Raw genomic sequence first — 115,060 nt, forward strand, 5'->3', positions numbered from 1 at the left:
AGGCCAACCGCGCCCATCTGCGCCGTCGCGGGATCGCGGCCACCATTCCCGTGAAGGCCGATCAGCAGGCCAACCGCAAGGCCAAGGGCTCGACCGGAGGACGCCCACCGGTGTTCGACCCGGACGCTTACCGGCTCCGCCACGCAGTCGAGTGCGGCATCAACCTGCTGAAACAGCACCGGGCGGTGGCGACCCGCTATGACAAGCTCGCCGTCCGATACCAGGCCACCATCGAGGTCGCTGTGATCGACATCTGGCTCCGATCAGTCACCAAGACCACTTCTTAAACACGGCCTAGTCGGCGTCGTGCTGCGAACACTCACCAGCGTGCTCGCCGTCCACGACGTCGCGGTCGAGCACACGCGGATCGACGTCTACCGGCTCGGCCCAGCCTTCACCAGAGCCTTCGAGCGGGAGGGCGTCGCCCCCGAGATCGAGGACGCGCTCCGCCGTGCCGAGGAAGCCGACCTGCTCATAGCGGCCACCCCGGTGTTCCGCGGCTCATATACCGGCCTGTTCAAGATGGCCGTCGAGGACGTGAGCGACATCCTCACGCTCGTGGCGACTCGCGGGAGGCCGGCCGACTGACACCAGCCGCGTCACGGTGACCACAAGCGAAACATCCAAGGAGAAAAGTCATGCCGCACACGCCACTTACCGCCGACAACAGCGCGGTCGTCCTCATCGATCACGAGGTCGGTTTCTCGAACCTCATCGGATCGCACACGATCGAAGAGAACCTCAACGGCACGCTCGCGCTGGCCAAAGCCGCGAAGCTGTTCGACCTGCCGCTGATCGTCACCGCCGGTCCCGAGGACTTTCCCGCAGGTCCTCTCTACCCCGAGCTCGCCCAGGTCCTCGGCGACACTCCCGTCATCCACCGTCCGCCGATCTTCGACGCTTTCGAGAACGACCAGTTCGCTGCGGCCATCGAGGCCGCCGGACGCAAGAAGCTGATAATGGCGGGCATCCAGACCGACGTCTGCCTCGCCCTGACCGGCTTGACCGCTCTCGACCGTGGCTACGAGGTCTACATCGTCGTCGACGCCTCCGCGGCGACCACCAAAGAGACACACGACACGGCGGTCATGCGCCTCGTTCAGGCCGGCGCAATCCCCGTCAACTGGCTTGCCGTCGGCTCGGAGATCCTCCGCGGTTGGGTCGACCAGCCGCTCGCACCTGCGTTCGGGGAGCTAATCGAGCACCTGCCGTCCTGGCGGCACGACCATGTGGCGAGCAACGCCATCGCGAAGTACGCCACCAAGTAGTCCCCGAACCGCACCCGGGCCGGGCGTGCCCCCGCAAAGGCCGCCCGGCCCAGCCGGCTGAGCTTCTCCCATAAGCGCGGACATCCTGACTCCTTACGACCACTCGCCCATCTCGGGCCTCGGGCGGTTCGCTCTCGTCCTGCAGTCGACGTTCGCCGCTGCCGAGACCCTCGGCCTCATGCAGGCCGAGCGGGTGAACATGCCGCCTGCCTGGCCGCACCGATGGCCCCAGCTTGAAGGCGCCGGCCACGCCTACGGCAACACCGAGACGTTCACGATCTCGACGACGTCGCCCGCACCGGCAGCTCGAAGATCAAGACCGACGACCTCCGGAAGTTCGCGGCCGAGCGCCTGCGCGGCACTCCCCCGAGGTCGGCTCCGGCCAGTTCGCCGCAACCGCACGGGAGACCGCGCACCCCCAGGGCATCATGCTGCCCGACAAGGCCGTCAAGGTACCGATCGTCGCCGCCGGAGACCTGGCCGCCGACGCCGGATGCCTGGCCTCGGCAGCGGGTCGGTGCCCCTGCCCTGCGACTCGTGCCTCAAGAAGCACAGCCAGGGGCAGCGGCATGGCACGACCGTCGCCTGGGGGCCGGACTAACCGGAGAGGCCGAACGTCCGGACACTGGAGAAGACGTTGGATCCGTCGCCGAGGAACTCGACCCCGTCGGCCGTTGCCCAGTGGCGCCCGCTGTAGAAGATCGGTGCGAACCATGCGTTCTCGACCGTGAACGCGTTGATCCGCTTGTACAGTTCGGCCGCCTTCGCCGGGTCCTGTGCGGCGTTGGCCTGGTCGACCAACTCCGTGAGCTCGGGGTCCCGCGTGCCGAACACGTTGCGCGGCCCCTCCGGGTCCACGGAGTTCTTCACTTCGACCGGAGTGGCTCCGAGCCCCTCGACGTGGAGGAACATTCCGTACTTTTTCGAGGTGACCGCCGACGCGCTGTTCTGCGGGGGTGTCGGGTCCCATGTCACCTTGATGCCGATCTCCGCGAGCGATTGGCTGATGGTCGGCTCGAACGGCTTGGTGTAGAACAGGCTGGGCATGTGCACCGAGAACCCGTCCGGGTGTCCGGCCTCGGCGAGCAGCTTCTTCGCGGCGGCCGGATCGTAGGTGTAGGTCTTGTCCAGCGCGGGGTCGTGGGCGGTGCCCTTGGGGCTGAACATCTGCTGTGTCGTCTTGCCCGCGCCGCGCAGCAGCTGCTTGAGGATCTTGTCGTGGTCGAAGGCCATGTTGATGGCCCGGCGTACTCGCACGTCCGACATCGGCTTGAGGCCCTCGCCGTCCCGGTCGGCGAGGGCCAGTGCCCCCACCGCGACCGCGTCGATGAACTTCACCTCGAACCCGGCGGACTCGAGCCGGTCGACGTGCTCGGCCTGGACGCTCGCCGCGTTGAGCTCGCCCGACCGCAGGGCGTTGACCGTGGCGGTGCGGTCCTTGATCACCCGGATCTTGAAGGTCTCGAACGGGTACGCGTCCGCGTTCCAGTGGTCGTCGCGCTTCTTCAGCACGTAGGTCGAGTCGTTGACCGTCGACTCGTCCAGGACGTACGGCCCCGAACCGACCGGGTTCAGCGCTGTGCGCTCGGCGTCCAGCGTCTTCGGGTCGCCGATCACGCCCACCGCCATCGCGAGCGAGTGCAGTAGCGCCCCGTCCGGCTCCTTCAGGCCGAGGACGACCGTGCGTTCGTCGGGCGCCTCCACCGACTTGACCGCCGACAGCTTGAACTGGTTCGGGCTCGGCGTCGACATCGTCCGTTCCAGCGTCGCCTTCACCGCCGCAGATGTCACGGAGGCTCCGGTGCTGAACGTCATGCCGTCACGCAGCTTCAGGGTGAGCGTCTTCCGGTCGTCGGAATAGCTCCAGCTCTCCGCCGCGTTCGGCTGCAGCTCGCCCTTGTCGTCGACGACCAGCAGCGTGTCGAAGACCGCGCCCCAGACGTACGCCTGCGTCCCGCTCATGAGCTGCGCGGGGTCGAACGAGTTGGGTGCGCCCTGGATGGCGAGGGTCAGCGTCTTGGTGCCCGTCGACGACTCCCCGCCCGAACCGCCGCAGGACCCCGTCGCCAGCAGCGCTGCCGTGGCCGCGACCGCGGTGAGGGCCCGCGGCCGCAGTCGCCGACCCGAAGAACGAATACGCATCTGAGGGCTCCTTCGTCCTGGGAAAGTACGGTCGGACCACCGCGCCGTTCCGCCATGGTCACGGGCCATCAGACGTTCGGGCCGTGCCGAGCGGCAAGAGGTTGCCATATGTTGTCGCTACGCGAGAAGAGCGTTCTCGCGAGTAAAGGCGAAAGACGATGGCCGGCAGCACACAGCGCTGTGGCAAGTCGCCGACGACTAAGACCTGGCCAGAGCAGCGGGCGCGTGCCTCCGCCGCTCGCCTCCGCGCGTCCCCGAAGACCGGGAGAGGAGGAGCGCTGGCCACAGCAGCCCGACCGGCGCACCCGTCCAGCCAATCTGCACGCTCCAACCGAAGGTCGGGTCGGCACTGCCTCTCTTCAGTGCCGCGGCAACTTGTGGCAAGCACTTGCCGACCGAAAGCCCGGGTCGCTGTGATGTGCCGACGACCTGACATGCCGTCGGCGCGGGGCTCTGCGTTCTGGAGGTAAGACACCACACCAGCGCCCTGTTCGGGGTGTCCGCGTCACGTCATTCGACGGAAGGAACGGCCCGGTGACAGAGGTCGAGGACACAGACCAGATCGAGTTCGACGCTCCGGAGTGGCTGCTCGACCGGGACGCCGTGGCGTGGGCCATCGGCCGTGTCCGCAGTGCGGCCCGCGCGGCCGGTATGTCACGTCAACGGCTCAAGATCGGGCTCTACTCGGCGACGACGCCGGGGCCCGTTCCCGAGGAGTTCCCGGAACCGCCGGACACGCCCGAATCGTACCGGGCACGGACCGTTCGCGACGGTCAGGAGGTCCAGGTTCTCATCAGCGCGTCGGACGAGCGTGCGCTGAGTTACGCACTGAACGAGATCGCCGAGCGGATCACCGCCGGCCACGCCGTCGACGCGGTCGGCGCGGCGGGAGAGGAGACGCACCGGCCCGCCGTTCCGGTGCGGAGTATCCAACGCGCCTTCTCCAGCGCACATGAGGACACTCCGTGGTTCCACGACCGGGAGTTCTGGTGCGAGTACCTCGATTTCGTCGCCACTCAGCGGTTCAACAGATTCCACCTCGCCCTGGGAATGCAGTACAACTACGGGGGAGAGATATCCAGAACCAAAGCGGCGGAAAATTACTTTTGCTTTGCGTACCCATTCCTGCTCGATGTCCCGGGGTTCGGGGTACGCGCTCAAGGAGTCGACCAGCCCGAACGCGACCGCAACCTGGAGTCGCTCGCCCACATCGCACGGGAAACCCGGCGGCGTGGGATGGATTTTCAGCTCGGTCTGTGGAACCACGCGTACGACTACGGCCCCGGCGTGGACCACAGTCACCCCATCCTCGGCATCGCACCGGAAACGCATGCCGACTACTGCGCGGCGGCATTGACGGAGCTGCTGCGGCAGATTCCTGACATCGACGGAATCACCTTCCGCGTGCACTACGAGGGCGGTATACCGGAACAGGGCCGGACGGACTTCTGGGACGGGATGTTCCAAGCGGTGTCCGACGCGGGTCGCCCGATGCGAGTCGACCTCCATGCGAAGGGCCTCGACGCGGCCATGCTGGCCGGGTTGCGCAAGCCCAACATCCGACCGGCGGCGTCGCTGAAGTACTGGGCGGAGCACATGGGCCTGCCCTACCACCAAACGTCGATCCGGCACCGTGAGCGGACCGGCCTGTCTCGCGCGCAACTGGGCGGCAGGCGTGCCGATCTGATGGGTGTCACCGAAATGTCCAGGCGATTCACCCGCTACGGGTACGCGGACTTCCTCGACGAGGATCGCGAACTGGACGTTGTCTTCCGTATGTGGCCTGGCACACAGAAGCTTTTGATCTGGGGGGATCCGGTGCTGGCCGCCGGGTTCGGCCGGTATGCCACTCTCGGCGGCGCACTCGGGCTGGAGTTCTGCGAACCTCTGTTCTTCAAGGGACGGAAGGGGTCCGGCAGGCCGGGGCGACGGGATCCTTATGTCCATCCCGATCTCGCCCTGGGGAGGGCCGACTGGCGGAAGTACCAGTACACCTACCTGCTGTGGGGACGCCTGCTCTACGATCCCGACAGCCCGCCTGAGACGTGGCGGCGGTTCCTCCGCCAGGAGTACGGTGACGCGGCAGTCGAAGTCGAAGCGCTACTCGCTCCGTTGAGCCGGATCCTCCCGCTGGTCACGGTGGCGCACACACCCAGCGCCAGCAACAACGCGTACTGGCCAGAAGTCTACGCCGACCTGCCCATCTCGCCCTGGGTACGGCCACGACATTACGCGTGGGACACGACATCGACGGACTGGACGGGTGTGTCGTCGCTCGATCCGGAACTGTTCTACACGGTCGGCGAGTACACCGACGACGCTCTCACCGGTCGGCTGCGCGGGAAGTACACGCCGCTGGAGGTCGCGTCCTGGATCGAGCGTTTCACGGCCGAGGGCGAATCGGTCCTCGGCCGGATCCGCGAGCAACTGTCCTCCGGCGGCGGCCAATCTCGCCGAACCTTGCTCGACGCCGAGATTCTCGTCCGACTCGGTCGCTTCTTCGCGGGGAAGTTCCGTGCCGCGGTGGCTTACGCCCTGTTCGTGCGTACTGGCGCACGCGAACACATCCTCGATGCGGTCGACCTGTTGACGGCCGCCCACGAGGCTTATGCCGGCATCGGCGAACTGACCGCCGGCGTCTACCGGGACGAACTCACCTTCGGCCACGTCCTGTCCGAACGCACGCACTGGTCCAGGAACCTCGACGCCATGGCCGACGACCTGCACGCACTCCGGCTGGAATGTGTTCGCGCCGACGAGGCCGCGAGCCACGGGGACGACTCCGGCCGACCTGTGGTGCGCGAGACGCGTCCCACTCTCGACGGAGTCCGGCTCGCGGTGCCCGAACGGTTCCGGCGCGGCGCGCCGCTCGATGTCAGGCTCGCCGCCCATCCGGACGTTCTCGTCCGGATCACCGGAGCGACGTTGCGTTTCCGTCACCTGGATCAGTCGAAAGAATGGAGCGAAACCGAGATGCGTCGTGACGGGGACGAGTTCACCGCATCAATTCCCGCGGACGTCACGAGCACCACCTTCCCCGTCATGTGCTTCGCGGAAGTACACCTCACGGACGAAGCTCCGGCCCTGCTCCCCGGATTCGAGCCCGACCTCGCCAACCAGCCCTATCTCGTGATCCACAGCTCGGTATGCCCGAACACCGGCGGCGACGCGGCGGCGCTTCCAGCCGATCGCCGCCGATCTGACCGTTGACCGGACCGTGCCCCAGGACGGAGACGGCATGCCAGATCGCGGCCCATCATCTTCCACGCCCATCGATCTCGGCAGGTGGGCCTGCACCCCACCGACCCAGAATGTCTTCGGACGAGTATGTCCACCGCATCAAGGCCGGAGGGTACAGCGGCCGCTTATCTTGCGCTGGGCGTTCCGGCCCTTGATAGAGGAGTTTTGTTTGGTGCAATACGATCGCAGGAATCGCAGTATCCAGTACGTAATGTCGACGCTCATGTTCGAACCAGACGAGATGGAGCAGTTGCGTCAGGCGTTCGCTCCGGCGGAGTTCGTTCAGGTCTCGCTGTGGGACGACACCGGCATCGCCCGTGCCCTCGAACACGCGGACGTCGCCCTCATCGTGGGCGACCTCGACGAACGGTATCTCGGCGCGCCGCGCCTCGCGTGGGTGCACTGCGACCATTCCGGTCTCACCAGGTCCGCGGTACCCGAGGTGTTCGAACGGGGCCTGATCGTCACCGGATCCGCCGGCCGTTCCGCCCCCGCTCTGGCTCAGCACGGGTTCTACTTCGCGCTAGGGCTCACCTTCGATGCCCGGCGGCTGTTCGAGATGCAGGATGCGCACCTTTGGCGCTTCATCGAGGGCTACGAGAAGAAGCTGGCGCTGTGGGGCGGAACGCTGGGCATCGTCGGATTCGGCCACACGGCGAGGGAGATGGCGCGCCTCGGCAAGGCGTTCGGCATGCGGGTGATCGTGTACCGGCGCAGCCCCGCGGAGCAGGCAGCGGATGTGGACCGCATGCTGTCCTCGGACGATGGCGACACCTTGGGCCCGCTCCTCAACGAGGCCGACGTCGTCATGATCGCGGCACAGCTGACCGACGCCACCCACCACCTCTTCTCGGCCGACGAGTTCGCGCAGATGAAGAGCACCGCGTTCATCATCAACATGGCACGCGGCGAGATCATAGATCAGAACGCCCTCGTCAAGGCCCTGCATGCGGGAGAGATCGCGGGCGCGGGACTCGACGTGGCCACTCCCGAGCCGCTTCCCGCGGACTCCCCTCTCTGGGACTTCCCCAACGTCATGATCACTCCCCACGTGACCCCGGCCCTCCCCGATCGCACCCAGCGCTCAATCGACATCATCGTCGAGAACATCCGGCGTTACCGCGGCGGGCGGCCTCTCCTCAACGCGCTGACCGAACGCGACGTCTACACGCAGAAGCAGCGCACCTGAACCACCGCACCCCACCTCGAACCGTCACGAAACGATCCCCCTGGACGGCCTGCGCCGACGGTCGAATCCATCGCTTTCACCACGGAGGTGTCGTGAGCCAGACGACGACCGATTCGCACTCGGTGCGCCGGGCACCCGCGGCGGAAGCAGCCGCGAGGCCGTCGACGGTCACCGCATGCGGCAGCCCCAACTCCGCCTCGGAGAGCCCGCCCGAGATCACGAACATGGCGTCCCAGGCGATGCGGCCGACGATCAACGGTCTGGACACCGGGTACCCGGACACTGGCGCGAACCCGTCCTCAATGGTCGAGATGCCCAATGTCGGCAAGTGACGCGCCGCAGACCGGCCATGACGCCGCAGCGCCCGGCATCGTGGTCGACCGTACGGTCGGCCCGCACGGTGCCGCCGACACGATCGTCCTGCTGAACTCGCTGGGCACCACCACCGCCCTGTGGGACGACGTCGTGCCGCTCTTGACGGATTCATTCGACGTGGCGCGCTTCGACCAACGCGGTCACGGTGCCGCCACAGAGTGCGAAGCACCCCGGGGGATCGACGGGCTCGTCGACGACGTGCTACGAGTCATCGACGGTCTCGGTACCGCACGAGTCCACCTCGCGGGCATCTCGATCGGCGGCATGATCGCGATCCGCGCCGCGAGTCTTGCACCGGACCGCGTTTCGTCCCTCACCGTCATGTGCTGTGCGGCGGTGCTCGATCGGAAGAGCTGGCTCGAGCGGGCGAGGATCGTCCGGCAGCAGGGCGTGGAGGCGATCGTTCCCTCCGTGCTGGGGCGCTGGTTCACGCCGGGGTTCCGGCGCGAACGGCCGGACGTCGTGCGGGCCTACGCCGACATGCTGGGCTCGACGCCCCCGGAGGGGTACGCGATGGGCTGCGATGTGCTCGCCGACGCGGACGTCCGCGGGGACCTGGGCAGAGTCGGCGCCCGCACGCTGGTCCTGGGCGGCGCGGAGGACCCTGCCACTCCCCCGCACGAGCAGCGCGCCATCGCGCGCGCGATACGGCGGGCTCGGCTGGAGATCCTTCCGGGGGTCGCCCATCTCGCGCCGGCGGCGGCACCGGAGGCGGTCGCAGATGTCCTGAATGCACACGCCTTGGGGCGCCCACGCGGCAAGTCCTAGACAAGATCATCGAGCAACTGTGGAGGCGGGAATGGACATAGGGTTCATCGGTTTGGGCGTGATGGGGCGGCCGATGGCCGCCAACCTCATCGCGGCCGGTCACCGGCTGACCGTCTATCGCGACAGTGCGGCGGCCCGGGAGGTACTCGGGAACGAAGCGCGATTCGGCCGCTCCGTGGCGGAGGCGGTTCGGGACAGCGAAGTCGTCGTTCTCATGCTCCCCGACACACCTGACGTGGAGGCCGTCATGCGCGGAGAGGACGGCGTGCTCTCCGCACTGCGGCCGGGCACTCTCGTTATCGACATGAGTTCGATCTCACCGGCCGCCGAGAGGGAACTCGCCGACGAGGTCGCCAAGGCCGGCGGCAGCCACCTCGACGCCCCGGTGTCCGGCGGGGAGGTCGGAGCACGCGAAGGGACGCTGTCGATCATGGTCGGCGGCGCCCCGGAGGCCGTCGAGAGGGCGACGCCGGTTCTCGAGGTCCTCGGGTCCCGGATCTCCCACATCGGCGCGGCCGGGGCCGGGCAAGTGGCGAAGGTCGCCAACCAGATCGTGGTCGGCGTGACGATCGAGGCGGTCGCCGAGGCGTTGCGCTTGGCCGAGGCAGCCGGCGTGGCCCCCGACGCCGTCCGCGAAGCCCTGTTGGGCGGATTCGCGGCATCGCGCGTGCTCGATGTGCACGGGGCACGGATGATCAAGGGCGAGTTCGAGCCGGGCTTCCGCATGAAGCTTCACCGCAAGGACCTCGGACTCGCCGTGGAGGCGTCGGCTCGGCTCGACGTGCCGTTGCCTGCCTCGGCTCTGGTGCACCAGCTCATGAACGCCGCGGTCGCCACGGGCCTGGGCGACCACGACCACTCCGCCCTCAGGTTGCTTGCGGACGGGCGGACGGGCGGACTGTCCACCGCGCTGGAGTGACCGCAACGGATTCACTTACCCGCGACATGGTCCAGGGCGCCCGTACATGGTGATCACACCCTGCGTCGGCTGGGAGCAGGCGTGGCACTCACCGTCCGACCAGGCTTCCCGCGTCCCTTCGACAGAAAGAGGACATCCCGCATGCCGAGCAGATGGCAGGAGCCGTTCACCGTCTTCCAGACGAACCTCCAGGAAATCGATGCCGCGATGGACGTCGAGGCCGCGCTCGACGTCATCAAGAGTCACGGCGCGGACACGTGGCTGGTCAACGCCGGCGGAATCGTCGCGTTCTACCCGACGGATCTGCCGTACCAAGTACGGAACCCGTTCCTCGCCGACCGTCCTGGCGGGGACCTGCTGGGCGACGCCGTGACCGCGGCCAAACGGCAGGGAGTCCGGGTGATCGCGCGGCTGGACCTCTCCAAGGTCGCCGCCAGCGTCGCCGCCGAGCACCCCGAGTGGCTGTTCACCTCCGCCACAGGCGAGCCACAGATCTACAACGCGCTCTACAGCACCTGCCCCTCTGGGGAGTATTACCAAGAGCGCGCGCTGGAGATCGTCGACGAGATCCTCGACCGGTACGCCGTGGACGGCTTCTTCGTCAACTGGTTCAACTTCAACCTGCGCGACTACAGCGAAGTGATCCACGGCATCTGCCATTGCGCCTCGTGCTCCGAGCGGTTCGCCGAGTTCAGTGGCGGTCGGGAACTCCCCGAAAGCCACGAGACCGCCGGCTTCCCCCTCTGGCAGCGTTACACCGACGCCACGCTGGGGAAGCTCGGGCGGAAGTACAGCGATCACTTGGCGTCGCGTGACCGCGACCTCGCGTTCATCCTGTCCAAGGGCGCTCCCGTGCTCTACTGCGAGGGCAACAACGCCTTCCGGCACATGCCCGGCAAGGAGCTGTGGCCCCATGCGACCGCCGAGGCGGTGAGCGCCCACACCTCGGCCCGGCCGGACGCACCGCTCGTCCTGAACGCGCCCGCTCACGTCGATTCGACGTACCGCATGGGTGCAGAGCAGCCCGAGCATGTCGCCCAGCACCTGATCCAGGCGATCGCGCGCGGTGGGAACCCCTCGACCTACATCCTCGGCGCACCGGGACGGTTGCCGATGGCGAGCGTCTCGCTTGCCCGGCACGTGACCCGGTTCCACCGCGAACATCACGATCTCTACGCGGCGTTGGGGACGGCCGCGACGATCGGCCTGGTTCGGCCCGGGATCGGGCGCGGCGGGTATGCGGCCTACTTCGACACCCTCGAGGAATTCCGCGGGACGTACCAGGCGCTGCAGCAGAAACACCTGCCTTTCGACGTGCTCGGGCTTCGCGATCTGACGACGATGGCCGCCGACGGCATGCTGGACCGTTACCGGCTCATCGTGCTGCCCGACGTCGGGGCCCTCGGAGCCGAAGCAGCCGGCGTACTGGACGCGTTCGTCGAACGTGGCGGGAACCTGCTCACCACCGGCAGCAGTGGGACCACGCCGGAGGGCCGTGTGGAACTCGCGGCGAGTCCGGCGGCGCGCCGCATCGGCGCCCAGCTCTCGGGCCAGGAGGTGTGGTCGACCTACGCCACCCTGGACGAGCAGCCGTACGCCGACGAGAACCGGTTCGTGGGCTCGGTCGTCCCGGTGTACGGAACCAACGCCCGCTATGTCTGGAAGCCGGGCACCGGCAAGGCGGGGTCCATGCTCGCCCAAGCCCCGTGGGGCCCACCGGAGCTGTCCTACGGCCACACCGCCAGCGGCGACCCGGCGGTCGCCTCGATCCGGTACGGATCCGGCGTTTCGTCCATGATCACGTGGACCGTCGGCCGCACGTACCGGGAGTTCGCGAAGACCGAGATCCGCGAACACTTGCTGAGCGTGGCGGAGCCGCTGGCGGAGGTCCGGGTGAGCGCGGCACTGCCCGAGCAGGTCGAGCTGGTCCTCGGCCGAGACGACGAGGGCTACGTGGTGCACCTGCTCAACCAGACGGGAGCACGACGACGCTCATTCGGTCCGCACGTGCCCGTCGGCGACGGCCACCTGGTGCTCCACCGTGCGACCGGGAACGAGTCGGCCACCGCGCTGGTGGCCGGTCAGAAACTCGCCACACGACTGGATGAGCACGGGCTCGACATCGCCCTCCCGGCCATCGACCTGTTCGAGGTGATCCGCATCCGTTCGGCCACGGACGGGAAGAACCGACGTGAATCGTGAGGCTCTGTCATTCTTCCAGGGGTTTCGCGCGACGACCGCTGGACCGTCCGGCACGAGGCCTCATCACGTGGCCCTATAGACAGTGGCCCCATAGATGGCGGTGGCTGCGCAAGCTTGCTGCCGAGCGCCTGAACGGATGCCCGCCGGACCGCAACGTCATCCCCGCAACGCTCCAGGGGTGCGCGAGTTGGCGCGGCGCCGGGTCGTGGATGCTCGCACCACCAGCCGGACGGGCAGCTTCATCGGGCCGCCGGCACGGGCGGCGGGGGTGCCCCGGTGAGAGAGGACGGCGTCGACCGCCGTCCGGCCCTGGACGCGCAGTGGTGCGGCCACGGTGGTCAGGCCGGGGGTGACGATCCGGGCGGGGAAGATGTCGTCGAACCCGATGACACTCGTCTCCTCCGGGATCCGGACGCCGCCCGCCTGGAGGCCGAGGATGAGCCCGATGGCGAGCTGGTCGTTGTAGGTGACGATGGCCGTGGGCAGGTCGTCGCGGAGCCGGGCGGCGGCATGGCCGCCCCCCGCGACCGTCGGGGCGAACGGGCCGATGCGCTGGACGCGCCGGCCGAGCACGGCGGCGGCCTCGCGGAGGCTCCGCCAGCGCATCCCGTCCGCCCAGGACGCCTCCGGCCCGGCGACATAGACCAGCGCGTGGTGCCCGAGGCCGGCCAGATGCTCGGCGGCCAGCCGCATCCCGCACGGATCGTCCAGCACGATGCTGGGGACATCGGCGACCTCCCGGCTGAGGACGACCGTCGGCCGCTGCTTGGCCGTCATGCGGATGGCCGAGTCCGGCAGCCGGGTGCCGGCGAGCACAACGCCCTCGACACCCGGCAGTGCCCGCTCCAGGCTGCCGCGCTCGAGCCGCTCGGACTCCTGGGTGTCGATGAGCAGCAGCACGTAGCCGGCCTCGGCTGCGGCCGACTCGGCGCCCCGGATGATCTCGGCGAAGAAGGGGTTGGTGACGTCCGAGACGATGAGGGCGAGCATCGAGGTGCGGCCGTCGGGGGCCGCCGCGGCGGGCGGGGTGGCGCGGTAGCCGAGCTCGGCCGCCACCCGCCGGATGCGCTCGGCGGTCGCCGCGCTGACCCGCCCGGGACGGGCGAAGGCCCGCGACACGGTCGAGGTGGCCACTCCCGCGGCCTTCGCCACGTCGTAGATCGTCGGTGGCCTGCCGGAGTCTTCCGCGTCGACGGTCATCCGCACTCACCTCCACATCGCGAGAACGACGTTCTCCGCTAGTGACAACATATGGCAACCTCTTGCCGCTCCGCACGAGCCGACGTCTGATGGGCGCGTAACCGACCGTTCTCCAGGACGAAGGAACCCCCAGATGCGTATTCGTTCATCGGGTCGGCGACTGCGACCCCGGGCCCTCACCGCGGTCGCGGCCACGGCAGCGCTGCTGGCGACGGCGTCCTGCGGCGGTTCGGGCGGGGACTCGTCGACGGGCACCAAGACGCTGACCCTCGCCATCCAGGGCGCACCCAACTCGTTCGACCCCGCGCAACTCGTGGAGGGAACGCAGGCCTACGCCTGGAGCGCGGTCTTCGACACACTGCTGGTCGTCGACGACAAGGGCGAGCTGCAGCCGAACGCGGCCGAGAGCTGGAGCTACTCCGACGACCGGAAGACGCTCACCCTGAAACTGCGTGACGGCATGACGTTCAGCACCGGCGACCCGGTGACCTCCGCCGCCGTGAAGGCGACGCTGGAACGGACGATGTCGACGCCGAGCCCGAACCAGTTCAAGCTGTCGGCGGTCAAGTCGGTGGAGGCGCCCGACGAACGCACGGTCGTCCTCGGCCTGAAGGAGCCGGACGGGGCGCTGCTGCACTCGCTGGCGATGGCGGTGGGCGTGATCGGCGACCCGAAGACGCTGGACGCCGAGCGCACAGCGCTGAACCCGGTCGGTTCGGGGCCGTACGTCCTGGACGAGTCGACGGTCAACGACTCGACCTACGTGCTGAAGAAGCGCGACGACCACTGGAACGCGGACGCGTACCCGTTCGAGACCTTCAAGATCCGGGTGATCAAGGACCGCACCGCGACGGTCAACGCCCTGCGGTCGGGTGAGCTCAACGCGGCGAGCGTCCAGGTCGACCACGTCGACCGGCTCGAGTCCGCCGGGTTCGAGGTGGAGTTCATCGACGCGGTCGCGGTGGGGGCACTGGCCCTCGTCGACCGGGACGGCGAAGTGGTCGAGCCGATGTCGGACGTGCGGGTGCGCCGTGCCATCAGCATGGCCTTCGACCGCGACAAGATCCTCAAGCAGCTGCTGCGCGGCGCGGGCAGGACGACACAGCAGATGTTCAGCCCCAAGGGCACCGCCCACGACCCCGCGCTGGACAAGACCTACACCTACGATCCGGCCGCCGCGAAGAAGCTGCTCGCCGAGGCCGGGCACCCGGACGGGTTCGCGGTGCACATGCCCAGCCTGTTCCTCACCAAGCCGTTCGAGCCGACCATCAGCCAGTCGCTCGCGGAGATCGGCATCAAGGTGACCTGGGACCCGACACCGCCGCAGAACAGCGTGTCGGCGGTCACCTCGAAAAAGTACGGGATGTTCGTCCTCGTCGACGGGCTGAACGCGGCGCCGATCGAGGCGAAGACCTTCATCAACCCGGACGGCACCAGGAACGTGTTCGGCAGCACCGACCCCGAGCTGACGAAACTGCTGAATCAGGCGAACGCCGCACAGGACCCGGCGAAGGCGGCCGAACTGTACAAGCGGATCAACGCGTTCACGGTCGAGAACGCATGGTTCGCACCGATCTTCTACAGCGGGCGCCACTGGGCAACGGCCGACGGGGTCGAGTTCCTCGGCGACGGATCCAACGTCTTCTCCAGTGTCCGGACGTTCGGCGCCTCCGGCTAGTCCGCGTCCCCGGACGGCGGCCGTGCCGCCGTCCGGGGACGTGCCGCCCACCCCGAAAGAGTCCCCATGTTCCTCTACGTGCTGCGTCGCCTTTCCACGGGCCTGGTCCTCGCGGTACTGGTGACGGCGATCACGTTCCTGCTGCTCAGCACCTCCTTCAACAACATCGTCCGCGGCAGGCTGGGGCCGTCCGCGACACCGGAGACGGTCCGGGCCATGAAGGCCGACCTCGGGCTGGACCGGCCCGTGGCGGTGCAGTACGTCGACTGGCTGTGGCACGCGGTACGCGGCGACTTCGGCGTCTCCTACTTCACCAGCGAGCCGGTCGGCCCGGCCATCGCGGCGCGGCTCGGCGTGACGATGTCGATGCTGCTCGTCGCGCTGCTCGCGACCATCGCGGTGAGCATCACACTCGGGGTTCTCGCGGCGTCCCGCGGCGGCGTCCCGGACCGCATCGCGCAGGGCGCCTCGCTCTTCGGCTACCTCGTGCCGAACCTGCTGATCTCGATCGTCCTCGTCGTCGTGCTGGCGATCAACCTGGAACTGCTGCCGGCCACCGGGTACACCCCGCTCTCCGAGAACCCGGGCGCATGGGCGGCGTCGATCGCCATCCCGGTGTTCGCGTTGATGGTGAGCAGCGTCGCGGCGCTGACCGCGCAGATCCGCGGAACGATGATCGACGAACTGCGCAAGGACTACGTCCGGACGCTGCGCACGCGCGGCGTCCCGTCCCGGTCGATCGTCCTGCGGCACGCGCTGCGCAACGCCGCCGGGCCCGCGCTGACCGTGCTGTCGTTCGAGTTCATCACGATGCTCGGCAGCGCCCTCATCATCGAGAAGGTGTTCGCGCTGCCCGGATTCGGGAGCTACGCCTTCGAGGCGTCCTTGCAGGGCGACGTCCCGATCATCATGGGCATCAGCGTGTTCGGTGTCCTGCTCGTCGTCGGCATGAACCTCGCCGTCGACCTCGTGAACGGCTGGCTCACCCCGAAAGCGAGGATCTTTTGAGCACCGGCACGCCCCGGACCGTCCCGCGCCGCAGATCGACGGCGCGCAAGCTACTCCGGGACCCGCAGGCCGTCAGCACGGCCGCACTGCTGCTGATCATCGTGCTGCTCGGCCTGCTCACCCCGGTCCTCACAGAGCGCGGGCCGAACGAGGCGTCCCTGGACGTGATCAACGCCGGCGTCGGGACGCCCGGGTATCCGCTCGGCGGCGATCAGAGCGGCCGCGACATCTGGGCGCGGCTGCTCCCCTCGATCAACACCAGCGTGGTGTCGGCGCTGATCGCGACGAGCATCGCGCTCGCCATCGGCGTGGCGTTCGGGCTGATCGGCGGCTACTTCGAGCGGCGGGTGCGAGGCGTCACCGAGTGGGTGTTCAGCCTCGTCATGGCCTTCCCCGGCCTGCTGCTGCTCATCGTGCTGATGCCGGTGACGGGCGGCGACTACCGCGTCACCATGGCGATCTTCGGGGTGCTGCTGTCGCCGGGCATCTACCGGATCGTCCGCAACCTGGTCGTCGGGGTCAAGAACGAGCTGTTCGTGGACGCCGCGCGCGTCTCGGGCCTGCCGGAGCACCGCATCCTCGGACGGCATGTGCTGTCCGCCGTCCGCGGCCCGGTGATCATCGCGGCGGCGTTCCTCGCCGGGTCGGCGATCACGCTGCAGTCGGGCCTGGCGTTCCTCGGCGTCGGCTCGAGCACCGTCCCGAGTTTCGGGGCAATGATCGCCGACGGCTTCCTCAACCTGTACGACGAGCCGCTGCACTTCGTCTGGCCGAGCGTCACGCTCGGGGTCATCACCGCCTCCCTGGTCCTCTTCGGCAACGCGCTGCGCGACACGCTCGAGGGCGCACAGCCCAAGGCGTCCAAGATCGTCCCGACCGTGCGCCAGGAGAAGGAGCAGGCCGCCGACGGCAACGGGCCGTCCGCCGGGCTGCTGACGGTGGACGACCTCGCCATCGCCTACCCGACCCCGTCCGGCGAGCTGGAGACGGTCGTCGACGGCGTCACGCTGAGCCTCTCCTCCGGGGAGACGCTCGGCCTCGTCGGCGAGTCGGGGTCCGGTAAGACGCAGACCGCGTTCGCCGCGCTCGGCGTGCTGCCGGCGGAGGCGGTCGTCACGCGCGGCTCGATCAAGCTGGACGGGCGGGAGCTGCTCGGGCTGGACGAGCGCGAGCTGCGCAAGATCCGTGGGCGGTCCATCGCGTACGTCCCGCAGGAGCCGATGTCGAACCTGGACCCCTCGTTCACGGTGGGAGCGCAACTCGTCGAGGGCGTCCGGGCCTGCGCCGACAAGATGTCGCGGCGGGAGGCGCGCGCGCGGGTGCTCGCCCTCCTGAAGCGGGTCGACATCCCCGACCCGGAGCGGACGTTCCACTCCTACCCGCACCAGATCTCCGGCGGCATGGCGCAGCGGGTGCTGATCGCGGGCGCGGTCGCGAGCCGTCCGATCCTGCTCATCGCGGACGAACCGACCACGGCACTCGACGTGACGGTGCAGGCGGAGATCCTCGACCTGCTGCGCGACCTGGAGAAGGAGCTGAACATGGCCGTGCTGCTGGTCACCCACAACTTCGGGGTGGTCGCCGACATCTGCGACAGGGTCGCGGTGATGCGGCGGGGCGAGATCGTCGAAACCGGCACCACGGCCGGCATCTTCCGCGACCCGCGGCATCCGTACACGCGGATGCTGCTCGATTCGAGCCTGGACGACACCACCGGACGGTGCGATCCGCCACCGTCCGGCGCGCATCCGTCCGGCGAGCGTCCGTCCGGCGAGCCCGTCGAGAAGGAGGCGCGATGACGGCGCCGCTGCTCGACATCGACGGCCTGCGGGTCGCCTACCCCGGCCGGGGCTTCCGGGCACGCCCCCTCGAAGTGCTGCACGGCGTGTCGCTGACGGTCGCCGAGGGCGAGACGCTCGGCGTCGTCGGCGAGTCCGGATCCGGGAAGACGACGATCGGACGGGCCGTCCTCGGCCTCGTGAAAACGAGCGGCGGCCGAGTCCGGATCCGGGGGCGGGACGTGACCCACGCGTCGGCGAAGGAGCGCCGGGCGCTCGCCCGCGACGTCCAGGTGGTGTTCCAGGACCCCTACACCTCGCTGAACCCGTCGCTGACGATCGGCGACATCCTGAGCGAGCCCCTCGTCGTGCAGGGCGCCTCCACCAAGGACGCGCGCGAGCGGGTGCGCTCGCTCCTGGATCAGGTGGGGCTGCCGGAGGACGCCCCGGAGCGGCTCCCCCGCGAGTTCAGCGGCGGGCAGCGGCAGCGCGTCGCGATCGCGCGCGCCCTCGCCCCGGAGCCGCGGCTGATCGTCTGCGACGAGCCGGTCTCCGCGCTCGACCTGTCGACACAGGCGCGCGTGCTCGACCTGTTCATCGACATCCAGCGGCGCACCGGTGTCGCCTACTTGTTCATCTCGCACGACCTCGCGGTCGTCCGGCACGTCAGCCACCGGGTGTGCGTGGTGTACCGGGGCGACATCGTCGAGACGGGCCCGGCCACCGCCGTCACCTCCGAGCCCGACCACCCCTATACCCGCCGGCTGCTGCTCGCCGCCCCGGTCGCGGACCCGGACGAGCAGGAACGGCGGCGCGCGGAGCGGCGTCGGCTGCAGGACACCGAACTCGGACAAGGAGCCCACCGATGACCCGTCCCGTTCCCGGTTTCCTCTGGGGCGCGGCGACCGCGCCGCACCAGGTGGAGGGCAACAACCTCAACAGCGACTGGTGGGTACGCGAGGAACGGGTCCCCGGAATGGAGCGTAGCGGCGACGCCTGCGACAGCTACCACCGGTACGCCGAGGACATGCGGCTGCTCGCCGACGCGGGCCTGAACAGCTACCGGTTCGGCGTCGAGTGGGCGCGGATCGAGCCGGCCCCCGGCCACTTCTCGAACGCGGAACTGGCCCACTACCGCCGGATGATCGACACCGCACTCGACCTGGGGCTCAAGCCCGTCGTCACTCTGCACCACTTCACGCACCCCCGCTGGTTCGCCGAAGAGGGCGGCTGGATGGGCGACGCGGGGATCGAGCGGTTCGAGACCTATGTCAAGGCGGTCGCGGGCATCCTCGACGGCGTCGAGTGGGTCTGCACGATCAACGAACCCAACATGCTCGCGCTGATGGTCGGGATGAGCCGCGCGGCGCAGGCGGCACAGCCGGGCGAGACGAAGAAGTGGATGAGCCCGACGGTCGAAGGCGCGGCGCGTCCCGTCCTGCCCGACCCGGATCCGGACGTCGGACGGCGGCTGGCCGACGGGCACCACGCCGCCCGCGCCGTCCTGCGCAAGGACACGGACGCGAAGGTGGGCTGGACGGTCGCCAACCAGGCGCTCACCCCCACCCCGGGGAACGAGGACCGGCTGCGGGAGATCCGGTACGACCGCGAGGACCTGTACCTGGAGGCGTCGCGCGACGACGACTTCATCGGCGTGCAGTCGTACTCCAGCCAGGCCGTGGACGAGAACGGCATCGTCCCCCACCCGCGGGGCCCGGACACCACGCTGACGGGCAACGCGTATCGGCCGGACGCGATCGGGATCGCCGTCCGGCACGCATGGGAGGTGACTGGCGGTGTCCCGATCGTGGTCACCGAGAACGGGATCGCGACCGCCGATGACGATCGCCGCGTCTCCTACACCTCCGAGGCGCTCCGGCACCTCTTCGACGCGGCCGACGACGGCGTGGACGTCCGGGGCTACCTCCACTGGAGTGCCCTCGACAACTTCGAGTGGGGGCACTGGAAGCCGACGTTCGGGCTCATCGCCGTCGACAGGGAGACGTTCGAGCGCAGCCCCAAGCCGAGCCTCGCGTGGCTCGGGGAGGTCGCGCGGCGCGGACGCCCGTGAAGCCGGACCTCGCGTCGTCCGGGACGTCCCGTCCCGAATCGGACGACGACGGCGCCGCGGTGGGCCGCGGGTTCATCGCCCTGCTGATCGCGGCGAACTTCGGCCTGGCGATGGCGCTCATCGTGCCGATGGCCTTCTCCCTCGCGCTGCGGGTCGACCGGCTCGCGCCCGGCCGGGAGGAGGTACTCGGCTACATCCTCGGCGCCGGTTCGGCGGTCGCGCTGGTCGCCGGCCCGCTGGTGGGGACGCTCAGCGACCGCACCCGGTCGCGGCTCGGCCGCCGGAGGCCCTACCTGATCGGGGGCGCCGCGGTGGGAGCGGCGGGCACCGTGACGATGGCGTACGCGCCGAGCGTCGCCGTCCTGGGCCTCGGCTGGGCGGTGACGAGTCTCGGGTGGGGGACGGCGCTCGCCGCACTGGGCAACGTCCAGGCCGACCGGCTACCCCGGCGCCAGCGCGGGCGGGTCGCCGGGCTCGCCGGCTTCACCACACAGGTCGCGCCGGTGGCGGGCGTGCTGCTGGCCGGGTCCGTGAGCGGGAACCGGCTCCTCGTCTTTCTCCTGCCCGCGGCTGTGGGGACGGTGCTCCTGCTGCCGTTCCTGCTGCTCTCCGGGGAACCCGGTACGCGCACGCTCCCGGTTCGGGAGCGGCTGACGGCCGCCCAACTGCTCGGGACGTACGCGTTCGACCCGCGCGCCCACCCCGATTTCGCGTGGAACTGGCTGGGGCGCTTCGCGTTCTTCTTCGGCCAGACGATGAACACGACGTTCCTGACATTCCTCTACGCCCAGCGGCTCGGCGTCCCGCTCACCGACGTCGCCGGGATCGTCGCGGTCAGCGGTGGGATCAGCGTCGTCACGTCGATGGTGGGCGCGGTCGGCGGCGGGTTCCTGTCGGACCGGCTGGGACGCCGCCGCCCGTTCGTCTTCGCCGCCGCCGCGATCTTCGCCGCCGGCAGCGCCGTCCTGGCCTTCGCGGACGTCCTCCCGGTGCTGCTGGCCGGGGCCGCGCTGACGACCCTCGGCATCGCGCTGTTCGCGGCCGTCAACCAGGCCACCGTCCTCGACGTGCTCCCCGACCGCGATACCGCGGCGGGCCGCTACATGGCGCTGACGGGCTTCTCCCAGAAGATCCCCGGCGCGCTCGCCCCGCTCGTGGCCCCGCTGCTGATCGCGATCGGCGGCACCGAGGAGGCGAACTACACGCCGCTGTACGCGGCGTCCGCGCTGCTCGCCCTGCTGGGCGGGTCGATCATTCTGGTCCGCGTCAAAGGAGTGCGCTGAGACAACATCTGGCAACCCGTTGTCGCGGCTTCACACCCCCGCTGATCATTCCCTTCATCGAGCCGTCAGGAGGAACCGCCCGTGTCGCACCCCGAACTGGACGGTCTGCCGCTGGAGCGGAAGGCCGCCCTGCTCTCCGGCCGGAGCTACACCCACACCAAGGCGGTCGACGAGGCCGGTGTGCCCGGGATCACGCTGTTCGACGGCCCGAACGGCGTCCGCCGTCCCGGCGACTCCACGGTGCACATCGATCCGCTTCACACCCTGCCCGCGACCTGCTTCCCCCCTGCCGTCGCCGTCGGGTCGAGCTGGAATCCGGACGTCGCGGCGTGCGTCGGCGCGGCGATGGGACGGGAGGCGCGCGCGTTCGGCGTCACCGTGTCGCTCGGGCCGGGCGTCAACATCAAACGGTCCCCGCTGTGCGGCCGGAACTTCGAGTACTACTCCGAGGACCCGCTGCTGACGGGCGTCCTCGCCGCCGCACACGTCCGGGCGCTGCAGGAGCAGGGGCCGGGCGCGTCGGTGAAGCACTTCGCCGCCAACAACCAGGAGACCGACCGCAAGAGGATCAGCGCGGACGTGGACGAGCGCACCCTGCGGGAGATCTACCTGGCCGCGTTCGAACGCGTGGTGCGGGAGGCCCGCCCGGCGACCGTCATGTCCTCCTACAACCGGGTCAACGGCGTGCACGCCTGCGAGAACCACTGGCTGCTCACCGAGGTGCTGCGGGACGATTGGGGGTTCACGGGCGCGGTGATCTCCGACTGGGGCTCGGTCGGCGACCGCGCGGCCTCGCTCGCCGCCGGGCTCGACCTGTCCATGCCCGGCCCGGACGACGCCGGCGACGCGGAGATCGTCGCCGCCGTCCGGGCGGGCGACCTGGAACCGGAGGCCGTCGACCGGGCCGCCGCACGGGTCGCGGCGCTCGTCCGGCGGGCGGCGCCCGCGACGGGCGACGTCGATCTGGACGCGCACCACGAACTGGCCGTCGAACTCGCCGCCGAGTCGGCCGTGCTCCTGCGCAACGAACGGGACGTTCTGCCGCTCGCAGCGGTCTCGTCCATCGCGGTGATCGGCGAGTTCGCGGCCAGGGCGCGCTTCCAAGGCGGTGGCAGCGGGAACGTCAAGGCCACCCGCGTCGACGAGGCGCTCGACGCGATGGCGGCACGTGCCGCCGAACGGGACGCGACCGTGCGGTACTCCCCCGGCTTCTCCCCGGACGGCGACGGCGATCCGGTCGCGTTGCGCGAGGACGCGGTCCGGGCCGCGCGGGCGGCCGAGGTCGCCGTCGTCTTCGCCGGGCTGCCCGAGAAGGAGGAGTGGGAGGGCACCGACCGCACCTCGCTCGACCTCCCCGCCGAGCAGGTCGACCTGATCCGCGCCGTCGCGGCGGCGGCCCGCCGCACCGTCGTCGTCCTGTCGAACGGCGCGGTCGTCTCCCTCGAGGGCTGGCACGACGAGGTGGACGCGATCGTCGAGGGGTGGCTGCTCGGCCAGGGCGGCGGGCGCGCGATCGCCGACATCCTGTTCGGCGTCGTCAGCCCGTCCGGGCATCTCGCGGAGAGCATTCCGCTGCGGCTGCAGGACCATCCGAGCTTCATGAACTTCCCGGGCGAGCAAGGGCACGTCAGGTACGGGGAGGGCGTCCTCGTGGGCTACCGGTACTTCGAGACGGCCGAGGTCCCGGTCAGGTACCCGTTCGGGCACGGGCTCTCCTACACCTCGTTCGAGACGCGCGACCTGCGCGTCAGCGCGACCGGCACCGACACCGCGGACGCCTCGGTCACCGTGACCAACACCGGTGCCCGCGCGGGCAGGCACGTCGTGCAGCTCTACGTGGCCACCGGCGCCGGTCCCGTCCGCCGGCCCGCGCGCGAGCTGCGGGCGTTCTCGAAGGTCGCGCTCCAGCCCGGGGAGTCGACGACCGTGGAGTTCTCCCTGGACCGCCGCGCGTTCGCGTACTACGACGTCGTCCTCGGCGGATGGGCCGTCGCGCCGGGCGATCACACCGTCCAGATCGGGGAGAACGCGTCCACCGTCGTCGCGGAGGCGACGGTGACGCTCACCGGTGACCAGGTCGTCCTCCCCCTGACGCTCGACTCGTCGCTCGACGCCTGGCTCACCCACCCCGGTGTGGGCCCGGACATGATCCGGGAGCTGGCGGCCGGCCGGGGCGAGGAGGCGGTACGGCAGGGCATGCGGAGCCCCGAGTTCAGGGTGATGTCCTCGATGCCGATCCGGCAGTTCGTCAAGTACCACGCCCGTGACCTGACCACCGAGGTACTGGAGCGGCTCCTGGAACGCCACGGGCTCCTCGGGAGCGACCATGGGCCGAAGGCGTAGTGATTCAAGCAGGCCGCCAGAAGAATCCGGGACGAGTCGATGCGGGCCGTCCTGGACCGACCCCGACGCGGCCGGCGAGGCGAAGGCCGACCTCGCCGCCGCGCTCGGCACCCCGAGGAGGCAGATCAGATGTTGAAACCCCGGTCCACGGCCACGCGCGAACAGGTGAACCTGGACGGGATCTGGCGGTTCGCCATCGACGGCGCCGCCGGTCCCGAGCCGTGGAACGGTCCGCTCGACACGCGGCTGGAGGCCGCGGTCCCGGCCAGCTACAACGATCTGTTCACCGACCCCGCGATCCGCGACCACGTGGGGTGGGTGTGGTACCAGCGGACGGTACGCGTGCCGCGCGGCTGGACGGACGAGCGCGTCATGGTCCGGGTCGACGCGGCCACGCACGAGGGGAAGGTCTACGCCGACGGCGTCCTCGCCGCCGAGCACATCGGCGGCTACACACCGTTCGAGGCCGACATCACCGACCTGGTGAGCGCCGGAGACGAGTTCCGGCTCACGATCGGGGTCAACAACGAGCTGACGAACGTCACGATCCCGCCCGGCACCGTCACCATTTCGCGGAGCGGTCGCCGCGAGCAGCAGTACAAGCACGACTTCTTCAACTACGCGGGGCTGGCCCGCTCGGTGTGGCTCCACAGCGTCCCGCCGGTGCACGTCACGGACGTCACGATCGCGACCGGAGTCGAGGGGACCGCCGGAACGGTCGCCTACACGGTGGAGACGAGCGCGTCCGCACCGGTCCAGGTCAAGGTGCTCGGAGCCGACGGCACCGAGGTCGCGGCCGCCCAGGGCGGGAACGGCACCGTGCGGATCGAGGACGTCCGGCTATGGAGGCCGGGTGGGGCCTACCTGTACGACCTGGTCGTAGAGGTGCTCCATGACGGAGAGGTAGTCGACTCCTACACCGAGCCGTTCGGCGTCCGGACGGTCGAGGTGCGGGGCACCCAGTTCCTGATCAACGGCGAGCCGTTCTACTTCACCGGTTTCGGCAAGCACGAGGACACGCCCGTGCGCGGCAAGGGCCACGACGACGCCTACCTTGTGCACGACACCCAGCTCATGGAGTGGATCGGTGCGAACTCGTTCCGCACCTCGCACTACCCGTACGCGGAAGAGGTGCTGGAGTTCGCCGACCGGCACGGCATCGTCGTCATCGACGAGACCGCGGCCGTCGGGCTCAATCTGGCCGTCCAGGGCGGGCTCACCGGACGTCCCCACGACCCCACATGGTCGCCGGAGACGTTCGGCGAGGCCACACAGGCAGCCCACGCCCGGCACCTGCAGGAACTGATCGCCCGCGACAAGAACCATCCCAGCGTCGTGATGTGGTGCCTGGCCAACGAGTCCTCATCCGCCGAGGAGGGTGCGCGCGAGTACTTCGAGCCTCTGGTGAAGCTGGCCCGCGAGCTCGACCCGACCCGCCCGATCACCCACACCGCCTGGCTGGGCGCGACCGGCGACAACGACCTCATCGCCGACCTCTTCGACGTCGTGACCGTCAACCGCTACTACGGCTGGTACATCGCCAACGGCGATCTCGAGACGGCAGAGCAGTACCTGGAGAACGATCTGCGCGGCTGGATCGAGAAGTTCGGCAAGCCCGTCATGATGGGCGAGTACGGGGCCGACACCATGCCGGGCCTGCACTCGGTGTGGGACGTCCCCTGGACGGAGGAGTACCAGCGGGCCCATCTCGAGATGCACCATCGCGTGTTCGACCGCTTCGAGGCGTTCGTGGGCGAGCACGTGTGGAACTTCGCCGACTTCGCCACGTCCAACGGGATCCACCGGGTGGACGGCAACAAGAAGGGCGTGTTCACGCGCGACAGGCGGCCCAAGGGCGCCGCGCACATGCTCCGGGCGCGCTGGAGGGAACTGAACGGCCGGAAACCGCCGGCGAGGTGATCACGATGGTTCCGGCGCCCACCGGGGCGAACGCGCCCGGCGGCATGTCCCCGGCGGCGCCGGCGGGCGCGTCGATCCAGGCGATCGTCAGTCGCGCAGCCGGTACAGCACCTCGCCCGCCTGCGGCACGACGAGCGTGTCCGGGTCGGCGGCGTACCGCTCGATGTCGACGTCGGCGGGGTCGAGGTGCCCGAGGTTCACGCGGCCCACGACGTCCTCGGGGATGCCCGTGGCGAGGGTGACGGCGACCCGGCACCGTTCGCCGTGCTCCTCGTCGTACGTGCCCGCGCCCCGCAAATGGGTGGAGTGCGCGAGGACGCCCCAGTGGAGGTGCTCGAACCGGTCCCACTGCTTCGTGAAGTAGTCCCGGCAGTGGTAGCCGATCTCCTCGATCTCGGGATGCATCGCGGAGACCGTCCGGACGTGCGGCGCGTACAGGACGACCTCGCCGCCGTCCGCGACGATCGGCTCGACCTTGTAGAACCCCTTCGCGGCCGTCCACATGTCGTCGTACTTTTCCGGCATCACCGACAGGACCCGCCGGACCGGCGCGTCCAGATAGCGGACATGGACCTCGGCCGACACCTCGGCCGCCGCCGCCCACGCGTCCTCGGGGGCTCCGAACGACAGCGCGTGCAGATCGCCGGCCCCGGATCCGACCACCGCGCACAGCGCCAGCCGGCGCGCCGGGATCATCGCGGCGGCCTCGTCGATCAGGGCGCGGACGGGGGTGACGCCGCGCGTGCCGATGATGTCCGCGCTGGAGATGAGGGCGCCCAGCCAGTGCGACAGGCCGATGATCTCGGTGCCCGCGACACCGGGGAAGAAGTACTTGTTGCCGCCGGAGAACCCGACGACCTCGTGCGGGAACACCGGCCCGACCACCAGCGCGACGTCGTGCTCGGCGACGGCCCGGTTGAGCCGCACGTCGACGGCCCGGTGCAGCAGCCCGCCGGACAGCTCGCCGACCCGGCCGGCGCCGATCGTCCCGAGGGACGCGAACGTCGACGGCTCCCACCAGGCGTGGTTGCGGACGGTCATGCCGGGGAGCGCGGGGAGGTGCGCGGCGAGCGCGGCGTCGCTCATCGGGGCGTGCGTGCCCAGCGCGACGAGGACGGTCAGCCGGGACGCGCGCCCGTACAGCGCGGCGTGCACGGCCGACAGGAGCATGGGCAGCGGGCAGCTGCGGGTGCCGTCGGGCACGACCAGGCACACGCTGCGGCCGTCGAGGTCCTCCCCCGCCAGCGCCTCCGCCACGAAGTCCCGCACGCGCTCCCCGGTGAGGGTGGCGCCCGGCCCGCCGATCCGGCTCGTCATGACGTCAGGCGACCACGGCCGCCGCCGGCGCGGCAAGCCGCTACGGCAACACATGGCAACCCGTTGCCCCGGTATCGGCACTGCGGCGAGCATGCGGCACATGCCGACCCATCTGCATCCCGACCGGCTCCTGCCCGCCGACCCCGGCGTGCGGGCCCTGGCGCGGAGGCTCTACGAGACCGTCCGGGACCTGCCGATCCTGTCGCCGCACGGCCACGTCGACGCGCGGCTGCTGGTCGAGGACGAGCCGTTCGGCGACCCGGCGGGCCTGCTGATCTCGCCGGACCACTACGTCACCCGGTTGCTGCACGCCGCCGGCGTCCCGAGACGGCGTCGCGGCTGGCGTGGCGGCGGCTGTGCGAGCACTGGACGGTGTTCCGGGGGACGCCGGTCCGCCACTGGCTGGACGCGGAGCTGGGCGAGATCTTCGGCGTCGCGGAGCGTCCCGGGCCCGGCACCGCCGACCTGATCTACGACCAGGTCGCCGAGCGGCTCGCGGATCCGGCGTTCCGGCCGCGGGCGCTGTTCCGGCGCTTCGGCATCGACGTGCTGGCCACCACCGACGATCCCTGCGACGATCTGGCCGCGCACCGGACCCTCGCCGACGATCCGGGCTGGACGGCACGGGTCGTCCCGACGTTCCGTCCCGACCGGTACCTGGAGCCCGGCCAGGACGGCTGGGACAAGGCGGTGGCGCGGCTCGGCGAGGCCGCCGACACCGACACGTCCGGCTACGGCGGGTACGTCCGGGCGCTGGAGGCGCGGCGCCGCCATTTCATCGAGCACGGCGCGACGTCCGCCGACCACAGCCACGCGGACGTGCGGACCGACCCGCTGCCAGAGCCGGAGGCCGCCCGCATCTACCGCGCCGCGCTGGCCGGGACGGCGACGGAGGCGGAGACCGTCGCGTTCCGGCGGCACATGCTGCTGGAGATGGGCCGGATGTCGTCCGAGGACGGCCTGGTGATGACGCTGCACCCGGCGGTGCGCCGCAACCACCACCCGCCCACTCTGCGGCGCCACGGCCCCGACACCGGCCACGACATACCGCTGCGGGCCGAGTTCACCGACGCGCTGCGCCCGCTGCTGGAGCGGTACGGAACGGCCGGCGGGTTCCAGCTCGCGCTGTTCACCATGGACGAGACCGTGTTCTCGCGGGAGATCGCACCGCTCGCCGGTTTCTACCCGTCGGTCTACGCGGGCGCGCCCTGGTGGTTCCTCGACGCGCCCGACGCGATCCGCCGGTTCCGGCGGGCGGTCACCGAGACGGCGGGGTTCTCCCGCACCACCGGCTTCATCGACGACACCCGCGCCTTCTGCTCCATCCCCGCCCGGCACGACATGTCCCGCCGGCTGGACTGCGGCTTCCTCGCCGAGCTGGTGGCCGAGCACCGGATGGCCGAGGACGAGGCGTTCGAGACGGCGGTGGAGCTCGTCACCGTCAACCCGCGAAGGGCGTTCAAGCTGTGACACCATCGCTGAACCGTGCCCGCGAAGGCCGCCCCGCGGCCCCGGTGCGGATGCTCCACCTGGGGCTGGGCGGCTTCTTCCGCGCCCACCAGGCCTGGTACACCGAGCACGCGCCGGACGCCGAACGGTGGGGCATCGCCGCATTCACCGGCCGCAGCACGCGGATCGCGGAGCGGCTGAACGCCCAGGACGGGCTGTACACGCTGGTCGCGCGCGGCCCGGACGGTGACCGCTTCGAGCGGATCGGGTCGCTCTCGGCGGCACACCCCGGCGGCGACCACGGCGCATGGCTGGAGTACTGGCGGGACCCCGGCCTGGCGGTCGTCACGCTGACGGTGACCGAAGCCGGTTACACCCGGGAGCCGGGGGGCGGCCTGGACGTCGCGGCACCCGCCGTCCGGGCCGACATCGCCGCGCTCCGCGCCGGCCCCGAGACCCCGGTCACGACCGCGGCGGCACGGCTGCTGGCCGGGCTCGCGGCGCGGCGGCGGGCCGGGCACGGGCCGGTCGCGATCGTGCCGTGCGACAACGTGCCGGGCAACGGCGCGGCGACCGCGCGCGTCGTCCGGGAGCTCGCCGGGGCCGTCGGCGCGAACTGGGAACGGGCGGCGGCAGGCGCCTCGTACGTCGACACCGTCGCCGACCGCATCACCCCGTGGACGGCCGACGAGACGCCGGCCGCGGTGGCAGCCGCCACGGGGCGGGCCGACGCCGCCCCCGTGGTGGCCGAGCCGTTCGCCGAGTGGGTGCTGTGCGGCGACTTCCCCGCCGGCCGACCACGCTGGGAGGACGCCGGCGCCCGCTTCGTCACCGACATCACCCCCTACGAACGGCGCAAACTGTGGCTGCTCAACGGCGGCCACTCGCTGCTCGCCTACGCCGGCCGGCTGCGCGGGCACATCACCGTCGCCGAGGCCGTGGCCGACCCGCTGTGCCGGGCGTGGCTCACCGAGTGGTGGGACGAGGCCTCGGCCGCTCTGGACTTCCCCCGCCACGACCTGGCCGCCTACCGGGCCGCGCTGCTGGACCGGTTCGCCAACCCGCGGATCGCGCACGCCCTCGCGAAGATCGCCGAGGACGGGTCGAGCAAGGTGCCCGACCGCATCCTTCCCGCGCTCCGCGCCGCGCGGTGGAACGGCGCGCCGCCCCCCGGCGCGGTCCGGGTGATCACGGCCTGGCTGCTCTGCCTGCGCGACACCGATCTCCGCGTGCGGGACGGCGCCGCCCCGTCCGCGGCCGGTTCTCTGCGGGACGGGGCGCGAGGCGTCCTGTCCCGTATCGACCCGGCCCTGGCCGGCGACGCCCGCCTGCTGGACGCGATCGTCGTGCAGGCGGGCGAACTCCGGCGAGCGTGACGGGGGCTGGACACCCGGCGGCGATGCCGAGGCCGCGCTCCTAGCTGGGCATGCCCGCACAGGCGCCGGACGTCGCCGCGGCCGCCGCGCGTCAACAGCGATACGCCCGTCCGGCCCTTCCTCGCGCTAGGCGCGGTCTGCTGTTCAGTGGCCCTCTGCGGAGGACGACGCAGGACGCGGAGCAGACGCTCACGATTAGGCAGCAAGCAATGCGGCAGCACGGTCGACGGCAGATCGCCCTCTGGACCTGGACGATCGTCGGCACCGTCGGGTGCCGGGCACCCGCCGCCCTGCCCGCAGCACATGCCATCACATGGGTTGGCAATCCGGGAGAGCCGCTCGTGGGACGACTCGGCGCCGTATACCTGCTTCGGGTGGTCACCTCTTCCGTTCCGGCGTTTTTTGCCAGCACGATCCGACAATGGTTTTCCGAGCCCGTCATATGAACGAACTCCTCAAGAAATTCGCTCACATAACCACCCAAAGCGATGCGAGCTTCCTCGCAGGCGGATCGAAGGTCCGCAGTCACCTAACACCCGATCCTTTCTCCTGTCTCACGCGAGCCCGTCCTCCCGCCAGGTTCGGCGCCGGTCGCCACCTCACTCCGGAGATCGGTGCGGCCGCCGACCTCATCCGGTCAGGGTGCCTCGCCGGGTGCGATCGGTTGCTAGCTTGGCAACCAAACGCTTGATTGGGGATGTGCGTGCGGCGTGCGGTGATCGATGGCTATCCTCACAGGTCCGGCGGGCATTGCGGCTCCGCATCGCTACGTGACCTCCTGGAATGGGCGGGTCTCGGCTGGGACGGACCGCCCGACGAGGGCCTTGTCTTCGGGCTGGCCGCCGGCCTGGACTTCCAGTATTTCGTCACACCATGGCTTTCGCCGCCGTTCTATCTCCAGGGGCGGCACCTGTCCCTGGAACGGGACCTGTGCGCCCGGCTCGGCATCGGGTTCGACGCCGTCCAGACCGATGATCCCGAAGAGGGCTGGGCGCAACTCGCGGCCCAGCTCGATGCCGGGCGTCCCGTGCTCGCGTGGGCGGACATCAGCGAACTGCCGTACCTGCGGGTCACCATGTCCAACACCTTCCACGACGTCGTGATCACCGGGTATGACCTGGACGCGGGCATCGCGTTCATCGCCGACAACGACCGCGCGGACATCCAGAGCGTGCCGCTCCAGACCCTCGCCAGAGCGCGCGACTCCATGGGCTTCCCCGCACCCAACCGGCACGCGACATTTCCCCTGAACTTCCCCACCGAGTTGCCCGCCCTGCTGCCCGCCGCCAGGGACGCCGCGGGGACCGCCGTGACCGCTCTGCGCACCGGCGACCGTCCCGCCGACCCGATCATTCCCGAGGACGTCGACATCTACTACGGCCTCGACGGCGTTCGGCGCTTCGCCGCCGACGTCACGGCCTGGCCCGACCGGCTCGAACCCGAGGAGTTGTCCACCACCCTGCGCGCCCTGTGGATCTTTATCGAGAAGGCGGGCACCGGCGGCGGCCTCTTCCGCCGCCTGCAGGCCGCCTTCTGCCACCGCGTCGCCGCCCTCTCGGGCGACACTGCCTTCGCCGCCGCCGGCGACGCCTACGACGCCTGCGCCCGAGCCTGGACACGACTTGCCACCGTCTCCGATCCGTCCGACCTCCCCGACGCCGCCGAGCCCCTCCCCTCTTTGGAGGAACTGGCCGCCCAAGCCCTCGCCGAAGCAGCCGTGAAGCTTTGACGGGCCGCAGCGGCGTGGGGCATCCACCCCCGCGCAGCTGGATCTGTCGGCGCCGGCGTGGCCGGTCTCAGCGTCACTCCGGGGAGTCTTCACCGAACTCGGGGCAGTTCACCTCTACTTCCCTGAGCCTCGCCTGGTCACCGATGATGTCGAGCTCGGTGATGTGATCGCCGTCGATGGCGAGTTCGATGACCGCCAGGAGCCGCCCGCGGGGTGCGATGACGACGCCGACACCGCCGTTCACCAAGGCCAGGTGGGCGGACTGCGCGAGGGTGTAGTAGAAGAGCGCGTCTTCGGCGACACGGCCGGCGCCGTTGATGACGGGCTCCGCGCCCGCTCGGAGCACGCTGTGGTCCGCCCGGCGTGTGACGTCGGGGGCCAGCACCGCGAGGAGGGCACGCAGATCACCGGCCCGCGACGCCGCCAGGAAGGCCGCCACGACCTTCCGCTGCCTGGCGAGGTCGGCCGCCGGCACTTTGGCCGTACCGCGTACCCGGTGCCGCGCGCGGCTCGCCAGCTTCATCGCGGCGGTCGGTGACCGCTCGACGATCTCCCCGATCTCGGCGAAAGGGACACCGAACAGGTCGTGCAGGACGAAGGCGACGCGCTCGGCGGGGCCGAGTTCGTCGAGGACCACGATCATGGCGAGCCCGACGGACTCGATCAGCATCGCCTCGTCCTCGGGATTGGCCGCGCCGGCGCGGCGGTCCTCGGGGCCGAGCTCGGCCAGGGTGACGGTGTCGGTGAACTCCTCGCCGCGGCGTCGGCGCGAGCGCAGCATGTCGAGACAGACACGACCGGCGATCGTGGTCAGCCAGCCCGGGACGCTGATGACCTCGCTCGAGTAGGAGCGGCTGGCTCGCAACCAGACCTCCTGCACCGCATCGTCGGCCTCGTGCACCGAGCCGAGCATACGGAAGGCCACCGCGCTCAAATGCTTGCGAGAGCGGTCGAATTGCTGGGCCAGTTCCGCCTGACTGTCCATCAATCACCTTCCATAGTCGAGTCGGTCACCTCGATGGAGGTCAGGCGCGGTTCACCTGTCCCGTACCACGGGTTTAGTGCTGGCAGCGGAAACGGTTGACACGCGACCAACGCTCAGGCGGGTGCGATCAAAAGAGGGACGCCAGATCCACCGGCTTCGGCCACGATTCGTTCACCGGGTGAACCCTCTTCAGCGGGCGTGAGCTTCACGGTCCGCAGTGTAGATGATCTGGTGACGCGCCCGGTAGGCGCTGGAGGGCGGCAGCGGAACTTCCGGCGGACCGGGGTTTGGACTGGGCGTTTCCGAGGGGCGGCGGCATGACCATCTGCGCAGGTTCACATGAAACACACGGCAGGCACCCCGCCGCCCTCACCCACGACCTGCTCAGCGCCGCAGGACGCGGCGTTGCCGACCACCCTTCGGACATGCCGCGACCCCGTCAATCGGTGACTTTCCGAGAACGCTGGTCGCAGGATTCGTCGTGCACCCCCGCTCCACGATGGGGTTACTCGGCTCAGAACCCGATCCACTCCTATTGCTCCACCATATGGTTCGAGCCGAGGAAACGGAGGCCGACAAGAATGTGAATCCGAGGGTGACTGGTTGGGTGACCATCTCTGGTGACCCGGCGGGAGTGGACGGGCCGGTGCGGTACGGCCCGAACGTCGCCGCGATAGTGGTCTATCCCGGGTCAGTTGGTCGGCGTCACTTCTCCGGCTCTGAGGAAAACTCGGCCCGAAGGAACGGCACCGGTGTGGCCCGCCCCATGCCGTCTACCAGCGGCCTGCCCGGCTCGACGTCCCTGACCGGGCGCCCGCCACGCAAGCCGGCCGGGTGTGATGCTCCCGGCCGCTCGGAGGGGTCTCCCGGCCACGCGTCCCGGAACCCGAGTGGCTCACGGTCAGGTTTTGCCGCGACGGTTCGTCTTGGCTATGAGGGGCCGACGCATCCGCCTCTCGAGATCGACTGGAGGTAGGCACCTCATGGCATACGACGAACGCGGTCATCCGGACCCTGCCGGTCAAGGGCCGACAGGGACGGAGAACGGGGAAACGCAGGAGTTGGCCCCGCGGCGATGGCTCGCCCTCGTCATCCTCCTGGGCGCAGGCTTCATGGACATGCTCGACGTGACGATCGTCAATGTCGCGGTCCCGAGCATGCTGCGTGACCTCGAAGCCGAGTACTCCCAGATCGAATGGGTCGTGGCGGGCTATGTGATCGGCTTCGCGGGGCTCCTGGTCACCGGTGGCCGGCTCGGCGACATCTTCGGGCGCAAGAAGATCTTCCTTCTGGGGGTCGTGGGCTTCACCGCCGCGTCCCTGTTCTGCGGCATCGCCGTCAACGCGGAAATGCTCATCGCCGGGCGGATCGCCCAGGGAGCCATGGCCGGGCTGATGGTCCCGCAGGTGCTCGCGATCATCCACGTCACCTTCCCGCCCGGGGAACGCGGCAAGGTACTCGGCATCTGGGGCTCGGTCCTCGGATTCGCGTCCGTCGCCGGCGTGATCGTCGGCGGCCTGCTGGTGGAGTGGGACCTGTTCGGGCTGGGATGGCGCGCCATCTTCCTGATCAACCTGCCGGTCGGGCTCGCGGCGGTGGTCGCCGGATACTTCGTCGTCCAGGAGTCGCGCTCCCTGACGGCTCCCAAACTGGACCTCGTCGGCATGGTGCTCGCCGTGAGCGGCATCGCGCTCATGATCTACCCGCTGATCAAGGGCCGTGACCACGGCTGGCCCGCCTGGACCTTCGCGATGATGGTGGGTTCCTTGCTGGTGCTCGGTCTGTTCACCGCCTACGAACGGCGGCGCACCAGGACGGTCGGGTCGCCGCTCGTGGTGCTGGGCCTGTTCCGTGTCCAGGCGTTCAGCACGGGCATGGTGGCCTACCTGATCTTCTGGATCTCGCTCGGAGGCTTCTTCCTCGTCTGGACCTTCTACATGCAGCTGGGTCTCGGCTGGACGGCCCTGCACGCCGGGATGACCGCCGCGATCTTCGCGGTCGGTGCGGGCGCCGGCTCGGGTCTTTCGGTGGAACTCCTCACCCCCCGGTTCGGCCGCAAGGTACTGATGGCCGGTGCGCTGTTCAACGCCGCCGGATTCGGCTGGTACGCCGTGGCCGCGAACCACCACGGTCCCGAGATCGGTACCTGGGACATGGCGGGTCCGCTCGTCCTCGCGGGCTTCGGTTTCGGCCTGGTGATCGCACCTATCGTCGACGTCATCCTGACGGGTGTGGACCGGCACGACGCGGGATCCGCCTCCGGGCTGCTCAACACGACTCAGCAGGTCGGCTGGGCACTCGGGGTCGCGCTGGTGGGCGTGCTCTTCTTCCACCAGCTGGACCAGGACTCCGCACGGGGCGTGGAGAAGGCCACGCCGGCTCTGACCCAGCAGCTCACCGCGGCAGGGGTTCCGGCGCAGGAGCAGAGTCGGATCCTCGACGGCTTCCGTGCCTGTGTCCGTGAGCGTTCGGCGGCTGGCGATCCGACCCACGTGCCCGAGAGCTGCCAGCCGCAACCGGGTGCGCCCGCCGCGCTACAGGAGGCGATGGCCAGTGCCGGAGAAGAGGCCACCGCGCACAACTTCTCCCGGACCTTCTCCATCACGCTGTGGTACGCGGTCGGCATCCTGGTCCTCGTCTTCATCGGAATGTTCGGGTTGCCGCGCAAGGCCCGCCCCCGGGACTTCGATGCCGAAGTCCGGTCGGAGCGCGAGAGCGCGCAGGTTCCGACGTGATCGGCCGAATCCGATCATGATGTGCCCGATCCGCTCCCTGTGACCAGCAGGCGCTGAACGGGCGTCCATCGCCGCCGCCTTGGAGGAGATCCTCTTCCAGGGCGGCGGCTTGCTTTCGTCGGGATCTTCAACGTCGACGATCCGGGTTAACAAATTTAGCCACTTCTTGATATGGACATTGTCGCAGCTTGGGGGTAGGTTGCGAAATTTCCCGGCCTCCCACTCTGGACTGCACATTTCTCGATTTGCCGTCGAGCCGGTTTGATCACCGGGAGTGCGGCATCACGTATGCCACCCTCCAAGTACTTCGAGGATGAATGGATTCAATGTAATCTCCACCGGGCACCAACCGCCAAAGCCACCGACATGCTTTCCATGGCCTGGTCCACACCACCACTGACCGGGTTGACCTCGGTCTCGGCCGGCCTGCCGGTCGGCAAGTTCCGGCAGGACCTCAATCCTTATGTGGGGCGCGCCAGAGCACCTCCGATTCATGGTTCACGACTTCATCTCCACTACCGCCGGGCGCATCCAATGCTCCGGATCGGCATGCCTGCGACGGCCATCGGCCCACTTCAGGGGCCATCTGGCCGGGTGAGCAAGTACAGCGAAACCCTGGAAATCAATGACCGCTCAACCAGATTACAAGTTTGAAACATATGATCGATCAGCAACTCGAAATCCCCCGCGGCCAAGAATAGACTAACCGAAAGTGACGAGTTGCTACATTCGGTAATACAATTGACTTAAGCCAAACTCCGCCTTATCCTTTCATTGGACCGGGTGGGGGCCTGCGGCTGCGGCGGACAAGGAAGAACGTGGAGCGCCGGGCCGGGCCGGTCCGCCCGATAGCCGTACTCGTTGCCGACTACAGCGAGCACCCTGGTGGGGTCATGAAGTTCAAGTTGCTTGGTCCCTTGGAAGTCACACTAAATGATAGTCCAGTGACCATCGCGGCTTCTCGCCAGCAGATTACGCTGGCGCTTCTACTTCTCGAAGCGGGCCATGTCGTTTCGGTGGAGCGCATAATGGACGCGCTGTGGGACGGCGATCCGCCCCGAACCGCGAAGAGCCAGGTACAGATCACGATCTCAGCGCTGCGCAGGCTTCTCGGCGAGTCGGTCATCGTGACACGGCCTCCCGGCTACCTGATCAAGACCCCCGCGGAGGCGATCGACCTCGTGCGCTTCGAGGAGCTGACGACCAGGGCTTCGAGAGCGGCCGGCGAGCAGCGCTTCGCCGAAGCGGTCGGTGACTTCCGCGAGGCCCTCGCGCTCTGGCGCGGGCCCGCGCTGGAGGGTTTACAGAGAGAGGCCATCCAGAGCGCGGCGACGAGGCTCAACGAGTGGCGGATATCGACCTACCAGGATTGTCTGGAACACGAGCTGCGGCTCGGCCGGCACCACGAGCTCATCGGCGAGCTGACGGAACTCGTCGCGGAGCATCCGCTGAACGAACACCTTCGCGGCCAGCTCATCCTGGCGCTGTACCGAGCGGGCCGGCAGGCGGACGCACTCGAGACCTTCCGCATCGGACGCAGCGTGCTGCGGGACGAGCTGGGCATCGATCCCTGCGCCGAACTGTGCCGCCTCGAACAGGCGATACTCAGCCGCGACGCACAGATCGACCTACCGGCTCCGCAACCCTCCGCCGGCCTGGCCGGCCCCGCGGCCGTCACGCCCGTCCCTCGTCAGCTGCCAAGGACCATCGCCGACTTCGGCGGTCGCGAGGAGGTCCTCGGCGAGGTGCTGGACGCCGTCACCGGCAACTGTGCGAGCGATGACCCACCCGACGTGCCGGTGGTCGTGCTCACCGGTCGTGGCGGGGTGGGGAAGACGGCGCTCGCCGTCCGCGCCGCGCATCTGCTCAGCTCGGACTTTCCCGACGGTCAGCTGTTCTTGCAGCTCCGCCCGAGGGTGCCGGACGGCAGCGCATCGCTCGTCGAACAGCTGTTGCGGTCACTCAGGCTGCATTCGGACACGATACCGCCCGACCTGGAAGGCCGTATCGCGATGTACCGGAGCGTACTCGCCGGCCTCCGCGTGCTCGTGGTCATCGACGGAGCCTTCTACCGCGACGACATCACCCCGTTCCTTCCAGGGACCCACGGCTGTGCCGCGATCGTCACCTGCGGACAGCACATCAGCCACCTGGAAGGCGTCCATCAGATCCAGGTGGGGCCGCTGGACGAGCCGACCGCGAACGACCTGCTGATGACCTTGATCGGCGACCGCCGGATGAACGCCGAACCGGAAGCCGCACGGGAACTGTTCCGGCTCTGCGAGGGGATACCGATGGCCCTGCGCATCGTGTCGGCGAAGCTCCGCGCCCGGCCGCACTGGCCGATCTCCCACATGGTCGGCCAGCTCCGGGACGAGACACGGCGACTGGACGAACTCTCCTTCGAGGGAGCCAGTGTCCGCGCCACCATCGCGATGGCGTACGACCTCCTCGACGAAGCGGCGCAGCGGCTGCTCAGGCGGTTGAGCCTGGTCGGCACGACCGATTTCGCGTTCTGGGTAGGCGTCCCTCTGCTCGACACGGACATCGCCTACGCGGAGTATCTGTTCCAGCAGCTCGTGTCGGTGCATCTGGTGGAGCCCACGGTCACGGGGGACGGCGTCGTCCGGTTCCGGCTCCATGACCTGGTACGGATCTACGCGGCGGAGCGCTGTTCGGCCGACGAATCGACGGCCGACCGGCTCGATGCCATGCGGCGCCTGGTGAGCTGCTGGCTGTTCATCGCGACCACGGCTCGTCGCCGTATCTACGGCAGCGACTTCGCGATACTCCACGGGACCGCCGAGCACTGGCCGCTCCCCGAGCACGGCATGGTCCTGCAAGACCCTGCCGAATGGTTCAGGATGGAGCGAAACTCCCTGGTCACCGCCATACTCCAAGCTGCGCAGATCGGCAACGACGAACTGTGCTGGGATCTCGCGGGCACCGCCGTGACAGCGTTCGAGTTCAGTCTCAGCGGCGACGACTGGCACGACTCGTACTCGTGCGCGCTCAGTGTCGTTCGGCGAACCGGCAACAGGCGCGGCGAGGCCATGCTCCTGTATTCCCTCGGTACGTTGGAAACAGGCGTGCACATTGCCCCCGCGAGCGGTTGCTTCGAGCGATCATTGACGATCTTCACTGAGATAGGCGACCAGCGGGGCCGGTCGCTGGCGCTCCGCGGCCTGGCACTCGTCGATGCTCTCAGCGGCGACTACGACACGGCGTTGGCGCGCTACCGGCAGGCGCTCACCATTTCCCGCGAGATCGAAGACCTGGCCGGCGAGGCGTACACGCTCACCAGCATGGCGCAGATCAGTGCCGACCGACGTGAATTCGTAGCCGCAGGGCGCCTGCTCGACGAAGCGTTCTTGATCGCCAATGAGTTCGGCACTTCCTGGCTTAAGACCCAGGTCGAGTACGCCCTAGCCGAACTTCAGTTGCGCAGGGGGCTCGCGGCATTGGCGGCGGACACACTCTCCTCGGTGCTGCGCTTCAACCGGGAGACCGGCGATGTCATCGGCCAGGTGAACACGTTGACCTCTCTGGGAAACGCAATATGCATGCTCGGAGACTTCGCGTGCGCTGAATCCGCGTTCAGTGGCGCTTACGACTTGGCTGGGCCCACGGGAAACCGGCTGTGCCAGGGCCGCGCACTGCTCGGGTTCGCCGAACTCCACTTCGCGAAAGACGAAGCGCAGCCGGCGCTGGCTCGGGTCGAGGAGGCCATTGCCGTGTTCCGCGAGCACGGCACCAAAGGCGTTTGGTATGCCAGGGCGCTCGAACTGTTCGGCCGCATTCACGACCGGGCCGGCAGGTCCTGCGAAGCGGTGGACGCCTGGGAGGCGGCAGCGGAACTGGCACGCGGCACCGATGCCGTCCTCGCCGGGCAGATCACCAGGTCACTCGCGCAGGCACTGCCGCATTCCCGGAATGGAACGTCCCAAGTCGGCGCGTTGGCTCCGGAGCAGGACCTCGGCCGCCCAGGGCGGTCTCTGCGGGGTTGACCGGCGCCGGGCAGGCCGCGCCCGCCGAAACCGTCCGCTCCGCACTCCTTAAGACGCCTCTTTCCAGCTGAGCAATACCAGTCAATATTTTGACGGAGAATCGCATGATAAGGATGCGATACCGTTATAGAGGCGACAGCGAGGTACGGTGACTCCACACCGTAGGGCCAATGGACGGTGTCCAGGATCGGGCTCGCACATCAGCCGATCCACACCATCCAAATTCCCTTGAGTTTGGAGTCAACTAGCCGTGAATATTACTGTCAGTATCATTGATGCAGTATCCGGCCATCCTGCCGAGGGTGTCGAGGTATCAGTTGTCGGCCAGCCCGCCGGAGAGTTGACCGGCCATCTGAACGGGCTAACCGACCCAGCCGGAAATTTCACGTACTCATCCGGCGCGGCACAGGTCTCCTGGAGCGGACAGTACATTCTGGAACTCAATGTCGACGCCTACTTCGCCAGCCAGGGAATGATGGCCGGCTACAAAAGCGTCACGATCGTGGTGCGAGTCGACAGCACGCGGTCGAACTACCGGATCGGTACGTTCATCACGCCGTTCGCGCACGCCACCTGGAGCGTGCGGTAGACCGGCCGGTAGCCGCCCGGTGACCGAGTGCGTCGATCACGCCTGAGCCGAGTCTCCCGATGACTTGCGCTCCACGGCCCACACAGATCAATCGGACCCCCGGACGCACCGCTGGCCCCGGCCCGAGGGCGCCCCAACCTGCGGCTACCGGTTTCCGCAGGCACTGGAAAGGCCACCGATAGGCGCACGATAGCGCCGCGATTCCTCCCTGTCCGATCGTCGTACGGTCACCACTCCAACGGCTGACCGATGCGAGAAGAAGCGAGACGGGCGGTCTGGCAAATGCAGAAGATCTGTGCTGTGCGAAGTTGCGGCTCGGCACTGGCCAGGGGGACGGTCTCACGGGGGCTACGACTCTGCGTCTCGTGCCAGACCACGCTGACCCGGCATCTGACGAGCCTGCCTCACCTCTATCGGGCCTGCGAAAAGGACCTCGAGGTACCTCGCCAGGATCCGATGAGGATCGGGCGCGGCCGGCGGCCGAGAGGGATCTGCCTGGACGACGCGGCCTCGGCCTCGCGCAGCGAGACGATGCGCGTGCTCTCCGCATGGTGCGAGATGATCATCGCGGAACGCGGCGCGACGCGGCTCAGCGGCCCCGATGTCACGACACTCACCTCGTTCCTCCAGGCCAACCTGGACTGGCTGATCAGCCACGCGGTGGCGGCCGATTTCGCAGCGGACATCGCCGCCCTCGTCGCGAACGCCGGGCGGGCGCTGAATCCGGTGCGGGTGCGGACCATCGACCTCGGTCAGTGCACCATCGCCGGATGCGGCGGAACGGTACGTGCCACCACCAGCATCGATGGCCAGGGTTCGGTACCGCGGATTCGCTGCGACGCCGGACACACCTGGGCACCACGGCAGTGGCTGGATCTCCGGCGGCAGCTGGAGTCGCCGGACAGCGGCCTGATCACCCGAAGGAGCACGCCATGAGACCGGTGCCCAGCGGCCGCACCACGGTGCCGACCGAACTCGCGGCGCTCGCCGCCGGCGTCGGCGTGGCGACCATCAGGAAGTGGGCGAGCCGCGGCAAACTCACGCGCTACGGCAGTTCGAGGCGCGCGGAGTACGACCTTGACGAGCTCTACGAACTGATTGCCCGAACGCCGCTCAGGCGCTGAGTTCGCAGTTTCCGCGATCTGCCGCCCCCCTTGGTTGCACGGGCCCTGCCGCCGCTCTTCGGCGGTATGGACGACCGGATGACCCACTCCCGCCCTCCCCGAGTGACGGGGGCTCTGGCCGTCACCCGCCGTACTGTCGCGGGGCCTCGTGGCCCGGATGGTCATTCGCGCCCCCATATGTCCCGCCGTCGGCACCGATCGAGCGACCCTCGATGGGGTTCGACCGCCGGCCGGCGCAGCTCGCCGGGCAGAATGGTTATGCCGATAAGCCGCTATGAGCTGCGCTGACGCCGGAGACGTCGAACGTAGCCGGCGGCGATTCATCCAAGGCTATTGACCTCGGCCCATCAAAGTGTCACGCTTCGAGGAGCGGCAGAAGTGTGCCTGAAATCGCTCGCAGAGGCCAAGTCGCCAATGAGGGCCCCCCGCGGTATCAGCTCCTCGTGAGCTCAACGCGGTCGATCATGCGAGCGGTCCCTATGTCGGTTGAACGCGTCGCTGGATCTCGGGATCACTGACGCGGCGCATGATCACTGGCTGTGCGCCACGCGGCCGCTGTATTCCAATCTGGCCGGCAAGCCCGTCGGGGACGGGCAAGGCCTCCGCATCTTCAACCGGGTGAAACGGCCCGGCGACGTCGGCACCCGGCCATACCAGGTTTCACCTGCGTAGACGCTCCACATGTGTAGATGCCGCACATGCGTAGACGTCCGGCACGCGCCGCCGTCTCCCGTCCGAACCCGCCGATACAGCCCCCTGCGCGACGACAATGGTCGGAGGAACCATCATGCCCGAAAAGAAGCAATTCCTCGGTGACGGCAAGGAAGCCGACCTTCGGCGGCAGAACCGCGCGACCGTCGAGAAGTACATGAACACGAGGGGCCAGGACCGCCTCCGGCGGCACCTGCTCTTCACCGAGGACGGCGTCGGCGGTCTCTGGACCAACGACACCGGGCGGCCCATCGTCATTTCCGGCCGCGACCGCCTCGCCGAGCACGCGATCTGGTCCCTGAAGTGCTTCCCCGACTGGGCCTGGATCAACATCGAGGTATTCGAGACCCAGGACCCGAACTTCTTCTGGGTCGAGTGCGACGGGGAGGGGGCCATCCGGTTCCCCGGCTACCCCGAAGGTCACTACACCAACCATTTCCTGCACTCATTCCGTTTCGAGGACGGAAAGATCAAGCAGCAGCGGGAGTTCATGAACCCCTTCGAGCAGCTACGGGCCCTGGGAATCGCTGTTCCCCAGGTCAAGCGCGAAGGAATCCCGACCTAGTCGGACAGCACTCCCCGGAGTCCACAGCCCGGGACGGCGTCAGGAAGCCGGCACAAGCGCATCCTCCACGGGTGGAGACCGGATGGACAAGGCCAAGTCCGCACACGAGATTCGCAATCTGCACCTGCAACTACAATCACGGGCCGCCCGGCAGCAGCCCGGCTGGAGCGATCCACCGCAGGTCCGGCGCATGCGTGATCTGCTGGCGTCCCGCCCCATGCTCGTCCGGGCGAGAGATGTGCTGAGGCTGCGTTCGCTCCTCGCGGAGGTCGCGGAGGGAGGTGCCCTGGTCGTCCAGGCCGGGGACTGCGCCGAAGATCCGGACGAGTGCCTGCCGGAGGCCCTCCAGAGGAAGATCGCCGCGCTGCACACGCTGGGCAACGCGCTGACCGTCATCACCGGCAAGCCGGTGCTCCGGGCCGGGCGCATCGGCGGTCAGTTCGCCAAGCCCCGCAGCAGCCCGACCGAGCAGGTCGGTGATCGCACCCTCCCGGCATTCCGGGGGCATCTGGTCAACGACCCGGCTCCGACGCCCGAGTGCCGGGAGCCCGACCCGCTGCGCCTCCTCACCGGGTACATGGCGGCGAGCGAGATCATGGAGTACCTGGGCTGGCGCGGCGAGCGGAGCCTCCCGCAGAGCGACCCGCCCATCTGGACCAGTCACGAGGCGCTGCTCCTCGACTACGAGGTCCCCCTGGTTCGCCAGGACGAGACGGCTGCGCTCATTCTGGGCTCTACGCACTGGCCATGGGTCGGCGAGCGTACCCGGCAGGTGGACGGCGCCCATGTCGCCCTGCTCGGCGAGGTCGCCAATCCAGTGGCGTGCAAAGTGGGTCCGAGGACGACGAAGGACGAGTTGCTCGCCCTGTGCGAACGGCTCGATCCGGACCGCGAGCCGGGCAGGCTGACCCTGATCAGCCGGATGGGCGCCGACTTCACGGCCTACCGGCTGATGCCGCTCGTCGAATCCGTGGCCGCCGCCGGGCATCCGGTCATCTGGCTGTGCGACCCGATGCACGCCAACACGGTCGCCACACCGGAGGGGCAGAAGACACGCCTGGTGAAGACGCTCATGCGGGAGGTCACGGACTTCGTCCCCGCGGTCCAGGTCGCCGGCGGGGTCGCGGGCGGACTCCATCTCGAGACCACCCCCGACGACGTCACCGAGTGCGTCATCGACGAGAGCGGCTTCGCCCAGGTCGGGGCCCGGTACCGGACCTTCTGCGATCCGCGGCTCACCCTCTGGCAAGCGGTCGCGGTCATCTCGGCCTGGGGGAACCGACACTCACCGATCGAACAGGAAGGGGCGCGCGATGCCCGGCATACCCCCTATTGAGACCTACCCGATCCCCGGTGTGGGTGATCTGCCCGACAACATCGCCACGTGGACGCCGAACCCCGAACGTACGGTTCTGCTCATCCACGACATGCAGCGCTTCTTCCTCAGGCCTCTCCCCGCTCCGACGCGGGACGAACTCGTCCGGACCATCTCGCTGCTGCGCGAGCGGGCCACGGCACTCGGCGTCCAGATCGCCTACTCGACCCAGCCCGGCGACATGAGCGAAGAGGAACGAGGCCTGCTCAGGGACTTCTGGGGGCCGGGCATGAGCAGGACCCCCGACGACCGCCTCGTGACCGACGAGCTGTACCCGGAAGTCGGCGACTGGATGTTCTTCAAGCGGCGCTACAGCGCGTTCTTCGGCTGTGACCTGCTGGAGCGCATCCGGTTGAGCGGGCGCGACCAGCTGATCATCTGCGGGGTGTACGCGCACCTCGGGGTGCTGATCACGGCGGTCGAGGCGTACAGCAACGATCTTCAGACGTTCGTGGTGGGCGACGCCGTCGCCGACTTCAGCGCCGATCACCACCACATGGCACTCCGGTACGTCGCCTCGTCCTGCGCGGCGGTGATCAGCGCGAAGGAGGTGTTCTTGTGACCGGTCCGGGCGGTGCGGCACGTTCGGGCGGGGACGACCTACTCGACACGATTCTGGACCTCCGGGCTCCCGCCTTCGCCTTGCTGCACCGCCCCGAGACGACCGGGCCGGGGTCGCTGGACGTGATCGTCGGAGACGTCTCGCACGTGGCGACTCTGGCGGATATCGCGCTCCCCGACCCCGGCCAGGTCCCGCCGGAGCCGGTGGCCCGCGCACCTGAGCCGGCCGCCCGCCCCGACATGCTCGCGCTCGTTCCGTACCGGCAGATCCGTGAACGCGGCTTCGCATGCGCGGACGACGGCTCTCCGCTGATCACGCTCACCGTGACCGGGCATCAGACGGTACCGATCACCGAGGCCCTCGCCCGGATCCCCGACCTGCCCATCGCCGTGCACGACGGGCACTTCGACGTGGTGGACGACGCCTACGCCGAGAACGTCCGCAGGGTGGTCAAGGAGGCGATCGGCGAGGGCGAGGGCGCCAACTTCGTCATCAAACGGTTCTTCGACACCGACATCGACGGTTACACGCCGCACAGCGCGCTGGCGTTCTTCCGGCGGCTGCTCCTGGTCGAGTCGGGGACGTACTGGACCTTCATCGTCCACACCGGCGAACGGACGTTCGTGGGCGCCACGCCAGAGCGGCACGTCACGCTGAACGACGGCGTCGCCACCATGAACCCCATCAGCGGCACCTACCGCTACCCGGCGTCCGGCCCCACGTTGCCCGATGTCATGGACTTCCTCGCCGACCGGAAGGAGTCCGAGGAGCTCCTCATGGTGGTGGACGAGGAGCTCAAGATGATGACGCGGATCTGCGAGCCGGGCGTCAGGGTGGTGGGTCCGCGGCTGAAGGAGATGGCGCGGCTGGCCCACACCGAGTACGTCATCGAGGGCAGAAGCAGGCGCGATGTACGCGACATCCTCCGGCAGACCATGTTCGCGCCGACCGTCACCGGCAGCCCGATCGAGAACGCCTGCCGCGTCATCAGGCGGCACGAGCCGATGGGCCGCGCCTACTACAGCGGGATCGTCGCCTGCATCGGCCGTGACGGTTCCGGTGGCCGGACACTCGACTCCGCCATCCTCATCCGTACCGCCGATATCGACAGCGGCGGCCGGGTGCGCATCGGTGTCGGCAACACGCTCGTCCGCCACTCCGATCCGGCGTCGGAGGTCGCCGAGACCCGCGCCAAAGTGGCCGGGATACTCGCCGCGCTGCGGGGCGCCACCTCGTCCAAGCTGGCGTCGCATCCCCGTGTACGGGACGCGCTGGCGCACCGCAACACGACCATCGCCGGCTTCTGGCTGGGCGATGGCGCCGCGCGAGCGCCGGCCCTACCGGAACTGGCGGGGTGCAGGACGCTGATCGTGGACGCCGAGGACACCTTCACCTCGATGCTGGAGCACCAGCTGCGCAGCCTGGACATGCGGGTGACCGTGCGCCGTCACGACGAGATCCCTCCGTTCGGGGACTACGACTTCGTCGTGCTCGGGCCGGGACCGGGTGATCCCGGCGACCCGCACCTCGACAAGATCGGCCGGCTGTCGTCGGCCGCGGGGGCGCTGCTGGCCGCACGCCGCCCGTTCCTCGCCGTCTGCCTGAGCCATCAGGTCCTCTGCATGAGGCTCGGGTTCGACGTGCGGCGCAGGGAGACGCCGAACCAGGGCCTCCAGTTGGAGATCGACCTGTTCGGGCGCCGGGAGAAGGTGGGTTTCTACAACACGTTCGTGGCCTCGTCGGCGCGGGACGGCGCCGAGATGGACGGGGTGGGCGGGGTGGAGATCTGCCGCGATCCGGAGACGGGCGACGTGCACGCGCTGCGCGGTCCGCGATTCGCCTCCCTCCAGTTCCACGCCGAGTCCGTGCTCACGCAGAACGGCCCGCACATACTCGGTTCGCTGATCAGAACGGCGCTGGTCACATGATGACCGATCACGGAGGGCGCGGCGGGACGCACCCCTACACGGTGATCGACGCTTTCACCGACACGCCGCTTGAGGGCAACCCGGTCGCGGTCTTCTTCGACGCCGAGGACCTCGGCACGGACCGCATGCAGCGCATCGCCAGGGAGATGAACCTCTCGGAGGTCACGTTCGTCCTCCCGCCGGAGCGGGGCGGTGACGCGCGCGTCCGCATCTTCACGCCGGTCAACGAACTGCCGTTCGCGGGGCATCCGCTGCTCGGCACCGCGGTCGCGCTCGGTGAGTCGGTCAAGGGAGACCGGCTCGTGCTGGAGACGGCGATGGGCGCCATCCCGTTCGAGCTCGAACGTGTCGACGGGACGGTCGTCGCCGCCCAGATGGCCCAGCCGGTACCGACCTGGCAGGCGTTCGACCGCGCCGACGAGTTGCTGGCGGCGCTGGGCGTCCCGGTCCCGGAAACGCCGGTGGAGATCTACTCCAACGGTCCCCGGCACGTGTTCGTGGGGCTGGACAGCCTGGCCTCGCTTTCCCGGGTCGATCCCGACCACCGTGCCCTGGCCGCGTTCCCGGATATGGCGACGAACTGTTTCGCCGGCGCCGGCGCGGACTGGCGCATCCGCATGTTCTCACCGGCCTACGGGGTGACCGAGGACGCGGCCACAGGGTCCGCGGCGGGGCCCCTGGCCATCCATCTCGCCCGCCACGGACGCATCGCCTTCGGGCAGTGGATCGGCATCCGGCAGGGAGTCGAGATGGGCCGGCCGTCGCTCATGCGCGGCCGGGCGGACTGCACCGATGGCCGCGTCACGAAGGTACGGGTCGCCGGATCGGGCGTCCCGATCGCCCGTGGACTGATCTACGCCTGAGCACCGACGGAGGCAGGATGAGCCGGACCTACGAAAGCCTGACCGGCGCACTCGACGCGTCCTTCCCGGAGTACGCCGACCCGCCGCCCGAGCCGATGGCACTGGTCCGGAACTGGATCTCGGCGGCGGTCGAGGGGAAGGTGCGCGAGCCGCTGGCTCTCGCGCTCGCCACGGCCGACGACCGCGGCCGCGCCTCCAACCGGACCGTGACGGTCGTCGAGGTCGCCGGTGAGGGCCTGGTCTTCACCAGCCACAGCACCAGCCAGAAGGGCCGGGAGATCGCGCAGACCGGGTGGGCCTCCGGGCTGCTGTACTGGCGCGAGGTCGCTCGCCAGCTGATCGTGTCGGGTCCGGTGACCCTGCTGAGCGCGGCCGAGGCGGACCGGCTCTGGGCCGCCCGGCCGGCGCCGCTGCACGCCATGACGACCGCGTCGTGGCAGAGCGACCCGCTCGACGATGTCTCCGTGCTCCGCGCGGAGGCCGACCGGCTGTCCATGCGCGGCGGCCCGCTCCCCCGGCCGGAGCGGTTCGCCGGCTACCGCCTGGAGCCGGCCGTCGTCGAGTTCTGGTCCGCCGCCTCCGGAAGGCTGCACCGGAGACTGCGCTACGACAGGGCCCAGGCGACTTGGCGGAGCATCAGGTTGCAGCCTTAGCCGAGGCCCGCCCGCCGTTTCACATCCCCAGCAGCACCGCGATCCGCGCGATCGCCGGTTCGGCGCGCCCGGGTCCGTTGCCCGTATCAAGTCCAGCACAGAGAGGAGTTGCCCTATGGCGGACAACCCCCCCGAATTCGACGCCATCGTCATCGGCGCCGGAATGGGCGGCATCTACGCACTCCACAAACTCCGCAACGAACTCGGCCTTCGCGTCCGGGCGTTCGACAGGGCCGGCGGTATCGGCGGCACCTGGTGGTGGAACCGCTACCCGGGCGCCAAGTCCGACAGCGAGGGCCTCGTCTACCGGTTCTCCTTCGACAAGGAGACGCTCGGTGAGCCGATCGGGAACAACCGCTACATCGACCAGGCCGACATGCAGGCCTACCTCGAGTCGGTGGTCGACAAATTCGACCTGCGCAAGGACATCCAACTCGACACGGGCATCGACGGCATGTCATTCGACGAGGCCACGGCGGTGTGGACCGTCAGCACCGCCGAGGGCGAGACGCTCACCGCACGCTACGTCGTCAGCGCCCTGGGGCCCCTGTCGATGGAGTACTACCCCGACATCAAGGGCCGCGACAGCTTCCAGGGACGCATGGTCCACACCGCCACCTGGCCCGCGGACCTCAGGATCGACGGCAAGCGCGTCGGCATCGTCGGCACCGGCTCGACGGGGACCCAGTTCATCTGCGCGGCCTCGAAGACGGCCGGCCATCTGACGGTCTTCCAGCGGACGGCGCAGTACTGCGTGCCGAACGGCAACCGCCCGATCAGCGCGGAGGAGAGGGCGGAGTACCGGGCCAACCACCAGAAGATCTGGGACGGGGTCTGGATCTCCTACGTCGGAGCCGGGTTCCAGGAAAGCCAGGTGCCCGCGATGAGCGTCTCCGCGGAGGAGCGCCGGCGCATCTTCCAGAAGGCCTGGGACAAGGGCAACGCCTTCCGCTTCATGCTCGAGACGTTCTCGGACATCGCCCGTGACCCGGCCGCCAACGAGGCCGCGGCCGAGTTCATCCGGTCGAAGGTCAGGGAGATCGTCAAGGACCCGGAGACCGCGCGGAAGCTGATGCCGACCGGCTACTACGCGAGGCGGCCGATCAGCAACGAGGACTACTACGAGAGCTTCAACCGGGACAACGTCGCCCTGGTCAGCCTCAAGGAGAACCCGATCAGGGAGATCACGCCCAACGGTGTGGTCACTGAGGACGGCGCCGAACACGACCTCGACGTCCTGGTCTTCGCGACCGGGTTCGACGCGTTCGACGGCACCTACAAGAAGATGGAGATCCGCGGCCGCGGCGGCGTCGCCCTGCGGGACCACTGGAAGGACGGCGCCGGCAGCTACCTGGGCATCGCCTGCAACAGGTTCCCGAACATGTTCATGGTCTTCGGGCCGGGGACCGTCTTCAGCAACCTGCCGCCGGGAATCGAAACCCAGGTCGACTGGATCACCAGTTTGATCAAGACGGCGATCGACGGCGACAAGCCGTGCATCGAGGCCACCGAGGACGCCGAGCGGACCTGGACCTCGACCTGCGACGAGATCGCCGAACACAGCCTCTTCTCGAAGGTCGATTCCTTCATCAACGGCGGCAACATCCCCGGGAAGAAGAAGAGGCTCCTGTTCTACGTCGCGGGGCTCGCCGCGTACCGCCAGAAACTCGGGGAGGTCGCCGGCGCCGGTTACGACGGTTTCGTCCTCGGCGCTCCGATGCAGCGGGAAGAGCAGCCGACGGCATGACGAGCAGGACCGTTCCGCAAGCCGAAGAACACCCACCAGCACAGGACAAGGAGATCGGACATGGCTGACTACAGCGATCGGTACTTCCGGCCCGATACCGGGAAGTTCGACTTCGAGCACGGAAACGCGGCGCTCGAAGTGATCTTCCCTGCCCTCCAGGCCGAATCCCGCATGGGAATCTCCGAGTCGGGAAGCGACGCATCACTGGTCGCCGACTTCACCATGGCCCTGGAGGTCACCTGGTTCGATGCGGTCGCGCCGTACTACTACCCGGCGGTGGGCATCTACTCCGACCTCGGCCACCGGCCGAAGATCGAGGCCAACAACCGGAACAAGAACGTCGCCATCCTCTACGCCTCCTACCGCATCCTCAACGACCGCCTTCCCCATGGCAGGGGTGACTGGCGCAAGATGATGGAGTCGGTCGGCCTCAACCCGGACGACGATTCCGAGGACAAGGAGACGGCGACGGGCATCGGCAACCTCGCCGCCAGGGGAATGATCGAGGCCCGCGAGAACGACGGGCTCAACCGGCTGGGAAACGAGGGCGGCCGCAGGTACCACCCGCAGCCGTTCAGGGACTACACCGGTTACAAGCCCGTCAACACGGCGTACGAACTGCACGACCCGTCACGCTGGCAGCCCAACCTCAACCCGTACGGAAACGGCGTCTTCACCGTCCAGTCGGCGGTGACCCCGCAGATGCGCCTCGCCACGCCGTTCACCTTCTCGGATCCGGCCAAGTTCGACCTCGACCCGCCGGTCAACAGCGATGTCCGCAACATCGAGGCGTACCGGCGCCAGGCCGACGAGGTCCTGGAAGCGTCGGCAGGGCTCACCGACCGGCACAAGGTGCTGGCGGAGCTGTTCAACGACAAGTTCTTCACCCTCGGGGTCATCGCGGGAACGACCGCGCTGAGGACCAAGCCGATGGAGGTCGGCGAGTTCGTCCAGTACCTCGCGACCGTCGAAGTCGCCATCTTCGACGCGGCCATCGTGGACTGGCACTACAAGAACCTCTACGACTCGGTACGGCCGTACAGCGCGATCCGCTACCTGTACGGGGACAAGCCCGTGACCGCGTGGGGCGGCCCGGGCCGGGGCACCGTCCACGACATCACCGGCAACGAGTGGCAGAGCTACCTGACCACCCCCGACCACTCGGAATACCCGTCGGTCTCGACCTCGCTCTGCGGCGCCTACACCCAGGCGGCCCGCCTCCTGCTCGGCGGCGACGAGATCAATTCCGAGATCCACGTGAAGGCCGGGTCGTCGGTGGTCGAGCCGGGGCTCACGCCCCATGAGGACATGACCTTCACCTGGAACACGTGGACGGAACTCTCCCAGGACTGCGGCATGAGCAGGCACTGGGGCGGCGTGCACTTCCGCTCCGCGATCAGCAACGTCTCCGATTTCTCCACGCAGATCGGCACACGCGCCTACGAGTTCATGCAGGAACATCTCGAGCCGTAGAAGCGCGCCGGAGCCGCCCCGGAGGCCGCGGCACGGCTGCCTCCAGCCGTGCCGCGGCCTGCGGTTTCACCCGCCGAACTCGCCTCGTCCGCAGGTGACGATCAGGGAGCGCAGCAGCAGTCATGTCCACCTCCGAGAACGCTCACGTCCTGATCGCCGGTGCCGGGATCGGCGGGCTGACCGCGGCGCTCGCGCTGCACGCCCACGGGATCGAGGCGACGGTGCTGGAGAACGCCCGTGAGATCCGCCCGATCGGGGTGGGGATCAACATCCAGCCCGCCGCCATCGCCGAACTGACCTCGCTCGGCCTCGGGGAGGCTCTGGCGGCGATCGGCGTCGCCACCCGGGAGCACCGCTACCTCGACCGCACCGGCACCACGCTGTGGACCGAACCGCGGGGCCTCGCCGCCGGCCATCGGTGCCCGCAGTACTCGCTCCATCGCGGCGAACTGCAGATGATGCTGCTGGCGGCGGTCCGCGACCGGCTCGGTCCGGACGCGGTCCGCGCCGGATCCCGGGTGACCGGCTTCACGCAGACGCCCGGCGGCGTCCAGGTCCAGGTCGAGAACGGCCGGGACGAGAACGGCCGGGACGAACGCGGCGGTCCCTCCATCTCGATCGAGGGCACGGCGCTGATCGGTGCGGACGGAAGGAACTCCGCGGTCCTGAGCCAGCTCCACCCCGACCGCACCGCGGTGTCCTCGGCGCGGATTCACATGTGGCGCGGACTGACCGAACTGGACGGGTTCCTCGACGGTCGCACCATGATCCTGGGCAACGACGAGCACGGGGCCCGGATGATCGCCTACCCGTGCTCGGCACGTCACGCCCGGCAGGGCAGGGCCCTCCTCAACTGGGTGTGCATGGTCCCCGCGGCCGCGACGGGCGCGTCCGCCGATTCCGGCTGGGCCGGCGCCGGCCGCCTCGAGGACGTGCTGCCGCACTTCGCGGCCTGGGACTTCGGCTGGCTGAACGTCCCCGAGGTGCTCGCCCGCAGCAGCCGGATCCTGCGGTACCCCATGGTCGACCGCGATCCGCTGGCCGGCTGGGGGGACGGCCGGGTCACGCTGCTCGGCGACGCCGCCCATCTGATGTACCCGATCGGCGCCAACGGTGCGTCACAGGCCGTCCTCGACGCGGTCGCCCTCGCCGCCGAGCTCGCACGCGGCGACGACGTGGCCGCCGCACTGGACCGCTACGAAGGCGTCCGCCGTCCCGCCACGACCGCGATCACCCAGGCCAACCGGGACATGGACACCGCCGAACGCGCCCTCGCGGCCAGGGCCGGCGCCGACGACGCGACCAAGGCCGCCCATCTGGAATCGGTGACCACGAGCTACCGCGACGTCGTCGACACCGGCACCGGGCACGTCGCCCACCCCATACATCCCGGCGGCGCGAACCCGCGGGGATGACCAGCGCGGTCCGTCAGGATCGCATGCCACGAAACACGAAGGAGGAGGATCGGCATGGTGCGCAAGTCCGTCCAGGTTCTCGTGATCGGCGGCGGGCCCGCGGGCTCAACCGCCGCGACGCTGCTGGCCCGCCAGGGATTCAAGGTGATGCTGCTGGAGCGCGACCACTTCCCGCGCTACCACATCGGCGAGTCCCTGCTGCCCTCGTGCCTGCCGATCCTCGATCTGGTGGGTGCGCGGGAGAAGGTCGAGGCGTTCGGGTTCAAGCGCAAGGGCGGCGCCTACTACGCCTGGGGCGAGGAGAACTGGGAGCTGCGGTTCAGCGAGATCTTCGGCACCGAGTACAGCTGGCAGGTCCGCCGCTCCGACTTCGACCAGCTGCTCCTTGAGCACGCCCGCAGCGAGGGCGTCGAGGCCCACGAGGGCGTGGCCGTCCGTAAGATCGGTTTCCAGGGCGACCGCGCGGTGAACGCGACATGGGAGCGCGCCGGCGCCAAGGGCGAAGAGGCGGCCGAGGGGGTCGTCGACTTCGACTACGTCATCGACGCGTCCGGCCGGGCCGGACTGCTGGCCACCAAGCACCACAACAGCCGCCGCCACCACGACGTGTTCAAGAACGTCGCCGTGTGGGGGTACTGGAAGAACACCAAGCCGTTCGGACGCGGGCCGGAGAACGGCATCGGCGTCTGCTCCATCCCGCACGGCTGGTTGTGGCAGATCCCGCTCCACGACGGGACCGTGAGCGTGGGAACGGTCCTCACCAAGGAGCACCTGCGCAAGCAGCAGGCGGGGCAGGCGGACCTGAAGGAGATCTACCTCGGCCACCTCGCCGAGAACCCGCTGATCTCGAACCTGGTCTCGGGCGCCGAACTGAGCAGCGAGATCAAGGCGGAGACGGACTACTCCTACGTCACCGACCGGTTCGCGGGCCCGGGATACCTGCTGGCCGGCGACGCGGCCTGCTTCCTGGACCCGCTGCTTTCCACCGGCGTCCACCTCGCGATGTACAGCGCGATGCTGTCGGCCGCGACGCTGTCCTCGATAATGCGCGACGGGATCGACGAGCAGGACGCGACGAGCTTCTACGAGCAGGCGTACCGGACGTCGTACGAGCGCCTTCTCGTCCTGGTCTCGGTGTTCTACGAGGCCTACCGCGGCCGCGACGACCACTTCTACAACGCCCAGCGGCTGAGCCGGCGCGAGAAGGGCAACCTCAAGCTGCACGAGGCGTTCCTCCACATCACGGCCGGTGTCGAGGACCTGGCCGACGCCATGGACCAGGAGCGCGCCTACGACGCCGTCGCCAAGGAGCTCGTCGGGCCCGGCGCCGAGGGCGGCAACCCGCTGGCCAACCACAACGTCAACATGCTCCAGCCGCCGGACGCGCCCGGCCGTTCCCTGGCCGGCCTCTACCTGGCGATCGAGCCGAAGCTGACGCTGCTGCGGGCGAGCTGACGAGCCGGAGGCCGTCCGGCCGCCCGCCTGGTCCGGTCCGTCCTGCCCCACCTGACCCGATCCCCGCGATCGGTCCACGACCAGTGTCACCAGCGCCCTGATCTACGAACGCGAGTACCGGCGCGTTCCTGAGCCGCCGCTCAGGGACGCGCCGTTCTCGTCGACCCCTCGCCCACCGACTTCTGAGCGGAGCACCGATGACCGAGACATCAACGGTCCAGATCTTCACCAAACCGGCCTGTGTACTCTGCAAGAACTCCAAGCGCGTTCTCGACACGGCCGGAATCCCCTATGAGGAACTGGACACCTCGAGCGCGCCCCGGCTCGCCGATTCGGCCGTGTACTACTCGGGACGGTCCACCCTGCCGCAGGTCTTCGCCGGCGGGCAGTGGATCGACGGGCCGGACGACCTGAGCGGGCTGGCGAAGGCCGGCAGGCTTCGCGAGGTCGTCGAATCCGCGCACGGTGCGCTGCCGATCGGGTCGGTGTCCGACGAGGAACTCGCCAGGGGCGCCGAAGACCTGCCTCTGGTCGACCATCTGTCCCGTACCGACGGAACCCACGACTCCGATCCGGAGTCCTGGCCGATCCTGCGCTTCTACCACAAGATCTTCGGCTTCTGGCCTAACACGCTGGCCTATCTGTACCGCTGGCCCACTGCCTACAAGCTGTTCGTCTACTGCCAGAACATCGCCTCACTGCAGAAGGCCGCCGGGACCGTCGGCACGCCGGTGGTGTCGATCATCGGCTACGGCTCGTCCGCGGCGCAGGGCTGCACCTACTGCATGACGCACAGCATCACCATGTTCAAAGGCCTCGACGTCGACGTCGACGCGCTGAAAGCCGCCCGCCGAGGCGACACCGGTCCGGACAACCCGTTCGGCCCGTTCGAGGTCGCGGTCGTGGACCTCGCCGCGCAGGCCACCAGAAACGCCGTCACGGACAAGGCCATCGACGCGGTGCGCGATACGGCGGACCGGGGGCGCACGAAAGCGGTGGACCCTGAGGAGGCCCTTGAGGCCGTCATTCAGATCGGCGCGTCAATGGGGTTCTTCAACGTCTTCAACGATCTCGCGGGGGTCGCCATCGAGGGCGACTGGGCCGTGGTGGCGAAGTCGAAGGGCATCGACCCCGGACGGCACGGCATCGAGGACGAGAACCCCGACAACCTCGCGCACGGCGTGCCCGAGGGCGGGCCGCAGGCCGAGGAGATGCTCGGCAGGTTCGCAACGGCCGTCGGCGATGTCACGGCGTACACCACCGAACACCTCGGGCTGATGCCGGCCTGGATGGCGGCCTGGCCGGAGGCGACCAGATCGCTGCACGCCCACATGTACGTCACGCTGATGAGCGGCGGCTGGGACGCGGTGATCAGCGGAGAGCTGAAACACCTGATGGCCAGGGTGGCGGCCGTCTCCCGCGGCCACACCTACCTCGCCGCGATCGAGGGCCTCATCGCCGCTCACCTCGCCGAGGCCCCCGACCGGGCCGCGGCGCGGGTACGGCACGCCTACCGGGCGGCGATCGGCGACCCGGAGTCGATGGAGCCGTTCGACGCGAAGGAGCAGAGCGCGCTGCGCCTGGCGTGGCTGTCGGCGCAGAGCCCGATGGTCACCCCGCGGCGCTTCGTCGAACCGCTCATCGAGCAGTACGACGAGCGGGCCATCACCGAGCTCATCGTCTGCTGCGCCGTCGCGTCCCTCGTCCAGCGCTTCGTCGCCGTGGTGCGGCCGGACATCGAGCCGGAGGTCCGGACGTTCCTCGCCGACCACGGGCTCGATGCCGATCTGCTCGCCGTCCGGTACCCGGCCGCGCGCTGATCCGCGACAACCGGTGACCTCCGCCCCTCGAGAAGGTTCAATGGACAAGAAAAGAACGCTGAGCCTCGGCATGCTCGGGCTCGGCATCGGATATTTCCTGTGGTACACGCCGTACAGTGCCCTGGGCAAATCCATCTCCGGAGCCCTCCTGCCCGGGATCGACGAACCGGTCGGCGGTCTCGTACTGCTTCCGGCGGCCGTTATGGGCCAGGTTCTGGCCATGCCGATCTTCGTGTACTTCGGGGGCTGGCTGCGGTATTCGGGCCGGCGTGAGATCGCGGGCCGTTCGGTGCCCTTCCCGTCCGGCCACACCGCCCAGTCCGCGTTCTGGATGGCCCTGATCGTCGGCACGACGACGCTCAACTTCACGTTCCCGGGCGCGTCGATCGTGTTCATGCTCGTGCTCATGCGCATCACCACCCTGATGACCGCACCGGTCGTGGATCTGATGCGGCGGCGAAAGATCCACTGGTATTCGGCGGCGGCCCTGGCGCTGTGCATGGTGTCGGCGGTCATCGCGCTGGCCGACATCGACAACTACACCCTCACGATCGGCGCACTGCTGAGCCTCGGCTGCTACGCCCTCGCCTACTACCAGCGGTTCCGCATCATGAGCACGTGGGCCAAGACCGGCGATCTGCTGCGCGACCGCCGGTACTTCATCGAAGAGCACATGACCACGCCGCTCGTCCTGCTCCTGATCGTCGCCGTACCGGCGGTCATCGGCCAGGGAACGTGGATGCACGAGCTGCGAACGGGTTTCACGTCGTTCCTCCTCACGCCGGCGGTGTTCCCCGCGCTGCTGATCGGCGTGTGCTACGAAGGCCTGTTCATCATGACCAGCCTCATCTTCATCAACCGGCGGGAGTACACCTTCGGCGTGCCGGTCCATGTCTGCGCCAGCCTGCTGGCCGGAATCACCGCCTCCTTCGTTCTGAACGGCGCCTTCGACGCGCCGCTGCCCAGCGCCGCGCAGTATCTGACCGCGCTCATGGTGGTCGCCGCGGCGTTCGTCCTGAGCTGGGACACCATCAAGGCACGCCTCGCACGGAGGTCCGGAGCGCCGGCGAAGGCGCCGAACCAGATCCTGTTCGTCTGCGGCGGCAACACCAGCCGGTCGCCCATGGCCGCGGCGATCGCCCGCGCGGAGATCGCCGCGAACGGCGGCACACCGCACTGGCGGATCGGCAGCGCGGGGGTTTCGGTGAGTGCGCCCGGGACGCCGATCACCCCGGAGGCCGTGACGGTTCTGGTCGAGATGGGCATAGACGCGCCCCTCGACCACCGGTCCCGGCCTCTGACACCGGAGATGTGCGCCCAGACCAAGAAGATCTACTGCATGACCCGCGCGCAGCGCGACCTGGTGGCCGAACTCGCTCCGGCCGCCGCCGCGCGCACCATGTGCATCTCCCGGGCCGCCGACGTGCCCGACCCGTCCGGACAGCCGCTCCAGGCTTACCGCTCCTGCGCGACCCAAGTCCAGACGCTGATCCGCCGAGATCTGCTGAAGCAGGAGGTCTGACCCGGATGCCGGTCGCGGCCGGGCGGTTCACTACCGAGAGCTTCGCCGGGGTCGAGCCCGCGATCACGCCCTACGTCCTGCTACCGAGCATCTCATTCGCGGAGTCGTCCACCTGACGGCACGCACGCCCCCCGAACTCCCAGCGGAGACACGATGAACCACCCCGCCCTGGCGGCGACCGGAATCGACCCGAATCTGGAACTCACCCTCAAGGTCCTCCCGGCCGTGATCGTCATCCTCATCGTCTCAGCCCTGTGCGGACTCCTCGCGACCCGCCTCTGGCAGCCGCGCGTGCTGGGTGAGATGGTCGCCGGCGTCCTGCTCGGCCCGACCCTGTTCGGCTGGCTCTTCCCCGATGTCCAGGCGAAGGTCTTCCCGCCCGAGGTGACGCCCATCCTGTACGTGCTGAGCACCATCGGGCTCACCTTGTACATGTTCCTGGTCGGCGCCGGCATGGAGCACGGAGGCTCGGGGCCACGGCAGCCCCTCCATCAGCCGGCGATGGTGGCGGTCGCCGGGATCCTGCCGGTCATGGTCCTCGGCATGGGCGCCGGGCTGCTGCTGTGGGGCACGCTGTCCGATCCCGGCATCAGCCGGTGGTTCTTCGCGGCCTTCCTCGGCGGCGCGCTGTCGCTCACCGCCTTCCCGATGCTGGCGCGCATCCTCTACGAGCGCGGGCTGGAGAACTCGCCACTGGGCAAGCTGTCGCTGATGGCCGGGGGCGTCGACGACGCGGTGGCCTGGTGCATTCTGGCGATCCTGACCGCGATCCACATCGACTCCGGCAGCGGCGGCGCCGCCAGGACGATCGGGCTGGCGCTCCTGTTCGCGGTGCTGATGCTGACCGTCGTGTCCCGGCTGCTGCGCACCCTCGGCCGGCACGTGCTGCGGTCCGGGCAGATCAGCAACGGCACCATGTACCTGGTGATCCTGGTCCCGCTCACCGCCGGCTGGCTCACCGACTGGATCGGCATCTACTCGGTCTTCGGCGGGTTCATCGCCGGGCTCGCCATGCCGCGCGACGCCGCCTTCCGGCGGATGCTGCACGGCAGGATGATGGACGTGGTCTCCACGCTACTGCTGCCGATCTTCTTCGCCTTCTCCGGGCTCAACACCCGGCTGGACGGCCTCGGCGGCGGCACGATGTTCCTGGCGTTCCTGGCGATCCTGCTGGTCGGATTCGTCGGCAAGTACTTCGGCTGCTCGCTCGCCATGCGGTCGCTCGGATTCGGATGGCGGGAGTCCTACGCGGTCGGCGCCCTGATGAACGCCCGCGGGCTGATGATCCTGATCTTCATCAACATCGGGCTGGCGCAGGGAATGATCGGCCAGCAGACCTTCTCCATACTGGTGCTGGTGGCCGTGCTCACCACGGCGGCGGCACTGCCCCTCTACAAGCTCGCCCTGCCGGACCGGCTGGAGCGGGCCCAGCGGAACGAGCCCCTCAAGGAACCTCGCGACCACGGCCTGGCGGCGGGTGCCTCCGAGGAAGGCAGCCGAGTCGGCTGAGCGTCGGCGGGACGTCGCGGACCGTCCCACGTGCCGGGAACAGCCGGTCGGCGATCTCGGTCCGCATCATCCGGAGGCACGAGCACCAGCCGGCCGTCAGGCTGCTCGCGGCAGTGCCGGTCGAGGTCTTCGGTGTCCGGTGCCTCGCCCCTACGAGCGGTCCCACTCAGTGGATTGGCCGCTTCCGGCCGAGGTCGCCGGGGGCCGAGTGGCGGCGTCGCCGACCTCTCGGGCATGGCCATGCCCCGGAGCACGGTCGTCTGGTGATCGTTCAGTCGGTCTGGGCGAGGTAGGTCTCGAGCGTCGCGTGGAAGTGGCGGATGCGGCTCTCCTGGTAGCGCGCCAGTGTGCCGCTGGTCCTCACGGAGGCGCGCAGGCCGCGTTGGACCCGTTCGAATCGTGCGCCGTCCTGGTTGAACACCCGGCCGAAAACACCGAGTTCGGGTGCGTCGGTCCAGCTCTCGTCCGGGCCGATGTATCTCGTCTTCGCGGCGGGCGGGCGGGGGCCGGATTCCGGAACCGGCTCCAGCACCATGATGTCGATGACGCACGAGTCGGGATCGTTGCCGTTCGGACGGAAGCGGTAGGCGAACGCGGTCAGGTATCCGCCCCAGGGCATGAAGTTCGGGAAGAGGAAGTACTCGATGCCGTCGAGCGCTTCGGCGTCGGTGATGTGCGAGTAGTCGCGGCCGGTGCGGCGGTGCAGCGAGGCGCGCACCCGGTCCGCCAGCACCTGCCGGGCCGTCGACCCGGGTTCGAGGGTGATGTCCGCTTCGGGCGAGCCGAGCATGGCCTTGACGATCTCGACGTCGTCGAGCTCGCGATCGAGGTGCTCGCTGCTGATGCCGACGGCCGTGATCATGCGGCTGACATGCGCGCCGTAGACGTCGTACTCGGTCAGCGTGTCCGCTGCCGTGCGCAGCAGCTGCGGGTGCACCGTCATCGTGTGGTAGGCCTCGATGAACGCTTCGAGCGCCACCTTCCAGTTGCACGGCATCTCGCGCACGACGTGTCCGGTGAGATACCGGTCCTCCAGGGGCCACTGGGCGAAGTGCGACGGCATGTTCTCGAGGTACTCCTCCAGTGGCCCGGCCTGCGGATCGGTGTTCACGAACACGAACCCGCCCCACGCGCCGACCCGTGCTTCCGGAAGCCGGAACGTCGCCGGGTCGATCTGCGGGAAGTCCCACGCGCAGGGGATCTCGCGGAGACTTCCGTCGAGGTTCCAGGTGAACCCGTGGTAGGGGCAGCGCAGCCGCGTGACGTGACCGGACCGGTTCCGGAGCTGCGTGCCCCGGTGGAGGCACGAGTTGTGGAACGCGCGGATCTCGCCGGGCGCGGTACGCACGACGATCAGCGAGGTGTCGGCGATGTCGTAGACGACGGAGTCGCCGACCTCCGGGATCTGCTCCTCCCGGCACGCCATCTGCCAGACCCGGCTCCACACCCGCTCGACCTCGAGCCGATGGGTCTCGGGATCGAAGTAGCGGGCGGGCGGGATGGCGGCGTCGTGCGGCGGAGCGGCGGACGTCGCGCGCAGGCTCGCCGGTACGGGGCGGGTCTCCTCGTCGAGCAACCCCTGGTAGAAGCGCTCGCCGCGGGGGGCGCCGTCAGCCTCCCCGGAACGTGGTCCCGTGCTGGGGCTGGTCATGGTCGAACCTCCGGTGTGGGATGCGAACGCGCTCGGACATCACTTCGCGGGGAACAGCAGCGGTTTGAAGGCCAGGCCGACGATCTCGACGTAGAGCCCGCTCCTCGTCCGGTGGTACGCGCACAACGGCGGCGCGTCGTCGGTGACGGCGATGCTCGCGATCCTCGGCGAACCGAACCGCTCCATGGCCGCGGAGGCGGATGCCACATCGTCGACCCAGTAGCCGAGATGGTGGGCCCGGCCCGGCGCGGTCGCGGTCCAGAGCGTCCCCTCGATCGCCTGGCACAACTCGACGTGGTGGGGGCCCTCTCGCGAGAGGGCGTAGGCCGTCCGCACGGTCCGTGCGCCGCCATCGGTGATCAGCCGCACGTCGGCGCCGCCGGTGTGCCAGCCGGCGCCGAGGAGGTCTCCGAGGTCCGCCTTGGCGGAGGCGAGGTCGTCGACGACGATGCCGGTGTGGAAGAGGTCGGCGTGCCGCAGCGGCCCCTGTTCGCTCTCGCCCATCAGCCCAGACGCTCCTGTACCAAGTCCAGAAGCGCCTGGTTCTTCACTTTCGTGCCACCGCGGTTCATCGGGAGCTCCCCTTCGGAGAAGAACAGCACTCGCTTCGGCACCTTGTAGCCCGCCAGCCGTTCGCGCAGGAAAGACCTGATGCCGTCCTCGGTCGCCGTGGCACCGTTCTTCAGTTCGACGCACAGCACGACGATCTCCTCGCGGCGGTCGTCCGGGAGGCCGACGGCGCGCGCCAGTCTGACCGGTTCGCAGGCCTGCAGCTGGACCTCGATCTCGGCGGGCGACACGGTGGCGCCGCCGGTCTTGATCATCTCTGTGCGGCGTCCACCGAACCGCACGTACCCGTCCGTGTCGTACGAGCCGAGGTCACCGGTGCGGAAGAAGCCGTCGGGATCGAAGCACTCGGCGCGCGTCCGCTTGACGTAGTGCTCCATCAGGGTCGGTCCGCGCACGGCGAGCTCGCCCTCCTCGCCGGGGCCGAGGACCTGCCCGGTATAGGGGTCGACGACCCGTAGCTCGTTTCCGGGGAGAAGCCGCCCGTAGCTCCGCTTCCTCAGCAGCTCGCGCGGTGTGGTGGACGGATGGCCGGTGAGGAAGGAGCAGGTCTCCGACAAGCCGTAGCCGACCGGCATGTTCCAGCCGGTGTCCCCCGTGACGGCCGGGTGGCGGGCGAACACGGACTTGCCGAACACCTTCGTGCACGACGAGAGGTCGGTCGACGCCCAGTCCGGATGCTCTTCGAGGGCGCCGGCCTGGTGAGGGAGCGTGTGCGGCTCGGTCACCCGCTCCCGCTCCATGAGCCGCAATGCGTGACCGGGCTCGAACATCTCCTGCATCACCCAGGTGCCACCGGCGGCGAGCGTGGCTCCCATCGCCGCGTTCAGGCCCGCGGTCCAGAAGAGCGGGAGCGCGCACCACAGACGGGTCGACTCGTCGCGGCCGAACAACTGGGCCTGCGTCCAGCACTGCAGCGCGACCGCCTGGTGGTTGTGCAGAACTCCCTTCGGCCGGTCGGTCGTTCCCGAGCTGTAGACGACGACCCCGGAGTCGGAGGGGTGCACCTGGGCGGCGACGGCGTCGAGCAGGGTGTCGTCGATCGTGTCGCCGCGCTGCAGGAACCGCTCCCACGGCTCGATCCCGCAGCCGTGCTCGGCCGGGCCGAGGACGGCGACGTGGCGCAGGTACGGGTACGAGGCGTCCCGGACCGCCGCCCCGGGTCTCGTGCCCGCCGGGCACAGCTCGGCGACATCGGCGGCGAACCGGCGGCGTCCCATCGCCGTCTGGAGGAGCAGGACGCTGAGGTCGGCGTGCGCGAGCAGGTAGGACAGCTCGGACTTCGGCGAGAAGGTCGACAGCGGCACCACGACCGCACCGGCGAGCGCACCGCCGAACAGGGACGCCACCGCCTCGGGCCGGTTGCCCATCAGGACCCCGACGCGGGCCCCCTTGCCGATGCCCGCCGCCACGAGCGCCTTCGCGACACGCCGGGCCTGCCGGTACAGCTCGGCGTAGGTCCACCGTACGGTCGCGCCGCAGCGGAACGGGTCGTCGAAGACGAGCGCCTCGTTGCCGGGGACCCGTGCGGACTGCTCGGCCAGGAGGCCGCCGAGGGTGAGGGCGCCGATGCCCGCCGCCTCGTGCGGCGGCGGGCCCACGAGCGTCTGGAACTCCCTCATGGCCCTTGAGGGTACGCCGCGAAGGCACTGAGTGCCATACTCTGAAGGCACCGAGTGCCACACCCTGGCCCGGGGTGCGGGCCGTCGCGGCACCGACCGAGAAGGAGCGCCGATGGACGTCCGGTATTCCACCGAGCAGCGCGACTCCGCGACGCGGCGGCACAGATCGTGGATCGGCTCGGCCCACGGGCCGTCGGCCGGCTGGAGGACGCCGAGCGGGCGGCCAGGCTCGACGCGGCGGTGGCCGGGTCGGGCTGGCGGGAGCTGCGCACGGGCGACGGCACCGGCGCGCCGTGGGCCTCGGGGGTCGAGGTGGCGATCGTGGCCGAAGCCTTGGGGCGGGGGCTCGCGGACGTCGCCTTCCTGGGCCCGACGCTCGCGGCGGACCTCCGGCGCCTGGCCGGAGCGTCCGAGGCGTCCGCACGGGAGACCGTGGCGCTGCGCGCCGACCTGTCCGGACTGGCCGCGCAGGGCGAGGACGCGGTGGCCGTCGACGTGTCCGGCGCCGGCTCGGCGCTCGCGCTCGGCCCCGGCGGAGCGCTCGCGTCCGTGGCCCTCTCGGGTGCGCCGGCGGGGGTCGACCTGACCCGGCCGACGATGCGGGTGCCGGCGTCGCCGGCAACGCCGGTCGGCGGTTCGGTCACCGAGGAGGCCGTGCGGCGGTGTGGGCGGTGGACGCGCTGGAGCCGGCCGAGGCCGTCGCGGCGGCGGCGTCGGCGAAGGCGTACGCGTCACGTGCGACGATGACGGTGCACGAGATCGCGATCCAGGTGCACGGCGGGATCGGCAACACGTGGGAGTGCCTGGCTCACGTGTTCCTGCGCCGGGCACTGCTGGCCTCGGACGTCGCCGGCGGCGTCGGCCCGAACCTGTCGCGCGTGCTCGAGCACGCCGGGCTGGGCGGTGCCCGGTAATGGACTTCCGCGATTCGCCGGAGGAGGCGCGGCTCCGCGCCAGGCTGCGGGACTGGCTCACCGAGAACGTCCCGAGCCTGCCGGCGTCCTCGTGCAGGCCGTCCTCCACCACGCCGCCGACGAGGTGAAGAAGCGCCTGCTGCCCGGTCTCATCAGCGGCGAGGAGCGGTGGTGCCAGGGGTTCAGCGAGCCCGGCGCCGGCTCCGACCTCGCATCGCTGCACACCCGCGCCGCCCTGGACGGGGACGAGTATGTGATCACGGGGCAGAAGGTCTGGACCAGCTACTCCGATCTGGCCGACTGGTGCTTCCTGCTGGCCCGCACCGATCCGGACGCGGCCAGGCACGCGGGGCTGTCGTCTTCGCCGTCCGGATGGACCAGCCCGGCATCGAGCGGCGGCCGGTGAAGATGATCAACGGGATCACGCGCGAGTTCGGCGAGGTGTTCTTCGACGGCGCCCGGGTCCCCGCCCGGGACATGGTCGGCGAGCCCGGTGAGGGCTGGCGGATCGTCATGACCGTGCTCAGCCACGAGCGCGAGCCGCAGGAGCTGGGCAACGCCGGCCGCTACCGCACGACGGTCGAGCGGCTCACGGACATGGCTCGCGCGAGGGGCCGCCTCGTCCTCGGGCTGCCCGCGGCGTGACCCGCCGGCGACAGGACTACCCGGGCCTGGCCGCCGGTTTCGGCCGCGCCGCGTCGTGCGGCCGGCCGGAGTCTGCGCCGCCGTGGCGGCGGAGGAACGTCATCGTGCGGGTCCTGAGGCGCCAGCCGTCCTCCGTGCGCCGGTACGTGTCGCTGTACCAGCCCATGCGCATGTGATGGTCGGTCTGGTCGATGAAGAGCAGCGGAACCTCGCCCGAACCCGTCTCGCCGTCCAGTTCGAGGACGGGCGTGCCGGTGAGGAACAGGCCCTTCGGCGCGGCCTCCACCAGGCGCGGCCAGTCCTCGAGCCCGTACGTCTCGCCGAAGGCACTGTAGGTGCCGTCGGCCGTGCAGAGGTGCTCGATGATGTAGTGAATGTCGCCCTGGGTCATCTTGAGCGCGTAGGTGGCGCAGAGCTGCTCCAGCTCGACCACGTCCTCGACCGGCAGGCCCATCGGTGTCATTCCCCTCGGCCCACGGGCCTCGCCCGGCGCTCGAACTCGGCGTGGTCGGCCCGGCGCACCTCGGTGAGCGCCGCCACGACGCAGAACTCCGTTCCGGCCGGATCCCGCATGATGATCCAGGTACCGGGATGGTCGGCCCAGGAGCGGTCGACCACGGTCGCGCCGCACTTCTCGAGCCGCTCGACCTCCGCTTCGAGGTCGTCGGTGTGGATGTCGAGGTGGACCCCCGCCGGGCCGGATCCGACGTCCTGGACGACGATCCGGTTCGGCGGCGACGCGTCTTCGAGGATGCGGTAGTTGGGCATGCGCGTGGTCCTGAGCGTCGCGCCGAGGGCCGCCGTCCAGAACGCGGCGGTCTGGTCGTGGACATCGGAAGGAGCGTCGATGACGATCGTGCTCAGCAGGTTGCGGTGCATGCCAATCCCCTCTGCGGTGCTCAGGGCGCGAGGCCGCCGGCGTGGTCCGGCCCCTCATGGTCTGAGGCTAGCGAAGCGAGGCACTGAGTGCCAGAGTGCTGCGGGCGCCTTCGCGTGGGACGGTCGCGGCTGCGAGTACGATCCTCAGTAGTGTCCAGCCGTTCACCGCTCCGAGTCTCAGGTGGAAGCCAAGCGCCATGTCGCGACACGAGAAAGCCGCGAAGAAGCCACCGCAGCAGGTGTCGATCGAAGCCATCGAGAAGGTGGCCCTCGAACTGTTCGACACGCGCGGGTTCAACGAGACCTCCGTGGACGACATCGCCGCCGCCGCCGGCATAGCGCGACGCACCTTCTTCCGTTACTTCGAATCGAAGAACAACATTCTGTTCGGCGGCTTCGGGACGCTTCTCCGCAACCTCGAGGAATGGCTCGAATCCGCGCCGGACGACCGGCCGATGTTCGAAGTGATCACAGATGCGGTGCTGCGGTTCAACCGCGTGCACAGCGACGGCCCCGCCGCGCACCGCGCCCGGATGAGGCTGATCCTGCAAACGCCCGCGCTGCGGGCCAACGCCGCGCTCCGGCACGCTGAATGGATGGCGGTCGTGGCGCGGTTCGCCGCGCGCCGGATGGACGCACCGGCCGACGCCTTCGGCCCGCAGCTGGCCGCGCACGTTTCCCTGGCCGCTTCGAACGCCGCCTACGAGCAATGGCTGCGCGACGAGTCGAGTGACCTCGCCGAGCTCGTCCACCGCGCGTTCAGCATGGCCCCGATACTCCGCGAGCTGGAGGCGTCGATGGCCACCGGTCAGCTCAGCTGAGACCGTCGCCCCGGGCCGGGACGACCGCGCCTGCGACCTTGACCGCTGGCACTGAGTGCCATACATTTCAGGCACCGAGTGCCAGCGGGTGGCGCGCCTACACGACCTCCGCACGGCGGTGCCGAGCGACACGGCTCGGCGACGCCGCGCCGAGATCTTGGCGAGTGCCCGTTCAGAGAGGCGGGCAGTGATGCCGGTTACCAACGCGAGCGACGTCTACTACGACCCGTACGACGCGGACATCAACGCCGACCCCTACCCGGCTTACCGCAGGCTGCGGGAGGAGGCACCGCTCTACTACAGCGAAGAGCACGACTTCTACGCCGTCAGCCGCTACGACGACGTCGACCGCGGACTGACCGACCCGGGGACCTTCATCTCGGGACGCGGCAACATCCTGGAGCTGATCAAGTCCGACATGGAGATCCCGTCGGGCGTGATCATCTTCGAGGACCCGCCGATCCATGCCACGCACCGCAGGCTGATGGGAGGCGTGTTCTCGCCGCGGAAGGTGGCCGCCCTCGAACCCAAGATCCGCGACTTCTGCGTCCGCAGCCTCGACCCCCTGGTCGGCGCCGGCGGCTTCGACCTCATCGCCGACCTCGGCGCGCAGGTGCCGATGCGCACCATCGGCATGCTGCTGGGAATACCCGAGGACGAGCAGGAATTCGTCCGCGATCGCGTCGACGACAGCCTGCGTCCCGAGGCCGGCCAGCCCATGGACATCTCCAAGTTCTTCAGCGACATCGAGATGTTCGCCGCGTACATCGACTGGCGCGCCGAGCACCCCTCCGACGACATCATGACCGACCTGCTGCAGGCCGAGTTCGAGGACGAGCACGGGATCCGCCGGAGGCTGACCCGCGACGAACTCCTCACCTACGTCAACGTCATCGCCGGCGCGGGCAACGAGACCACCAACCGCCTGATCGGCTGGACCGGGAAGGTGCTGGCCGACCACCCCGGCCAGCGGCGCGAGCTGGTCGAGGACCCCGCTCTCATCCCGGGCGCCATCGAAGAGGTGCTGCGCTTCGAGTCGCCCTCGCACCAGATCGGCAGGTACGTGGCCAGGAGCGTGGAGATACAGGGCCAGGTGGTGCCCGAGGGCAGCGCCGTGATCTTCCTCAACGGCTCGGCCAACCGCGACGACCGGCACTACCCGGACGGTGACGGCTTCGACATCCACCGCGGCCCGGCCGGGCAGCCGCTCACCTTCGGCCGCGGCCTCCACTTCTGCCTCGGCACGGCGCTGGCACGGATGGAAGGACGCATCGTGCTGGAAGAGCTCCTGAAGCGCTTCCCCGAATGGGAGATCGACGAGGACCGCGCCCGGCTCGGCCCGATGGCGACCGTTCGCGGCTGGGACACCCTCCCGGTCCGCACGTCCTAGCGAACGCCTGCTCCCTTCTGAGGGAACATCGACTCACTTCGCAACGACACGACTCGTCCCAACGAACACCGACTCTCGGGATCCCTCACGCGCCTGTGCCGCCGTCGACCGCGATCGCCTGGCCCGTGAGGAACCCGGGGGCGTCATCGCACAGCCACAGCGCGATGTCCGCGATCTCGCTCGCCTCGGCCAGCCGCCCCACCGGATTGGCGGACACCAGGCGTTCGATGACGTCCGGCGGCATCGAGCGCCGGAACATCGGCGTGTCCACGGTCCCGGGGCAGATGGCGTTCACCCGCACGCCGGATCGGGCGTACTCGCGCGCCGCACCCCGGGTCAGCCCGACGACACCGTGCTTGGCGGCGGTGTAGGCCGGCAGCGTCGCCGCCGCCCGGAGCCCGGCCACCGACGCGCAGTTCACGATCGAGCCGCCGCCCGCTTTGACGATCTCGGGCAGCTGGTAGCGCATGCAGGACCAGGTGCCGGTCAGGTCGACGGCGATCACCCGGTTCCAGTTCTCCATGGTGCACTCGGCGGTGGGCTTGCCGGACTCGCCGTCGATGCCGGCGGCGTTGAACGCGGCGTCGAGACGCCCGTAGGTCGCGACGGCCCGGGCCACCGCGGCACGGACGGTCTCATCGTCGGTGACGTCACACGGGAAGAAGCCGCATTCGCCGAGCCTGCGCAGCTCGGCCTCCGCACCGCGTCCGGCCTCCTCGTCCATGTCGGCGAGCGCGGTCGCGTAGCCGCGACGGACGAAGGCCTCCGCCGCGGCGCGGCCGATGCCCGAACCGGCGCCGGTCACGAAGACGACCTTGTGTTCCTCGGTTCCGTCCATTGCTCCTCAGCTCCAGGTCGAGCTCCGGGTGGGCCGGCTCGCCGGTCCGATGACCGATGCCGGGGTCAGGCCACGGCGCGCCGCCTCCGCGCGGGAAGGCGGTCGATCACGAATGCGCCGTCACGGATCACCGCCTTGAGCGCCTCATCGGGGCGTGCGAGCAACGACAGATCGGCGAGCGGATCGCCGTCGACGATGATGAGGTCGGCCATGGCCTGCGGCTCGACCACGCCGACCCTCGCCGGCGGGTCCATCAGCAGCTGGCCGGCGTTGCCGGTGCCCCAGCTCAGCACCTCGGCGGGCGACAGTCCGTCGATCTCGCCGTAGAAGGCGAACTCACGGCCGTAGTTCCCGACCTGGTGGTCGAGCGGATCGTCCTCGAGCATGTTGCGGAACACGCCGCTGTAGTCGTCACCGGCCAGGATCCGGACGCCCGCCTTCTGCGCGAGCGGGAGCATCGTCCGCACATGGTCGTACTGCGCCGGCGTCACGCCGGACGGCTCGGCGTAGCCGACCTCGAACAGGCTCCACAGGTAGACGAGGCTGGGAACCCAGAAGGTGCCCGCCTCCACCATGGCCTCGATGCACTCCTCGTCGACCCCGTCGCCGTGGTCGACGACGTCCACTCCGAGCTCGACGCACTCAAGGATCATCTGTTTGTCGGCGACGTGGGCGCGCACCATGGCGCCCCGTTCGTGCGCGGCGTTCACGATCGAGGCGATCTCGTCGCGTGACATGTTGCGCGTCGTTCGATGGGGGATGCCGTGCCCGGCGCCGGCGAAGATCTTGATCGTCTCGACGCCGCGGCCGATCTCTTCGCGGACCAGCCTGCGCAGGGCGTCGGGACCGTCGGCGCAGAGGTCGGCGCCCGGCGTCTCGTAGCGCTTCCACCACCGCGAACTGTTGTTCACGTCGCCGGTGGTCCCGATGTGATGGCCGCAGGCCCGGATGCGCGGGCCCGGGATGATGTCCTGGGCGATGGCCATCTTGAGGCTGGCGTCGATGTCGTGCGAGCACGAGGCGCCGGCGTAGCCGGTGAAGCCGCTCTCCAGGAGGACCCGGCAGGTACGGACGCCGATCGCCATCAGGACGCCCGGTGGAAGCTCCTTGCCGAGCTTCTCCCCGGCGAGGATGTCGAACTTGTAGAAGTCCGGGTGAAGGTGGCTGCTGATGAGACCGGGCATCAGCGTCATGCCGCCCACGTCGACGACCTCAGCCGGCACGTCGCCGTTCGCATCGCCGGCCGCACCGCCGATCGCCGTGATCCGGTCGCCGTCGAGGGTCACGTCGTGCTTGCCGGGAAGCATCTCCCGGCCGTCGAAGACTTTCGCGTTCGTCAAGACCAGCATCGGAATCCTCCCTGAAGCTATGCGGGCTACTCGCCCGCCCTCCCCCGCCGGCTGAGCCGCCATTCCGGCGGATAGTGCTCGTCGTTGTCCCGGACCGAGTCGGTCAGGCCGCGATCGAGCGTTTCGCGGTCGATCTCCAGCGACGCGCCGTCCGGCCGGAGCAGCCGGCCCGTCGACTCGAGCAGGCCGGCGAGGATGCTGCCCATGTACTCGCCCTGGTGCTGCTTGTAGATCTCGAAGAAGGTCTTCTGAGCGAAGACCGTGTCCGTCGGCCGCGAACGCGCACAGGCGAGCGCGTACTTGTGCGTCATCGCCTCGAGTTCGCCGTACGGGACGACCGCGTTGACGAAGTCGCAGTCGTACATCTCCTTGGCGGTGAACGGCCGGCCCGTGAACACCATTTCCATGAATTTGCGGACGCCCATCATCGTGCACCATTGCCATTGCCGCGCCGCGTAGCCGGCGTAGCGGAACGCGGCATGTCCGAACAAGGCGCCCTCCGCCGAGATGACGATGTCGGCGTCGGCCGCCTGGTAGAAATGCCAGCCGTAGCAGTAGCCTCGCACCTCGAGAATGCTGATCTTCTTGAAGTCCTGAAGGCTCCGCATCCCGGCGCTCGGGTCGGTGTAGAACTGGACGTTCGACGCCCCGTAGCGATAGGAGCCCTTGGGCGGGTACTCGACCTCCGCGTCCTCGGGGACCCGGACGATGTGCTTCATCGAGGCGTCGCCCCGGCCGGCCATGATGTCCATCAGTTCGGGAAGGTCGGCGCCGCTGCCGAGGTCCGTGCCGTTCGCCCGGATCACGAGCACCTTCACGTCGTCGTCGACGCCGGCCAGCCGGACGAGGTCGGCGTACCGGTGCTGGGCGTCGACCGTCATGGCGTTGAGCTCGTCCGGGCGGTCGAGCGTGATCGTCGCGATCTTGGTTTTCGGATCCTTCTCGTACAGGACGATCTCTTCAGCCGAGGGACGGCCGCCCTTGCCTGTCATGGATGCCTTCTCCTGTCGGTGCCGATCTCGGGATGTGATCAGTTCGGTCAGCTCGTAGAGCCTCACCTTTCCCGTCGCCGTTCTGGGGACGTCGTCGTGCGAGATGAACACGATGCGGCGGGGGATCTTGAAGCTCGACAGGCGGCCGCGCAGCGCGGTCCGGAGACCGTCCTCGGTCGGGGTGGCGCCCGGCGCCGCGATCACCGCGGCCGCGACGACCTCCCCCGCCCCCGGATCGGGCAGCGGGGCCACGAGCGACAGCGCCACCTCCGGCAACGCGTTCATGGCGGCCTCGACCTCCAGCCGGGACACGTTGGCGGAGTTCGTCTTGATCATGTCGCCGGTCCGGCCGACGAAGAAGGCGTAGCCGTCGGCATCGATCCGCACGAGATCGTTCGTGGGGTAGAAGCCATCGGGCGTGAACACCGTGCGCCGGTCGGCCTTGTAGAAACCCGTCATCAGCGCACCGCCGCGGAGCTGGAGCTCGCCGACCTCACCGGCCGGCACCTCCGCACCGGTCTCCGGATCCACCACGCGGCGTTCGATGCCGTTCACGGCGCGGCCCGAGGCGCCCTCCTTGCCGTCCGGCATGCGCCGGTCGACCGGCTCGGCGCTGTGCGGGGCGAAGCTCTCCGACATCCCGAGCAGCCGGGCGCGCAGCCGTGGCGGGATGGCGCGGCCGTGCTCGTCACGTGACGGGCCGCCCATGCCCCGGATGCCGTCGACGTCGACGCCCCGGGCCGTCGCCGCCGCCCGGAGCCTCTCCAGCAGATGCCAGACGACGACATAGGTGACCTTGTGCCGTTCGATCGTGTCGAGCACGTCCTCGATGCCGGGGGACGGCGGGTACACCAGCGTCCCGCCCGTGCTCAGCACCTGCAGAGCGGCGGCGATGCCGCCCATCCAGAACGCGGGCAGCAACGGCATGGTGCGATCGGCGCCCGTCTGCAGGAAGTACGCGGCGAGCACCGGTGGCTGGCGTGCCACCGCCCACTGTCCATGCACGACGGCCTTCGGTGTCGCCGTGCTCCCCGAGGTGTAGACGACGAACGCGTCGTCGCCGGGTGACACCTCCTGCTCAACCGCGGCCAGTAGCGCGGTATCGGGCGCGTCGTGGGTGTCGGCTCGGGCGAGGAGGACGTCGACCGGCCGTGCCCATGGCAGGCCGTCGGCGTCGTCGAGCCAGACTGACCGCAGGTAGGGCGCGCCCAGGAGCCGGAGTGAGTCCGCCCGGCCCTCGCTCAACCCGGGCAGCGCCGTGGTGAGGTTCTCGGCGTAGTCGTGACGCAGGAAGCGGCGCACCCCTACGAGCATCTGCGCATCGCTCGTGCGGATGATGTGCGCCAGTTCAGGGGGCGTTGCCAGCGTGCTGATCGGGGTGATGAGCGCACCTATCCGCAGGGCGGCGTAGAAGGTCGTCAGCCAGAGCGCTCCGTCGGGCGCCAGCAGCCCGATCCGCGTTCCCTTGCCGACGCCGCTCGCGAGCAGCGCCCGAGCCATCCTGGCGGACCTGTGGTCGAGCTCCCGGTAGGTCAGCGTCTCGTCCGCGAGCAGGAGCGCCTCGTGCTCGCCGCGAGAAGCGACGATCTCGGCGAACAGCTGGGGGAACGTCGATGCCGGCTCGGTCTCGTCCATCACTCTCCTCCAGCCCGGCCGTGACTCAGGAGCGGCCGATGATCGGGGGCGTGCCGTCCCATGCTTCGGCGGCCTCGCGCATGGCGGCGAAGGCCGCGTCCCGCGTGGCGCTCGGTTCGAGCAGCTCGATCATGAAACCGAGCGTGGACGCGGTGTCGAGCCAGCAGGTGCGGCTGGCTCCGATGAGGCCCTCGAAGGCGAGCGTCGCGCCCGCCTCGACGAAGGTGTCGCGCTCGGCCTCGTAGTCGCGGGCGATCAGCGCGGTGTGGTGAAGCCCGGTCTGACCGCGAGGGACGAGCTCGGAGAAGATCGACCGTTCGTCGTCGTCCTGGGAGAGCAGCTCGATCTGCAGGCTTCCCGCGTAGGCGATGGCGGCCGTGACCGCCGGGAACTCCGCCGGCCGCCCGCGGTAGCTCCCGTCGGTGCACGGGACGCCGTCGAACCAGAAGAACGGCCCGACACCGGCGGTCCGCACCCAGGAGTCGATGGCGGCGTCGAGATCGGGAACCACCCAGCACATCTGCATGAAGTCTCGGTTCGGAAAGGGCGGAAAGGCCATCGTTGGTGTGTCCTTCGCGCTAAGGGTTCCGCCGCCGGCTTCTTCAGCCGATCACCGGGAAGCGCTCGTCGCCGAACGGCTCCCACGGCTTCATGGCCGTCGAATCGAAGTTCGGGCACGGCGAGCCGTTCCAGCAGACATCGGCAGGCTGCGTGACCAGGAGATAGGCCCAGCGAGGCCGGTCCATCATGTTCGGGCCGGCGCCGTGGATGGTGAGATGGGTGTGGACCGTGACGTCGCCCAGCTCATAGGTCATCGGGTCGGACATTCCCAGCGCGCGAAGCTCGGGGAACACGTCGAGGGCATCGCCGCTGCCGTACGTCGTGTAGTCGCCCAGTACCCCGGCACGGTGCGACCCGTTCACGAAGGACATCGTCCCCGCCTGCGGGCCGTAGGGCTCCAGGGGGAACCAGAAGGTCATCCCACCGGACCGGTCGACGGCGAAGGTGATGAAGTCCTGGTGGAAGGCGGTCGGGCCGTTCCCGCCGTGCCGGGACTTCTTCGAGGCCGGCAGCTTCGGCACGAAGAAGTCCGAGTAGTACCGCACCCCCAGCTCCGCGCCATCGGGCGTGGCGCGCCGCTGCAGCCGCTTCGCGCTCTTGCCCACATCGTGGATCAGGGACCGTATCAGCGGATGGGAAAGGCCCGAACTGCGCTGAGCATTGAAGTAGGACAACCCGGACTGTCCCCTCGCCACGGCCTCCTCAAGGCCCGGGGGCAACGGGTTGCTGTCGGCGTCGTCGCCCATCTTCTCGCGGGCGACGCCGAGCATGGCGCGGAGTACGTCGGGGTCGACGAACCTCTCGAGTTTCACCCAGCCGAACTCGTGGAAATGGTCGACTTCCTCGGCGGTCACCGTCCTGCACGGCTGTGCTTGCAGCACGCTCTCGTCTCTCATGGTGCACACCTCTCCTCTGGAGGTTCAACCGCTGCTCATACCGGCCGGCGGCGCCCGCTCAGACAAAGCTCCCCGGCCCGGCGCGGAAGGCGTAGAGGCCCGCCACCTCGCCCTCGGGCGGCGTGGCCGGAGTCGTGAGCTCCGACACCGTCGGGCAGATCCTCGCGGCGACCTTCTCCAGCTTGGCGGGGTCGAGCCCGTACACGTCGATCGCCGTGTTCCCGATGTACTGCTTCGTGAATGCCGGATCGATGTCCCAGAAGGTGGCCTGCATCGCCTCTCGGGTGTGCGGCCATGTGCCCTCGGCGTGGGGATAGTCGTCGCCCCACATGACGTTGAGCGCGAGGTCGTGCTCGATCCCGGCCTTCGCCTCCCAGTTCGCCATGAAGCTCGCTCCGATGTAGCAGTTCTCCATGAAGTACTCGGACGGAGGTTTCGGCATCGCGGCCCGGAGCGTGGCGCCGGACGACCCTGTGTAGAGCCCGTCCATGTCGGCCATGACGCCGGGCGCCCAGTCCATCCACTGCTCGGTCAGCACCAGCTTCAGGGCCGGGTGGCGCTGGAAGACGCCGCTGAGGATCATCACCCAGACGCCGCGCCGGGTCCGCCACGCCGTCTCCATCATGTAGATCGCCTGCGCGCCCTGGCCCTGGTAGGGATAGTGCTCCCCGCCGCCGCCATGCGTGTTGAGCGACAGCCCGGCGTCCGCGCACGCCGCCCACAGCGGCTCCCACACGGGCTCGTTGAGCATCGGGAAGTCGCCGCGCGGCGCGGGCAGGTTGACGCCCCTCAGGCCGGCCGCGGCCGCCCATTCGACCTCACGGACGCACGCCTCGGGGTCCGAGATCGGAATGTGGGCGATGCCCGCATGGCGCTCCGGAGCCTCCGACACGAAGTCGGCCAGCCAGCGGTTGTAGATGCGGACCCCGACCGGCTCGAGATGGTTGAACGTCGAGTCGCCCCAGCTGATGAGGCCGGTGGTGGAGAACGGAATCGACTGGCCGTTCAGCCCGCCGTGGAAGATCACGTCCGCGGCGACGCCCGACTTGTCCATGTCGGCGAGCCGGGCCGGGTGGTCCTGGAGCCCCGGCATCAGACTCTGCTCGTAGCTCCGTTGCAGGAAGCGGAGGCTGACCTGGTCGGCGTTGCGGATTCCCGCGCTCTTCCCGAACCGCTCGGCCTGGGACGGCCCGAGCGACCAGGTCTCCTCCTCACCGGGCCTGGCGGCTTCGGAGGACCGGAAGGAGAGCAGCCCGTGGGCTTCCATCCCCTCCACGAAGCGATCGAAGTCCTTGAGGTACTTCGAGTCGCAGTAGTCACGCAGCTGCTCTTTGACGGACGGTCCGACATGGCTGTCGGTCGACACCACGATGTAGTGCTCCTCGGCGGCCGACCCACCGCCAGGGGTTTCGTCACGTATCTGCGACATGGCATCCCCTCTCTGCCGGACACCCTAACCCGCGATGGCACTCAGTGCCAGGGCAGATTTTCCGGTGCGCCCGGCACCCGCCGCGGCCGCACACCGCCCACCGCCGACGCCCCTGGGGTGAGGCCACGACGTCTACGGGCGCGCTCGCGATGAGCGCGCCCGTAGACGAAGAGATTCAGTGCTATTTGACCGCCATCTCGCCGCACTTCCCTGCAGCGGCGGTGGCCTCCTTGTTATCAGCGCCGACGCCCTTGACCTCGTCCATTTTGATCTTGCCGTCGACGTAGCTCTTGAGATCGGCCTTGTCCGCGTGCTTCAGTGCCACGTCGGCCATGCAATTGACGACGTCGTCGGCGACGTTGCTCGGGATTTCCTTGAATTCGGGCTCTGATTTGATCTTGCTCACCAGATCCGCCTTGTCCACGTCGTCACCACCACAGCCGACGAGCCCGAACGTGAGCGTGATCGCCGTAGCGGTCAGAATGGTCGCGCGCATGACAGAAGATCGCATGTCGAATCCTTTCGTTGGAGAATGAGTGACGTCCTGCACTCGGGGAGATATCACTGCAGGCGCGGAAAGTCGCCACTCGCCAGAGACACGTATCCCCAGGAACCGGGGTCGGGGCTATGGCAGTGTACCGAGCCGACGAAGAGAAATCACCCAGATATGGCAGCTTGCAGATGGATTCGGACAGTACATCTGTTCTAGGCACAAATGATCACCGGCCGGGCGTATTCAGGGAGAGCGAGAAGCACGCTGAATGGGGGCCCAGAGACGCTTTGATGCGCCAACTAACTGCAGCACGCCGCCGAATCCGCCTGGACGCGGGCGCAGGTAGCGCTCGGGCTGGCCAGGACGTCGACGGTGCCTGGTTCGACCCGTACCGCAGGCATGTCCACGTATATCTGGAAGGAGGCGCATCACTCGGGAGGGAACGATGTTGTTCAGGCGGGAGGTCCTTGAGGGGATCGCGGACGGGCGGATCGATCGGGTGTTCCGGGTGTGGGCCGAGCCCCGGGTCCGCGCGGGGAGCACCCAGCGCACCTGGGCGGGGGTCATCGTCATCGACTCGGTCACGGCCGTCACCCCCGAGGAGATCACCGAGGAGGACGCCGCCCGTTCGGGCTTCGAAGACCGCGCGGCGCTGCTCACCGCCCTGTCCAAGAGCACCAAGGAGGGCGGCTACCACCGCGTCATGCTCCATCTGGGCGGCCCCGACCCCCGATCGGAGCTGGCCGGCAACGCCGACCTGACCGACCAGGAACTGGCCGACCTCAAAGCCGCCCTGGACGCCGTCGACGCCCGCAGCCGACGCGGCCCCTGGACCGGCGAGGTCCTGCGCCTCATCGAGGAACACCCCGGCCTGCGCGCCCAGGACCTGGCCGAACGTCTGGACCGCGACAAGCTCCCTTTCAAGGCCGACGTCCGCCGCCTCAAAACCCACGGCCTCACCGAAAGCCTGGAGACCGGCTACCGCCTCTCCCCGCGCGGCAGGGCCCTCATGTCCTACCTACGATCCTTGCCCGAATGACCGGTTCGTCCGCCGTCGGTGCCGTGTTACGTCCGGCACGGTTGGCCGATCGGCGGACGGGGTGGCTAGTGGCGCCGGATGGCGCGCACGACGACGTCGTGGAGGAGGGCCTCTCGGCCCCCGTGACCGGTGAGCGTCCGGTGGCCCTCCTCGGCGGTGACGACCTTCCAGGCCGTCTCGTCCAGACGTGCCGTGATGGCCGCGGCGGTGGCCGACGCCTCCGCGGGTGGATGGTGCCCGGACCCGTGGCCATGCTCCGCTCCCCCGCCGGGGGCGCCGTGGTCGTGGAGGTGACCGACGATCAGCAGGGTGCCGCCGGGCGCCACCCAACCGGCGATACGGTCGTAGAACTCCAACTGCGGCATCGCCGGATGGGCGTAGTGCGTCGTGACCAGGTCGAAGTGCGTGCCCGGGTGCCAGACGCCCAAGTCCGCCTCGACCCAGTGCAGGCGCTCGGACACGTCGCTCGCCGCCGCGCGCCCGGCGGCGCGGGCGAGGGCCTCGGACGAGATGTCGGCCGCGGTCACCTGCCACCCGCGCGAGGCGAGCCAGATCGCCTCGGCACCGGCACCGCAGCCCGCGTCCAGCGCTGTTCCGGGCACCAGCTCGCCTGCCTCACGAGCAAGGTAGGGGTTCGGCGGGTACCCGTCCATGGAGCCGTCGGCGCCTCCCTGCCGCCAGCGCCGCTCCCAGTACTCCTTGTCGAACTCGTGCGTCATCGGCCGTCCTCCCCGTTGGTCCCACCTGGTCCGGCAATGGTGACCGCTCCGGAGGCGGATCGGCAAAATCTGTTGCGTGAATGGCAAACCGGAGCCATGGACGAGGCGTGCAGGGTCCTCACGACGGGCCCGCGCGGGTGTCGAAAGGCGCCGAGCCCGTTCGTAGCCAAGGTGAGAGACCGGCAACGGGCCGGTCGCCCACTCTGGAGGTCCACGACATGACCGCCATCTACACCTTCGACGTCTTCTCCACCCTCGACGGCTTCGGCTCTTACGAGGACGGCGACTGGGGCGGCTACTGGAGCAAGCAAGGCCCCGAGTTTCTCGACCACCGCCTCGCCCTCTACGGCGAGGAGCAGCGGATGGTCCTCGGGGCCAACACCTATCGGCAGTTCGTGCAGGTGCTGGGGGCGAGCACCGAGGAGTCCAAGGTCGGTGATCCCGTGAACGCACGGATGCGGAACCTGCCGACGACGGTGGTCTCGACGACCCTCGAAGGACCCCTCGACTGGCCGGACGCAACCCTTGTGAACGGCGACGCCGTCGACGTAGTCGCCCGGCTCAAGGAGGAGTCCGAGGTCCCGTTACGCTCGCACGGGAGCCTGTCGATGAACCGGGCCTTGATGGCCGCCGGTCTGGTCGACCGCGTCCAGGTGACGCTCTTCCCCGTGCTCACCGGTCAGACCGGGGCAGACCCGATCTTCCGTGGCGCGGCCGACTTCGACCTGGAGCTGATCGAGCACCGGAACCTCGACGGCCACATCCAAGAGCTCATCTACCGCCCCACCCTCCACTGACGTATAGCCGTCATGCCCGCACCCGATCCATGATCGAATCGCACGGACCGCAGCACACATGTCACGTGCCCGGGGGCGGGCATGACCGTTTCGTACTGGAGGCGGCCGGCGGGCCGCGAACAGGGCGCCGGCGACCTCGCACCGCTGGTCGATTCCCGGAGGCCGGCCCCTGACGCCGAAAACCTCCGGTCACGGTCGCCTGCTGGCGAGGTGGATGCCTGAATGGACTCAGGCATGCAGGCTGGGCCGGTAGATGAGCTCTTGGATGTGGTCGTCGAGCGTCCGGTGCTCGATCAGCTGGAGGTCGAAGTCGGCCGCGCCCTGGAAGATCGGGTCGAGTCCGGTCTGACCGGTGATCACAGGGAACAGCGTCACCTGGACGCGGTCGACCAGACCGGCGGCCATCAGCGCCCGGTTCATCGACAGGCTCCCGTGCGAGCGCAACGGGACCTCGGACTCCTCCTTGAGCCGGGCGACGACGTCGACGGCGTCGCCGTTCACAAGGGTCGCGTCCGGCCAGTCGAGGGGTCCGTCCAGCGTGGTCGACACCACCGTCGCCGGCAGGTTCGTCATCCGCGTGACCCACGGGTCACGCACCTCGGACTCCTCGGTGCTGGAGGCCAGCATCCGCGCGAACACCCGATACGTGTGGGCGCCGAAGACCATCCGCTGCTCCTCGCCGTACAGGGCGAGGCGGTGGTCGAGGAGTCCGGGGCCTTGCTTGCCCCAGTAGCCGGTCCAGTCGCCGCCGGCGGCGCCGAAGCCGTCGAGGCTGGAGAAGACGTCGAAGGTGTACGTGGCGGGCACGGTGGCCTCCTCAAAGCGGTTTGTCGCGTGTCGGGGATACAGACCGGCCGCAACGGCGAGACTCATCGCCGCTATCCGGCGTCGGTTTCGGCGGGCCCCGGCAGGGTCAGATCCAGCCCTCCTCCCAGGCGCGGTGTGCGGCGGCGTGCCTGGAGCTCGCGCCCATTTTCGCCATGGCGGACGACAGGTAGTTGCGGACGGTCCCGGAAGCGAGGTGCACCTCGGCGGCGATCTCGTTGATCGAGGCGCCCTTCCGGGACGCGTGCAGGACCTCCAGTTCCCGGGCGGTGAGCGGGCAGTCGTTCTCGGTCAGCGCGGACGCGGCGATGTCGGGGTCGACGTAGCGGCGGCCCGCGGCGACGTCCCGGACGATCTCGGCGAGCCGGGCCGAGGGCGTGGTCTTCGGGACGAACCCGCTCACCCCGGCGGCCAGCGCGCGGCGCAGCACCCCGGGGCGGGCGTGCCGGGTGACCAGGATGATCCGGGTGGGGAGTTCGGCGCGGATCCGCTCGGCGGCGTGCAGTCCGTCCGCCGGCGGCATCTCCAGATCGAGGACGGCGATGTCCGGCCGGTGCCGCCGCGCCAGGCGGACGGCGTCGGTGCTGGTGGACGCCTCGGCGGCCACGGTCAGGTCGTCCTCCAGCTCCAGCAGCGCGGCCAGGGCGCCGCGGAGCAGGTCCTCGTCGTCGGCGATCAACAGCTTGATCATCGGATGCCCGCCTCCGCGGGGAGCGGCAGGGAGCCGGTCAGCTCGAACCACTCGTCGTCGTGTTCCCAGGACAGTGTGCCCCCGGCCCGCTCCAGCCGGTCGGTGAGGGCGCGCAGGCCGGTGCCCGCCCCGGGGCCGGACGCGCCGGCGGCGCCGTCGTTGCGGACCCGGAGCCGGGCCGAGCCGTCCGCGGCCCGGTAGCCGATGGTGGCGTGCCGGGCCCGGCTGTGCCGCAGGATGTTGGTGGTCGCCTCCCGCATCACCAGGCCCAGCAGGTGGCGGCAGGCGTCCGGCAGCGCGCCCGCTCCCCCGCCCGCGCCCGCGTCCGGTTCCACGCGGGTGTCGATGCCCGCGGCGGTCAGCACCTTGGCCGCGTTGGCGAGTTCCTCCTCCAGCGTGGTGCGCCGGTACCCCTGGACGACCGCCCGGGTGTCGCGCAGCGCACCGACCGCCAGTTGGTGCACCTCGGTCATCTCCGCCGCGGCTTGCCGCGGGTCGGCGCCGGCGAGCCGCGCCGCCAGCTCGCTCTTGAGCGCGATGACCTGCAGATGGTGGCCCTGGATGTCGTGCAGGTCGGCGGCGAAGCGCAGCCGCTCGTCCTTGACCGCCAGCTCGGCGGCCATCCCGCGGGCCTGGTTCAGCCGGTCGGCGAGGTCCCAGGCCCACAGCGTCCCGAGCATCATCCACGCGGTGACGGCGACCATCGCGGCGGGGAACGCCGTGGCGAACCGCCATCCGTCGCCGGTGAGCCCGCCCGCCGTCCCGCCGATCACGGCGGCGGCGACGATCGCGGCGGGGATGAGGACGCGGCGCCGTTCCGGCGGCAGGAACATCGCGGTGAGCGAGACCATCACCGCGGGCGCGAGCGACCACAGCCGCTGTCCGGGGAGCGTCAGCGGGACCGCCCCCAGCACCGCCGCGGCCGCGGCCCCGGCGGCCAGCCACGCCACCGGCGGCCGGACCGCCGCGCCGGCGGGCGGCAGCCGCCGGCCCAGCAGCACCACCATCGCCGCGCTCAGCACGAGCATCGCCGCGGCGGCCACCGCGCGTCCCCAGGCGGGCAGGTCCGGGTGCGTGATCCAGTCCTCGACGAACAGCGCCACGAAAAGCGCGAACGTCCCGGCCAGGGACCACTGGACGTGGCGGCGGAACCGCTCCAGGCTCCGCTCCCGGCCGGCCGCACCGGCCCCGGCACCGGGAGTGGGAGGCGTATGACGAATGTCATCCGATCCCATGACGAATCCCCGTTCTCCCGTGCGGTTCCGGCACTGCCCCAGGTCCCCGGCGCCCAGCACCATCGAAGGCGAACATACCCCGGCCCCGTACAGAAGGGACATCGTCATGGCAACGACGACCGACCGACCGCCGGCGACGGACTGGCGGCGCTTCCTGCGCCACTACCTGGAGATGATCGCGGCGATGTTCGTCGGAATGGCGGTCTTCGGCCTCGCCGTCCAGGGCGTCCTGACCCTCGCGGGACTGGACGCACCCGGAGCCGAGGAGTGGACCTCCCTGGAGATGGCCGCCGAGATGTCCGCCGGGATGGTCATCTGGATGCGCTACCGGGGACACGGCTGGGCGAGCTCGCTGGAGATGACGGCCGCCATGTTCGCGCCGCTGGCCGTGCTGTTCCCGCTGCTGTGGCTCGGTGCGATTCCGGCCGGGTCCCTGATGCTCCTGGAGCACCTCGTCATGCTGCCTGCGATGCTCCTGGTGATGCTCCGCCGCCGCGCCGAGTACGGGGGTGCGACCCATGGCTGAGAGCGTCACCGCGCCACGCCGCTTCCGGCCCGCCGCCGTCCGGCGCTTCTGGCCCATGGCACTCGCCGTCGCGATGAGCGCCGCGACCTGGGGCGGGAGCGGGACGGACGACGGCGTCACGTCCCTGGCCTCGGCGCTGTCCCTGCTGCCGCTCCTGTACCTGCTGGTCGAGACGTTCCAGTGGCGCCGGGCGACCTGGGGGGTGCTCGCCGCCGGGCTCGTCGGCTTCACCGTCCTGGAAGCGGCGGACGTCGTCGAACCGGCCGCGGTCGTGGCCGGTGTGGCGCTGGCCGTCCTGGTCTGGGGCGGCGTCAAGGGGCGGCTGTTCCGATCCGGTGTGCTGCAGGCCCAGGCGCTGGGCATGATCGGGTTCGGCGCCGTCGCCCTGATCGGACTCGTCGCCGCCCCCGACGCGGGCCGCTACATCGTGGCGGCGGGCTGGTTCGCGCACGGCCTGTGGGACCTCGTCCATCTCAAGCTCGACAAGGTCGTGCTCCGCTCCTACGCGCAATGGTGCGCCGTGGTCGACATCATCATCGCCGCGCAGCTCGCCTTCGTCCTGTGACCGGGCCGGCGCGCGCGCCGCACGCCGGTCGTCCGCTCCGGCATCCTTGGCGAGAAAGAGGACATCTTCTTCCTCCGCTTCCAGGAATTGCAGGAGGCCGTGCGGACCGGCGCCGTGGACGCCGAACTCATCGTGGAAAGGCGGCGGGCGTTCCGGTCGCACGAGGCCCTCACAGCGCCCCGGGTCATCACCTCGGACGGCGAGGCCGTCACCGGCCGGTACCGGCGTGACGACGCCCCGCCCGGCGGGCTGCCCGGCCTGCCTGTGTCGGCCGGGACCGTGGAGGGCCGTGCCCGTGTCGTCACGGACATGGCGCGGGCCGACCTTGAGGCCGGCGACATCCTGGTCACCGCTTACACCGACCCTAGCTGGACCCCCTTGTTCGTCACCGTCGTGGTCCTCCCCTGAACCGCGCCGCTAGCATGGTGCTTCGGAAACCAAAGTGAGGTTCGCATGTCCCGACCGACGCCCCTGCCCGGCCGGCCGGTCCGCGGTTCCGAGAGCGGCAGGCCGGTCATGGCACTGCTCGACCTGCTCGGCCACCGCTGGACTCTCCGCATCATCTGGGAGCTGCGGGGTGAGGACGCACCCACCTTCCGTGAGCTGCAGCGACGCTGCGGCCAGGTCTCGTCGAGCGTGCTCGCCGATCGCCTGCGCGAGCTGAACGAGGCGTCGATCGTCGAGCGCACCGATGCGGGCTACGCGCTCACCGCCATGGGGCGGGAACTGCTCGAACAGCTCCGGCCCCTGGACGCGTGGGCCCGGCGCTGGGCGAAAGAACATGATCACCCGCTCAAGAGGTGATGGCGCTCAGTCCGCTGGTCGCGGCCGCCGTAATAGGTTGCGATCGTAGGAACCATCGATGTCCTCCTGCGCGGTTCAGGGAGCGGATCTTGCCTCACGTGCGCTTTCTCGGTCACTCCACGGTTCTCGTCGAGGTCGACGGCGTCCGGCTGATCACCGATCCGATCCTGCGGGACCGGGTGACGTTCCTGCGCCGCGTCCCGCCTCCCCTGCCCGCCGAGGCGTACGCCGGCGTCGACGCCGTCGTCCTGTCGCACCTGCACCACGACCACTGCGACCCGCCCTCGCTGGCGCTCCTCGGGGCCGGGACGCGGGTCATCGCACCGGCCGGCAGCGAGGAGTTCCTGCGGCGGCACGGGATCCGGGATCCGGTCACGCTGCGGGCGGGCGGGTCCTGCACGGTCGGGCCGGTCACGGTCACCGCGACGCCCGCGGTGCACGACGGCCGCCGGGTTCCGTTCGGGCCGGACGCGGACGCGATCGGCTACCTGGTCACCGGCTCGGAGGCCACCGTCTACTTCGCGGGCGACACGGCCCTCTTCGCGGACATGCGCACGCTGTGCCCGCGGCTCGACATGGCCCTGATCCCGGTGTGGGGGTGGGGCCCCAACCTGGGCGCGGGACATCTCGACCCCGACGACGCCGCCGAGGCCGTGGCCCGGCTGCGGCCCCGCCGGGCGGTCCCCGTGCACTGGGGAACCCTGTTCCCGTACGGGATGAAGCCCTTCTTCGGTGACCGGCTGCAGTCCCCCGCGCCCGCCTTCGCGAAGGCCGTGGAGGCACGCGGCCTGCCCACGGAGGTCACCGTCCTGGCACCCGAGGAGGAGCTGGCATGGGACCCGTGAGCTACGTGCCGCCGGGGACGCCGCGCCGGCCGGTCAGCGCTGCGCCGCGGCCGCCGTCTCCGCGGCCCTGACCTCGTACACGGGCCGGTACCGGTCGTGCAGCGACGTGATCAGGCTGAGCAGCAGCATGAAGAAGGCGGTGTGGAGCATGTCGAGAGCGCCTCCCTCCCGTCCCAGCAGCCATTCGGCGACCAGGACGAGCCCGACGTTGAGGGCCAGCCGGATCAGGAAGGCCATGGCCGCCGTCTGGACGCCGCGCCGGGCGCGGGCCGTCCACAGACTGAACGTGGTGTTCAGGACCACGAGCACCGCCAGCGCGAGGAACAGCTGCATGCCGGTGGTCCGCAAGCCGGGGAGCACCTCTGCGAAGAGCACGCTGATGAGGCCGACGAGGAAGATCTTCTCGACGGTGACCAGCGACAGCACCCGGCCGTGCGCGGCCGACCAGTCGTCCCGTTCTTCGGCGGTGTCGACCGGTTCCGGAAGCCGGTCGGCGGTCAGTTCCCACCGCCGGTCGGCGGGCCGCAGGCGTGGCCGCACCGCGAACCAGAACGCCGCGGCCGCCGCCAGCAGCGCGACGACCACCGCGGGACCGAACCAGGGGACCTCGGCCAGCGTGTCGGTGAAGTCGAGTTTGGCGACGTGGATCCAGTACTCCTGCGGCAGCTTGATCACGATCCAGATGAGCGCGGCGGCCGTCAGCCAGAACGCCGCCAGGAACCGCACCGGGTCCCAGCGGCTGCGGATCGCTTCGTAGGCGATGAAGAAGTACTCGAAGGCGTTCGGGAAGACCAGCAGCAGTGCCCGCGACTGGGTCAGTTCGAACGCCACGACGCCGACCAGGCGATAGAAGTAGAGGAACCGGGACGTCTTGAAGGCGAACCCGTTCGTCCAGTTCCGCATGGTCGCCAGGTAGGCGATGGCGAGGTAGTAGACGTCCATCGCCTTGTCGTAGCCCTGGTAGCCCGGGGGGTCGTAGCCGAACGACTGGAAGATCGTCTGGTCGACGGCGTCGAGGACCAGGCACCCGAGGATCGCGGGCAGCGGGTAGCGGAGGATCAGCAGCGGAAGCAGGAACCGCGCCCCGACCACGGCCCAGAACACGGCGGCGACCTCAGCACTCATGGTCCGCCCCCAGTTCCCCCCGCGACAGGCACCCGTTCAGTATCACGCCGGACAGCGCGCCCGCATAGGCCGACGATCAAGACGGACCTTACGTCATTCGCGGTGGTGGAAGGACTGTGCCGCGGACCGCGGCGCCGTCCGGCCCCGGTCACCGCCGGCGGTTCCTTGACTTTTCGCGGGGCTTCCCACGATATTGGACCAGGCGTCTAATTGCGTGGTCGCGGCATCGGTGACCAGCGCTTGGAGTGTGCGGGATGGACGAGGGGCTGGAGCGGTTTCGCCGGTTGCAGGGGCTGACCTACCAGGCGGCCGAGGAGGTGGCGGCCGGTCTCGAACCGGGAGTGACCGAGCGGCAGGCGGCGAGAAGGATGCGCCGCCGGCTGGCCGACCGCGGGGTGGACGACTGGTTCCACGTTCCGTTCGCGTGGTTCGGGGACCGCACCGCCTTCCGCGGGATCGCCCTGCCGCACCAGTTCCTGCCGACGAACCGTCGGCTGGAAGAGGGCATGCCCTACATCCTGGACGCGGCACCGATCGCCGACGGCTACACCGCGGACATCGGCTACGCGGGATGCCTGGGCGGCAACGAGCGCTGGGAGCGGCTGGTGTCCGACCTGGCCGTCTACCGCCGCCTGATCGTGGAGCGGGTGCGGGAGCGGCGGACCTTCGCCGACATCTACGCCGAGGTCGATCGGCAGATCGTCCGGCACGGGCACGAGAACCGGCACCGCAAGTACCCCGGCCGGGTCATCGGCCACCAGGTCGGCCGGGTCTCGGGCCGGCTCCCCCGCAACGTCATCGTGGGCGCCTTCGGCGTGCGCACCGCCCAGACCGTCGGCCGGGAGCTGATCAAGGAACGCCTGCAGGGACGCTCCACGCTGTGGAACGGCTCGCGCCGATCGCAGCATCCGCCGACTCCGGGACTGTGGGCGGTGGAACCCCACCTGGCCTCGGGCGACGTGGGCGCCAAGTTCGAAGAGCTGCTCGTGGTCACCGAGGACGACGCGTACTGGCTGGACGACGATCTCCCGCACGTCCGCAGGTGGGCGGCGCAGGCGAGCGGAGATCTCACATGAGCGACTTCGACGGCCGTGAGGTCGGCTCCGGTGGAGGGAGCCTCGCGGTCCGCGAGTACGGTCATCCGGGCCGGACGACCATCGTGCTCGTGCACGGCTACCCCGACACACAGGCCGTATGGGAGCCGGTGGCGGGGCTGCTGGCCGAGGAGTTCCACGTGGTCACCTACGACGTGCGCGGCGCCGACGGCTCGATGCGTCCACGCCGGACCCGGTCCTACTCGATGGAGAACCTGTCCCAGGACCTTCGTGTGGTGCTGGACGCCGTCTCGCCGGGCCGGAGCGTGCATCTGGTCGGGCACGACTGGGGTTCGGTGCAGTGCTGGGGAGCCGTCACCGGCACGCGGGTAGCCGGCCGCGTCGCCTCCTTCACCTCTATCTCCGGGCCGTGCATCGAGCATTTCGGCCAGTGGGTCCGCGACCGCCTGCGCCGCCCTACGCCCCGCCACCTGAAGCAGTTGTCCGGCCAGTTCGCCCGCTCCTGGTACCTGCTGGGCGGCATGATCCCCGGGGTCGGCCAGCTGGTGTGGCGGCTGGGCGGTACGCGGATGTTCCCGGTGCTCATCAAACGGCCGGAAGGCGTCGACAGGAGACCCGCCCCGACGTTCCGCCAGGACGCCCTCTACGGGATGAAGCTCTACAAGGCCAACGCCTCGCGCTTCCTTCGGCCCGGCGAGTCGGCCCGTACGGAGGTACCCGTCCAGGTCATCGCGCCCACCAGGGACCTGTTCGTCTCACCAGAGCAGTCCAAGGACCTGAGCCGCTACACCGGACGGCTGTGGCGGCGGGAACTGCGCACCGGGCACTGGGGCGCCCTCGGCCCGCACGCCCCCGAAGTGGCGGCCGCCGTTTCGGAACTGGTCCACCACATCGAAGCCTCGGCGCCCCCCACGACGAAGATGCGGACGGAGAGGTAGGCCCCATGACCGAGTCCGACGACACGGCCGCCGTCGACGAGCGGCACCCCGTCATCGTTCCGCGGCGGGTGAAGTTCGACTGGGCCGGGACGCCCCTGCACTGGATCCCCGGCGAACCCGTCGCCACCCACTTCATCAACACCCTGCACCTGCTGCTGCCGGCCGGCGAGCGCTGGTTCGTCCACGTGTACAAGCAGGCGCTCCCCCTGATCGACGAGGACGACGCCCGCCTCCGCCAGGAGGTCAAGGGGTTCATGGGCCAGGAGGCCGTGCACGCCTACTCCCACCAGGGCGTCCTCGACCAGCAGATGCTCGACCGCGGACTCGACCCCCGGCCGCTCACCCGCAAGATCGAATGGCTGTTCAGGGCCATCCTCGGCGACCGGCCGCCGCTGCGGCTCGTTTCCCGCAGGCGCTGGCTGTACGTGCGCATCGGCATCATCGCCGGGATCGAGCACTACACCGCCGTCCTCGGCCAGTGGATCCTGGACAACCGCGAACTCGACGACGCCGGCGCCGACCCCACCATGATGGATCTGCTGCGCTGGCACGGCGCGGAAGAGGTCGAGCACCGCTCCGTCGCCTTCGACGTCTACCAGCACGTGTCCGGCAGGTACTGGCCGAGGTTCGCCGCCTTCTTCGTGGGCGTGACCGCGCTTCCGCTGGCCATTTACGCCGGGGCGGTCTACCTGTGCGCCAAGGACCCGACGCTGCAGGGCGTCCGCCCTCGCGTCCGGGACTACCGCCGCGCCGTCCGCCGTGACCTGCTGCCGAGCAACAGGTTCATGGTCCGCGCCGCCCGCGCCTACCTCAGGCGCACCTACCATCCGTCCGCCGAATGCTCCACCCAGAAGGCCCTGGACTACCTGGCCACCTCACCCGCCGCCCAAGCGGCGACCGCGAAGCGGCCCCGCCCGGCGTAGGCGGCGCAGGCGGCCTGCGGGTCCTGGGCTACGGACGTCCCCGCGCAGCGGTAGCGCTCTGCACGCCGTCGCGCCGGTCAGTACCTGCGGCGGGGCCGGGGGTCGGAATCATCGCGGCGTCCCGCGCTCCGGTCTCCCAGGTAGAAGAGCCCGACCAGGAACGCCACGCCGACGATGACGATCAGGATCGTGCCGATCCCCAGCAGGGATGAGACGTCGGTCATCGCAACCACCTCCCGGCACCCGACTACCCGGATCCGGTCCGGGGAATCTTCGCCGGGCCCCGGCCATGACCCGGGGTGTCGCCCGGGTAGGCGAGACTTATCGGTTCATGACCTACGACCCGAAAGCGGTGGGAGACATGCCCACGATCCATATCGAGGTGGTGGAGACCTCGTCCCTCGGTGACCGCAGCTACCTGGCCCATGACGGGCGGGACGCCCTGGTGGTCGATCCGCAGCGCGACATCGACCGCTTCCTGGCCCTGGCCGGACGGCTCGACGTCCGCATCACGCACGTCGCGGAGACCCATGTGCACAACGACTACGTCTCCGGCGGCCTGGCGCTGGCGCGGGCGACCGGTGCCGCGTACCTGGTCGCCGCCGCGGACGACGTGAAGTTCGACCGGGTGAACGTCGCCGACGGCGACGAGATCGCCGTGTCGGAGACGATGCGCGTCCGCGCTGTCGCCACGCCGGGGCACACCTTCAACCACTTGTCCTACATCGTGTCCGGGCCGGCCGGTCCGGAGGGGGTGTTCACCGGCGGGTCGCTGCTGTTCGGCACCACCGGCCGCACCGATCTGCTCGGGCCGGAGCACGCCCACCCCCTCGCCCACCGGCAGCACATGTCGGCGCGGCGACTGGCCGACCTCCTGCCGGACGGCGCGCACATCTGGCCCACGCACGGTTTCGGGAGCTTCTGCTCCGCGGGTCAGTCCGACGCCACGGCCTCGACCATCGGCCAGGAGAAGCGGGCCAATCCGGTGCTGCGGCTGGAGGCCGACGACTTCGTCACGCAGACCCTCGACGGGCTGGACGCCTACCCCGCGTACTACGCGCACATGGGCGTCCGCAACACCGCCGGCCCCGACCTGATCGACCTCACCCCGGCCAGGACCGCGGACGCCGCCGAGTTGCACGAGCGCGTCACCGCGGGCGAGTGGGTCGTGGACCTGCGCTCCCGCAAGGCGTTCGCGCAGCGGCACCTTGCCGGGACGCTGAGCTTCGGCCTGGACGGCCCGATGTCGACCTGGCTGGGCTGGATGGCCGATTGGGACGCGCCGCTCACGCTGCTGGGCGAGAGCCGCGAGCAGGTGGCGGCGGCGCAGCGGGAACTGGCGCGCATCGGCATCGACCGCCCGGCCGCCGCCGCGAGCGGCACCCCGCGGGAGTGGGCCGCGGGCGACGCGACTCGCCTGGGCGAACTGGCCGTCGCGTCGTTCGCCGACCTCGCCGCCGCACGCGCCGGGAACGCACCCGGGCACCTGCCCGCGGCGGACGTCGTGCTGGACGTGCGCCTCCGCGGCGAATGGCAGGCCGGCCACATCGACGGCGCGGTGCACGTCCCGCTGCCCGATCTGCCCCACCGGCTGCACGAGGTCCCGGACGGGACCGTGTGGGTGCACTGCGGCGCCGGCTACCGGGCCGCCGCCGCGAGCAGCCTGCTCCGGCGGGCCGGGCGCCGGGTGGTGCACATCGACGACGCCTTCGGCAACGCCGAGGACGCGGGCCTGCACTTCGCCGGCCACTGACCCCTGACGACGTGGCCGATCAGGATGTACGACTCCTTGCCACGCGCGGAGCACGGGCGAGACGGGGCCGGGCCTGCCCCCGCTACTACCGGGGGCGTAGCGGAGGAGCCCTCCGGTGGGTGACGACGAAGGCCGGACCTGCGCCGGACCATCGCCGGTATCGCTCGATCCTCCGCGAGGCAAGGAGTCCAGTCATGCGCAAGACCCCCCTCAACCGGGCCGCCCTGATCACGGTGTCCGGACTGGTCACCGGCGCCGCCGGCCTGGTGATCCAGAAGGTGGCCGGGGTGGAGATGCCGCCCGTGCCGCCCGGCCTGATCATCCTGACGCTGGTCGCCGTCCTGATCGCCGCGACCCCCTGGCGCTGGCCCCTCGTGCTGGCCGTTCTGGCCGCGCTGGCGGAGATGCCCGGTACCGCCGGCAGCGCCGTCGACGCCGACACGATCGGCGAGGTCGCCGGGGCCTCGGTCCGCGGCATCGGCGCCGTCGCCGCCTTCGTGGCGGGCATCGTGGCCGCGACGGTGGCGTACCGGTCCCGGAAGCGTGCGCCGGAGTCGACGGTGCGGTGACCTCAGGGGCGAAGCCCTCCCCGCCCCCGGCCCGGTGGATCGTCCCGCACGTACGGGGATTCGCGTCCGCCGGGTACGCCGAGAAGGGGACGCCGGGCGCCGGGGGCGCCCGGTATCGTCCGGATGGTGACCGGTGGGGAGGGCCGCTGGCGGAGATGGGCGGCGGAGGGCTGGGTCTGCCTTCCGTTCCTGGCCGCCGTGCTGATCTCGACCGGGTCCTCCGCGGTCCACCAGCCGGGCTCGGCCCGCTCCCCCGACGCCGTGGGCTACGTGCTGGTGACCGCGGCGTCCCTGGCGCTGGCGCTGCGGCGCCGGCCGGGTATCGCGCTGGCGCTCAACGCGGCGTTCGTCGCGGCCTACCTGGCCGCCGGCTACCCGTTCGGCGCGGTGATGCTGACGGTGCCCGCGGCCGTGTTCATGATGGCCGGCCGGTGGCCGCTGACGCAGGCCGCGCTCGCGGCCGCCGCCGATCTCGGGGTGCTGATCATCGCCCTGTACGCCAAGCGGGTGCGCGACGCGGCGGGCGTCCCGGCGGGTTCGGGCTACTACCCGATGTCCAGGGACGCGCTCGTCTGGGGATCGATCCTCGCGGTGGCGCTGGCGGCCGGGGCGCTGCTGCGGGCCCGCCGCCAGGAGGCCGCCAGGGTGCACGCCGAGCAGGCCCGTCGCGTGGCCTCGGAGGAACGCCTGCGCATGGCGCAGGACCTGCACGACTCGATCGGGCACGGTCTCGCGGCCATCGCGATGCAGGCGGGTGTGGCGCTGCACGTGCTCGACCGCGACACCGAGGAGGCGAGGCAGTCCATGAAGGCCGTGCGCGCCACCAGCCGCGAAGCGCTGGAGAACCTGCGCGCCCAGCTCGACGGGCTCCGGGACATGGGGACGGCCGACCGGACCCCCGCCCCTGGCCTGGGCGACCTCGACCGGCTGACCGAACGCGTCCAGGCCGGCGGGGTGACCGTGCACACCGATATCGCGCCGGACCTGGCGGGCCTGCCCGCCGCCGTCGACGCGGCCGCCTACCGCATCCTCCAGGAAGCCCTGACCAACGTTCTGCGGCATGCGGGCGCCGTGCCGGTGCGGATCCGGATCAGGAGGGACGGGGACGCGCTCCTGCTGGACGTCGTCAACACCGCGGCGGACGCCCCGTCCGCCCCGCCCGGAACCGGCCTGGGCCTTCGCGGCCTGCGTAGCCAGGCGGAGGTCCTCGGTGGCACTCTCGCCGCCGGGCCCCACCCGGACGGCGGGTTCGGCGTCCGGGCCCGCCTCCCGCTGACGGGCGGGAAGCCATGAGCGGCACGATCCGCGTCGTCGTCATCGACGACCAGGCGCTGATCCGGGTCGGCGTGCGCACGCTGCTGCGCGGCGAGCCCGACGCCGAACTCGTCGGCGAGGCCGCCGACGGGCGCGCCGGCCTGGAGGTCGTCCGCGCCCGCAGGCCGGACGTGGTGCTCATGGACATCCGGATGCCCGGCCTGGACGGCCTGACCACGTTGCGCGAGATCACCGCCGATCCCGCGCTGGCCTCGGTCCGGGTGGTCATGCTCACCACGTTCGGCCTCGAGGAGTACGTGTTCGAGGCGCTGCGGCACGGCGCGAGCGGGTTCGTCCTCAAGGACGCCGAACCCGACGAACTGCTGCGCGCGGTCCGGGTGGTGACCGAGGGCGGCTCGCTGCTGTCGCCCTCGATCACCCGCAGCGTCATCGCCCAGTTCGCCCGGCGGGGGCCGGGCATGGCGCCGCACCCCGGCATCAGGCTCCTGACCGAACGGGAACGCGAGGTGGTGTCCTGGGTGACCACCGGGATGTCCAACGACGAGATCGCGGACCGGCTGACGATCAGCGCCGAGACCGTGCGCACGCACGTCGGCCGGGCCCTGCTCAAGCTCGGCGCCCGCGACCGCGCCCAGATGGTCGTGTTCGCGATCCTGTCCGGCCTCACCCCTCCGGTGCAGCCCCCGGGAATGTAGCTCCCCGAGCGGCCGGCGCGGACGGTCCGGCTACTCGCAGACGGCCGTGTCGACCAGGTCCATGACCACCTTCATCTTCGCCATGGCCTGCTTCTCCATGGCCTTCATCGACGACTGCTCGGAGATGATCGCGGCGGGCAGCGCGTTCACGACCACCGTGACCTCCCGGCCGTCGGGGGTCACGCCTCCGCGGGACTGGTAGCCGTGGATGTCGCCACCGTGGCCCCACAGCGGGCCGCACGACAGGGTGATCTTGTCGAGCCCGAGCCCGTAGGTGGTGTTGGGCATGCCGGACCCCGGCGAATCGACGGTCTTCCGCATCTCCTTCAGCTGGGCGTCCGGCATCAGCTTGCCGCCGATCAGGCCGGCGAAGAAGCCGTTGAGGTCGCGCGGGCGGGAGATCAGCATGCCGGCGGCCCCGGAGATCGAGGGGTCCATCCCGGTGACGTTCTTCAGCTTCCCGCCGGGCGGGGCCGTGTACCCCTCCATGCGCGGCTTCGGGACGTTCCTGTCCCCGGGCTTGGGCCAGTGCGTGTCCCCGAGGCCGAGCCGGTCGATGACCCGCTCGGTGACCGCGTCGCCGACCGGCTTGCCGGTGGCCTTCTCGATGAGCATCCCGGCGATGACGTAGTTGGAGTTGCTGTACTCCCGCTTCTTCCCGACCGGGAACGCCGCCTTCATCTTCGGCAGGGGGGCGAGCAGCTGCTCCGCCGTGTAGGTCTTGTCGGGCATCCCGGCGGTGTCCGGCACCAGCGCCTGGGTGTAGTCGGGAATGCCGCTGCTGTGCCCGAGCAGGTTCCGCACGGTGATGTTCCGGCCGTCGTAGTCCGGTCCCTTGACGACGCCGGGCAGGTAGGTGTCGATCGGGGCGTCCAGCTTCAGCTTGCCTTCGCCGACCAGCTGGAGGACGGTCGCGGCGACGAAGGTCTTGGTGTTGCTGGCGATGCGCATGTAGCCGTTCTTCGGGGGCGCCTCGCCCGTCTCCCGGTTGCCGACCCCGGCCGAGTAGTCGCGGGTCTCTCCGTCCTCGCCTTTCACGGAGACCATGACGCCCGGATATCCGGCCTTCACCACCTTCTGCATCGCCCGCTGCACGGCGATCTCGTTCTTGGCCGCGCCGATCTCCGCCTCGGCGTCGGCGGCGTCGCCGGTGGCGCAGCCCGTCAGGCCCCCGAGGACGAGGGCGCAGGCGGCCGGCGCCGCGACGATCCGCGGAAGCCTCCGGCGGACGTTCGGACGAGCATCGGGCTGGGAGCGCTCGGACACTGTTTCTCCTCAAAACCACCTGGCCGGTGGAGCAGGGGACGTTTTCTCAGGAACACCCAAGAATCCCGGCCCGGCGCGTCCGATTCCATAACGCACACGAGAAGAAACATGGTGCAGCCAGCACTACCGGCCCGGTACAGCGAACACGACGGCCGCGTCAGAGCGTTCGTGAAATGCCTGGATGAAAGCGGGGTAGTGCCTGCACCACCCCGCTTGGGTAACTGGCTGCATTGTCCAGAATCAGTGTTGTTCCTAGCGTCGGGTGCCGTTCAGTCAGACCGATATCCGGAGGGCATTCCGCAATGTCAGCACCCCTGGGCGATGACGCCGTCATCGTCGAACGCGTCAGTAAGACGTATGGCGACGAGGTTCCCGTCGTCGCGCTCGCCGGCATTGACGCGCGGTTCCGCCGGGGGACGATGACGGCGGTGATGGGACCGTCCGGATCGGGGAAGAGCACCCTGCTGCACTGCGCGGCGGGCCTGGACCGGCCGTCCTCGGGCCGGGTCGTGATCGGCGCCACCGACCTGTCGTCGCTGTCGGAGAAGCAGCTGACCGAGCTGCGCCGCGGCCGGGTCGGCTTCGTGTTCCAGGCGTTCAACCTTGTGGGCGCGCTCACCGTGGAGCAGAACATCCTGCTGCCGTCACGGCTGGCGGGCGGGGCCAAGGATCCGGCGTGGGTCACCGGGGTGATCGAACGGGTCGGGCTGGCGGAGCGGCTCCGGCACCGCCCGGCGGAGCTCTCCGGCGGCCAGCAGCAGCGGGTCGCGATCGCCAGGGCGCTCGTCACGCGGCCGGAGGTGATCTTCTGCGACGAGCCGACCGGGGCACTGGACACCCAGACCGCGGCGGAGGTGCTGGGACTGCTGCGCTCGATGGTCGACCAGTCCGGGCAGACCATCGTCATGGTGACCCACGACCCGGTCGCCGCGTCCTACGCCGACCGCGTCATGGTGCTCGCCGACGGGCGGATCGTGCGGGACATGCCGCAGCCGGGCGCCCAGCGGATCGCCGAGGAACTGGCGATGCTCGGCCGGCGGCCGGCCGCGAGCCGGGAGGGCTGAACGATGCTCCACCTGGCCCTGCGGATGCTGCGCTTCCGCAAAGGCGGCTTCGTCGCCACCTTCGTCGCGCTCGGCGCCGGTGTCATGATCCTGACGGTGTGCGGGCTTCTCGCCGAGTCCGGGCTCCGCTACAAGGGAGCGGCGGAACGCTACTCCGGGGCGGTCGCGGTGGTGGCCGACCGGGACCTCACGGTCGCCGGCCCGGAGATGTTCGGCGAGCGTGAGACCGCCACGCTCGTCCTGCCCGAACGCGGCGGCGTCCCAGGGGCGCTGGTCCCCCGGCTCGCCGGGGTCCCCGGCGTGCAGAGCGCGGTGGGCGACCGTTCGATCGTGGCCGCCGTGCCGGCGGCGCCGTCCGTCGCGGTGACGGGCCACGGCTGGGGAAGCACGGCGCTGGCACCGCACCGCATGCTGTCCGGCGCACCGCCGCGGACCGCCGGCGAGATCGTCGTCGACGCCCGCCTCGCCGAGGCCGGACGGCTGAAGCCCGGCGCCGCCACGGAGGTCCTCAGCGGCGGAGCCGTCCACCGGTTCAGGGTGAGCGGCGTCGTCGAGACCGGCGCGTCCGGATCGGGGGCCGCGCTGTACTTCACCGACGCGCGGGCCGCCCGGCTCGACCCGCATCCGGACACCGTCGACGCGGTCGGCGTGGTCGCCGCGCCGGGCGCCGACCGGGACGCCGTGACCGCCGCGGTGAGCCGGATCGCGGACGGCGCGAAGGTGACGGCCTACACCGGCGACGAGCGCGGACTGGCCGAGGAACCCGAGGCGGCCGCCGCCAGGGACCTGGCGATCCAGGCCGGCGGCTCGTTCGCCGGCTACGCCGCGATGATCATCGCGTTCGTGGTCGCCGCCACGGTCGGCCTGTCGGTGCGGCACCGCCGCCGCGACCTCGCGCTGCTCCGCGCGATCGCGGCGACCCCGGGCCAGGTGCGGCTGCTCATCCTCGGCGAGGTGGGCATGCTCGGCCTGCTCGCCGCCGTGGCGGGCGTCCCGTCCGGCTTCGCCGTCACCGCCTGGATCCGGAGCGAGATGGTCGCGCGGGGATTCGTCCCCGACACGTTCACGCTGAGCTCGGGCATCCTGGCCGCGCCGGCGGCGGTCGCGGCGGTGGCCGCCGTGGCGCTGGTCTCCGCCGGGGTCGCCGCGCGCCGCACCACCGGGATCCGGCCCACCGAAGCGCTCGGTGAGGCGGCCGTCGAGCCGTCCCTCGGCAGCAGGATCCGGATCGTCTGCGGCCTGCTGTTCCTCGCCGGCGCGGTGGTCCTGATCGGGATCACCGGCGGCACCAACGGACAGACGGCCATGGGCGCCGCGGTCGGCATGCTGTACACGTTCGTGCTGGCGATCGCGCTGCTGGCCCCGTGGATCAACCGGGCCGCCGCCCAGGTCTGCGGGCCGGTCCTGCGGATCGCCGCGGGCAGCAGCGGCTACATGGCCGCCGCGAACCTGCGGGCGAACGCGCGCGGCATGGTGGCCGTGCTGACCGCGCTCGTCCTGTCCGTGGGGCTGGGCGGCACCATCTGGTTCCTTCAGGACAACCTGGACCGGCAGACGGTCTCGCAGAGCCGCGACGGCACGCTCGCCCAGCATGTGCTGGCCGGCGGAGCCGGCCTGCCCGCGTCGGCGGCGGAGGACGCGCGCCGGATTCCGGGCGTGCAGGCCGCGACCGGTGTACGCCGCACCTCGGTCATCGTGCCCGGCAAGCTCGAACCCATGGCGGTCGTCGCGCAGGGCGTCGACCCGCGGGGGGTGGAGCAGACCATGGATCTCGGCGTCCGGTCGGGAAAGCTCGCCGATCTGCGCGGCGACACCGTCGCGGTGTCGGAGTCCGCGGCGGACTGGGCGGGCTGGGAGGTCGGGGAGACCGCGCGGCTGTGGCTCGGCGACGGCGCGCCGGTCACCCTGCGGGTCGTCGCGATCTACGACCGCAACTTCGGGTTCGGGGACGTCACGCTGGCCAACGAGACGCTCGCCGGGCACACCGTGACCGGCCTCGACGACCACGTCCTGATCCGGACCGCGCCGGGGGCCGACGCGGGCGGCGCCCTGGCGGGGCTCGCGAACCGCTACCCGGCGAGCAGCGTGACCGGCACCGGCGAACTCACCGGCGAACTCGCCGAGGACCTGGCGATCAGCGCCTGGCTGAACAAGATGCTGATCGCCGTCCTGGTCGGTTACGCGGTGCTCGCGGCCGCCAACACGCTGATCATGGCCGGGCTGTCCCGGACCCGCGAGCTGTCGCTGCTGCGCCTGGTCGGGATGACCCGCGGCCAGGTGAGGCGGATGGCCTACGCCGAGCAGGCCGTCCTGCTGGGAGTGGCGGTCGCGATCGGCGGCGCGATCGCGGCGGTCACCCTCTCCTCGATCGTCAACGCCCTGGCCGGGCAGCGCGTCCCCTACGTCCCGGCCGCCGGGTGGATCAGCATCGTCGGCGGCACCGTCCTGCTCGCGCTGACCGCCGCCGTGCTGCCGGTCGCGCGGCTCCTGCGCACCCCGCCGGTCGAGGGAATCGGCATCCGCGAATAGGCCCGCCTCCGGGGCCGCGCCGGTTCAGGTCCGGCCCCGGGGGTTCTCCAGGTAGCGCAGGACGGCGGCGACCCTGCGGTCGGTGCGGTCGGTGGGGGGCAGGTCGAGTTTGGAGAAGATGTTGCGGATGTGCTTGTGGACGGCGCCGTCGGTGACGAAGAGCCGCTCCGCGATGGCGGTGTTGCCCAGGCCCTCGGCCATCAGGGCGAGCACGTCGCCCTCCCGGGTGGTCAGCCGCTCCAGCGCGGTGTCGGGACGGCTGCGCGTGATCAGCTGCGTGACGACCTCGGGATCGATGGCGGTGCCCCCCTCGGCCACCCGGTGCAACGCGAGGAGGAACTGCTCGACGCGGCCGATCCTCTCCTTGAGCAGGTAGCCGAGCCGGTCGGCGCCGCCGGCGAGCAGTTCGCTGGCGAACGCCTGCTCGACATGGGCCGACAGCACGAGGATGGCCAGTCCGGGGCGGCGGCGCCGGGCCTCCACCGCCGCCCTGATCCCCTCGTCGGTGTGGGTCGGGGGCATCCGGACGTCGACGATGGCGACGTCGGGGCCTTCGGTGTCGACGGCGTCCAGGAACGCCTTCGGGGAGTCGGTGGCGGCCACCACGTCCAGGGATTCGGCGCGCAGCAGCATCGCCATCCCCTCGCGCAGCAGCGGGTCGTCCTCGGCGATCACGATCCGCACGGCAGCTCCATCCGGAGAGTCGTCGGCCCACCGGCCGGGCTGTTCATTTCCAGGTGGCCGTCGTGCGCCTCGATCCGGCGCCGTATGCCGACGAGTCCCGAGCCACCGTGCTCGTCCGCGCCGCCGACGCCGTCGTCCTCGATCCGCAGGGTCAGCAGCCCGCCCCGGCGGCGCACGGTCATGCTGGCATGCCGGGCCCGGCTGTGCCGGGAGATGTTGGTGAGTGCCTCTGCCGTCACGAAGTAGGCGGTCGCCTCGACGGAGACGGCGCAGCGGCCGGGTAGGTCGACGTCCACCCGGCAGGGGACGCCGCAGTCCGCGGCGAGCCCGTTCAGGGCACCGGCGAGCCCCCGGTCCGCCAGGACGGGCGGGAGGATGCTGCGCACGACCGCACGGAGTTCGGCCAGGGCCTGCTCTGCGGCGTCCTGAGTACGTTCCAGCAGGACTTCGGCGCCGTCGGGGTCACGGGTCATGGCGCGGCGGGCCGCGCCGAGCAGGACGGTGATGTTCACCAGCCGGTTCTGGGCCCCGTCGTGCAGGGAGCGTTCGATGCGCCGCAGTTCGGTCGCGTGGGCGTCCAGCGCCGCGGCCCGCGTGGCGGACAGCCGCGCGACCCGCAGCGACAGGTCGGCGTCGGGCGGCGGCGCCAGGAGGCGCCTGCCCGGCCACGCCTGCAAACGCGCGAGTCCCGGACCGACGAACAGGAACGTGACGGCCATCAGTTTGCCGAGGAACGCGACCGCCAGTGCGTCGCTTTCCTGGTGCACGTTCCAGAAGACCAGCGTCGGGGCGGCGTCGTCCGGGGGCAGGAACCGCCACCACAGCGGGTACGTGACGTTCTGCACGGAGTTCACCACCAGGGTCGACCCCACCGCGCTGATCAGCAGGCCCAGCGTGCCGTGCACCGTCAGCCAGCGCAGCTCCCGCCGCAGGATCGAGTCGGTGAGGACGTCACGTCCCCGGCTCGTCACCGGGCCCATCGTGATCATCTCGGGCCCCCAGCGGGACAGCCTCCCCCGCTCCCGCTCGGCGACGGCCCGGACCATCCGGGGCAGGACGGGCACCAGGAACAGGCCGACCCCCACGGCGCACAGCAACAGGACCAGCAAGGCCGACGCCAGCGCCGCGAACGACAGCAAGGCGGTGCCCAGCCCCCCGATGAGATGTTCGAGCGCGTCCAGGATGGCGCGGGCGCGCCGGACGACGAGCGTCCGCACGGGCCACCGGGGCCGCCCCGCTCTGAAGTTGTCCACCAGCGTACGCACGCGGTGACACTACGCCACCCAATCGATCTTCGGGTCGCGGTCCGGGGTGGAAGTACAGCCTGCTGTACCAGGCAACGGCCCGCTGCCTGGATGGTCTCAGCCAGTGGACCTCCCCGGTGTCTCCGCGACCCGGACGCGCGGACCGGGGTCCGATGGCCGCGGGCGGACGTGGTGGCGGCCTATGGGGAGCATCAGGGGGCGCCCGGAGACGGGGTCTTCGATGATGCGGCTTTCGAGGTCGAAGACCGTCCGGACGACCTCTTCGGTGAGGACCTCGGCGGGGGCGCCGGAGGCGTGGAGGCTGCCGTCGGCGAGGGCGATGAGGTGGTCGGCGTAGCGGGCGGCGAGGTTGAGGTCGTGCAGGACCATCACGATCGTGGTGCCGCGGGTGCGGTTCATGTCGGTCAGCAGGTCGAGGACTTCGATCTGGTGGCTGGCGTCGAGGAAGGTGGTGGGCTCGTCGAGGAGGAGCAGGTCGGTCTGCTGGGCCAGCGCCATGGCGATCCAGACGCGCTGGCGCTGCCCTCCGGACAGTTCGTCGACGGCGCGGTCGGTGAGGTCGGTGGTCCGCGTCGCCTCCAGGGCCGCGGCCACGGCGGTGTCGTCCCGGTGGTTCCACCGGGAGAAGATCCCCTGATGGGGGTGCCGCCCGCGGCAGACGAGGTCGAGCACCGTGATGCCCTCGGGCGCTACCGGCGACTGGGGCAGCAGTCCGAGCGTGCGGGCGAGTTCCTTGGCGGGCATGCGGTGCACCTGCCTGCCGTCCAGCACGACGCGGCCCTCCCGGGGCGCGAGCAGCCGGGACAGGGAGCGCAGGAGCGTCGACTTCCCGCAGGCGTTGGCGCCGACGATGGCGGTGACCTCGCCGGGCGGCACGGCCAGGTCGAGTTGCTCGATGACGGCCCGGTCGCCGTAGCCGAGCGTGAGCCGCTCGGCCGCGAGGGAGTGGGAGGTGGTCACAGCGAGCCTCCGGCGCGATGGGTGCGGACGATCAGATAGACGAGGTAGGGCGCCCCGAGGACGCCGGTGACGACGCCGACCGGGAAGCGGGTGTCGAACGCGAACTGGCCGGTGAGGTCGGCGACCAGGACCAGCAGGGCGCCGACGAGCCCGGCGGGCACGAGCAGGGACCCGCCGGTGCCGAGGATCCGGGCCGCGATGGGGCCGGACAGGAACGCCACGAACGCGATGGGCCCGGCCGCCGCGGCGGCGAAGGCGATCAGGCCGGTGGCGGCGACGATGACCGCGACGCGGGTGCGTTCGACGCGGATCCCGAGCGCGGAGGCGGTGTCGTCGCCGAGCTGCATGGCCGCCAGGTCGCGCGCCAGCGTCAGCAGGACGGGGCCGAGCACCGCCAGCGCGACGACGGTGGGGAGCGCCTCCGCCCAGGTCGTGCCGTTGAGGCTGCCTGCCAGCCAGCGCGTGGCCTCCTGGAGGTCCCACTCGGCGGCCCGGGACAGGACGTAGAGGGTGACGCTGTCGAGGATCGCGGCGACCCCGATGCCGATCAGGATGAGCCGCGTGCCCACGACGCCGTCCCGGAACGCCAGGGTGTAGATCAGCAGGGAGACGGCGAGGGCGCAGACGATCGCGAAGACCGACACCTGGATCCCGCCGAGGGACAGCGACACGATCGCGATGACCGCCGCGGCGCTCGCGCCCGAGCTGATGCCGATGATGTCGGGGCTGGCGAGGGGGTTGCGCAGCAGCGTCTGGAAGGTCACCCCGCCCAGTCCGAAGCAGAACCCCGCGGTCACGGCGACGACCGCCCGCGGCAGCCGGAGCCGCCCGACCGTGAACGACGCGCCCGGCACCTGCTCGCCGAGGATGACGCGGATCACGTCGCCGGGCGGGTAGAAGGTCCGGCCGACCATCAGGGTCGCGGCGAACGCGGCGGCGACGAGCAGCGCCAGCGTCAGCACGCCGAGGCGGCGCTTGGAGGCGCGCCGGCGGCGGCCGCGGGCGACCGCCTGGGCGGTGGCGGGCCCGGTGGTGGGCCCGGCGGGCGGCGGCTCGGTGGCGGCGGGGGTCTTCACAGCTCACGCACCTTGTACCGGCGGACGATGTGGATGAAGAACGGGGCGCCGATCAGCGCGGTCACGATGCCCACCTCGATGTCCGAGGGACTCGCCACCACGCGGCCGACGACGTCGGCGGCGGTGAGGAGCGCCCCGCCGACCAGGGCGCAGAACGGCAGGAGCCAGCGGTGGTCCACGCCGACGAGCAGGCGGCACGCGTGCGGGACGACGAGCCCGACGAAGCCGATCGGCCCGGTGACGGCCGTCGCCGCACCGCACAGCACGACCGAGCCGAGGGCGGCGACGGTGCGGATGACGGCGACGCGCTCGCCGAGCCCCGCCGCGATGTCGTCGCCCAGGGCGAGCGAGTTCAGCGCCCGCGCCGTCAGCAGGCACAGGGCGAAGCCGGCGGCGAGGAACGGCAGGACATGCCCGATGCGCTCGTAGGACGCGCCGCCGACCCCGCCGATCTGCCAGAGCCGGAAGCCTCCGGCGATGTCGTTGCGCGGCAGGACGACGGCGCTGACGAGGGACGTGAGGGCCGCCGACGTGGCGGCGCCGGCGAGCGCGAGTTTGAGGGGGGTCGCCCCGCCGCGTCCGAGGGACCCGACCGCGTACACGAACACGGCCGCGACGGCGGCGCCCGCCATCGCGACCCAGACGTATCCGGTCGGCGACGCGAGCCCGAAGAACGCGACGGCGGTGACGACGGCCAGGGACGCGCCCATGTTGATGCCGAGGATCCCCGGGTCGGCCAGCGGGTTGCGGGTCACGCCCTGCATGACGCCGCCGGAGACGCCGAGCGCGGCGCCGATGACGACCGCGAGCAGGGTGCGCGGTATCCGCTTGGCGACCGCCGCCTGTTCGAGGGTGTCGTCCGCGCCGCCGAGGGCCTGCCGGACGTCGGCCCAGGCGACGTCGCGGGAGCCCAGGACGACGGAGGCCAGCATGATCGCGGCCAGCACGGCGATGGCGGCGAGCAGCCACAGGACGCGCAGGCGCGCCGGACGCCGCACGAGGGCGGCGTCCGGCGGGCGTTCGGTGACGGCAGCCGTCACTTGACCTTGTCCGCGGCCTCGGCCAGCGCCTTGACGTAGTCCTCCAGCACGAACGAGATCGACAGCGGCGTCGGGTTGGCGGCGGTGCCCAGCGGCTCGCTCTCGGGCAGCAGGTAGACCGAGCCGCGCTCGACGGCGGGGATCTTCGACAGCAGCGGGTCCTTGCTGATCGTGTCGAGCAGGTCGCCCTTCTCGCCGCCGTACCCGGTGATGATGTCGACGTCGTCGAACATGTCGGCCTGCTCGGCGCTGCGCGTCAGGGAGAACTTGTCCGTGCCCTTGGACGCCTCGGCGACGCTGTCCGCGATCTTCAGCCCGAGGTCCTCGAAGAACATCGTGCGGGTGTCGTGCGCCGTGTAGAAGCCGACCTGGCTGACGTCGTTGGGGTCGACGTGCGTCATGAACATCGCCGATTTGCCCTTGAGCTGCGGGTACTTCGCGACGACGGTCTCGACCTCGTCCTCGATGCCGGCGATCAGCTTGTCGCCCTCGGCGGCGAGGCCGATGGCCTTGCTGTTCAACTCGACCGTCTCGCGCCACGGGGTGCCCCAGGCGACCTTCGGGTAGGCCACCACGGGAGCGATCTCGCTGAGAGTGTCGTAGTCCTGCTTGGTCAGGCCGGAGTACCCGGCCAGGATCACGTCCGGCCTGGTGTCGGCGACGGCCTCGAAGTCGATGCCGTCGGTCTCGTCGAACAGGACGGGCGTCTTGGCGTTGAGCTCCTTCAGGCGCTTCTCCACCCAGGGCAGGACGCCGTCGTCGTTGTCGTCGCCGAAGTTCGCCGACGCCATGCCGACCGGGACGACGCCGAGGGCCAGCGGCACCTCGTGGTTGGCCCAGTTGACCGTGGCCACCCGCTCCGGCTTCTCCGGGACGGTGGTCGTCCCCAGCGCGTGCTTGATCGTGACGGGGAAGGCGGCGCCACCGCCGCCGCCCGCGCTCGCCTCCTCCGTCTCCGCCGAGTCGCCGCAGGCCGCGATGCCGCCCACCAGGACGGCCACCACGGCGAGGATGCGAAGGCTATGTGGACGTTTCAATCCGTACTCCCAGGTGACCGCGAACTACTTAGGTAAGGCTTGCCTTGGTGCGCACCCTAGAGCGGATGGGCGGATTGTCGCAATCAACCTTTTGGGACACCCGTTATCGAGTTCGGGACACGGAGGCCGGGGCGCGGCCGGGCCTCAGCGCGCCCGGAACGCCCCCGGCGTCAGCCCGGTCGTCCGCCGGAAGGCCGCGCCGAACGCGCTGGCGGACCGGTACCCGACCTCCTCGGCCACGACATCGATCTCCAGGCCCCGGCTCAGCAGCGCCACCGCGTGCTGGGCGCGCACCGCCGCGACCCACCGCGCGAAGCTGGTGCCCGTCTCCGCGTTGAAGGCACGGGTGATCGTGCGGGCGCTCACGCCGAGGCGGGACGCCCAGTCCGCGAGCGTCCGCTGGTCTCCCGGATGGTCGCGGACCGCGTCGACGATCGGGCGCAGCAGGTCGGAGGCGGGCATGCGCAGGTGCAGCTCGCGCGAGGACGGGGTGAGCACGTCGAGCACCATCGCCTCGGTCACCGTCCGCGAGTCCGCGGACAGCTCCGCACCGGCGAGCCGCTCCAGCAGCAGCCGGAGCAGCGGGGTGATCTCGACGCCGACGGGCGCCGCGGAGATCGAGGACATGGTGCCGAAGCCGAAGAAGTTGGCACGGCACCGGGTACCGGCCGACGCCGAGCCGGAATGCAGCGTCCCCGCGGGCATCCACAGGCCCGCGGTCGGGGTGATCGTCCAGACCCGCGGCCCCACCACGGCCGTGGACGCGCCCCGCTCGTTCCACAGCAGCTCGTGGAACGGGTGGGAATGCTCGTTCCAGGCGATGTCGCGGGCGAAGACCTCGCTCCAGCTCATGATCGCGAACGGCATCTCGACCGGCCCCGCCGCGAGGGCGGGCAGTGTCCGGGTCTCCAGCGTCCGGGGCCCCTTGGTCATACGAACGATTCCCACTCTGATCCGCGGGCGCGGACTCCCCCGCCCGGCGTCACTTTACCTTCGGGCGGCATCTCGTCCTGGACCGGATCCCGGCAGGTCGTCGGCAGGTGTGCCGGTCCGGCGGATGAGTGATCACTCAACTGGCTGCGGAAACCGGATCGCGACTTCTGCGGTCGCGCACTAGGTGCGGATCACCGCGTAACACACACTCTGGTGCACCGATCGCTCCGCGGGAGGAACCCTTGCCGCCGTACCTTTCTCCTTTTCACCGGGTGTGCCGCCATGACCGGGTGTGCCGCCGTGGCCGGGTGCTCCGCCGTGACCCGGTGCTCCGCCGTGACCGGGCGCCGAGCGACGCGATGAGCCGGGGCCAGATCCGATGAAGTTCCCGCTCCCAATAGGGCCAGCTGTGCGTGCCGTCCCGGTACAGGTGGGCCGCCGCCGGGATCCCCAGGCCGTGCAGCCGCCGCAGGAACGGGCGGACGGTCGAGCGCACGACGGGCTCGGCGAGGTTCGCCGCGCTCCAGGTCCCCGGCGGGTCGAGCGGGCCGGGACGCCCGGTCAGCCCGCACGACAGGAACACGCCCGTACCGCGCAGCCCGGCCGCCAGGTACAGCGGGTCGGCGGCCCGCCAGTGCCGGTCGCCGAGCACGGGCACGCCCCACATCTGGAACGGGTTCACGCGTCCGGCGATGCCGGTGGCGGCCAGCAGGGTGGTCGCGGCGAGCGGCGAACGGATCGTGCACGGCCCGCTCAGCGAGGCCGCGAAGCGGAACATGCCGGGATGGGACGCGGCGCTCAGCAGCGCCCCGTACCCGCCGCCGGAGACCCCGGCGACCGCGCGCACCGCCGAGGCCCGGTAGCGCTCCCGCATGAGCGCGTGGACGTCGTGGACGTGGAAGGTCTGCCACTGCGGGCCGCTGCGCCAGTCGGCGTACCCGCCGAACCGGCCGCCGTCCGGCATGACGACGAGGACGTCGTCGTCGCGGCTGAGGTGCTCCACATCGGTGTGGCGCGTCCACGACGCGGAGTCGTCGAGACCGCCGTGATGCAGCGTCAGCAGCGGCCGGGTCCCGCCGCCGTGCTCGGACCAGCCGCGCGGGAGGAGCACCTGGACCGACCATTCCTCGGGGCCGAGGGAATCGGCCTGCACCGTCAGTCTCCGGAGCCGGTCGCCCAGCCTCTCCTCGTCGAGGACCTTTATCGCCATGACTTGAAGTTATGGCCTCCCGAGCGGCCGCAACACTGAGCGAACTGACATTTACGTTCGCTGATCACTGAGCTTTCTACGCCTTTCAGATTCGTTTTTCAACCATGCCCGGGAAGCACTAAAAGGAGGTCGCGAAGTGCTCGTCGGATTGGTCGCCTTCGTCGCGCTCTGCATGACGGCCAACGCGGTGCGCCTGCGGGCCCGCCTGCGCGGCCTCCACCCGCTGCCGTCCCCGCCGGGGGCGCCCGAAGACGCACCACCGGGCGAGGACGAGTACGTCCTGCTCACCGCGGACGGCGTCCACGTCCCGCCCGCGGTGCTGGGCGCCGCCGAGCGCCACGCCCGCGGCAACGGTCTCGGCATGGTCGACCTGATGCCACGCGACCTGCACGTCGACACGGCCCTCGATCTGGCCCGCCACCTGAACTTCGACGCCTACCGCGGCGACGTTTTCGGCATGGGCCGCGGAGCCTGCCACGCGGTGCTCGCCTCGCGCGCCGCCGCCCGCGGCGCCGGGATCACCGCCTTCACCGGCCTCGACCCCGACGAACTCGGCGCGGCCACCGCCCGGCTGCGGCTCTACACCGGCTCGGCCGACATCGTCGTCGCCCCGATCGGCGCCCGCGACCAGGCCGCCTTCCGGCGGTCGCGGATGCGTTCGCTCGCCTTCGTGATCCCGCAGACGCTCGCGCTCCCGCAGACCCTGTTCGCGGCGGCCGGCGGCTACCTCCTGGTGGCCGGGGCCCTCGTGCTCGCGCCGGCGGCCGGGCTCGCGCTCGCGCTGCTGTACTGCGCGCTTCCGGCGCTGGTCTTCGCCGGCGTCGCCGTACGGCCCCGGGACCTGGCCCGCGTCTGCGCGCTGCGGCTCGCCCACACGCCGCTCTCGATCTTCCGTACCCTCGCCGCCCCGAGGACGCGCTGGGAACGGGACCTGGCCGCCCGCCGCGAGGAGGCCCGCGTCTGGTACCGCGCCGAGATCGACCGCGGCATCGGCCGGTTCTTCGGGCCGCGCGCCGAGGAATGCCCGTGGTGCGGCGGCCGTGCGCTGAGCAGGCGGGTCGTGGCCCGCGACATCCTCCAGGGCAAGCCGGGACGTTTCACCATGGAACGGTGCGACCGCTGCGGGCACGTCTTCCAGAACCCGCGCGTCACCCCCGAAGGCCTGGCCTTCTACTACAAGGACGTCTACGACGGCCTCGGCGACGTCCTGGCCGAGCGGATCCTGTCGTCCAACACCTCCTGGTACCTCGCCCGCGCCGCCATGCTCGCCCGCGCGACCGTCCCCAGGACCTGGCTCGACGTCGGCACGGGCAAGGGGCATTTCTGCCGGGCCGCGCGGAGCGTCCTGCCCGGCACGCGCTTCGACGGCCTCGACTTCGGCGCGGCGGTCGAGGAGGGCGAGCAGCGCGGCTGGATCGACCGCGCCTACCGCGGCGAGTTCACGGCACTGTCCGCCGACCTGGCCGGACGGTACGACGTGGTCAGCATGCACCACTACCTGGAGCACACCGCCGACCCGCTCGGCGAGCTCGACACCGCCGTCAAGGTGCTGCCGTCCGGGGGCCACCTCCTGATCGAGCTGCCCGACCCCGAGTCGTGGTTCGGCCGCGTCCTGCGCGGCTTCTGGGTGCCCTGGCTCGCACCGCAGCACCTGCACATGATCCCGATCGGCAACCTGCGCGAGGCGCTGGAGCAGCGCGGCCTGGAGATCCTCGCCGAGGAGCGCAGGGAGGCCGACCAGGGACCGGACTTCGTGGCGTCCGCCGCCGCCGTCGTCAACTGGCTCGGCCTCGACGTCGACCGGCCGTGGTGGCCGCGCACTCCCGGCCGCCGGGAGTACACCGGTACGATCGCGACGATCATCCTGGCCGGCCCCCTCATGGGGACGGCCGTGCTGCTGGACCTGCTGACCACCCCCCTCGCCCGGCGGAGCAGCAACGCTTACCGGGTCCTGGCCAGAAAGAAGCTCGGATGAGACGCATTCTGCTCACGCTCGCGCTGCTGCTCTCGCTCATCGCCGTACCGGCGCCCGCCTCGGCGGCGGAGGTCACCGAGACGTGGATCGACGAGCGCACCCTCGACCTCACGTGGACATCGCCGAACGTCGCCGAGGAGGTGAGCGCCCGCCTGCTGCTGCCCGAGGGCTGGAGCCGGAACGCGAAGCGGACCTGGCCGGTCGTCTACGCCTACCAGGGCGGACGCGACGACTACACCTCCTTCACCCGCGAGACCCCCATCGAGGAGATCGCCGCGCGCTGGGACGTCATGGTCGTCATGCCGTCCGGCGGGGACTACGGCAGCTACACCGACTGGTGGAACGACGGGGAGGGCGGCCCCCCGCGCTGGGAGACCCTCCACACCGATGAGCTGATCAAGCTGATGGACCGCTACCGCGCGGGAGACCGCAGGGCCGTGATGGGCGCCTCGTCGGGCGGGCAGGGCGCGATCTCCTACGCCGCCAGGAACCCCGGCCTGTTCCGCTACGCGGCGTCCTTCAGCGGCTCCACCCACCTGACCAAGGACGGGATGCAGGCGTTCCTGTTCATGGTGAACCTGATCGGCACGGGCATGGACGCGTTCCGCATCTTCGGAGTGCCCGGCCGCGACGACGCGAACTGGCGGGCCCACGACCCCTACGTGCTGGCCGAGAACCTGCGCGGCGTCGGCCTGTACGTCTCCAGCGGGACCACCGGCCTGAACGGGCCCTACACCCCCGAGGGCGCGCAGTGGCGGCTCACCCAGCTCAGCGAGATCCTCATCGGGCAGATGAACCACTCGTTCGTGAACCGGCTGAACGAGCTGAACATCCCGGTCACGTCCCACATCTACGGCAACGGCTGGCACGCCTGGCCCGAGTGGATCCCGGAGATGAAGGCGGCCTGGCCCCTGATGATGCGCGCGATCGACGCGGAACGCGCCGGGGCGTGACCGGCGCGACCGGCGGGCTCAGCCGGGCGGACGCCGCCTGAGCCCGCCGGGGTCAACTCATCCACATGATCGGGTTGTCGCGGTAGCCGCCCTCCCGCTCCTCGTACTCCGCGCCGGCGACCGCGCCTCCCGAGCGTGCCGCCTGCAGCCTGCAGGTCTGGTACTTCGCGCCCGCCGCGGCGAAGGACTCGTCGGGCCGCCCGCGCTCGCAGCCGGGAAGCGAGCCGATCACCACGGCACCGGTGCTTCCGCCGTCCGGTCCCACGCCGCCGAGCAGCGGAGCTGAGCTGCGGGACAGGTCGGTCCCGCCGACGTTCTCGACCGTGTAGCGGATGTAGTACGGCGCCATGCCGGCGGCCCGCGAGCCGAAACGCTGCTGGAAGGCGGCCTGGTCGCCGCGCTGGATCGCGGTGACCGTGATGCCGATCGTGCCCGTCCTCCCCGCGTACTCGAAGGGGACGACCGCGCGCTGCCCGAGCCGCAGCTTGGTACCGGGCGGGGTGGTCTGGGCGTTTCCCGCGGCGGGCGCCGGGTTCTGCGGGGTGGTCTGCTCTGCCGCCGAGGTGGTCGGCGCGGGCGGCGGCGCGTCCGCGTCGTCGCCCGACCCGCTCGCGTTCTCGAGCATCCCGCATCCCGAGAGCAGCACCACGGCCCCAGCGGATGCCAGCAGCCCGGCTCGTTTCGTGTACCGCATAAACTGCACTTCCTTTCAGATTCGATCAACGATTGCCCGGCCGGTGAAACCGTTTCGCCGGGCCGGCCATCTCATCCGGGTGCCGTCCGCCCGCGGACGGCCCGAACGGAGGAGGGATCCGGGTTGTTGGAGACGGTCTTCCGGAGCGAGGACCTGCCGCCGGCCGACCGGTTCGACTACTGGCGCGAATGCCTGGGCAGGACGCACGCGCCCGTGGAGATGACCAGTGAGCACGCGCCCGACTTCCGGGTGCGCCAGTCCGTGCTCCGTCTCGGCGCGGCGACCGTCTGGCCGGCGACCTTCCAGCCGATGGTCTGCCGGCGGACCCCCCGGCTCATCCGCCGCTCGGATCCCGAGACCTACCACCTCTCACTCGTCCTGCGGGGTACCGCGGGCGCCTCCTGGGGCAAGAGCGACATCGTCTACGGGCCGTCCGAGCTGCACGTTCAGGACAGCTCGCGCAGCTGCACGACATGGGCGGCGGGAGGCACGATCAGCACGGTCGGGCTCGAGGTCCCCAAGGACGTGCTCTCGCTTCCGCGGAGCCTGGCCGACCGGATGATCGGCCGTCCCCTGCCCGGTACGGAGGGCATCGGCGCGCTGCTGTCCGACTTCCTCGTCGGGCTCACCTCCGGCGCCGGCGGGCTGCGGCCGTCGGACGGCTCACGCCTCGGGATGATCCTGGTCGACCTGGTCTCGGCGCTCTTCGCCCACGCCGTCGAAGCCGAGCGGGACCTCGCGCCCGAGTCCCGCCAGCGGACGCTGCTGCTGAGCGTCCGCGCGTTCATCGACCGGCATGTGCACGACCCGGACCTGACCCCGGCGTCCATCGCCGCCGCCCACCACATCTCCCTCAGCTACCTGCACCGCGTCTTCCAGGCCGACGGCACGACGGTCGCGGGCTGGATCCGCCGGCGGCGCCTCGAGCGGGCCCGCCGCGATCTGGCCGACCCCGCGCTGCACGATCACCCCGTCCGCCAGATCGCCGCCCGCTGGGGCTTCTCCCATCCCGCGGTCTTCAGCCGCGCGTTCCGCGCCGCCTACGACATCTCGCCCAGCGAGTACCGGCGGGCGGGCCGGTCGCCGAAGCCGGTGTGAGCTTCCGCTCGCCCTGCGTTTCCTCTCGATCACGATCCCCCACCCTGGCCGCCGCGCCGCCCCGGTAGTTGATCTTGAGTGCACACCTGCTTGACCAGGGCTGCACTTCTCGCGAACCGGAGGCGCAGTACGCTTCCGGTGAGGAAACCTGGCGGGGAGCCGTCCCCGGACCTTCCCAAGCGCGACCGCCGTAGCTACCATGCAGATGTGTGTTCTGGCTTACAGAAATACGGCCCTGGGGGAAGGCAACGGATGGCAGCCGACGAGATCGCCGGGATGCGCGCGCAGGTGGCGACCGCCTGCCGGATCCTGGCCAGGCAGGGGCTGGTCAGCGGAATCCTCGGGCACGTCAGCGTCAGAATCGACGCGGAACGCTTCCTGGTGCGCTGCCGTGGACCGCGGGAGAAGGGGCTGCTGTTCACCACGCCGCGGGACGTCCGGATCCTCAGGTTCGACGGCGCACCCGAGCCCGGCGAGGGCGTACCGGACGAGTACTCGCCGCCCAAGGAACTCCCGCTGCACGTCGAGACGCTTCGTGCGCGGCCCGAGGCCTGCGCCGTGGTGCACGCGCATCCGCCGGCGATCGTCACGGCCGACCTGGCGGGCGTCGAGCTCCGGCCGATCGTCGGGGCGTTCAACATCCCTGCGGCGCGGCTGGCCGCGGACGGCGTCCCGGTCTATCCGCGGTCGGTGCTGATCCGCCGGAGCGACCTCGCCGCGGAGATGCTGGCGGCGATGGGGCCCCATCCCGTCTGCGTGCTGCGCGGCCACGGGCTCACGACGATCGGGGAGAACGTCCCGCAGGCGGTCGTCCGCGCCATCAACGTGGACGAGCTGGCGCGGCTGTCCCTGGAGGTCGCGCGGTCCGGCGGGCGCGCGGCGCCGATCCCCCCGGAGGACCTCGCCGAACTGCCGGATCTCGGCTCGGCGTTCAACGACGCGCTGCTGTGGGAGCACCACGTGGCCCTGCTGCGGCACGAAGGCCTCGACACCGCATAAGACCCGACACCGCATAGGACCCGACACCGCATAAGACCCGGACCCCGCCCGCACGAAGATCTGAAGCCCGGACAACGCGACGGAAGGCAGGTGGCGGCCATGGTCGACGTCCCGGCGCTGGCGGCCGAAGTGCGCGACGGCATGATCCCCGCGTACGTGTACAACGACGCCGGCGTCTTCGCCCTGGAACGGGACCGGATCTTCACCCGGTCGTGGCTGTTCCTGGCCCACGAGTCGGAGATCCCCGACCCCGGCGACTACGTGGTCCGCCGGATCGTCGACGACTCGTTCATCGTCGCGCGGGACGAGGCCGGCACGGTGCGCGTGCTGTTCAACATGTGCCTGCATCGCGGGATGCAGGTGTGCCGCGCGGAGGTCGGCAACGCCTCGCACTTCCGGTGCCCCTACCACGGCTGGTCCTACAAGAACGACGGAAGCCTGATCGGCCTGCCGTTCCACGAGCACGCCTACGGCGGGGAGAAGGGCTTCCCGAAAAAGGGAAAGGCCCTGCTGCCCGCCCCCTCGGTGGACACCTACCGGGGCCTGGTGTTCGCCAGCCTGGACCCCGCCGCGCCGCCGCTGCGCGAGCACCTCGGCGATTTCGCCTTCTACCTGGACCTCTACACCGATCAGAGCCCGGCGGGCATCGAGCTGCGCGGGCCGCAGCGGTGGCGGGTCAAGGCCAACTGGAAGATCGGCGCGGAGAACTTCGCGGGCGACAGCTACCACACCCCGCACACCCACAGCAGCGTCGTCGAGGTCGGGCTGTTCGGCGAGCCGAAGGCGAACAAGCGCAAGGAGGGCGCGCTGTACTTCGCCGGGGCGGGCGGCGGCACCACGTACAAGCTGGCGCCGGGCCTGGGCTTCGAGGGCGGGATGCGGTACGTCGGCTACCCGGACGAGATGATCGCGGCGGCGGCGTCCCGCTGGACCGGCCGGCACCGGGAGCTGATCGGGACCGACGGGTTCATGTTCTCCGCGGCCACGGTCTTCCCCAACCTGAGCTTCGTGCACAACTGGCCGCAGGTGAACGAGGACGGCCTGGTCCGCCCGTTCATCTCGCTGCGCCAGTGGCAGCCGGTCAGCGAGTCCGAGACCGAGGTGCTGTCCTGGTTCGCGGTGGACGCGGGCGCCCCCGCCCATTTCAAGGAGGAGTCCTACAAGGCGTACCTGATGTGCTTCGGCTCGTCGGGCATGTTCGAGCAGGACGACGTGGAGAACTGGGTGTCCATCACCTCCACCGCCGCGGGCGCCATGGCCCGGCGGCTGCGGCTGAACAGCAGGATGGGCCTGGCACTGGACGGGGAGGTCGTCTCGCAGAAACCGGCCTCCTTCTCCGGCCCGGGGACCGCCTACGTCGGCTTCGGCGAGCACAACCAGCGCCAATGGCTGTCCATCTGGGCCGACCACCTCGAACGCGCACCGGACTCGCCCCCGGCCGGAGGGAGGGTGTCCCAGTGACCGATCTGCCGCTCCCCTACACCGACGAGGCGCACCAGCAGGCGGCGCAGTGGCTCACCGAGGAGGCGTACCTGCTCGACCGGCAGCGGTACGCGCAGTGGCTCGAGCGGATGACCGACGACGTCCGCTACATCATGCCGGTCCGCGTGACGACGGCCAGGAGCGCCGGGTTCGACACCCTCGCCGGCATGAGCCATTTCGACGAGGACCTGTTCTCGCTGCGCAAACGCGTCGCCCGGTTCGAGACCGAGCACGCCTGGACCGAGGACCCGCCGTCGCGGCTGCGGCATTTCGTGTCCAACGTGCGGACCTTCGCGGGCGACGCGCCCGGCGAGCTGCGCGTGGAGTCCTACGTCCTGGTGTTCCGCAGCCGCGGCGACGTGCGCGAAGGCCAGTTCCTGCCGGCCGGCAGGGACGACACTCTGCGCCGGGAGGGCGGCGGGCTCAAGCTCGCCCGCCGCGTCATCGAGGTGGACGAGTCGGTGCTGCGCATGCAGAACCTCGGGATCTTCCTGTGACGGGGGCGGAGATGGGCGGCGACCCGGAGGAGTTCGTGATCGGCAACGAGTTCGCCGAGGTCCGCGTGGCGCTGGTGCGTACCAGGAACGGGAGCCGGCTGCGGGTCAGGGACGCCAAGTCCGGGCGGGAGATCATGCTGTGCCCGCTGGAGCTGGAGTCCCTGACCTGGCAGACGCCGGAGCTGTTCAGCCGGCTGCTCGCCACCCCCTACGGCCCGGAGGAGGACTGAACGCCGCCGGTGGTCGAGGGTGCCGCCGTGACGCGGCCGGGGGCAGTCCGGCTGAACGCCGCCGGTGACCGGGGGTGGCGCCGTGACGCGGCCGGGGGTCAGTCCGCGAGCGCTTCCCGCGCCCGCTTGATCTCCGAGCGCCGCGCGGAGTCCAGGTACTCGTCGATGCGGGCGATGCGCCCGTCGCGGACCTGCAGGTACATCGCGGCGTGCAGCTGGAAGTCCTTCCCGCTGGGGAGCCGCCCGTGCAGGACGTGCTGCTGGAGAACCCCGTCGCCGGTCTCGGCCTGCCGGACGATCTCGTAGCGCAGCCCGGACACGGCGCGCTGGAGCCCGCCGAGCACCTTCAGATTCTCCTCGACGCTCTGCTCGATCAGATCGTCGTTGTGCCAGATGACGGCGTCGGGCGCGTAGAGCGCGCGGACGGCCTCGATGTCACCCGACTGGATCGCGGCGAAGAACTTGTCGACGATTTCACGGCTCATGGAGCCTCCTCACTTGAATGCCGGGCCGGAAGCGAGCCCAGGGGTCTGGATGACGGTCTCGTAGTCCCAGCGGCCCTCGACGGGCATCGGGAACACCACGGGCAGGTCGACGCCCGCGTCCCGGTACTCCTGGAGGCGGACCGCGCAGTCGGCGGCGGTGCCGTGGGCGACGAACGCGTCCGCCACCGGCTGCGGGACGTGTGCGGCGGCGCCGGCGCGGTCCCCGGTCATCGCCCGTTCCCTGGCCGCGGCCAGGCCCTCCTCGTGCTCCGCGCCGAACAGGCGTCCGACGGCGGGATGCAGGACGTAGCGCGGCACGACCTGGCGGGCGGCCTCGGCGGCCGTCTCCGGGTCGTCGGACGGGCAGTAGTGCACCACGCAGGTGATCTCGACCGCCGCGGGGTCGCGGCCGGCGTCCCGCGCCGCGGCGCGCACCGTCGCGACCGCCTCGGCGGCCTGTGCGGGGGACATCAGGTTGAGGATGACGCCGTCGGCGATCCGCCCGGCCAGTGCCTGCATCCGCGGGCCCAGCGCGCCGAGGTGGATGGGCATGTCGGGACGCCGCGGCGGCCGGTCCAGCGGCACCTGCCCGACCTGGAAGATCTTGCCGGTGAAGCCCGCGGGGTCGCCCGACAGGACGGCCCGGACCACCGACACGTACTCCTCGATCATCGTCAGGGGCGGGTGGGGCGGCAGGCCGGCCCGCCCGTTCATCACCGCGTTGGCGGTGCCGAGGCCGAGCCGGAACCGCCCGCCGGACGCCTCGTCGAGGTCGACGGCCGCCTTCGCCGTGAGCACCGGCGGCCGCAGCGCGGCGTTGGTGATCGCCGTGCCGACACCGGCCCGGGTCGTCGCCGCGACGACGGGGTGGCACAGCCCCAGGGCGTCGCCGTGCCCCTCGGCGATGAAGACGTCACCGAAGCCCGCGCGCTCCGCGTCCGCGGCGACCGCCGCGATGCGCTCCGGGGGCAGCCCGCTGTGCGAGGCGATGGAGAGTCCGAGTCGTGTCATCGCGCCAGCTCCTCATTTCGTTCCTGTCCTGCTGCGTCCACGTGCTTGCGGCGCAGTTCGCGTTTGAGGACCTTCCCGGTCGTCGTCCGGGGAAGGTCGCCGGTGAACTCCACCGTCTTGGGGCATTTGAAGCTCGCCAGGCGTTCCCTGCACCACGCGATGATGTCGTCCGGGCCGTCCGCCGCCCCGGGCTCGGGGACGATCAGCGCGTGCACGGCCTCGCCCCACCGCGGGTGCGGGACGCCGATGACGGCCGCCTCGCGTACGCCCGGATGGCCCCCGAGCGCGGCCTCGACCTCGGCGGGGTAGACGTTCTCCCCACCGCTGATGATCATGTCTTTGGCACGGTCCAAGATGTACAGGTAGCGATCCGGGGTCAGCCTGACCACGTCGCCGGTGCGGTAGTACCCGTCGGGGGTGAACGCCTCCCGCGTCGCCTCGGCGTCGCGCCAGTAGCCGCGCAGCAACGTCCCGCCCCTGATCAGCAGCTCGCCCGGAGACCCGGCGGGCACGTCCGCGCCCGCCGGGTCGACGACGCGCACCTCCCAGCCGTAGGCGATCCGGCCGGCGCTGCCCAGATGCGGGTGGTCGGGCCGGTGGTCCTCCGGCGCGAGCAGGCTGACCATGCTCTGGCACTCGCTGTTGCCGTAGATCTGCCGGAACCGGCAGCCGAGCACCTCCAGCGCCGCCGCCAGCGAGGACGGGGTGATCGGCGCCGACCCGTAGGCGATCTCGCGGATCGAGCCGAGGCCGGGGGCGGTCTCCCGGCGCCGCACCTCCGCCACCAGCATGTCGATGAGGGACGGCCCGGCGGTGAAGAACTCGATCCGGTCGCGTTCGATCGCGTCCACCACCGCGGCCGGCTCGAAGGCCGTGTGGACGTACAGGGTGCCCGCCGTCAGGAACGTCTGCAGCGCCTGCCCGAAGCCGGCCAGATGGAACAGCGGCATGATCTGCAGATGCCGGGATCCGGCGACCTGGTCGCCGATCTCCAGCGCGAACGCCGAGAGTGCCTGCACAAGCGCGCCGTGGCGCAGCGGGATGCCCTTGGGCCGTCCGGTGGTGCCGCTGGTGTGCAGGAGGGCCATCACCTCCTCGCCGGTCAGGTCCGGCCTGGGCGGAGGAGGAGCCGACAACGCGGCCCCGCCGGTCCAGCCGTCGGGCACGTCCCCGCCGCCGATCACCACCCGGCCGCCCGGTACTCCCCCGGCCTGCTCG

Annotated in this window: 104 protein-coding genes and 2 pseudogenes (1 of these 106 cut by a window edge); 70 read left to right on the forward strand and 36 right to left on the reverse strand. The window is 70.3% G+C overall.

What is annotated here, in order from left to right:
* From E1285_RS00005 to E1285_RS00015, 3 genes and pseudogenes are all read left to right on the forward strand, one after another.
* A pseudogene (locus E1285_RS00005) lies at nt 1–206 on the forward strand (IS5/IS1182 family transposase); the annotation flags it as partial.
* Nucleotides 207–303: 97 nt separating this feature from the next.
* A pseudogene (locus tag E1285_RS00010) lies at nt 304–588 on the forward strand (NAD(P)H-dependent oxidoreductase); the annotation flags it as partial.
* Between the two features lie 50 nt (nt 589–638).
* Entirely contained in the window at nt 639–1,268 is a 630-nt protein-coding gene (locus E1285_RS00015) for an isochorismatase family protein (RefSeq protein WP_132146069.1), read from the forward strand.
* A gap of 597 nt (nt 1,269–1,865) precedes the next feature.
* On the opposite strand, the gene E1285_RS00020 is transcribed toward E1285_RS00015, so the two are convergent.
* A complete protein-coding gene (locus E1285_RS00020) occupies nt 1,866–3,410 on the reverse strand; it encodes an ABC transporter substrate-binding protein (protein ID WP_132146071.1) in 1,545 nt (514 codons plus the stop codon).
* 534 nt (nt 3,411–3,944) lie between these two features.
* On the opposite strand from E1285_RS00020, the gene E1285_RS00025 reads away from it, so the two are divergent.
* Nucleotides 3,945–6,620 (forward strand): hypothetical protein, encoded by a 2,676-nt coding sequence (locus tag E1285_RS00025; RefSeq protein ID WP_132146073.1) that lies wholly within the window; start codon nt 3,945–3,947, stop codon nt 6,618–6,620.
* 253 nt (nt 6,621–6,873) lie between these two features.
* Complete coding sequence (locus tag E1285_RS00030; protein ID WP_207946301.1) at nt 6,874–7,839, forward strand: D-2-hydroxyacid dehydrogenase; 966 nt, start codon at nt 6,874–6,876, stop codon at nt 7,837–7,839.
* Nucleotides 7,840–7,915: 76 nt separating this feature from the next.
* On the opposite strand, the gene E1285_RS00035 is transcribed toward E1285_RS00030, so the two are convergent.
* Complete coding sequence (locus E1285_RS00035) at nt 7,916–8,158, reverse strand: hypothetical protein (RefSeq protein ID WP_132146075.1); 243 nt, start codon at nt 8,156–8,158, stop codon at nt 7,916–7,918.
* Between E1285_RS00035 and E1285_RS00040 the strand changes: the two genes are divergently transcribed.
* The 3 genes from E1285_RS00040 (at nt 8,158) to E1285_RS00050 (ending at nt 12,103) form a co-directional block, all read left to right on the forward strand.
* Nucleotides 8,158–8,982: an alpha/beta fold hydrolase gene (locus E1285_RS00040; protein WP_132146078.1), complete on the forward strand. Its 825-nt coding sequence runs from the start codon at nt 8,158–8,160 to the stop codon at nt 8,980–8,982. The genes E1285_RS00035 and E1285_RS00040 overlap by 1 nt on opposite strands.
* Nucleotides 8,945–9,901, forward strand: coding sequence for an NAD(P)-dependent oxidoreductase (locus tag E1285_RS00045; protein ID WP_132146081.1), 957 nt, complete (start codon nt 8,945–8,947; stop codon nt 9,899–9,901). Before E1285_RS00040 ends, E1285_RS00045 begins: the two co-directional genes overlap by 38 nt.
* A gap of 141 nt (nt 9,902–10,042) precedes the next feature.
* Nucleotides 10,043–12,103 (forward strand): alpha-amylase family protein, encoded by a 2,061-nt coding sequence (locus E1285_RS00050; RefSeq protein ID WP_132146084.1) that lies wholly within the window; start codon nt 10,043–10,045, stop codon nt 12,101–12,103.
* Between the two features lie 156 nt (nt 12,104–12,259).
* On the opposite strand, the gene E1285_RS00055 is transcribed toward E1285_RS00050, so the two are convergent.
* On the reverse strand, nt 12,260–13,303 hold the full coding sequence (locus tag E1285_RS00055) for a LacI family DNA-binding transcriptional regulator (RefSeq protein ID WP_132146087.1): 1,044 nt from the start codon (nt 13,301–13,303) through the stop codon (nt 12,260–12,262).
* 133 nt (nt 13,304–13,436) lie between these two features.
* On the opposite strand from E1285_RS00055, the gene E1285_RS00060 reads away from it, so the two are divergent.
* The 8 genes from E1285_RS00060 to uidA all read left to right on the forward strand — a co-directional run bounded on the left by E1285_RS00060 (nt 13,437) and on the right by uidA (nt 25,384).
* On the forward strand, nt 13,437–14,981 hold the full coding sequence (locus tag E1285_RS00060) for an ABC transporter substrate-binding protein (RefSeq protein ID WP_132146090.1): 1,545 nt from the start codon (nt 13,437–13,439) through the stop codon (nt 14,979–14,981).
* Between the two features lie 66 nt (nt 14,982–15,047).
* Entirely contained in the window at nt 15,048–15,989 is a 942-nt protein-coding gene (locus tag E1285_RS00065; RefSeq protein WP_132146093.1) for an ABC transporter permease, read from the forward strand.
* Nucleotides 15,986–17,788, forward strand: coding sequence for a dipeptide/oligopeptide/nickel ABC transporter permease/ATP-binding protein (locus E1285_RS00070; protein WP_132146096.1), 1,803 nt, complete (start codon nt 15,986–15,988; stop codon nt 17,786–17,788). Before E1285_RS00065 ends, E1285_RS00070 begins: the two co-directional genes overlap by 4 nt.
* The gene (locus E1285_RS00075; protein ID WP_132146099.1) at nt 17,785–18,636 is read left to right on the forward strand and encodes an ATP-binding cassette domain-containing protein; all 852 of its coding nucleotides are present in this window, start codon (nt 17,785–17,787) and stop codon (nt 18,634–18,636) included. Before E1285_RS00070 ends, E1285_RS00075 begins: the two co-directional genes overlap by 4 nt.
* Nucleotides 18,633–19,838, forward strand: a complete 1,206-nt coding sequence (locus E1285_RS00080; protein ID WP_132146102.1) for a family 1 glycosylhydrolase — start codon at nt 18,633–18,635, stop codon at nt 19,836–19,838. Before E1285_RS00075 ends, E1285_RS00080 begins: the two co-directional genes overlap by 4 nt.
* A complete protein-coding gene (locus E1285_RS00085) occupies nt 19,835–21,121 on the forward strand; it encodes an MFS transporter (RefSeq protein WP_207946302.1) in 1,287 nt (428 codons plus the stop codon). Before E1285_RS00080 ends, E1285_RS00085 begins: the two co-directional genes overlap by 4 nt.
* Before the next feature lie 81 nt (nt 21,122–21,202).
* Complete coding sequence (locus tag E1285_RS00090) at nt 21,203–23,464, forward strand: glycoside hydrolase family 3 C-terminal domain-containing protein (protein WP_207946303.1); 2,262 nt, start codon at nt 21,203–21,205, stop codon at nt 23,462–23,464.
* A gap of 129 nt (nt 23,465–23,593) precedes the next feature.
* Nucleotides 23,594–25,384 (forward strand): beta-glucuronidase, encoded by a 1,791-nt coding sequence (gene uidA, locus E1285_RS00095; protein ID WP_132146105.1) that lies wholly within the window; start codon nt 23,594–23,596, stop codon nt 25,382–25,384.
* 87 nt (nt 25,385–25,471) lie between these two features.
* Here the strand turns inward: uidA and E1285_RS00100 are convergent, their stop codons facing one another.
* Nucleotides 25,472–26,701, reverse strand: coding sequence for a lactate racemase domain-containing protein (locus E1285_RS00100; protein WP_132146108.1), 1,230 nt, complete (start codon nt 26,699–26,701; stop codon nt 25,472–25,474).
* Between the two features lie 100 nt (nt 26,702–26,801).
* On the opposite strand from E1285_RS00100, the gene E1285_RS48050 reads away from it, so the two are divergent.
* The 4 genes from E1285_RS48050 to E1285_RS00115 all read left to right on the forward strand — a co-directional run bounded on the left by E1285_RS48050 (nt 26,802) and on the right by E1285_RS00115 (nt 31,255).
* Nucleotides 26,802–27,170 carry a glucuronate isomerase gene (locus tag E1285_RS48050; RefSeq protein WP_279509330.1) on the forward strand — a complete coding sequence of 123 codons (369 nt, stop codon included), beginning with the start codon at nt 26,802–26,804 and terminating at the stop codon, nt 27,168–27,170.
* Nucleotides 27,074–28,171: a glucuronate isomerase gene (gene uxaC / locus E1285_RS00105; protein ID WP_279509331.1), complete on the forward strand. Its 1,098-nt coding sequence runs from the start codon at nt 27,074–27,076 to the stop codon at nt 28,169–28,171. Before E1285_RS48050 ends, uxaC begins: the two co-directional genes overlap by 97 nt.
* The gene (locus E1285_RS00110; protein WP_243722439.1) at nt 28,168–29,526 is read left to right on the forward strand and encodes a mannitol dehydrogenase family protein; all 1,359 of its coding nucleotides are present in this window, start codon (nt 28,168–28,170) and stop codon (nt 29,524–29,526) included. Before uxaC ends, E1285_RS00110 begins: the two co-directional genes overlap by 4 nt.
* Before the next feature lie 703 nt (nt 29,527–30,229).
* Nucleotides 30,230–31,255, forward strand: a complete 1,026-nt coding sequence (locus E1285_RS00115) for a BtrH N-terminal domain-containing protein (protein ID WP_207946305.1) — start codon at nt 30,230–30,232, stop codon at nt 31,253–31,255.
* A 73-nt stretch (nt 31,256–31,328) separates the two neighbouring features.
* On the opposite strand, the gene E1285_RS00120 is transcribed toward E1285_RS00115, so the two are convergent.
* The gene (locus E1285_RS00120; protein ID WP_132146114.1) at nt 31,329–32,240 is read right to left on the reverse strand and encodes a sigma-70 family RNA polymerase sigma factor; all 912 of its coding nucleotides are present in this window, start codon (nt 32,238–32,240) and stop codon (nt 31,329–31,331) included.
* 1,061 nt (nt 32,241–33,301) lie between these two features.
* Here E1285_RS00120 and E1285_RS00125 point away from each other — a divergent pair.
* The 20 genes from E1285_RS00125 to E1285_RS00220 all read left to right on the forward strand — a co-directional run bounded on the left by E1285_RS00125 (nt 33,302) and on the right by E1285_RS00220 (nt 58,293).
* Entirely contained in the window at nt 33,302–34,975 is a 1,674-nt protein-coding gene (locus E1285_RS00125) for an MFS transporter (protein ID WP_243722440.1), read from the forward strand.
* 288 nt (nt 34,976–35,263) lie between these two features.
* Nucleotides 35,264–35,629 (forward strand): hypothetical protein, encoded by a 366-nt coding sequence (locus tag E1285_RS00130; protein ID WP_132146120.1) that lies wholly within the window; start codon nt 35,264–35,266, stop codon nt 35,627–35,629.
* A gap of 290 nt (nt 35,630–35,919) precedes the next feature.
* The gene (locus tag E1285_RS00135; protein ID WP_165966398.1) at nt 35,920–38,982 is read left to right on the forward strand and encodes a BTAD domain-containing putative transcriptional regulator; all 3,063 of its coding nucleotides are present in this window, start codon (nt 35,920–35,922) and stop codon (nt 38,980–38,982) included.
* Nucleotides 38,983–39,232: 250 nt separating this feature from the next.
* The gene (locus E1285_RS00140; protein WP_132146126.1) at nt 39,233–39,571 is read left to right on the forward strand and encodes a hydroxyisourate hydrolase; all 339 of its coding nucleotides are present in this window, start codon (nt 39,233–39,235) and stop codon (nt 39,569–39,571) included.
* A gap of 282 nt (nt 39,572–39,853) precedes the next feature.
* Nucleotides 39,854–40,507: a hypothetical protein gene (locus E1285_RS00145; protein WP_132146129.1), complete on the forward strand. Its 654-nt coding sequence runs from the start codon at nt 39,854–39,856 to the stop codon at nt 40,505–40,507.
* Nucleotides 40,504–40,695, forward strand: coding sequence for a hypothetical protein (locus E1285_RS00150; protein WP_132146132.1), 192 nt, complete (start codon nt 40,504–40,506; stop codon nt 40,693–40,695). Before E1285_RS00145 ends, E1285_RS00150 begins: the two co-directional genes overlap by 4 nt.
* Nucleotides 40,696–41,181: 486 nt before the next feature.
* The gene (locus E1285_RS00155) at nt 41,182–41,367 is read left to right on the forward strand and encodes a hypothetical protein (RefSeq protein ID WP_132146135.1); all 186 of its coding nucleotides are present in this window, start codon (nt 41,182–41,184) and stop codon (nt 41,365–41,367) included.
* Between the two features lie 115 nt (nt 41,368–41,482).
* On the forward strand, nt 41,483–41,971 hold the full coding sequence (locus E1285_RS00160) for a PhzA/PhzB family protein (protein WP_132146138.1): 489 nt from the start codon (nt 41,483–41,485) through the stop codon (nt 41,969–41,971).
* A gap of 82 nt (nt 41,972–42,053) precedes the next feature.
* Entirely contained in the window at nt 42,054–43,307 is a 1,254-nt protein-coding gene (locus E1285_RS00165) for a 3-deoxy-7-phosphoheptulonate synthase (RefSeq protein WP_132146141.1), read from the forward strand.
* Nucleotides 43,285–43,908 (forward strand): isochorismatase family protein, encoded by a 624-nt coding sequence (locus E1285_RS00170; RefSeq protein ID WP_132146144.1) that lies wholly within the window; start codon nt 43,285–43,287, stop codon nt 43,906–43,908. Before E1285_RS00165 ends, E1285_RS00170 begins: the two co-directional genes overlap by 23 nt.
* The gene (locus tag E1285_RS00175; protein ID WP_132146147.1) at nt 43,905–45,836 is read left to right on the forward strand and encodes an anthranilate synthase family protein; all 1,932 of its coding nucleotides are present in this window, start codon (nt 43,905–43,907) and stop codon (nt 45,834–45,836) included. Before E1285_RS00170 ends, E1285_RS00175 begins: the two co-directional genes overlap by 4 nt.
* Nucleotides 45,833–46,699: a PhzF family phenazine biosynthesis isomerase gene (locus E1285_RS00180; protein WP_132146150.1), complete on the forward strand. Its 867-nt coding sequence runs from the start codon at nt 45,833–45,835 to the stop codon at nt 46,697–46,699. Before E1285_RS00175 ends, E1285_RS00180 begins: the two co-directional genes overlap by 4 nt.
* A 17-nt stretch (nt 46,700–46,716) precedes the next feature.
* Nucleotides 46,717–47,352, forward strand: a complete 636-nt coding sequence (phzG, locus tag E1285_RS00185) for a phenazine biosynthesis FMN-dependent oxidase PhzG (protein ID WP_132146153.1) — start codon at nt 46,717–46,719, stop codon at nt 47,350–47,352.
* A 115-nt stretch (nt 47,353–47,467) separates the two neighbouring features.
* A complete protein-coding gene (locus E1285_RS00190; protein WP_132146156.1) occupies nt 47,468–49,099 on the forward strand; it encodes an NAD(P)/FAD-dependent oxidoreductase in 1,632 nt (543 codons plus the stop codon).
* 60 nt (nt 49,100–49,159) lie between these two features.
* Nucleotides 49,160–50,572: a DUF6851 domain-containing protein gene (locus E1285_RS00195; RefSeq protein WP_132146159.1), complete on the forward strand. Its 1,413-nt coding sequence runs from the start codon at nt 49,160–49,162 to the stop codon at nt 50,570–50,572.
* A 122-nt stretch (nt 50,573–50,694) separates the two neighbouring features.
* Nucleotides 50,695–51,987: an FAD-dependent monooxygenase gene (locus E1285_RS00200; protein ID WP_132146162.1), complete on the forward strand. Its 1,293-nt coding sequence runs from the start codon at nt 50,695–50,697 to the stop codon at nt 51,985–51,987.
* Nucleotides 51,988–52,041: 54 nt separating this feature from the next.
* Entirely contained in the window at nt 52,042–53,442 is a 1,401-nt protein-coding gene (locus tag E1285_RS00205; RefSeq protein WP_243722441.1) for an NAD(P)/FAD-dependent oxidoreductase, read from the forward strand.
* 197 nt (nt 53,443–53,639) lie between these two features.
* Nucleotides 53,640–55,262, forward strand: coding sequence for a glutaredoxin domain-containing protein (locus E1285_RS00210; protein WP_132146165.1), 1,623 nt, complete (start codon nt 53,640–53,642; stop codon nt 55,260–55,262).
* Nucleotides 55,263–55,302: 40 nt separating this feature from the next.
* A complete protein-coding gene (locus E1285_RS00215) occupies nt 55,303–56,784 on the forward strand; it encodes a hypothetical protein (RefSeq protein WP_165966399.1) in 1,482 nt (493 codons plus the stop codon).
* 153 nt (nt 56,785–56,937) lie between these two features.
* Nucleotides 56,938–58,293: a cation:proton antiporter gene (locus tag E1285_RS00220; RefSeq protein WP_132146171.1), complete on the forward strand. Its 1,356-nt coding sequence runs from the start codon at nt 56,938–56,940 to the stop codon at nt 58,291–58,293.
* 271 nt (nt 58,294–58,564) lie between these two features.
* Here the strand turns inward: E1285_RS00220 and E1285_RS00225 are convergent, their stop codons facing one another.
* Genes E1285_RS00225 through E1285_RS00235 form a run of 3 tightly spaced genes read right to left on the reverse strand, consistent with a single transcriptional unit; the run spans nt 58,565 to nt 62,133 of the window.
* A complete protein-coding gene (locus E1285_RS00225) occupies nt 58,565–59,944 on the reverse strand; it encodes an aromatic ring-hydroxylating dioxygenase subunit alpha (RefSeq protein ID WP_132146174.1) in 1,380 nt (459 codons plus the stop codon).
* A 39-nt stretch (nt 59,945–59,983) separates the two neighbouring features.
* On the reverse strand, nt 59,984–60,448 hold the full coding sequence (locus E1285_RS00230; protein ID WP_132146177.1) for a VOC family protein: 465 nt from the start codon (nt 60,446–60,448) through the stop codon (nt 59,984–59,986).
* Nucleotides 60,448–62,133, reverse strand: coding sequence for a class I adenylate-forming enzyme family protein (locus E1285_RS00235; protein ID WP_132146180.1), 1,686 nt, complete (start codon nt 62,131–62,133; stop codon nt 60,448–60,450). The genes E1285_RS00230 and E1285_RS00235 overlap by 1 nt, the downstream gene beginning before the upstream one ends.
* 168 nt (nt 62,134–62,301) lie before the next feature.
* On the opposite strand from E1285_RS00235, the gene E1285_RS46390 reads away from it, so the two are divergent.
* From E1285_RS46390 to E1285_RS46400, 5 genes are read left to right on the forward strand one after another with little or no spacing between them, the layout of a single operon-like run.
* Nucleotides 62,302–62,880, forward strand: coding sequence for a hypothetical protein (locus E1285_RS46390; RefSeq protein ID WP_207946306.1), 579 nt, complete (start codon nt 62,302–62,304; stop codon nt 62,878–62,880).
* Nucleotides 62,805–63,047, forward strand: coding sequence for an acyl-CoA dehydrogenase family protein (locus E1285_RS00240; RefSeq protein WP_207946307.1), 243 nt, complete (start codon nt 62,805–62,807; stop codon nt 63,045–63,047). Before E1285_RS46390 ends, E1285_RS00240 begins: the two co-directional genes overlap by 76 nt.
* Nucleotides 63,047–63,175, forward strand: coding sequence for a hypothetical protein (locus E1285_RS48055; protein ID WP_279509337.1), 129 nt, complete (start codon nt 63,047–63,049; stop codon nt 63,173–63,175). Before E1285_RS00240 ends, E1285_RS48055 begins: the two co-directional genes overlap by 1 nt.
* Nucleotides 63,139–63,453: an acyl-CoA dehydrogenase family protein gene (locus tag E1285_RS46395; protein WP_207946308.1), complete on the forward strand. Its 315-nt coding sequence runs from the start codon at nt 63,139–63,141 to the stop codon at nt 63,451–63,453. Before E1285_RS48055 ends, E1285_RS46395 begins: the two co-directional genes overlap by 37 nt.
* The gene (locus E1285_RS46400; RefSeq protein ID WP_207946309.1) at nt 63,420–63,692 is read left to right on the forward strand and encodes a hypothetical protein; all 273 of its coding nucleotides are present in this window, start codon (nt 63,420–63,422) and stop codon (nt 63,690–63,692) included. The genes E1285_RS46395 and E1285_RS46400 overlap by 34 nt, the downstream gene beginning before the upstream one ends.
* 16 nt (nt 63,693–63,708) lie before the next feature.
* Here the strand turns inward: E1285_RS46400 and E1285_RS00250 are convergent, their stop codons facing one another.
* The gene (locus tag E1285_RS00250) at nt 63,709–64,146 is read right to left on the reverse strand and encodes a nuclear transport factor 2 family protein (protein WP_207946310.1); all 438 of its coding nucleotides are present in this window, start codon (nt 64,144–64,146) and stop codon (nt 63,709–63,711) included.
* Between the two features lie 5 nt (nt 64,147–64,151).
* Nucleotides 64,152–64,571, reverse strand: a complete 420-nt coding sequence (locus E1285_RS00255; protein WP_132146183.1) for a VOC family protein — start codon at nt 64,569–64,571, stop codon at nt 64,152–64,154.
* A 197-nt stretch (nt 64,572–64,768) separates the two neighbouring features.
* Between E1285_RS00255 and E1285_RS00260 the strand changes: the two genes are divergently transcribed.
* Entirely contained in the window at nt 64,769–65,392 is a 624-nt protein-coding gene (locus tag E1285_RS00260; protein WP_132146186.1) for a TetR family transcriptional regulator, read from the forward strand.
* 190 nt (nt 65,393–65,582) lie between these two features.
* On the forward strand, nt 65,583–66,782 hold the full coding sequence (locus E1285_RS00265; RefSeq protein WP_132146189.1) for a cytochrome P450: 1,200 nt from the start codon (nt 65,583–65,585) through the stop codon (nt 66,780–66,782).
* Between the two features lie 85 nt (nt 66,783–66,867).
* On the opposite strand, the gene E1285_RS00270 is transcribed toward E1285_RS00265, so the two are convergent.
* The 7 genes from E1285_RS00270 to E1285_RS00305 form a co-directional block, all read right to left on the reverse strand.
* On the reverse strand, nt 66,868–67,620 hold the full coding sequence (locus E1285_RS00270) for an SDR family oxidoreductase (RefSeq protein WP_132146192.1): 753 nt from the start codon (nt 67,618–67,620) through the stop codon (nt 66,868–66,870).
* Between the two features lie 65 nt (nt 67,621–67,685).
* A complete protein-coding gene (locus tag E1285_RS00275; RefSeq protein ID WP_132146195.1) occupies nt 67,686–68,969 on the reverse strand; it encodes an amidohydrolase family protein in 1,284 nt (427 codons plus the stop codon).
* A 26-nt stretch (nt 68,970–68,995) separates the two neighbouring features.
* Nucleotides 68,996–71,596, reverse strand: coding sequence for an AMP-binding protein (locus tag E1285_RS46405; protein ID WP_207946311.1), 2,601 nt, complete (start codon nt 71,594–71,596; stop codon nt 68,996–68,998).
* A 25-nt stretch (nt 71,597–71,621) separates the two neighbouring features.
* The gene (locus tag E1285_RS00290; RefSeq protein WP_165966400.1) at nt 71,622–72,116 is read right to left on the reverse strand and encodes a VOC family protein; all 495 of its coding nucleotides are present in this window, start codon (nt 72,114–72,116) and stop codon (nt 71,622–71,624) included.
* Between the two features lie 82 nt (nt 72,117–72,198).
* The gene (locus tag E1285_RS00295; protein WP_132146201.1) at nt 72,199–73,053 is read right to left on the reverse strand and encodes a phytanoyl-CoA dioxygenase family protein; all 855 of its coding nucleotides are present in this window, start codon (nt 73,051–73,053) and stop codon (nt 72,199–72,201) included.
* A gap of 58 nt (nt 73,054–73,111) precedes the next feature.
* On the reverse strand, nt 73,112–74,482 hold the full coding sequence (locus tag E1285_RS00300; protein WP_132146204.1) for an amidohydrolase family protein: 1,371 nt from the start codon (nt 74,480–74,482) through the stop codon (nt 73,112–73,114).
* Between the two features lie 181 nt (nt 74,483–74,663).
* Entirely contained in the window at nt 74,664–74,993 is a 330-nt protein-coding gene (locus E1285_RS00305; RefSeq protein WP_132146207.1) for a hypothetical protein, read from the reverse strand.
* Nucleotides 74,994–75,420: 427 nt separating this feature from the next.
* Between E1285_RS00305 and E1285_RS00310 the strand changes: the two genes are divergently transcribed.
* Nucleotides 75,421–76,014 carry a hypothetical protein gene (locus tag E1285_RS00310; RefSeq protein ID WP_132146210.1) on the forward strand — a complete coding sequence of 198 codons (594 nt, stop codon included), beginning with the start codon at nt 75,421–75,423 and terminating at the stop codon, nt 76,012–76,014.
* Nucleotides 76,015–76,079: 65 nt separating this feature from the next.
* Here E1285_RS00310 and E1285_RS00315 read toward each other — a convergent pair whose 3' ends face one another.
* Nucleotides 76,080–76,733 carry a class I SAM-dependent methyltransferase gene (locus E1285_RS00315; RefSeq protein WP_132146212.1) on the reverse strand — a complete coding sequence of 218 codons (654 nt, stop codon included), beginning with the start codon at nt 76,731–76,733 and terminating at the stop codon, nt 76,080–76,082.
* 218 nt (nt 76,734–76,951) lie between these two features.
* On the opposite strand from E1285_RS00315, the gene E1285_RS00320 reads away from it, so the two are divergent.
* A complete protein-coding gene (locus tag E1285_RS00320; protein WP_132146215.1) occupies nt 76,952–77,530 on the forward strand; it encodes a dihydrofolate reductase family protein in 579 nt (192 codons plus the stop codon).
* 228 nt (nt 77,531–77,758) lie between these two features.
* Here E1285_RS00320 and E1285_RS00325 read toward each other — a convergent pair whose 3' ends face one another.
* The 3 genes from E1285_RS00325 to E1285_RS00335 all read right to left on the reverse strand — a co-directional run bounded on the left by E1285_RS00325 (nt 77,759) and on the right by E1285_RS00335 (nt 80,281).
* Complete coding sequence (locus tag E1285_RS00325) at nt 77,759–78,337, reverse strand: dihydrofolate reductase family protein (RefSeq protein ID WP_132146218.1); 579 nt, start codon at nt 78,335–78,337, stop codon at nt 77,759–77,761.
* Nucleotides 78,338–78,443: 106 nt separating this feature from the next.
* On the reverse strand, nt 78,444–79,046 hold the full coding sequence (locus E1285_RS00330; RefSeq protein ID WP_132146221.1) for a response regulator transcription factor: 603 nt from the start codon (nt 79,044–79,046) through the stop codon (nt 78,444–78,446).
* Nucleotides 79,043–80,281 carry a histidine kinase gene (locus tag E1285_RS00335; RefSeq protein ID WP_132146224.1) on the reverse strand — a complete coding sequence of 413 codons (1,239 nt, stop codon included), beginning with the start codon at nt 80,279–80,281 and terminating at the stop codon, nt 79,043–79,045. The genes E1285_RS00330 and E1285_RS00335 overlap by 4 nt, the downstream gene beginning before the upstream one ends.
* 106 nt (nt 80,282–80,387) lie before the next feature.
* Here E1285_RS00335 and E1285_RS00340 point away from each other — a divergent pair, with 106 nt between their 5' ends.
* The 5 genes from E1285_RS00340 to E1285_RS00360 all read left to right on the forward strand — a co-directional run bounded on the left by E1285_RS00340 (nt 80,388) and on the right by E1285_RS00360 (nt 83,021).
* Entirely contained in the window at nt 80,388–80,807 is a 420-nt protein-coding gene (locus tag E1285_RS00340) for a hypothetical protein (protein WP_132146227.1), read from the forward strand.
* Entirely contained in the window at nt 80,800–81,372 is a 573-nt protein-coding gene (locus E1285_RS00345) for a hypothetical protein (RefSeq protein ID WP_132146230.1), read from the forward strand. Before E1285_RS00340 ends, E1285_RS00345 begins: the two co-directional genes overlap by 8 nt.
* Nucleotides 81,373–81,471: 99 nt before the next feature.
* Nucleotides 81,472–81,780, forward strand: a complete 309-nt coding sequence (locus E1285_RS00350) for a hypothetical protein (protein ID WP_207946312.1) — start codon at nt 81,472–81,474, stop codon at nt 81,778–81,780.
* Nucleotides 81,781–81,825: 45 nt separating this feature from the next.
* The gene (locus E1285_RS00355) at nt 81,826–82,176 is read left to right on the forward strand and encodes a helix-turn-helix domain-containing protein (protein ID WP_132146233.1); all 351 of its coding nucleotides are present in this window, start codon (nt 81,826–81,828) and stop codon (nt 82,174–82,176) included.
* Between the two features lie 98 nt (nt 82,177–82,274).
* On the forward strand, nt 82,275–83,021 hold the full coding sequence (locus tag E1285_RS00360) for an MBL fold metallo-hydrolase (RefSeq protein WP_243722445.1): 747 nt from the start codon (nt 82,275–82,277) through the stop codon (nt 83,019–83,021).
* A gap of 33 nt (nt 83,022–83,054) precedes the next feature.
* Here E1285_RS00360 and E1285_RS00365 read toward each other — a convergent pair whose 3' ends face one another.
* Nucleotides 83,055–84,146, reverse strand: a complete 1,092-nt coding sequence (locus E1285_RS00365) for a hypothetical protein (protein ID WP_132146239.1) — start codon at nt 84,144–84,146, stop codon at nt 83,055–83,057.
* Nucleotides 84,147–84,400: 254 nt separating this feature from the next.
* Here E1285_RS00365 and E1285_RS00370 point away from each other — a divergent pair, with 254 nt between their 5' ends.
* From E1285_RS00370 to E1285_RS00380, 3 genes are read left to right on the forward strand one after another with little or no spacing between them, the layout of a single operon-like run.
* Entirely contained in the window at nt 84,401–85,222 is an 822-nt protein-coding gene (locus tag E1285_RS00370; RefSeq protein WP_132146242.1) for a M24 family metallopeptidase, read from the forward strand.
* The gene (locus E1285_RS00375; RefSeq protein WP_132146245.1) at nt 85,219–86,139 is read left to right on the forward strand and encodes an alpha/beta fold hydrolase; all 921 of its coding nucleotides are present in this window, start codon (nt 85,219–85,221) and stop codon (nt 86,137–86,139) included. The genes E1285_RS00370 and E1285_RS00375 overlap by 4 nt, the downstream gene beginning before the upstream one ends.
* 5 nt (nt 86,140–86,144) lie before the next feature.
* Nucleotides 86,145–87,062: a metal-dependent hydrolase gene (locus E1285_RS00380; RefSeq protein WP_132146248.1), complete on the forward strand. Its 918-nt coding sequence runs from the start codon at nt 86,145–86,147 to the stop codon at nt 87,060–87,062.
* A 77-nt stretch (nt 87,063–87,139) separates the two neighbouring features.
* Here the strand turns inward: E1285_RS00380 and E1285_RS45260 are convergent, their stop codons facing one another.
* Nucleotides 87,140–87,286 carry a hypothetical protein gene (locus tag E1285_RS45260; protein ID WP_165966401.1) on the reverse strand — a complete coding sequence of 49 codons (147 nt, stop codon included), beginning with the start codon at nt 87,284–87,286 and terminating at the stop codon, nt 87,140–87,142.
* A 137-nt stretch (nt 87,287–87,423) separates the two neighbouring features.
* Here E1285_RS45260 and E1285_RS00385 point away from each other — a divergent pair, with 137 nt between their 5' ends.
* From E1285_RS00385 to E1285_RS00400, 4 genes are all read left to right on the forward strand, one after another.
* Nucleotides 87,424–88,815 carry an MBL fold metallo-hydrolase gene (locus E1285_RS00385; protein WP_132146251.1) on the forward strand — a complete coding sequence of 464 codons (1,392 nt, stop codon included), beginning with the start codon at nt 87,424–87,426 and terminating at the stop codon, nt 88,813–88,815.
* Nucleotides 88,816–89,009: 194 nt separating this feature from the next.
* Nucleotides 89,010–89,384, forward strand: coding sequence for a hypothetical protein (locus E1285_RS00390; RefSeq protein WP_132146254.1), 375 nt, complete (start codon nt 89,010–89,012; stop codon nt 89,382–89,384).
* 126 nt (nt 89,385–89,510) lie between these two features.
* Nucleotides 89,511–90,677, forward strand: coding sequence for a sensor histidine kinase (locus tag E1285_RS00395; RefSeq protein WP_165966402.1), 1,167 nt, complete (start codon nt 89,511–89,513; stop codon nt 90,675–90,677).
* Nucleotides 90,674–91,354: a response regulator transcription factor gene (locus tag E1285_RS00400; protein ID WP_132146260.1), complete on the forward strand. Its 681-nt coding sequence runs from the start codon at nt 90,674–90,676 to the stop codon at nt 91,352–91,354. Before E1285_RS00395 ends, E1285_RS00400 begins: the two co-directional genes overlap by 4 nt.
* Nucleotides 91,355–91,384: 30 nt before the next feature.
* Here the strand turns inward: E1285_RS00400 and E1285_RS00405 are convergent, their stop codons facing one another.
* Nucleotides 91,385–92,620 carry a serine hydrolase domain-containing protein gene (locus E1285_RS00405; protein ID WP_132146263.1) on the reverse strand — a complete coding sequence of 412 codons (1,236 nt, stop codon included), beginning with the start codon at nt 92,618–92,620 and terminating at the stop codon, nt 91,385–91,387.
* A 302-nt stretch (nt 92,621–92,922) separates the two neighbouring features.
* Here E1285_RS00405 and E1285_RS00410 point away from each other — a divergent pair, with 302 nt between their 5' ends.
* Together E1285_RS00410 and E1285_RS00415 are read left to right on the forward strand one after the other, a co-directional pair.
* The gene (locus tag E1285_RS00410) at nt 92,923–93,684 is read left to right on the forward strand and encodes an ABC transporter ATP-binding protein (protein ID WP_132146266.1); all 762 of its coding nucleotides are present in this window, start codon (nt 92,923–92,925) and stop codon (nt 93,682–93,684) included.
* Nucleotides 93,685–93,687: 3 nt separating this feature from the next.
* Nucleotides 93,688–96,213, forward strand: a complete 2,526-nt coding sequence (locus tag E1285_RS00415) for an ABC transporter permease (protein ID WP_132146269.1) — start codon at nt 93,688–93,690, stop codon at nt 96,211–96,213.
* Nucleotides 96,214–96,237: 24 nt separating this feature from the next.
* Here E1285_RS00415 and E1285_RS00420 read toward each other — a convergent pair whose 3' ends face one another.
* The 8 genes from E1285_RS00420 to E1285_RS00455 form a co-directional block, all read right to left on the reverse strand.
* Entirely contained in the window at nt 96,238–96,897 is a 660-nt protein-coding gene (locus E1285_RS00420; RefSeq protein WP_132146272.1) for a response regulator transcription factor, read from the reverse strand.
* Nucleotides 96,885–98,162 carry a sensor histidine kinase gene (locus E1285_RS00425; RefSeq protein WP_243722442.1) on the reverse strand — a complete coding sequence of 426 codons (1,278 nt, stop codon included), beginning with the start codon at nt 98,160–98,162 and terminating at the stop codon, nt 96,885–96,887. Before E1285_RS00425 ends, E1285_RS00420 begins: the two co-directional genes overlap by 13 nt.
* A 96-nt stretch (nt 98,163–98,258) precedes the next feature.
* On the reverse strand, nt 98,259–99,122 hold the full coding sequence (locus tag E1285_RS00430) for an ABC transporter ATP-binding protein (RefSeq protein ID WP_132146275.1): 864 nt from the start codon (nt 99,120–99,122) through the stop codon (nt 98,259–98,261).
* Entirely contained in the window at nt 99,119–100,198 is a 1,080-nt protein-coding gene (locus E1285_RS00435; RefSeq protein WP_132146278.1) for an iron chelate uptake ABC transporter family permease subunit, read from the reverse strand. Before E1285_RS00435 ends, E1285_RS00430 begins: the two co-directional genes overlap by 4 nt.
* Entirely contained in the window at nt 100,195–101,238 is a 1,044-nt protein-coding gene (locus E1285_RS00440; RefSeq protein WP_132146281.1) for an iron ABC transporter permease, read from the reverse strand. Before E1285_RS00440 ends, E1285_RS00435 begins: the two co-directional genes overlap by 4 nt.
* Nucleotides 101,235–102,275: an iron-siderophore ABC transporter substrate-binding protein gene (locus E1285_RS00445; RefSeq protein ID WP_207946314.1), complete on the reverse strand. Its 1,041-nt coding sequence runs from the start codon at nt 102,273–102,275 to the stop codon at nt 101,235–101,237. Before E1285_RS00445 ends, E1285_RS00440 begins: the two co-directional genes overlap by 4 nt.
* A gap of 144 nt (nt 102,276–102,419) precedes the next feature.
* Nucleotides 102,420–103,208 carry an AraC family transcriptional regulator gene (locus E1285_RS00450; RefSeq protein WP_132146284.1) on the reverse strand — a complete coding sequence of 263 codons (789 nt, stop codon included), beginning with the start codon at nt 103,206–103,208 and terminating at the stop codon, nt 102,420–102,422.
* Nucleotides 103,209–103,473: 265 nt separating this feature from the next.
* Nucleotides 103,474–104,418, reverse strand: a complete 945-nt coding sequence (locus tag E1285_RS00455) for an alpha/beta hydrolase family protein (protein WP_132146287.1) — start codon at nt 104,416–104,418, stop codon at nt 103,474–103,476.
* A 136-nt stretch (nt 104,419–104,554) separates the two neighbouring features.
* On the opposite strand from E1285_RS00455, the gene E1285_RS00460 reads away from it, so the two are divergent.
* Both E1285_RS00460 and E1285_RS00465 read left to right on the forward strand, forming a co-directional pair.
* Nucleotides 104,555–106,393, forward strand: coding sequence for a class I SAM-dependent methyltransferase (locus E1285_RS00460; protein ID WP_132146290.1), 1,839 nt, complete (start codon nt 104,555–104,557; stop codon nt 106,391–106,393).
* Nucleotides 106,390–107,346, forward strand: coding sequence for an alpha/beta hydrolase family protein (locus tag E1285_RS00465; protein WP_132146293.1), 957 nt, complete (start codon nt 106,390–106,392; stop codon nt 107,344–107,346). Before E1285_RS00460 ends, E1285_RS00465 begins: the two co-directional genes overlap by 4 nt.
* 52 nt (nt 107,347–107,398) lie before the next feature.
* Here the strand turns inward: E1285_RS00465 and E1285_RS00470 are convergent, their stop codons facing one another.
* Complete coding sequence (locus E1285_RS00470; RefSeq protein ID WP_132146296.1) at nt 107,399–108,040, reverse strand: hypothetical protein; 642 nt, start codon at nt 108,038–108,040, stop codon at nt 107,399–107,401.
* A 123-nt stretch (nt 108,041–108,163) separates the two neighbouring features.
* Between E1285_RS00470 and E1285_RS00475 the strand changes: the two genes are divergently transcribed.
* The 5 genes from E1285_RS00475 to E1285_RS00495 all read left to right on the forward strand — a co-directional run bounded on the left by E1285_RS00475 (nt 108,164) and on the right by E1285_RS00495 (nt 112,346).
* Complete coding sequence (locus E1285_RS00475; RefSeq protein WP_132146299.1) at nt 108,164–109,138, forward strand: helix-turn-helix domain-containing protein; 975 nt, start codon at nt 108,164–108,166, stop codon at nt 109,136–109,138.
* 252 nt (nt 109,139–109,390) lie between these two features.
* Nucleotides 109,391–110,137, forward strand: coding sequence for a class II aldolase/adducin family protein (locus E1285_RS00480; protein WP_132146302.1), 747 nt, complete (start codon nt 109,391–109,393; stop codon nt 110,135–110,137).
* A gap of 99 nt (nt 110,138–110,236) precedes the next feature.
* Nucleotides 110,237–111,598, forward strand: a complete 1,362-nt coding sequence (locus E1285_RS00485; protein ID WP_132146305.1) for an aromatic ring-hydroxylating dioxygenase subunit alpha — start codon at nt 110,237–110,239, stop codon at nt 111,596–111,598.
* Nucleotides 111,595–112,116, forward strand: a complete 522-nt coding sequence (locus E1285_RS00490) for a 3-phenylpropionate/cinnamic acid dioxygenase subunit beta (protein WP_243722443.1) — start codon at nt 111,595–111,597, stop codon at nt 112,114–112,116. The genes E1285_RS00485 and E1285_RS00490 overlap by 4 nt, the downstream gene beginning before the upstream one ends.
* Nucleotides 112,113–112,346 carry a hypothetical protein gene (locus tag E1285_RS00495; RefSeq protein ID WP_207946315.1) on the forward strand — a complete coding sequence of 78 codons (234 nt, stop codon included), beginning with the start codon at nt 112,113–112,115 and terminating at the stop codon, nt 112,344–112,346. Before E1285_RS00490 ends, E1285_RS00495 begins: the two co-directional genes overlap by 4 nt.
* A 98-nt stretch (nt 112,347–112,444) precedes the next feature.
* Here E1285_RS00495 and E1285_RS00500 read toward each other — a convergent pair whose 3' ends face one another.
* The 3 genes in view from E1285_RS00500 to E1285_RS00510 are tightly spaced (at most 9 nt apart) and all read right to left on the reverse strand, a layout consistent with a single transcriptional unit that may run on beyond the window.
* Nucleotides 112,445–112,831 carry a nuclear transport factor 2 family protein gene (locus tag E1285_RS00500; RefSeq protein ID WP_132146311.1) on the reverse strand — a complete coding sequence of 129 codons (387 nt, stop codon included), beginning with the start codon at nt 112,829–112,831 and terminating at the stop codon, nt 112,445–112,447.
* Between the two features lie 9 nt (nt 112,832–112,840).
* Complete coding sequence (locus tag E1285_RS00505; RefSeq protein ID WP_132146314.1) at nt 112,841–113,842, reverse strand: LLM class flavin-dependent oxidoreductase; 1,002 nt, start codon at nt 113,840–113,842, stop codon at nt 112,841–112,843.
* A protein-coding gene (locus E1285_RS00510) for an AMP-binding protein (RefSeq protein ID WP_165966403.1) crosses the window boundary here: on the reverse strand, nt 113,839–115,060 show its 3' portion. It continues 341 nt past the right edge of the window; 1,222 of the gene's 1,563 nt are visible here — the last part of the coding sequence; its start codon lies off the right edge, out of view; it ends in the stop codon at nt 113,839–113,841. Before E1285_RS00510 ends, E1285_RS00505 begins: the two co-directional genes overlap by 4 nt.

This window comes from Actinomadura sp. 7K507 (assembly GCF_004348425.1).
GTDB lineage: Bacteria > Actinomycetota > Actinomycetes > Streptosporangiales > Streptosporangiaceae > Spirillospora.

Coding starts and splice junctions, on each gene's coding strand:
- E1285_RS00015 (WP_132146069.1), top strand. CDS start 639: ATGCCGCACACGCCACTTACCGCCGACAACAGCGCGGTCGTCCTCATC.
- E1285_RS00020 (WP_132146071.1), bottom strand. CDS start 3,410: ATGCGTATTCGTTCTTCGGGTCGGCGACTGCGGCCGCGGGCCCTCACC.
- E1285_RS00030 (WP_207946301.1), top strand. CDS start 6,874: ATGTTCGAACCAGACGAGATGGAGCAGTTGCGTCAGGCGTTCGCTCCG.
- E1285_RS00040 (WP_132146078.1), top strand. CDS start 8,158: ATGTCGGCAAGTGACGCGCCGCAGACCGGCCATGACGCCGCAGCGCCC.
- E1285_RS00045 (WP_132146081.1), top strand. CDS start 8,945: ATGCACACGCCTTGGGGCGCCCACGCGGCAAGTCCTAGACAAGATCAT.
- E1285_RS00050 (WP_132146084.1), top strand. CDS start 10,043: ATGCCGAGCAGATGGCAGGAGCCGTTCACCGTCTTCCAGACGAACCTC.
- E1285_RS00055 (WP_132146087.1), bottom strand. CDS start 13,303: ATGACCGTCGACGCGGAAGACTCCGGCAGGCCACCGACGATCTACGAC.
- E1285_RS00060 (WP_132146090.1), top strand. CDS start 13,437: ATGCGTATTCGTTCATCGGGTCGGCGACTGCGACCCCGGGCCCTCACC.
- E1285_RS00065 (WP_132146093.1), top strand. CDS start 15,048: ATGTTCCTCTACGTGCTGCGTCGCCTTTCCACGGGCCTGGTCCTCGCG.
- E1285_RS00075 (WP_132146099.1), top strand. CDS start 17,785: ATGACGGCGCCGCTGCTCGACATCGACGGCCTGCGGGTCGCCTACCCC.
- E1285_RS00080 (WP_132146102.1), top strand. CDS start 18,633: ATGACCCGTCCCGTTCCCGGTTTCCTCTGGGGCGCGGCGACCGCGCCG.
- uidA (WP_132146105.1), top strand. CDS start 23,594: ATGTTGAAACCCCGGTCCACGGCCACGCGCGAACAGGTGAACCTGGAC.
- E1285_RS00100 (WP_132146108.1), bottom strand. CDS start 26,701: ATGACGAGCCGGATCGGCGGGCCGGGCGCCACCCTCACCGGGGAGCGC.
- E1285_RS48050 (WP_279509330.1), top strand. CDS start 26,802: ATGCCGACCCATCTGCATCCCGACCGGCTCCTGCCCGCCGACCCCGGC.
- E1285_RS00120 (WP_132146114.1), bottom strand. CDS start 32,240: ATGGACAGTCAGGCGGAACTGGCCCAGCAATTCGACCGCTCTCGCAAG.
- E1285_RS00130 (WP_132146120.1), top strand. CDS start 35,264: ATGCCACCCTCCAAGTACTTCGAGGATGAATGGATTCAATGTAATCTC.
- E1285_RS00145 (WP_132146129.1), top strand. CDS start 39,854: ATGCAGAAGATCTGTGCTGTGCGAAGTTGCGGCTCGGCACTGGCCAGG.
- E1285_RS00150 (WP_132146132.1), top strand. CDS start 40,504: ATGAGACCGGTGCCCAGCGGCCGCACCACGGTGCCGACCGAACTCGCG.
- E1285_RS00160 (WP_132146138.1), top strand. CDS start 41,483: ATGCCCGAAAAGAAGCAATTCCTCGGTGACGGCAAGGAAGCCGACCTT.
- E1285_RS00165 (WP_132146141.1), top strand. CDS start 42,054: ATGGACAAGGCCAAGTCCGCACACGAGATTCGCAATCTGCACCTGCAA.
- E1285_RS00170 (WP_132146144.1), top strand. CDS start 43,285: ATGCCCGGCATACCCCCTATTGAGACCTACCCGATCCCCGGTGTGGGT.
- E1285_RS00180 (WP_132146150.1), top strand. CDS start 45,833: ATGATGACCGATCACGGAGGGCGCGGCGGGACGCACCCCTACACGGTG.
- phzG (WP_132146153.1), top strand. CDS start 46,717: ATGAGCCGGACCTACGAAAGCCTGACCGGCGCACTCGACGCGTCCTTC.
- E1285_RS00190 (WP_132146156.1), top strand. CDS start 47,468: ATGGCGGACAACCCCCCCGAATTCGACGCCATCGTCATCGGCGCCGGA.
- E1285_RS00195 (WP_132146159.1), top strand. CDS start 49,160: ATGGCTGACTACAGCGATCGGTACTTCCGGCCCGATACCGGGAAGTTC.
- E1285_RS00200 (WP_132146162.1), top strand. CDS start 50,695: ATGTCCACCTCCGAGAACGCTCACGTCCTGATCGCCGGTGCCGGGATC.
- E1285_RS00205 (WP_243722441.1), top strand. CDS start 52,042: ATGGTGCGCAAGTCCGTCCAGGTTCTCGTGATCGGCGGCGGGCCCGCG.
- E1285_RS00210 (WP_132146165.1), top strand. CDS start 53,640: ATGACCGAGACATCAACGGTCCAGATCTTCACCAAACCGGCCTGTGTA.
- E1285_RS00215 (WP_165966399.1), top strand. CDS start 55,303: ATGGACAAGAAAAGAACGCTGAGCCTCGGCATGCTCGGGCTCGGCATC.
- E1285_RS00220 (WP_132146171.1), top strand. CDS start 56,938: ATGAACCACCCCGCCCTGGCGGCGACCGGAATCGACCCGAATCTGGAA.
- E1285_RS00225 (WP_132146174.1), bottom strand. CDS start 59,944: ATGACCAGCCCCAGCACGGGACCACGTTCCGGGGAGGCTGACGGCGCC.
- E1285_RS00230 (WP_132146177.1), bottom strand. CDS start 60,448: ATGGGCGAGAGCGAACAGGGGCCGCTGCGGCACGCCGACCTCTTCCAC.
- E1285_RS00235 (WP_132146180.1), bottom strand. CDS start 62,133: ATGAGGGAGTTCCAGACGCTCGTGGGCCCGCCGCCGCACGAGGCGGCG.
- E1285_RS48055 (WP_279509337.1), top strand. CDS start 63,047: ATGGACTTCCGCGATTCGCCGGAGGAGGCGCGGCTCCGCGCCAGGCTG.
- E1285_RS46400 (WP_207946309.1), top strand. CDS start 63,420: ATGGACCAGCCCGGCATCGAGCGGCGGCCGGTGAAGATGATCAACGGG.
- E1285_RS00250 (WP_207946310.1), bottom strand. CDS start 64,146: ATGGGCCTGCCGGTCGAGGACGTGGTCGAGCTGGAGCAGCTCTGCGCC.
- E1285_RS00255 (WP_132146183.1), bottom strand. CDS start 64,571: ATGCACCGCAACCTGCTGAGCACGATCGTCATCGACGCTCCTTCCGAT.
- E1285_RS00260 (WP_132146186.1), top strand. CDS start 64,769: ATGTCGCGACACGAGAAAGCCGCGAAGAAGCCACCGCAGCAGGTGTCG.
- E1285_RS00265 (WP_132146189.1), top strand. CDS start 65,583: ATGCCGGTTACCAACGCGAGCGACGTCTACTACGACCCGTACGACGCG.
- E1285_RS00270 (WP_132146192.1), bottom strand. CDS start 67,620: ATGGACGGAACCGAGGAACACAAGGTCGTCTTCGTGACCGGCGCCGGT.
- E1285_RS00275 (WP_132146195.1), bottom strand. CDS start 68,969: ATGCTGGTCTTGACGAACGCGAAAGTCTTCGACGGCCGGGAGATGCTT.
- E1285_RS46405 (WP_207946311.1), bottom strand. CDS start 71,596: ATGGACGAGACCGAGCCGGCATCGACGTTCCCCCAGCTGTTCGCCGAG.
- E1285_RS00290 (WP_165966400.1), bottom strand. CDS start 72,116: ATGTGCTGGGTGGTTCCCGATCTCGACGCCGCCATCGACTCCTGGGTG.
- E1285_RS00295 (WP_132146201.1), bottom strand. CDS start 73,053: ATGAGAGACGAGAGCGTGCTGCAAGCACAGCCGTGCAGGACGGTGACC.
- E1285_RS00300 (WP_132146204.1), bottom strand. CDS start 74,482: ATGTCGCAGATACGTGACGAAACCCCTGGCGGTGGGTCGGCCGCCGAG.
- E1285_RS00305 (WP_132146207.1), bottom strand. CDS start 74,993: ATGCGATCTTCTGTCATGCGCGCGACCATTCTGACCGCTACGGCGATC.
- E1285_RS00310 (WP_132146210.1), top strand. CDS start 75,421: ATGTTGTTCAGGCGGGAGGTCCTTGAGGGGATCGCGGACGGGCGGATC.
- E1285_RS00315 (WP_132146212.1), bottom strand. CDS start 76,733: ATGACGCACGAGTTCGACAAGGAGTACTGGGAGCGGCGCTGGCGGCAG.
- E1285_RS00320 (WP_132146215.1), top strand. CDS start 76,952: ATGACCGCCATCTACACCTTCGACGTCTTCTCCACCCTCGACGGCTTC.
- E1285_RS00330 (WP_132146221.1), bottom strand. CDS start 79,046: ATGATCAAGCTGTTGATCGCCGACGACGAGGACCTGCTCCGCGGCGCC.
- E1285_RS00335 (WP_132146224.1), bottom strand. CDS start 80,281: ATGGGATCGGATGACATTCGTCATACGCCTCCCACTCCCGGTGCCGGG.
- E1285_RS00340 (WP_132146227.1), top strand. CDS start 80,388: ATGGCAACGACGACCGACCGACCGCCGGCGACGGACTGGCGGCGCTTC.
- E1285_RS00345 (WP_132146230.1), top strand. CDS start 80,800: ATGGCTGAGAGCGTCACCGCGCCACGCCGCTTCCGGCCCGCCGCCGTC.
- E1285_RS00355 (WP_132146233.1), top strand. CDS start 81,826: ATGTCCCGACCGACGCCCCTGCCCGGCCGGCCGGTCCGCGGTTCCGAG.
- E1285_RS00365 (WP_132146239.1), bottom strand. CDS start 84,146: ATGAGTGCTGAGGTCGCCGCCGTGTTCTGGGCCGTGGTCGGGGCGCGG.
- E1285_RS00370 (WP_132146242.1), top strand. CDS start 84,401: ATGGACGAGGGGCTGGAGCGGTTTCGCCGGTTGCAGGGGCTGACCTAC.
- E1285_RS00375 (WP_132146245.1), top strand. CDS start 85,219: ATGAGCGACTTCGACGGCCGTGAGGTCGGCTCCGGTGGAGGGAGCCTC.
- E1285_RS00380 (WP_132146248.1), top strand. CDS start 86,145: ATGACCGAGTCCGACGACACGGCCGCCGTCGACGAGCGGCACCCCGTC.
- E1285_RS45260 (WP_165966401.1), bottom strand. CDS start 87,286: ATGACCGACGTCTCATCCCTGCTGGGGATCGGCACGATCCTGATCGTC.
- E1285_RS00385 (WP_132146251.1), top strand. CDS start 87,424: ATGCCCACGATCCATATCGAGGTGGTGGAGACCTCGTCCCTCGGTGAC.
- E1285_RS00390 (WP_132146254.1), top strand. CDS start 89,010: ATGCGCAAGACCCCCCTCAACCGGGCCGCCCTGATCACGGTGTCCGGA.
- E1285_RS00400 (WP_132146260.1), top strand. CDS start 90,674: ATGAGCGGCACGATCCGCGTCGTCGTCATCGACGACCAGGCGCTGATC.
- E1285_RS00410 (WP_132146266.1), top strand. CDS start 92,923: ATGTCAGCACCCCTGGGCGATGACGCCGTCATCGTCGAACGCGTCAGT.
- E1285_RS00415 (WP_132146269.1), top strand. CDS start 93,688: ATGCTCCACCTGGCCCTGCGGATGCTGCGCTTCCGCAAAGGCGGCTTC.
- E1285_RS00450 (WP_132146284.1), bottom strand. CDS start 103,208: ATGACCAAGGGGCCCCGGACGCTGGAGACCCGGACACTGCCCGCCCTC.
- E1285_RS00455 (WP_132146287.1), bottom strand. CDS start 104,418: ATGGCGATAAAGGTCCTCGACGAGGAGAGGCTGGGCGACCGGCTCCGG.
- E1285_RS00465 (WP_132146293.1), top strand. CDS start 106,390: ATGAGACGCATTCTGCTCACGCTCGCGCTGCTGCTCTCGCTCATCGCC.
- E1285_RS00470 (WP_132146296.1), bottom strand. CDS start 108,040: ATGCGGTACACGAAACGAGCCGGGCTGCTGGCATCCGCTGGGGCCGTG.
- E1285_RS00480 (WP_132146302.1), top strand. CDS start 109,391: ATGGCAGCCGACGAGATCGCCGGGATGCGCGCGCAGGTGGCGACCGCC.
- E1285_RS00485 (WP_132146305.1), top strand. CDS start 110,237: ATGGTCGACGTCCCGGCGCTGGCGGCCGAAGTGCGCGACGGCATGATC.
- E1285_RS00500 (WP_132146311.1), bottom strand. CDS start 112,831: ATGAGCCGTGAAATCGTCGACAAGTTCTTCGCCGCGATCCAGTCGGGT.
- E1285_RS00505 (WP_132146314.1), bottom strand. CDS start 113,842: ATGACACGACTCGGACTCTCCATCGCCTCGCACAGCGGGCTGCCCCCG.